Annotated in this window: 101 protein-coding genes, 3 tRNA genes and 2 pseudogenes (1 of these 106 running past the window's edge); 65 read left to right on the top strand and 41 right to left on the bottom strand. The window is 65.6% G+C overall.

From position 1 onward, the window contains the following. From fghA to JQ639_RS34320, 6 genes are all read left to right on the top strand, one after another. On the top strand, positions 1 to 726 hold the 3' portion of the coding sequence (fghA, locus tag JQ639_RS34345) for an S-formylglutathione hydrolase (protein WP_103025181.1). Its footprint begins 105 nt before the window's first position; only the last 726 of its 831 coding nucleotides appear in the window; its start codon lies beyond the left edge, outside the window; it ends in the stop codon at positions 724 to 726. A 20-nt stretch (positions 727 to 746) separates the two neighbouring features. Next, positions 747 to 2,081 (top strand): NAD(P)/FAD-dependent oxidoreductase, encoded by a 1,335-nt coding sequence (locus JQ639_RS34340; RefSeq protein ID WP_103025204.1) that lies wholly within the window; start codon positions 747 to 749, stop codon positions 2,079 to 2,081. After that, positions 2,053 to 3,399, top strand: a complete 1,347-nt coding sequence (locus tag JQ639_RS34335; RefSeq protein WP_229825136.1) for a DUF3422 family protein — start codon at positions 2,053 to 2,055, stop codon at positions 3,397 to 3,399. The genes JQ639_RS34340 and JQ639_RS34335 overlap by 29 nt, the downstream gene beginning before the upstream one ends. A 151-nt stretch (positions 3,400 to 3,550) precedes the next feature. After that, positions 3,551 to 5,527, top strand: coding sequence for an excinuclease ABC subunit UvrB (uvrB, locus tag JQ639_RS34330; protein WP_030541533.1), 1,977 nt, complete (start codon positions 3,551 to 3,553; stop codon positions 5,525 to 5,527). A gap of 165 nt (positions 5,528 to 5,692) precedes the next feature. Further along, entirely contained in the window at positions 5,693 to 6,124 is a 432-nt protein-coding gene (locus tag JQ639_RS34325; RefSeq protein ID WP_103025183.1) for a DUF488 domain-containing protein, read from the top strand. Between the two features lie 101 nt (positions 6,125 to 6,225). Further along, complete coding sequence (locus JQ639_RS34320; protein WP_103025184.1) at positions 6,226 to 7,137, top strand: LysR family transcriptional regulator; 912 nt, start codon at positions 6,226 to 6,228, stop codon at positions 7,135 to 7,137. A gap of 11 nt (positions 7,138 to 7,148) precedes the next feature. Here JQ639_RS34320 and JQ639_RS34315 read toward each other — a convergent pair. After that, positions 7,149 to 7,225 (bottom strand) — tRNA-Arg (locus tag JQ639_RS34315). A 220-nt stretch (positions 7,226 to 7,445) separates the two neighbouring features. Beyond that, a tRNA-Arg gene (locus tag JQ639_RS34310) sits at positions 7,446 to 7,516 on the bottom strand. A 228-nt stretch (positions 7,517 to 7,744) separates the two neighbouring features. Here JQ639_RS34310 and JQ639_RS34305 point away from each other — a divergent pair. Then, positions 7,745 to 8,050, top strand: coding sequence for a hypothetical protein (locus tag JQ639_RS34305; RefSeq protein ID WP_211968952.1), 306 nt, complete (start codon positions 7,745 to 7,747; stop codon positions 8,048 to 8,050). A 219-nt stretch (positions 8,051 to 8,269) separates the two neighbouring features. On the opposite strand, the gene JQ639_RS34300 is transcribed toward JQ639_RS34305, so the two are convergent. From JQ639_RS34300 to JQ639_RS34290, 3 genes are read right to left on the bottom strand one after another with little or no spacing between them, the layout of a single operon-like run. Next, complete coding sequence (locus JQ639_RS34300) at positions 8,270 to 9,862, bottom strand: sensor histidine kinase (protein ID WP_211968953.1); 1,593 nt, start codon at positions 9,860 to 9,862, stop codon at positions 8,270 to 8,272. Then, entirely contained in the window at positions 9,859 to 10,563 is a 705-nt protein-coding gene (locus tag JQ639_RS34295) for a response regulator transcription factor (protein ID WP_211968954.1), read from the bottom strand. Before JQ639_RS34295 ends, JQ639_RS34300 begins: the two co-directional genes overlap by 4 nt. Then, complete coding sequence (locus tag JQ639_RS34290; protein WP_249123451.1) at positions 10,563 to 12,212, bottom strand: DUF4153 domain-containing protein; 1,650 nt, start codon at positions 12,210 to 12,212, stop codon at positions 10,563 to 10,565. The genes JQ639_RS34295 and JQ639_RS34290 overlap by 1 nt, the downstream gene beginning before the upstream one ends. A 203-nt stretch (positions 12,213 to 12,415) precedes the next feature. On the opposite strand from JQ639_RS34290, the gene JQ639_RS34285 reads away from it, so the two are divergent. Beyond that, positions 12,416 to 13,756 carry a glycoside hydrolase family 3 N-terminal domain-containing protein gene (locus JQ639_RS34285; RefSeq protein ID WP_211968955.1) on the top strand — a complete coding sequence of 447 codons (1,341 nt, stop codon included), beginning with the start codon at positions 12,416 to 12,418 and terminating at the stop codon, positions 13,754 to 13,756. Between the two features lie 281 nt (positions 13,757 to 14,037). On the opposite strand, the gene JQ639_RS34280 is transcribed toward JQ639_RS34285, so the two are convergent. The 4 genes from JQ639_RS34280 to JQ639_RS34265 all read right to left on the bottom strand — a co-directional run bounded on the left by JQ639_RS34280 (position 14,038) and on the right by JQ639_RS34265 (position 18,943). After that, positions 14,038 to 15,462: an amidase gene (locus JQ639_RS34280; protein ID WP_211968956.1), complete on the bottom strand. Its 1,425-nt coding sequence runs from the start codon at positions 15,460 to 15,462 to the stop codon at positions 14,038 to 14,040. A gap of 310 nt (positions 15,463 to 15,772) precedes the next feature. Further along, positions 15,773 to 16,177, bottom strand: coding sequence for a YccF domain-containing protein (locus JQ639_RS34275; protein ID WP_211968957.1), 405 nt, complete (start codon positions 16,175 to 16,177; stop codon positions 15,773 to 15,775). Between the two features lie 248 nt (positions 16,178 to 16,425). Then, a complete protein-coding gene (locus JQ639_RS34270) occupies positions 16,426 to 17,583 on the bottom strand; it encodes an alpha/beta fold hydrolase (RefSeq protein WP_211968958.1) in 1,158 nt (385 codons plus the stop codon). Between the two features lie 7 nt (positions 17,584 to 17,590). After that, positions 17,591 to 18,943, bottom strand: a complete 1,353-nt coding sequence (locus JQ639_RS34265) for an adenylate/guanylate cyclase domain-containing protein (RefSeq protein ID WP_249123452.1) — start codon at positions 18,941 to 18,943, stop codon at positions 17,591 to 17,593. A 318-nt stretch (positions 18,944 to 19,261) separates the two neighbouring features. On the opposite strand from JQ639_RS34265, the gene JQ639_RS34260 reads away from it, so the two are divergent. Further along, positions 19,262 to 19,417: a hypothetical protein gene (locus JQ639_RS34260; protein WP_211968960.1), complete on the top strand. Its 156-nt coding sequence runs from the start codon at positions 19,262 to 19,264 to the stop codon at positions 19,415 to 19,417. Between the two features lie 369 nt (positions 19,418 to 19,786). Beyond that, positions 19,787 to 21,196, top strand: a complete 1,410-nt coding sequence (locus tag JQ639_RS34255; protein ID WP_211969084.1) for an MFS transporter — start codon at positions 19,787 to 19,789, stop codon at positions 21,194 to 21,196. A gap of 46 nt (positions 21,197 to 21,242) precedes the next feature. On the opposite strand, the gene JQ639_RS34250 is transcribed toward JQ639_RS34255, so the two are convergent. The 4 genes from JQ639_RS34250 to JQ639_RS34235 all read right to left on the bottom strand — a co-directional run bounded on the left by JQ639_RS34250 (position 21,243) and on the right by JQ639_RS34235 (position 26,617). Continuing rightward, on the bottom strand, positions 21,243 to 21,515 hold the full coding sequence (locus JQ639_RS34250) for a hypothetical protein (protein WP_211968961.1): 273 nt from the start codon (positions 21,513 to 21,515) through the stop codon (positions 21,243 to 21,245). A gap of 193 nt (positions 21,516 to 21,708) precedes the next feature. Beyond that, the gene (locus tag JQ639_RS34245) at positions 21,709 to 23,355 is read right to left on the bottom strand and encodes a tannase/feruloyl esterase family alpha/beta hydrolase (protein ID WP_211968962.1); all 1,647 of its coding nucleotides are present in this window, start codon (positions 23,353 to 23,355) and stop codon (positions 21,709 to 21,711) included. A 100-nt stretch (positions 23,356 to 23,455) separates the two neighbouring features. Next, on the bottom strand, positions 23,456 to 24,115 hold the full coding sequence (locus tag JQ639_RS34240; RefSeq protein WP_211968963.1) for an MBL fold metallo-hydrolase: 660 nt from the start codon (positions 24,113 to 24,115) through the stop codon (positions 23,456 to 23,458). Positions 24,116 to 24,184: 69 nt separating this feature from the next. After that, positions 24,185 to 26,617, bottom strand: a complete 2,433-nt coding sequence (locus JQ639_RS34235) for an EAL domain-containing protein (RefSeq protein ID WP_211968964.1) — start codon at positions 26,615 to 26,617, stop codon at positions 24,185 to 24,187. A 324-nt stretch (positions 26,618 to 26,941) separates the two neighbouring features. Between JQ639_RS34235 and JQ639_RS34230 the strand changes: the two genes are divergently transcribed. Further along, the gene (locus tag JQ639_RS34230; RefSeq protein WP_211968965.1) at positions 26,942 to 27,430 is read left to right on the top strand and encodes an MmcB family DNA repair protein; all 489 of its coding nucleotides are present in this window, start codon (positions 26,942 to 26,944) and stop codon (positions 27,428 to 27,430) included. 31 nt (positions 27,431 to 27,461) lie between these two features. Here the strand turns inward: JQ639_RS34230 and JQ639_RS34225 are convergent, their stop codons facing one another. From JQ639_RS34225 to JQ639_RS34210, 4 genes are all read right to left on the bottom strand, one after another. Then, positions 27,462 to 28,001 carry a biliverdin-producing heme oxygenase gene (locus tag JQ639_RS34225; protein WP_249123453.1) on the bottom strand — a complete coding sequence of 180 codons (540 nt, stop codon included), beginning with the start codon at positions 27,999 to 28,001 and terminating at the stop codon, positions 27,462 to 27,464. A 95-nt stretch (positions 28,002 to 28,096) separates the two neighbouring features. After that, the gene (locus tag JQ639_RS34220) at positions 28,097 to 28,324 is read right to left on the bottom strand and encodes a hypothetical protein (RefSeq protein ID WP_211968967.1); all 228 of its coding nucleotides are present in this window, start codon (positions 28,322 to 28,324) and stop codon (positions 28,097 to 28,099) included. A 177-nt stretch (positions 28,325 to 28,501) separates the two neighbouring features. Then, on the bottom strand, positions 28,502 to 29,065 hold the full coding sequence (locus tag JQ639_RS34215; RefSeq protein ID WP_211968968.1) for an ActR/PrrA/RegA family redox response regulator transcription factor: 564 nt from the start codon (positions 29,063 to 29,065) through the stop codon (positions 28,502 to 28,504). Positions 29,066 to 29,226: 161 nt separating this feature from the next. Continuing rightward, positions 29,227 to 30,549 carry an ActS/PrrB/RegB family redox-sensitive histidine kinase gene (locus JQ639_RS34210; protein WP_211968969.1) on the bottom strand — a complete coding sequence of 441 codons (1,323 nt, stop codon included), beginning with the start codon at positions 30,547 to 30,549 and terminating at the stop codon, positions 29,227 to 29,229. 1,059 nt (positions 30,550 to 31,608) lie between these two features. Between JQ639_RS34210 and JQ639_RS34205 the strand changes: the two genes are divergently transcribed. From JQ639_RS34205 to JQ639_RS34190, 4 genes are all read left to right on the top strand, one after another. Next, on the top strand, positions 31,609 to 32,406 hold the full coding sequence (locus JQ639_RS34205; RefSeq protein ID WP_211968970.1) for an ABC transporter ATP-binding protein: 798 nt from the start codon (positions 31,609 to 31,611) through the stop codon (positions 32,404 to 32,406). Then, positions 32,403 to 33,230 carry an ABC transporter permease gene (locus JQ639_RS34200; RefSeq protein ID WP_249123454.1) on the top strand — a complete coding sequence of 276 codons (828 nt, stop codon included), beginning with the start codon at positions 32,403 to 32,405 and terminating at the stop codon, positions 33,228 to 33,230. Before JQ639_RS34205 ends, JQ639_RS34200 begins: the two co-directional genes overlap by 4 nt. A 211-nt stretch (positions 33,231 to 33,441) precedes the next feature. After that, positions 33,442 to 34,797 carry a polyhydroxyalkanoate depolymerase gene (locus JQ639_RS34195; RefSeq protein ID WP_211968971.1) on the top strand — a complete coding sequence of 452 codons (1,356 nt, stop codon included), beginning with the start codon at positions 33,442 to 33,444 and terminating at the stop codon, positions 34,795 to 34,797. 235 nt (positions 34,798 to 35,032) lie between these two features. After that, positions 35,033 to 35,872, top strand: coding sequence for a M48 family metallopeptidase (locus tag JQ639_RS34190; RefSeq protein ID WP_211968972.1), 840 nt, complete (start codon positions 35,033 to 35,035; stop codon positions 35,870 to 35,872). A gap of 381 nt (positions 35,873 to 36,253) precedes the next feature. Here JQ639_RS34190 and obgE read toward each other — a convergent pair whose 3' ends face one another. Both obgE and JQ639_RS34180 read right to left on the bottom strand, forming a co-directional pair. Further along, positions 36,254 to 37,303 carry a GTPase ObgE gene (obgE, locus tag JQ639_RS34185; RefSeq protein WP_211968973.1) on the bottom strand — a complete coding sequence of 350 codons (1,050 nt, stop codon included), beginning with the start codon at positions 37,301 to 37,303 and terminating at the stop codon, positions 36,254 to 36,256. Between the two features lie 125 nt (positions 37,304 to 37,428). Further along, positions 37,429 to 38,742, bottom strand: a complete 1,314-nt coding sequence (locus JQ639_RS34180) for an amidohydrolase (protein WP_249123455.1) — start codon at positions 38,740 to 38,742, stop codon at positions 37,429 to 37,431. A gap of 400 nt (positions 38,743 to 39,142) precedes the next feature. Here JQ639_RS34180 and JQ639_RS34175 point away from each other — a divergent pair, with 400 nt between their 5' ends. Next, positions 39,143 to 40,048: a DMT family transporter gene (locus JQ639_RS34175; protein WP_211968975.1), complete on the top strand. Its 906-nt coding sequence runs from the start codon at positions 39,143 to 39,145 to the stop codon at positions 40,046 to 40,048. Here the strand turns inward: JQ639_RS34175 and JQ639_RS34170 are convergent. Next, positions 40,029 to 41,207, bottom strand: a complete 1,179-nt coding sequence (locus JQ639_RS34170) for an FAD-dependent oxidoreductase (protein ID WP_211968976.1) — start codon at positions 41,205 to 41,207, stop codon at positions 40,029 to 40,031. The two genes, JQ639_RS34175 and JQ639_RS34170, sit on opposite strands and share 20 nt — an antisense overlap. A 159-nt stretch (positions 41,208 to 41,366) precedes the next feature. Here JQ639_RS34170 and JQ639_RS34165 point away from each other — a divergent pair, with 159 nt between their 5' ends. After that, positions 41,367 to 42,053 (top strand): MarR family winged helix-turn-helix transcriptional regulator, encoded by a 687-nt coding sequence (locus tag JQ639_RS34165; protein ID WP_211968977.1) that lies wholly within the window; start codon positions 41,367 to 41,369, stop codon positions 42,051 to 42,053. Positions 42,054 to 42,273: 220 nt separating this feature from the next. Here JQ639_RS34165 and JQ639_RS34160 read toward each other — a convergent pair whose 3' ends face one another. The 3 genes from JQ639_RS34160 to rplU all read right to left on the bottom strand — a co-directional run bounded on the left by JQ639_RS34160 (position 42,274) and on the right by rplU (position 43,806). Beyond that, positions 42,274 to 42,864: a GNAT family N-acetyltransferase gene (locus JQ639_RS34160; protein ID WP_211968978.1), complete on the bottom strand. Its 591-nt coding sequence runs from the start codon at positions 42,862 to 42,864 to the stop codon at positions 42,274 to 42,276. Positions 42,865 to 43,030: 166 nt separating this feature from the next. Then, positions 43,031 to 43,303: a 50S ribosomal protein L27 gene (gene rpmA, locus JQ639_RS34155; protein ID WP_211968979.1), complete on the bottom strand. Its 273-nt coding sequence runs from the start codon at positions 43,301 to 43,303 to the stop codon at positions 43,031 to 43,033. A 116-nt stretch (positions 43,304 to 43,419) separates the two neighbouring features. Continuing rightward, a complete protein-coding gene (gene rplU / locus JQ639_RS34150; protein WP_211968980.1) occupies positions 43,420 to 43,806 on the bottom strand; it encodes a 50S ribosomal protein L21 in 387 nt (128 codons plus the stop codon). Positions 43,807 to 44,692: 886 nt separating this feature from the next. Between rplU and JQ639_RS34145 the strand changes: the two genes are divergently transcribed. Both JQ639_RS34145 and JQ639_RS34140 read left to right on the top strand, forming a co-directional pair. Beyond that, positions 44,693 to 45,934, top strand: a complete 1,242-nt coding sequence (locus JQ639_RS34145) for an ROK family protein (RefSeq protein ID WP_211968981.1) — start codon at positions 44,693 to 44,695, stop codon at positions 45,932 to 45,934. A gap of 429 nt (positions 45,935 to 46,363) precedes the next feature. After that, positions 46,364 to 46,453: transfer RNA gene (locus tag JQ639_RS34140), tRNA-Ser, on the top strand. Between the two features lie 83 nt (positions 46,454 to 46,536). Here the strand turns inward: JQ639_RS34140 and JQ639_RS34135 are convergent. From JQ639_RS34135 to JQ639_RS34125, 3 genes are all read right to left on the bottom strand, one after another. After that, positions 46,537 to 46,740 (bottom strand): hypothetical protein, encoded by a 204-nt coding sequence (locus tag JQ639_RS34135; protein WP_211968982.1) that lies wholly within the window; start codon positions 46,738 to 46,740, stop codon positions 46,537 to 46,539. Beyond that, positions 46,682 to 47,074, bottom strand: coding sequence for a hypothetical protein (locus JQ639_RS35860; RefSeq protein WP_502748201.1), 393 nt, complete (start codon positions 47,072 to 47,074; stop codon positions 46,682 to 46,684). Before JQ639_RS35860 ends, JQ639_RS34135 begins: the two co-directional genes overlap by 59 nt. Before the next feature lie 116 nt (positions 47,075 to 47,190). Beyond that, entirely contained in the window at positions 47,191 to 47,448 is a 258-nt protein-coding gene (locus tag JQ639_RS34125) for a hypothetical protein (protein ID WP_211968984.1), read from the bottom strand. Positions 47,449 to 47,922: 474 nt separating this feature from the next. Between JQ639_RS34125 and JQ639_RS34120 the strand changes: the two genes are divergently transcribed. The 4 genes from JQ639_RS34120 to JQ639_RS34105 are packed head-to-tail and all read left to right on the top strand — an operon-like array spanning position 47,923 to position 55,197. Further along, entirely contained in the window at positions 47,923 to 49,896 is a 1,974-nt protein-coding gene (locus tag JQ639_RS34120) for an anti-phage protein ZorA-like protein (RefSeq protein ID WP_249123456.1), read from the top strand. Next, positions 49,896 to 50,798 carry an OmpA/MotB family protein gene (locus JQ639_RS34115; protein ID WP_211968985.1) on the top strand — a complete coding sequence of 301 codons (903 nt, stop codon included), beginning with the start codon at positions 49,896 to 49,898 and terminating at the stop codon, positions 50,796 to 50,798. Before JQ639_RS34120 ends, JQ639_RS34115 begins: the two co-directional genes overlap by 1 nt. Further along, on the top strand, positions 50,795 to 52,099 hold the full coding sequence (locus JQ639_RS34110; RefSeq protein ID WP_249123457.1) for an EH signature domain-containing protein: 1,305 nt from the start codon (positions 50,795 to 50,797) through the stop codon (positions 52,097 to 52,099). Before JQ639_RS34115 ends, JQ639_RS34110 begins: the two co-directional genes overlap by 4 nt. Positions 52,100 to 52,104: 5 nt before the next feature. Further along, positions 52,105 to 55,197 (top strand): DEAD/DEAH box helicase, encoded by a 3,093-nt coding sequence (locus JQ639_RS34105; protein WP_211968986.1) that lies wholly within the window; start codon positions 52,105 to 52,107, stop codon positions 55,195 to 55,197. Positions 55,198 to 55,254: 57 nt separating this feature from the next. Here JQ639_RS34105 and JQ639_RS34100 read toward each other — a convergent pair whose 3' ends face one another. The 6 genes from JQ639_RS34100 to fliI form a co-directional block, all read right to left on the bottom strand. Next, entirely contained in the window at positions 55,255 to 57,321 is a 2,067-nt protein-coding gene (locus JQ639_RS34100) for a UvrD-helicase domain-containing protein (protein ID WP_211968987.1), read from the bottom strand. Then, the gene (locus JQ639_RS34095) at positions 57,318 to 58,193 is read right to left on the bottom strand and encodes a DUF4357 domain-containing protein (protein WP_211968988.1); all 876 of its coding nucleotides are present in this window, start codon (positions 58,191 to 58,193) and stop codon (positions 57,318 to 57,320) included. Before JQ639_RS34095 ends, JQ639_RS34100 begins: the two co-directional genes overlap by 4 nt. Positions 58,194 to 58,195: 2 nt before the next feature. Continuing rightward, positions 58,196 to 61,204, bottom strand: coding sequence for a site-specific DNA-methyltransferase (locus JQ639_RS34090; protein ID WP_211968989.1), 3,009 nt, complete (start codon positions 61,202 to 61,204; stop codon positions 58,196 to 58,198). Beyond that, positions 61,204 to 63,072, bottom strand: a complete 1,869-nt coding sequence (locus tag JQ639_RS34085; protein ID WP_211968990.1) for a GmrSD restriction endonuclease domain-containing protein — start codon at positions 63,070 to 63,072, stop codon at positions 61,204 to 61,206. The genes JQ639_RS34090 and JQ639_RS34085 overlap by 1 nt, the downstream gene beginning before the upstream one ends. Continuing rightward, positions 63,069 to 66,071 (bottom strand): BPTD_3080 family restriction endonuclease, encoded by a 3,003-nt coding sequence (locus JQ639_RS34080; protein ID WP_211968991.1) that lies wholly within the window; start codon positions 66,069 to 66,071, stop codon positions 63,069 to 63,071. Before JQ639_RS34080 ends, JQ639_RS34085 begins: the two co-directional genes overlap by 4 nt. A gap of 195 nt (positions 66,072 to 66,266) precedes the next feature. Beyond that, entirely contained in the window at positions 66,267 to 67,604 is a 1,338-nt protein-coding gene (fliI, locus tag JQ639_RS34075) for a flagellar protein export ATPase FliI (protein ID WP_211968992.1), read from the bottom strand. Between fliI and JQ639_RS34070 the strand changes: the two genes are divergently transcribed. Then, a complete protein-coding gene (locus tag JQ639_RS34070) occupies positions 67,603 to 67,869 on the top strand; it encodes a hypothetical protein (RefSeq protein WP_211968993.1) in 267 nt (88 codons plus the stop codon). The genes fliI and JQ639_RS34070 overlap by 2 nt on opposite strands. A 604-nt stretch (positions 67,870 to 68,473) precedes the next feature. On the opposite strand, the gene flgF is transcribed toward JQ639_RS34070, so the two are convergent. Then, the gene (gene flgF / locus JQ639_RS34065; protein WP_211968994.1) at positions 68,474 to 69,205 is read right to left on the bottom strand and encodes a flagellar basal-body rod protein FlgF; all 732 of its coding nucleotides are present in this window, start codon (positions 69,203 to 69,205) and stop codon (positions 68,474 to 68,476) included. A gap of 5 nt (positions 69,206 to 69,210) precedes the next feature. After that, entirely contained in the window at positions 69,211 to 69,999 is a 789-nt protein-coding gene (locus tag JQ639_RS34060; RefSeq protein WP_211968995.1) for a DUF1217 domain-containing protein, read from the bottom strand. A 157-nt stretch (positions 70,000 to 70,156) separates the two neighbouring features. Between JQ639_RS34060 and motA the strand changes: the two genes are divergently transcribed. From motA to JQ639_RS33880, 36 genes and pseudogenes are all read left to right on the top strand, one after another. After that, entirely contained in the window at positions 70,157 to 71,062 is a 906-nt protein-coding gene (motA, locus tag JQ639_RS34055; RefSeq protein ID WP_256443075.1) for a flagellar motor stator protein MotA, read from the top strand. Further along, positions 71,062 to 71,994 (top strand): flagellar motor switch protein FliM, encoded by a 933-nt coding sequence (locus tag JQ639_RS34050; protein WP_211968997.1) that lies wholly within the window; start codon positions 71,062 to 71,064, stop codon positions 71,992 to 71,994. The genes motA and JQ639_RS34050 overlap by 1 nt, the downstream gene beginning before the upstream one ends. After that, positions 71,975 to 72,262: a hypothetical protein gene (locus JQ639_RS34045; RefSeq protein WP_211968998.1), complete on the top strand. Its 288-nt coding sequence runs from the start codon at positions 71,975 to 71,977 to the stop codon at positions 72,260 to 72,262. The genes JQ639_RS34050 and JQ639_RS34045 overlap by 20 nt, the downstream gene beginning before the upstream one ends. 41 nt (positions 72,263 to 72,303) lie before the next feature. Continuing rightward, positions 72,304 to 72,699, top strand: coding sequence for a flagellar motor switch protein FliN (gene fliN / locus JQ639_RS34040; protein ID WP_211968999.1), 396 nt, complete (start codon positions 72,304 to 72,306; stop codon positions 72,697 to 72,699). A 12-nt stretch (positions 72,700 to 72,711) separates the two neighbouring features. Beyond that, positions 72,712 to 73,746, top strand: a complete 1,035-nt coding sequence (locus JQ639_RS34035; RefSeq protein WP_211969000.1) for a flagellar motor switch protein FliG — start codon at positions 72,712 to 72,714, stop codon at positions 73,744 to 73,746. Positions 73,747 to 73,758: 12 nt separating this feature from the next. Further along, complete coding sequence (locus tag JQ639_RS34030) at positions 73,759 to 74,835, top strand: EscU/YscU/HrcU family type III secretion system export apparatus switch protein (RefSeq protein ID WP_211969001.1); 1,077 nt, start codon at positions 73,759 to 73,761, stop codon at positions 74,833 to 74,835. Positions 74,836 to 75,504: 669 nt separating this feature from the next. Next, positions 75,505 to 75,882, top strand: a complete 378-nt coding sequence (gene flgB / locus JQ639_RS34025) for a flagellar basal body rod protein FlgB (RefSeq protein WP_349644583.1) — start codon at positions 75,505 to 75,507, stop codon at positions 75,880 to 75,882. Positions 75,883 to 75,887: 5 nt separating this feature from the next. Then, positions 75,888 to 76,307: a flagellar basal body rod protein FlgC gene (gene flgC, locus JQ639_RS34020; RefSeq protein WP_211969003.1), complete on the top strand. Its 420-nt coding sequence runs from the start codon at positions 75,888 to 75,890 to the stop codon at positions 76,305 to 76,307. Between the two features lie 51 nt (positions 76,308 to 76,358). Beyond that, positions 76,359 to 76,634: a flagellar hook-basal body complex protein FliE gene (gene fliE / locus JQ639_RS34015; protein WP_502748199.1), complete on the top strand. Its 276-nt coding sequence runs from the start codon at positions 76,359 to 76,361 to the stop codon at positions 76,632 to 76,634. A gap of 12 nt (positions 76,635 to 76,646) precedes the next feature. After that, positions 76,647 to 77,435, top strand: coding sequence for a flagellar basal-body rod protein FlgG (gene flgG, locus JQ639_RS34010; protein ID WP_211969005.1), 789 nt, complete (start codon positions 76,647 to 76,649; stop codon positions 77,433 to 77,435). A 38-nt stretch (positions 77,436 to 77,473) separates the two neighbouring features. After that, positions 77,474 to 77,935 carry a flagellar basal body P-ring formation chaperone FlgA gene (gene flgA, locus JQ639_RS34005; protein ID WP_211969006.1) on the top strand — a complete coding sequence of 154 codons (462 nt, stop codon included), beginning with the start codon at positions 77,474 to 77,476 and terminating at the stop codon, positions 77,933 to 77,935. Beyond that, complete coding sequence (gene flgI / locus JQ639_RS34000; RefSeq protein ID WP_211969088.1) at positions 77,935 to 79,035, top strand: flagellar basal body P-ring protein FlgI; 1,101 nt, start codon at positions 77,935 to 77,937, stop codon at positions 79,033 to 79,035. Before flgA ends, flgI begins: the two co-directional genes overlap by 1 nt. Positions 79,036 to 79,096: 61 nt before the next feature. Beyond that, positions 79,097 to 79,807 carry a MotE family protein gene (locus tag JQ639_RS33995; RefSeq protein ID WP_249123459.1) on the top strand — a complete coding sequence of 237 codons (711 nt, stop codon included), beginning with the start codon at positions 79,097 to 79,099 and terminating at the stop codon, positions 79,805 to 79,807. Then, positions 79,804 to 80,499 (top strand): flagellar basal body L-ring protein FlgH, encoded by a 696-nt coding sequence (flgH, locus tag JQ639_RS33990; RefSeq protein WP_211969007.1) that lies wholly within the window; start codon positions 79,804 to 79,806, stop codon positions 80,497 to 80,499. Before JQ639_RS33995 ends, flgH begins: the two co-directional genes overlap by 4 nt. 52 nt (positions 80,500 to 80,551) lie before the next feature. Beyond that, positions 80,552 to 81,007 carry a flagellar basal body-associated FliL family protein gene (locus tag JQ639_RS33985; protein WP_349644584.1) on the top strand — a complete coding sequence of 152 codons (456 nt, stop codon included), beginning with the start codon at positions 80,552 to 80,554 and terminating at the stop codon, positions 81,005 to 81,007. Then, the gene (gene fliP / locus JQ639_RS33980) at positions 81,004 to 81,738 is read left to right on the top strand and encodes a flagellar type III secretion system pore protein FliP (RefSeq protein WP_211969008.1); all 735 of its coding nucleotides are present in this window, start codon (positions 81,004 to 81,006) and stop codon (positions 81,736 to 81,738) included. The genes JQ639_RS33985 and fliP overlap by 4 nt, the downstream gene beginning before the upstream one ends. A 197-nt stretch (positions 81,739 to 81,935) precedes the next feature. Further along, positions 81,936 to 82,877: a flagellin N-terminal helical domain-containing protein gene (locus JQ639_RS33975; protein ID WP_211969009.1), complete on the top strand. Its 942-nt coding sequence runs from the start codon at positions 81,936 to 81,938 to the stop codon at positions 82,875 to 82,877. A 133-nt stretch (positions 82,878 to 83,010) separates the two neighbouring features. Then, entirely contained in the window at positions 83,011 to 84,651 is a 1,641-nt protein-coding gene (fliF, locus tag JQ639_RS33970) for a flagellar basal-body MS-ring/collar protein FliF (protein WP_211969010.1), read from the top strand. Continuing rightward, positions 84,648 to 85,310, top strand: a complete 663-nt coding sequence (locus JQ639_RS33965; RefSeq protein WP_211969011.1) for a hypothetical protein — start codon at positions 84,648 to 84,650, stop codon at positions 85,308 to 85,310. Before fliF ends, JQ639_RS33965 begins: the two co-directional genes overlap by 4 nt. 1 nt (position 85,311) lies before the next feature. Beyond that, positions 85,312 to 86,706 carry a MotB family protein gene (locus tag JQ639_RS33960; RefSeq protein ID WP_211969012.1) on the top strand — a complete coding sequence of 465 codons (1,395 nt, stop codon included), beginning with the start codon at positions 85,312 to 85,314 and terminating at the stop codon, positions 86,704 to 86,706. Next, positions 86,703 to 87,887: a MotC family chemotaxis protein gene (locus tag JQ639_RS33955; RefSeq protein WP_211969013.1), complete on the top strand. Its 1,185-nt coding sequence runs from the start codon at positions 86,703 to 86,705 to the stop codon at positions 87,885 to 87,887. The genes JQ639_RS33960 and JQ639_RS33955 overlap by 4 nt, the downstream gene beginning before the upstream one ends. Next, positions 87,884 to 89,131, top strand: a complete 1,248-nt coding sequence (gene fliK, locus JQ639_RS33950; RefSeq protein ID WP_211969014.1) for a flagellar hook-length control protein FliK — start codon at positions 87,884 to 87,886, stop codon at positions 89,129 to 89,131. The genes JQ639_RS33955 and fliK overlap by 4 nt, the downstream gene beginning before the upstream one ends. Beyond that, a pseudogene (locus JQ639_RS33945) lies at positions 89,115 to 89,639 on the top strand (transglycosylase SLT domain-containing protein); the annotation flags it as partial. The gene fliK and the pseudogene JQ639_RS33945, both read left to right, overlap by 17 nt. 92 nt (positions 89,640 to 89,731) lie before the next feature. Next, positions 89,732 to 90,967 carry a flagellar hook protein FlgE gene (locus tag JQ639_RS33940; protein WP_211969016.1) on the top strand — a complete coding sequence of 412 codons (1,236 nt, stop codon included), beginning with the start codon at positions 89,732 to 89,734 and terminating at the stop codon, positions 90,965 to 90,967. A 34-nt stretch (positions 90,968 to 91,001) separates the two neighbouring features. Beyond that, a complete protein-coding gene (gene flgK, locus JQ639_RS33935; protein WP_211969017.1) occupies positions 91,002 to 92,474 on the top strand; it encodes a flagellar hook-associated protein FlgK in 1,473 nt (490 codons plus the stop codon). A 4-nt stretch (positions 92,475 to 92,478) separates the two neighbouring features. Further along, positions 92,479 to 93,522 (top strand): flagellar hook-associated family protein, encoded by a 1,044-nt coding sequence (locus tag JQ639_RS33930; RefSeq protein WP_211969018.1) that lies wholly within the window; start codon positions 92,479 to 92,481, stop codon positions 93,520 to 93,522. A gap of 37 nt (positions 93,523 to 93,559) precedes the next feature. Then, positions 93,560 to 93,907 carry a flagellar biosynthesis regulator FlaF gene (flaF, locus tag JQ639_RS33925; RefSeq protein WP_211969019.1) on the top strand — a complete coding sequence of 116 codons (348 nt, stop codon included), beginning with the start codon at positions 93,560 to 93,562 and terminating at the stop codon, positions 93,905 to 93,907. 8 nt (positions 93,908 to 93,915) lie between these two features. Continuing rightward, positions 93,916 to 94,380 (top strand): flagellar biosynthesis repressor FlbT, encoded by a 465-nt coding sequence (flbT, locus tag JQ639_RS33920; RefSeq protein WP_211969091.1) that lies wholly within the window; start codon positions 93,916 to 93,918, stop codon positions 94,378 to 94,380. Between the two features lie 16 nt (positions 94,381 to 94,396). Beyond that, positions 94,397 to 94,807 carry a flagellar hook assembly protein FlgD gene (flgD, locus tag JQ639_RS33915; protein WP_211969020.1) on the top strand — a complete coding sequence of 137 codons (411 nt, stop codon included), beginning with the start codon at positions 94,397 to 94,399 and terminating at the stop codon, positions 94,805 to 94,807. Between the two features lie 127 nt (positions 94,808 to 94,934). Continuing rightward, entirely contained in the window at positions 94,935 to 95,201 is a 267-nt protein-coding gene (gene fliQ / locus JQ639_RS33910) for a flagellar biosynthesis protein FliQ (protein ID WP_211969021.1), read from the top strand. Positions 95,202 to 95,270: 69 nt separating this feature from the next. Further along, positions 95,271 to 97,358, top strand: coding sequence for a flagellar biosynthesis protein FlhA (gene flhA, locus JQ639_RS33905; protein ID WP_211969022.1), 2,088 nt, complete (start codon positions 95,271 to 95,273; stop codon positions 97,356 to 97,358). Beyond that, the gene (fliR, locus tag JQ639_RS33900) at positions 97,355 to 98,104 is read left to right on the top strand and encodes a flagellar biosynthesis protein FliR (RefSeq protein ID WP_211969023.1); all 750 of its coding nucleotides are present in this window, start codon (positions 97,355 to 97,357) and stop codon (positions 98,102 to 98,104) included. Before flhA ends, fliR begins: the two co-directional genes overlap by 4 nt. A 7-nt stretch (positions 98,105 to 98,111) precedes the next feature. Then, positions 98,112 to 98,549, top strand: a complete 438-nt coding sequence (locus JQ639_RS33895; protein ID WP_249123460.1) for a hypothetical protein — start codon at positions 98,112 to 98,114, stop codon at positions 98,547 to 98,549. After that, positions 98,546 to 99,031 (top strand): rod-binding protein, encoded by a 486-nt coding sequence (locus JQ639_RS33890; protein WP_211969024.1) that lies wholly within the window; start codon positions 98,546 to 98,548, stop codon positions 99,029 to 99,031. The genes JQ639_RS33895 and JQ639_RS33890 overlap by 4 nt, the downstream gene beginning before the upstream one ends. A gap of 3 nt (positions 99,032 to 99,034) precedes the next feature. After that, positions 99,035 to 99,550 (top strand): hypothetical protein, encoded by a 516-nt coding sequence (locus JQ639_RS33885; protein WP_211990954.1) that lies wholly within the window; start codon positions 99,035 to 99,037, stop codon positions 99,548 to 99,550. Beyond that, positions 99,541 to 99,999, top strand: a complete 459-nt coding sequence (locus JQ639_RS33880; protein WP_249123461.1) for a hypothetical protein — start codon at positions 99,541 to 99,543, stop codon at positions 99,997 to 99,999. The genes JQ639_RS33885 and JQ639_RS33880 overlap by 10 nt, the downstream gene beginning before the upstream one ends. Here JQ639_RS33880 and JQ639_RS33875 read toward each other — a convergent pair. Together JQ639_RS33875 and JQ639_RS33870 are read right to left on the bottom strand one after the other, a co-directional pair. Beyond that, positions 99,965 to 100,678 carry a response regulator transcription factor gene (locus JQ639_RS33875; RefSeq protein ID WP_211969026.1) on the bottom strand — a complete coding sequence of 238 codons (714 nt, stop codon included), beginning with the start codon at positions 100,676 to 100,678 and terminating at the stop codon, positions 99,965 to 99,967. The two genes, JQ639_RS33880 and JQ639_RS33875, sit on opposite strands and share 35 nt — an antisense overlap. Positions 100,679 to 101,770: 1,092 nt before the next feature. Continuing rightward, a complete protein-coding gene (locus JQ639_RS33870) occupies positions 101,771 to 102,643 on the bottom strand; it encodes a hypothetical protein (RefSeq protein WP_211969027.1) in 873 nt (290 codons plus the stop codon). Positions 102,644 to 102,946: 303 nt separating this feature from the next. Between JQ639_RS33870 and JQ639_RS33865 the strand changes: the two genes are divergently transcribed. Genes JQ639_RS33865 through JQ639_RS33850 form a run of 4 tightly spaced genes read left to right on the top strand, consistent with a single transcriptional unit; the run spans position 102,947 to position 106,944 of the window. Then, positions 102,947 to 103,918: an NAD-dependent epimerase/dehydratase family protein gene (locus JQ639_RS33865; RefSeq protein ID WP_211969028.1), complete on the top strand. Its 972-nt coding sequence runs from the start codon at positions 102,947 to 102,949 to the stop codon at positions 103,916 to 103,918. Then, positions 103,918 to 105,060: a glycosyltransferase gene (locus JQ639_RS33860; protein ID WP_211969029.1), complete on the top strand. Its 1,143-nt coding sequence runs from the start codon at positions 103,918 to 103,920 to the stop codon at positions 105,058 to 105,060. The genes JQ639_RS33865 and JQ639_RS33860 overlap by 1 nt, the downstream gene beginning before the upstream one ends. Continuing rightward, entirely contained in the window at positions 105,053 to 105,694 is a 642-nt protein-coding gene (locus JQ639_RS33855; RefSeq protein WP_211969030.1) for a hypothetical protein, read from the top strand. Before JQ639_RS33860 ends, JQ639_RS33855 begins: the two co-directional genes overlap by 8 nt. Beyond that, positions 105,691 to 106,944: a glycosyltransferase gene (locus JQ639_RS33850; protein WP_211969031.1), complete on the top strand. Its 1,254-nt coding sequence runs from the start codon at positions 105,691 to 105,693 to the stop codon at positions 106,942 to 106,944. The genes JQ639_RS33855 and JQ639_RS33850 overlap by 4 nt, the downstream gene beginning before the upstream one ends. On the opposite strand, the gene JQ639_RS33845 is transcribed toward JQ639_RS33850, so the two are convergent. From JQ639_RS33845 to JQ639_RS33825, 5 genes are all read right to left on the bottom strand, one after another. Next, on the bottom strand, positions 106,881 to 108,146 hold the full coding sequence (locus JQ639_RS33845; RefSeq protein WP_211969032.1) for a hypothetical protein: 1,266 nt from the start codon (positions 108,144 to 108,146) through the stop codon (positions 106,881 to 106,883). The genes JQ639_RS33850 and JQ639_RS33845 overlap by 64 nt on opposite strands. Further along, positions 108,133 to 108,972: an MBL fold metallo-hydrolase gene (locus JQ639_RS33840; RefSeq protein WP_211969033.1), complete on the bottom strand. Its 840-nt coding sequence runs from the start codon at positions 108,970 to 108,972 to the stop codon at positions 108,133 to 108,135. Before JQ639_RS33840 ends, JQ639_RS33845 begins: the two co-directional genes overlap by 14 nt. A 120-nt stretch (positions 108,973 to 109,092) precedes the next feature. Beyond that, positions 109,093 to 110,073: a 3-oxoacyl-ACP synthase III family protein gene (locus JQ639_RS33835; RefSeq protein WP_211969034.1), complete on the bottom strand. Its 981-nt coding sequence runs from the start codon at positions 110,071 to 110,073 to the stop codon at positions 109,093 to 109,095. Between the two features lie 97 nt (positions 110,074 to 110,170). Next, the gene (gene htpX / locus JQ639_RS33830) at positions 110,171 to 111,091 is read right to left on the bottom strand and encodes a zinc metalloprotease HtpX (protein WP_211969035.1); all 921 of its coding nucleotides are present in this window, start codon (positions 111,089 to 111,091) and stop codon (positions 110,171 to 110,173) included. Positions 111,092 to 111,476: 385 nt separating this feature from the next. Next, the gene (locus JQ639_RS33825; RefSeq protein ID WP_211969036.1) at positions 111,477 to 111,710 is read right to left on the bottom strand and encodes a hypothetical protein; all 234 of its coding nucleotides are present in this window, start codon (positions 111,708 to 111,710) and stop codon (positions 111,477 to 111,479) included. Positions 111,711 to 112,089: 379 nt separating this feature from the next. On the opposite strand from JQ639_RS33825, the pseudogene JQ639_RS33820 reads away from it, so the two are divergent. After that, positions 112,090 to 113,951 (top strand): annotated as a pseudogene (locus JQ639_RS33820) (hypothetical protein); the annotation flags it as partial.

Raw genomic sequence — 113,951 nt, 5'->3', positions numbered from 1 at the left:
CCCCAGGTCAAGGACGGTCGCGTGCCGGTGCTGTATTGGCTGTCCGGCCTGACCTGCACCGAGCAGAATTTCATCACCAAGTCCGGCGCGCAGCGTTTCGCGGCGGAGCATGGGATCATGATCGTCACGCCGGACACCAGCCCACGAGGCGAAAGCGTGGCAGACGATCCCAGCTATGATCTTGGGCATGGCGCAGGCTTCTACGTCAATGCGACGCAGCAGCCCTGGGCTGCCAATTACCGCATGTATGATTACGTCGTCGAGGAATTACCGGCACTGATCGAAGCCACATTTCCGGCCGATGACCGTCGCGCGATTGCGGGGCATTCCATGGGCGGACATGGCGCACTCGTCGCGGCACTGCGCAATCCCGGACGCTATCGCAGCGTATCGGCTTTTTCGCCAATCGTCGCGCCGAGCCAGGCGCCTTGGGGCGAGCGCGCTTTCACGGCATATCTCGGCGATGACCGTTCTGCGTGGGAGCAATATGATACCATCGAACTCATCAAGACCGTCCGAGAGCGCCTGCCGCTGCTGATCGATCAGGGTCTTGATGACGAGTTTGCAGATCGTGAGTTGCGTCCGAGTCTCCTGCAAGCAGCGTGCGAGGCAGCGGAACATCCGCTGATCCTCCGTCAGAGGCCCGGATACGACCACAGCTACTATTTCATCGCGAGTTTCATCGACGAGCATATGGCCCATCATGCAGCGGCGCTGTTCCAATGACCGCGCCAGCATCTTCGCCCATGCGCGAAACCGCATCGGGCCTTGAGACCGCCTCAGGTCGCCATCGTGTGGTGGTCGTGGGGGCAGGCTTCGGTGGGCTGGAGGTTGTGCAGAGGCTCGCCGGAAGCGGTGTCGCCGTCACCCTTGTCGACCGCCGCAACCATCACCTTTTCCAGCCGCTGCTCTATCAGGTCGCAGGCGCTTCGCTGTCGCCGTCAGACATCGCATGGCCGATCCGCGCGCTCTTCCGCAAGCGCAGGGACGTGCGCACCTTGCTCGGTGAGGTCCGGCATGTCGATACGGACGAGCGGCACGTCCTCCTGGAGGACGGCCCGGCGCTTGCCTACGACACGCTCGTCATCGCGACGGGGGCGACGCATTCCTATTTCGGCCATGACGAATGGGAGCCTTTCGCGCCCGGCCTGAAATCGCTCGAAGACGCGACGACCATCCGTCGCCGTGTCCTGCTGGCTTTCGAGGAAGCCGAGCGCGAAACTGACACCGCCCGGCGAGCCGCCTTGCAGACTTTCGTCATCATCGGAGGCGGACCAAGCGGCGTGGAGCTTGCTGGCACGATAGCGGAACTCGCCCATCGGACGCTCGCGCACGATTTTCGCATCATCGACCCTGATGCGACGCGCGTGGTGCTGATCGAGGCGGGGCAACGCCTCCTGTCGGTCTTCCCGGAGGATATGTCCGCCTATACGCGCCAGGCGCTGGAAAAGCTGGGTGTCGAGGTCAGGCTCGGCATGCCGGTTACGGACTGCTCGTCCGATGGCGTCATTGTCGATGGTGCGCTTGTCCCCGCTCAGACGATCCTGTGGGCGGCTGGCGTGCAGGCATCACCGGCTGCGCGCTGGCTGAATGCGGAAGCTGATCGCGCCGGGCGTGTCATCGTCGGACCTGACCTGACAGTGCCCGGCCAGCGCGACATTTTCGTGATTGGCGACACCGCGGCTGCTACCGGCCCGGACGGAAAGCCCGTCCCCGGCCTCGCTCCCGCGGCCAAGCAGGCAGGGCAATATGTGGCGCGGCTGATCCGTCAGCGGATGCGGGGCTCTAAGACCACCACGCCTTTCCGCTATCGGCATCAGGGCAATCTGGCGACGATAGGCAGCCGTCTTGCCGTCGTCGACATGGGGCGGATCCGGCTGCGCGGCACACTGGCATGGTGGATGTGGAAGCTCATTCACATCTACTTCCTGATCGGGGTGCAGAATCGTCTTAGCGTTGCGCTAAGCTGGTTGTGGACGCATGGTATGGGATATCGTGGTTCCCGGCTGATTACTTATAACAACTACGATGGTTACGGCGCCGCAAAGAAGAATGACAAGGAAGGACCGTCAGTTGAGTGAAGGAGGCGCCACACCGCTTGGCAGTTCTACAGTCTATGGTATGCCAGTCTTGGGTAGCAGGAAGATTGCCCTAGATGAGCTTCATGCCCGCCCGTTTCCCTTGGTAGAAGCTCCGCGCGCCTTGGTGCAACTTGCCTTCATGAACGAAGGCAATCTGGCGAAGGATCGCGAAACCCTGGCCGAACTATCGAGCCGGGTGGGCGCCTCACTACCGGATCAGAGCACTCCCCTTCACGGCCTGACATTCGAGCAGGGCGATCTGCATCGCGAGAAGCACACTGAGTTCTTCACCTACCTGTGGTGCGCACCTCTTGACCCTGAGACCGGGAATCCGGTGGGTCTCGATCCCTTCAAACATGGCTTCATCCCGCCTGGGCCGATCGTATCGGGTATCCGTCTGGATGTCGTGACCTGGACTGAGGAGAGTGCGCAGTCTTACATAGATCGCTTCGATCCGGTCAGCCGCTGCCACTCGCTTGTCGAGGATGGCATGGCCGATATCATTACCGATTTCCGTCAGGACAGCGATGGCCTGACGCGAATTGTCATTCTGGATCGGGGGCTAACGCCAATACGGCTTGGCGCCCTGGCCCAACGGCTTCTCGAAATCGAAACCTATAGGACGCTTGCCCTTCTCAGCATCCCGATGACCCAACAGCTTGGACCGCATCTGCGGGAGATCGAGAAGCGACTTGCCGCCATCACCGACGAGATGCGCCAGTCCGCGCGCCGCAACAGCGAGGAGCTGCTGTCCAGCTTGACGGACCTGTCGGCAACGCTTGAGGCCGACACGGCGTCGAGCCTCTACCGCTTTGGCGCCAGCCGCGCCTATTATGAAATCGTCGAGGAACGGCTGACCGCACTCGGCGAGACTTTCGTCCCCGGCTGCTATCGTTGGCGCAGTTTCCTACATCGCAGGATTGCTCCGGCAATGCGAACCTGCCGTTCTATTGAAGAGCGTCAGGCCAACCTGTCCGACAAGCTGGCGCGCGCAACGACGCTGCTTCGATCCTGGATCGATGTGCAACTCGAACGACAGAACAGCGATCTGCTGGCCTCCATGAACAATAGGGCGAGGCTGCAACTGCGGCTTCAGCAGACCGTAGAAGGTCTGTCTGTCGCGGCAATTTCCTACTATGTCATTGGACTATTGTCCTATCTCATAAAGGGCCTCCCAGGGTACCACGATATCGTTTCACCCGAACTGGTAATTTCTGCCCTCGTTCCCGTGGTCCTGCTCGCGATATGGTGGACCGTTCGGCGGATCAGGAACTCTCATAGCGACCCTGGGCTTCCGGATCGGAGGGATCGAACATGACCCGACAACCTAATTCGGGTGCGAAAGGCGCTCACGAAGCATGCCTCGCCTCCAAAGACCGGATTGCCGGAGCCTACCGGTATTTAGGTTCTAATGGCAGTAATGCCGGGAAGATATTCACCATGAAACGACGCTTGCAGGAGGGTTTCTAATGTCTACCGGCGTTTTCATTTTGCACTCTCAATATACCCCCTCGGGCGATCAGCCCGAAGCCATCGCACGGCTGATCTCAGGCATCGAAGAGGGGGCGCATCATCAGACCCTGAAGGGGATCACCGGATCGGGCAAGACCTTCACAATGGCCAATGTGATTCATCGCCTGAAGCGGCCCACCCTGATCCTGGCGCCGAACAAGACGCTGACCGCGCAGCTTTATGACGAAATGAAACAGTTCTTCCCTGAGAACGCGGTGGAGTATTTCGTTTCATACTATGACTACTTCCAGCCGGAAGTATATCTGCCGGGTAGTGATCGGTTCATCCCGAAAGATTCCGCGATCAACGACCATCTGGAGCGCCTGCGCCTGTCCACGACGAAATCGCTCATCGAGCGTCGAGACACCATCGTCGTCGCTTCGGTGTCGTCCATCTACGGAATGGGCGATCCCGACGATTATCGGGCATTGCAGGTTCCGCTCTCGCCGGGCGCGAGGTTGAGCCTGAACGAGCTTCTTCATGGCTTTGCCCGATTGCAGTATGATCGTACCGAGCACAAGCTGAAGCGTGGAACCTATCGCGTTACCGGCGATATGGTCGAGGTCTTTCCAGCGGATTCGGAATACAAGGCCATTCGTCTCAGGTTGTCGAATGGCGTGATCGAGACCCTTGACTGGATCGACGCAGCTACCGGACAACAACTGGAGAGCATCGCTCACTATCTTGTCTCGCCGAAGACGGTTCTGGCAGCCTCGGCAAGCCAGGTGGAAACCGCCGCCACGGCGATCCTTGAAGAGATGGAAAGGCGTGTTGCTCAGTTAAACAGCGAAAACCGCCATGTGGAAGCGGAACGCCTATATGAGCGGATTACGAACGACGCCGAAATGCTGCGGCAGGTCGGATACTGCTCGGGCATGGAAAACTACGCCTGCTATCTGAGTGGCCGCGATCCCTCCCTTCCTCCGATCACCTTGCTCGACTACCTCCCGAAGGATGGCCTTCTGTTCGTCGATGAATCCCATGTGATGATTCCGCAGATCTCGGCCATGTATAGCGGCGATCAGAGTCGCAAGGACACGTTGATCGAGTTCGGCTTCCGTCTGCCGTCCTCCAAGAACAATCATCCTCTGAGCTTCAGGCAGTTCGAGGCCATGAAGCCGCAGACGATCTTCGTTTCCGCAACCCCTGCCGCATATGAGCTGAATATTTCGCAGGATCGCGTCGTTGACCAGATCGTGAGACCCACCGGCCTGCTGGACCCTGAAGTCGAAGTCCGTCCCTGCGAGGGAGACATCGACGATCTGCTGCGCGAGATTACCGAGCGTGCGGCCAGAAACGAGCGGGTGCTGGTGACGACGCTCACGAAGGTCGCCACGGAAAATCTTCATGCCTTCCTTGAAAGCAAGGGCGTTCGGGCGCGGTATCTGCACTCCGATATTAAGACGGAAGACCGGATTGAGATCATAAACGGCCTTCGCGCCGGCGAGTTTGATGTCCTGATCGGTATAAGTCTCTTGCGCGAGGGACTGGATATTCCCGAGGCATCCCTGATCGCGATTCTCAACGCAGATCGCGCGGGCTTCCTACGAACGGCGCCGACTCTGATTCAGATGATCGGCAGAGCCGCCAGGAACGTCAACGGGAAGGCAATCCTTTACGCTGATGTGGTGACACCGGCAATGAAACAGGCAATGGATGAAACAATCGATCGAAGGCAGCGTCAGATTGCCTTTAACGAAGAGCATGGCGTCACCCCCTCTTCATCCATCCGAAAAATCGCCTCCGAGCAATCTCCGGCGTCCGAACCTTCAGTTCACTCGGAAGCGTTCTGTGCCAACCTCTCGGAGCTTTGTAATCGGATCGGCGAGGCAGAGCATCGTCTGCTGTCGGCCGTCGACACCGGCGACGACGCACTGGCGGAAGACATTCGCCTTCGCCTGGACAAGCTATATGGCCAGTTTATCTATCTATGATCACATTAGACGTGGATCGGTATCTGAAGCGTTCTGGCCACCCGCTGAAGTACATTCATTAATGAGCAAAGAGGTATTTTTCCTGGAACGATGGTTCGTCCGACGCAAATACGGGCTTCGGCAGCACAGATCCGTGAGGCTGGGGATCTTGGGTAGATCAGGACGATGAGAATATTCACCATTGGGTTCACCAAGTCATCGGCTCAGCACTTCTTCACGAGGTTGAGAGACTCCGGCGCCAAACGGCTTGTCGATGTTCGCCTCAATAATGTTTCACAGTTATCAGGCTTCGCGAAGCGTGACGACCTGAGATATTTTTCCGAAGCCCTGTGTGGAATGGAATATGAGCATCTGCCGGAACTCGCACCGACGAAGGATATGTTCGAAGATTTCAAGGTAAGAGGGGGAGACTGGAACAGTTATGCCGCAAGATTTCGGGATCTGATATCGCGACGCCAGATCGAGATGATCGACAAGGAGAAAATTGAAGGTGGATGCCTGTTGTGCAGCGAGGACAAGCCGCACCACTGTCATCGACGACTTGTCGCAGAATACTTAGCAACAAAATGGCCTAACGTTGAGATCGTGCATCTCTAGAGCACGAACAAAAGACGGCAGGAGATAGGCCCTCCTCTCTGTTCAACAGGGTGCCAGACCGACAGCCGCCGTCTCAATCACATGCGGGAGGATTTCGCTGTATGAACGAAGCTGCCCTGCGGCATTTGAAATATGTACTCAAGGTCGTCGAACTGGGTAGCATGCGGAAGACCGCGCAGGCCCTGAGCGTTCAGGAGTCTACCGTTAGCAGAAACATTGCCGCCATCGAACAACGCCTCGACCTGCTCCTGTTTGAACGCCACAATAACGGCGTCAGACTGACCGCTGCCGGACGGGACTGGATCGAGGGTGTGCGCGAACATTATCGCGGGCTTGAGGCGGCGCTCAGCCAAGGCAATCAGCAAACAAAACATAACGACCTACTCCGCATCGGCCTCAGCACACCGTTCGGTCGCGAGTTCCTTGTCCGTCTCATTGATCGGTTCGAAAAGCGCTATCCGCGCATTGCCGTCACGTTTCAGGATGGTTCATGCCGCAACCATACAAACGCCATCCGTCGTCGCCATCTGGACATAGCCTTTATGTGCGGCGGCTATGAAACTAGACCCTGCCGGCGTGAAGATATCTGGAGTGAAGGCCTGGTCGCTTTGCTGCCGGCCGATCATCGCCTTGCCGAAAAGGAAGCCTTGACTTGGAGCGATTTTGCTGGGGATCGGCTGCTCGTACCGCAAGGCGCTGACGGTCCGCTGCTCGAGCCTTGGCTTACAGATCGCATCTCCGCCGGAGAACGGGCACCCGTTATCGAACAGTGTCAGGCCTGTCAGGCCACGATCGTTCTGAAAGTGCAGATTGGCAGTGGCTTTACCGTCACCGGGGTAAGCTTTGCCGACGCCATCGATATCACTGGTACGGTATGGCGGCCAATCGTCGGACCGGACAGCATCGGCACGATAAGCGCCGTCTGGCTTGATACCAATCCCAAACGCGCAGCCCTGCATCTGCTCGGCATCGCCAGAAATATGGCGGTCGAACTGGAGCAAAGATCAAGTTGAAGAAAAATGGGTGGCGCACCCGACAGGATTCGAACCTGTGACCTTCGGCTTCGGAGGCCGACACTCTATCCAGCTGAGCTACGGGTGCATCTGTGTTCAGATAGGGTTCGAGACCGAACTGGGTCAATCACGAATCCGACTTCGAATCGACGATACCGGACTAGGCTAAAAAGCTCTGCCGATTGTCGCCGCTCGTTCTCTACAGCCTCCTTCAGTTTGCTTCCGTGATGCTTCCGTGACCACGGAAGCGGTTTTTGCGCTTCCTTCGAGCATCACCAAGATATTGGTTTTGCTCAATTTTCTTACCTAGCACCCACAACCCACTTGACTTAGCCTTGCCTTCGGAGGGCAACGCTCTATCCAGCTGAGCTACGGGTGCATCCGGCCATCCTTTAGCTGATTGGCGGGGGTGGGGCAACCGGGTGGCCGGCGCTTTTCGGCGGCCTAAGGTCACCATTCCCTTGCGCTTTTCGCTTCCTGGCCATGCCGCGGGCGGGGTCATACATTTGAATCATTTCGGGTAAAAGGTAGGCTGACGGCTGTCCGGCGGCATCGGCCGCCGGCTGCGGGGAGGTCCCGCGCCGGGCTTAACGCAGCAAGCCGAGAGATGAGCGAAGACTGGAAGACGAAATACGGAACGCGCCGGGTCCGGCACGATCCCCCGACCCTGGACGAGGCGATCTTTGCCGCCCAGGGCATTACCGACGATCTGGAAGGCCAGATCGATATCGCCTCGGCGCTGATGGGCCTCGATCCGGCCAAGGTGCGTCCGCAGGTGATCAAGGCGCGGCCGAGCGCCCCGCAGAGCATCCGCTCGATCCCGACCGAGCGTGGCGGCCAGCGCGCCGTCGTGGTCGAGCGCAAGGTGGTGCGCCGTCCGCTCGGTGGCGGCGTCAAGCGCCCGCTGGCGTGACGCGCGCGGCGGCGTCCGCTGACATCCAAGTTTGATTGCAGTCATCCGTCACCCTGAGGTGGTCCCGCGGAAGCGGGACCCTCGAAGGGCGATGGCCCGGGCCTGCGACGTGCGGGCCGTTCATCCTTCGAGGTTCGCTGGCGCTCGCACCTCAGGATGACGGGGATGGTTGCGCGCAGACCGGGCGACGCTTGCGCGCTTCGCGTAACGGGACCACCCTCACGCCACCGGAAACCTGATCTCGAACGCCACGCCGGTTTCCGGCCGCAGCAGCGCGATGTCGCCGCCATGGGCGCGCAGCATCGCCTGCACGATGGCAAGGCCCATGCCGGTGCCGCCGCTGTCGCGGCGGGTGGTAAAGAAGGCGTCGAACACCCGCGCGCGGTTGGCGTCCGAGATCGCCTCGCCATCGTTGCTGATGGTTGCCACCAGCATGTTTCCCTCGTCGGTCCCCGTGATGCGCAAGGCTTGCGCGCCATGCCGCTGGGCGTTGTCGGCGAGGTGCGACAGCACGATCATCACCTTGTCTGCAGACATCCGCACGGTGCGGTCGAGGCGGCCGTCCGCCGTCACCGCCAGCTTCGGGAATGCGCTGGCGACGTCGCGGCTCACGGGGGCAAGCGTCGTCTGGCCGTCGGGCGCCGCGTTTTCCGCCCGCGCCAGCTCGCGCAACCGCTGCGCCATCGCGTCGAGCCGCTCGGCGTCGCTGAGGATGTTGGCGATGAAGGTCTTCTGTTCGTCCTCCGTCAGCCCCTGGCCGCGGGCCTCGACCGAATCCTGCAGCAGCTCCGCCGCGCCCTTGATCGAGGTCAGTGGCGATTTCAGCTCATGGGTGAGATGGGCGGCGAAGATCGCGATGTCGCTGGAGCGGCGCGCCAGCCGCTCCGCCATGTCGAGGAAGCTCTGCGACAACCGTGCGAACTCACGGCTGCCATAGTGACTGAGCGGCCGGAATGCGCCGGCGTCGCCGCGCCCGATCTCGGCGGTGCGCGCGATCAGTTCGTGCATCGGCCGCGTGATGGTGCGCGAGAAGATGAAGCCGATCACCAGCGTGACGCCGAGCACCGCGAGGGTGGCGAGGGCGAACTTGCCGCGCTCGTCATAGAGATGCTTGAAGATATTGCTGGGCGTGCGCGAGGCGTAGATCACGCCGGCGACGTGATTGTTCACGATCACAGGCATGGCGCAGAACACCCGCACGCCGGTGCCGCGGCTGACCGAATAGATCGGCGGCGGCGGCTTGTCGCGGACATGGATGCGCAGCGCGCCGCGGTAGTGGCCGCGCAGCGCCTCCGCCACTTCCTCGATATGGGCGAGCGACTGTCCCGTCTCCTCGCGCCCGGCGATCACCACGCCATGGGGGTCGAGCACGCGAAAGCCCGCCAGCGTCACCTTCTGGGTGTCGCGCAGCAGCGGCGCGAGGGAGGCGCCGATCGCAAGGTAGCCGGCATCGGCCGGCGTTGCCGCCGGCTGCGCGTCGGGCCGCCGCGCCAGAAGGTCGTTGCCGGCCAGGTCGAGGTTGGGCTGGATCGGCGACAGCGGCTCGTCCGGTGGTGGCAGCGCTTCGGGTGGCACTTCGACGCCGAGCGGCAGGCCGCCCGCGACGCGCGCCTCGGCTTCACGGCCATAGACCGCCGCCAGCACCGAGCTCTGCGCGATCAGTTCCGCTTCGGTCTGGCGGATCAGCTGGTTGTCGTAGAGGCGGAAGATGAACAGGCCGATCAGCGGCAGCACCATCACCGTGGTCAGCATCGCGAACACGATCTGGCCGAGGGTCGGCCGCCACTTCGCCCGCACGACACCTGTCGTCATGCCGCCGGCTCGCAGCGGCCGAGGCGGAAGCCGACGCCATGCACGGTGTCGACGGCGCTGTCGCAGCCGAGCGCGCCGAGCTTGGCGCGGATGTTGCGGATGTGGCTGTCGATGGTGCGGTCCGACACCTGGATGTTCAGGGTGTAGGCCGCGCGCATGATCTGCTCGCGGGTCAGCACCTGTGCCGGCCGTGCCGCCAGCGCCTTCAGGATGTCGAATTCGATCGCGGTCAGCGCCAGTTCATGGCCATCGAAGCGCGCGACATGGGCGGGCGGATCGATGGTCAGGCGGCCATGGTTCAGCGTCGCCGCGCCGTCGCAGGCGGGGGCGCCGCGGCCGGCGGCGCGGCGCAGGATGACATTGACCCGCGCGACCAGCTCGCGCGGGCTGAACGGCTTTGTCACATAGTCGTCGCCGCCGATCTCGAGGCCGAGCACACGGTCGATCTCGTCGTCGCGGGCGGACAGGAACAGGATCGGCACGTCCGAGCCACGGCGGATGCGGCGGCACACCTCGAGGCCGTCGATTTCCGGCATGCCGATATCCAGCACGATCAGGTCGGGTGCGGCGGCGGCGAACCGCGCCAGAGCCTCGGCGCCGTCACGCGCGCTCACCGAGGCCATACCGGCCTTCTTGAGGGCGACGCAGATCACCTCGCGGATGTGCGGATCGTCGTCGACCACCAGGATGTTGTGCGGCACTATCCTCTCCACCGATCCTGCTTGACGGCGCTGTTGCTGACCGGGCGAGGCAGCGTTCCGGCCTGCACCAGATGGCGCTGCAGTCGCCAGTCGCGCAGGCTCCACGTTCGCCACGACCCTACCTCGCGCTGCAATGTGGCAGCAAGCAGGTCGCGGCCCGTCCGGGCGGAGGTGCTCGCTGTGCCCGTGCTCCGCAGGTACCGGTCGAGCGCCGGGATCGCCTGCGGTCCCAGCGACATCATATAGGGCACGTCGAGCGTGGCGCCGCTGCCGGTCGCCTCGCGGCTGTGGGCGACATTGTAGTTGGCGATCAGCGCCGGGACGTTGATGATCGCGCAGACATAAAGCGTCAGCATCAGCGCGGTGAGGTTGGCGCGGATCAGCCAGCGGTTGGACAGGGCCCGCGCCATCCGCACCGCGATCAGCACCAGGCCGACCGCGACCAGCAGCATCCAGACGAACGCCGCGATCCGCCACATGGTTAGGCTGTAGACCTGGATGTAGAGATCGAGGCGCAGCATCGAGGAGATCACCAGCATCACGTTCTGCGCGGTCCAGGCGAAGATCAGGCCGCGGATCAGCCGGCCATGCCGTGCCATGGGCCGGCGCGTGGCGATGAGAATGAAGCCGGCCGCCAGCAATGCGGTCAGGATCAGCGGATAGGCGCCGCGGTGGGCATAGGCCGCGTAGGTCAGTTGATGCGGCAGCGCCACGCCGCCCCACAGATAAGTCATGTCGAGGCCGGTCTGCACGGCGAACAGCAGGTTGAACAGCACCAGCGACTGCAGGATCGCCATTGGCCCGAACAGCACGTCGCCGACGAAGCCGTGCGATGTTGCTTTCCGTGGGGCCGCAGTCCGCGCCACCTGCCGCCGGCGACGCCAGCGCGCGGCGACGAACGGCCAGCACAGCGACAGCAGGGCGATCCAGAATAGCAGCCGTGGCACACTGATCTGCGCGAGCAGCCAGCCCAGATCGATCGCCGACAGCCAGTCGTCGATCAGCGGGTTGGCGTCGGCGAACAGCTTGAGGAAGATGCCGCTGAGCAGCAACGGGATCGCCAGGGCGATAAAGGGGCGCACGTCGAGCCGTCCGGGGCGGTGCCGTGCAAGGTCGGGGATGAGCCGGAACGGGCCGGCCAGCAGCAGCGTGCGGATGCCCTGGAAGATGCCGTCAAAGGTGCCATGGAAGACGTCGTCGTTGGTTGTGAAGAACGGGTTTGTCAGCAGCGCCACCACGGTCGCGACACCGAGGATACCGAACAGCACGGACACCGTGTTCACGGTCTCGATCAACGGCAGCAGCGTCGCGAGCAGCACGATGGCGGCGACCACTGCCGTGCGGCGGCTCGGGCGCGGCCGGCGCGCGACGACGGCGGCGCCGACCAGCGCGGCCAGGAAGATGGCGAAAGCGATGCCGAACGGCTGGTCGTAGAACAGCCAGTCCGCGAACGCGGTGAGGCCGCCGGCCAGCAGCAGGCGGATCGGCAGTATCTGCCGCCGTGGTGACGGCGTATCGAGAAAGAAGGAGGCGATGGTCATCGGCAGATCTCTCGCGGGATCGAGGGCGGGGCGGTGACGCGGCGGCGCCGGCGTGCGGGGGACACAGAGCCACCAGCCGTCGTTGACGAGACGTGTCGGAAGGGTCATGGGCGCAACTCCGCTGGTTCGCTCGGAACACGGCTGTTATGCCCATGCCGATTGCAGCGGCCGCGGCGCGGCTGCGCAGGCTTTCAGGATTTGTGTGCAGGTTTTGCGCAGATCGCGGTTCGCGCGTCCGCGCGCCACGTTTCCGCCGCGTCGCCCCGGCTCGTTCGCCGCAGACGCCGGCGCGATGCGGGGAATGGCCCCCGATGCGCCAAGCGCAAGAGCAGGGGAGCGAGACCAGCATGATGTCGTCACCGGGATGGAAGCGCGTGTGGGCCGCAGTGCTGATGTTGCCGGCGCTGGCGCTCGCGGCGGCTGCCACCAATCTCTATGATCCGTTCCTGCTACGCCTGCGGTCCGGCCTGCCGGTCGCCGTGGTGGTGATCTCGCTGGCGATGCTGGCGGGTCTGGGCTGGCGCGGCCGGCGGCATTTTGGCCGCGCCGCCATCACCGTCCTGCTGGTGGCGTGGTGCGTGCCGCTCGGCGCGGTCACCGCGGTGCAGGCGGCCTTCCTCGCCCATCGCCGCGCCGTGCTGGTGGCCGGTGGGCCGGCTGCCGCTGCGCTCGGCCGTCATTTCATCATCGGCTACACCCGTCTCGACGATGTCGTGCCGCTGGCGCGCAAGGGCCTGATCGGCGGCATCTATGTCACGCGCCACAACATCCGCGGCCGCCGCGCCGAAGATCTCGCCGGCGAGATCGCGCGGCTGCAGGCGATTCGTGCCAGCGCCGGCCTGCCGCCGCTGGTGGTCGTCGCCGATCAGGAAGGCGGCATCGTCTCGCACCTGTCGCCGCAGCTTACCGCCGTGCCGGCGCTCGCGACCCTTGCCGCTCTGCCGGTGGCCGAGCGTGCGGCGAAGGCGCAGGCGATCGGCGAAACGCAGGGCCGCGAACTCGCTCGCCTCGGCGTCACCATCAACCTCGCTCCGGTGGTCGACCTGCGCCGCGAGCGCGGCTGGAATCCGTTCGACCGCAACAGCCTCATCGCCCGCCGCGCCATCGCCGGCGATCCCGCCGTCGTCGCCGATGTCGCCGCCGGCTATGTCCGCGGCCTTGCGGCGAACCATGTGGGCGCCACCGTCAAGCACTTTCCGGGCCTCGGGCGGGTGCGCGGCGACACCCACATCGTGCGCGCCAGCCTGGGTGCGTCGGTGGCCGATCTCGAGGCCTCGGACTGGCGGCCGTTCCGCGCGCTGCTGGCGACGACGCCGGCGCATCTCATGGTCGGGCATGTCGCGATCAATGCGATCGATCCCGGCGTGCCGGCGTCGCTGTCGAAGCCGGTGATCGACGGCGTCATCCGCGGCCGCTGGGGCTATGACGGCGTGATCGTGTCTGACGACATGGTGATGAGCGCGGTGTATCGCCATGGCGGCTGCGGCGTCGCGGTCAAGAGCCTCAACGCCGGCCTCGATCTGCTGCTGATCGCCTATGACGGCGTGCAGTACTACCGCATGTTCGACTGCGCCCTCGCCGCCCAGGCGCGCGGCGCCCTCGATCCGGCGATGATGGAGCGGAGTCGAAAGAGGCTGGACAGGTTGTCGTGAGGTTCGGCTGAAAGCAGTATCGCGTGCAGGCCGCTGTTGGAGCAGGACGAATACCCGCTCTCTCCGTTATGCCCGCTTGTTGCGCCAATCCATCGCGACACCGTCAACTCCCGCATCCTGAGGAGCGGCGCAGCCGCGTCTCGAAGGCCACGGGCGTTCGGGCCTCATGGTTCGAGACGCGCGGCTTTGCCGCGCTCCTCACCATGAGGAGAGAGCGCGGCGCGTGACAACGCGCGGGTTGCCGGATCAAGCCCGGAAATGCCCGTTGGGTGTGGCGAGCGCTACGCACACACCGGCGGACGGCGGTCCTTCCAAGGTCGTGCCTGTTCGAGCTGGGCGGCGAGACGGAACAGCGTCGCCTCGTCGCCGAAGCGGCCTGCGAACATCATGCCGAGCGGCAGGCCGGACGCGCTCCACGCCAGCGGCACCGACATCGCCGGCTGCCCCGACATGTTGAACATCGCGGTCGACGGCATGTAGCCGCGCAGCGCCGGCGAGATGCCGGAGAGGTCCGCCGCCATGGTGTCGAGCACGCCGATGCGCAGCGGCGGGGTGCCGAGCGTCGGCGTCAGGAACACGTCGCAACCCTCAAAGAAGGTGGCGAGCGCCCGCGAGATCTGGAACGCGGCCTGTTGGGCGGCGACATAGTCGACCGCGGAGGCATGCCCGGCGTTGGCGGCGCTGGCGAGCGTCAGCCGCTCGAACTCGCGGTCGGTGACCGCGCGGCCGAGCCGCTGCTCGGCGAGGCGCACCGTCAGCGCGGTGTTGGCGCCGACGATGGTCTGCAGCGCCTCCGCCGGATTGACCGGCAGCTTCGGTCCGCGTTCCTCGACATGGTGGCCGAGGCTTTCCAGCAGGGCCGCGACCTCGCGCACCGCGGCCGTCACCTCCGGATCGAGCGCGTCGCCGGCCGGCGAGGTGGCGCTGAACGCGATGCGCAGCCGGCCGGGCGGGCGGGCGATCTCGTCGAGATAGGGCCGCTCCGGCGGCGGCGCGGTGTAGGGGCTCGACGGCTCGGGGCCATGCAGCGCGTCGAGCATCGCCGCACTGTCGCGCACGCTGATGCTGACCACGTGGTTGCAGGAGAAGCCGCCCCAGCCTTCGCCGCGGTCGGGGCCGAGCGGCGTGCGGGCGCGGGTCGGCTTGAGGCCGAACACGCCGCAGGCGGATGCCGGAATGCGGATCGAGCCGCCGCCGTCGCTGGCGTGCGCCACGGGCAGGATACGCGCGGCGACCGCCGCGGCGGCGCCGCCGGACGAGCCGCCGGACGAATGGTCGAGATTCCAGGGATTGCGCGTCGCGCCGAACAGCGCGGTCTCGGTGGTCGGCATCAGGCCGAACTCCGGCGTTGCGGTCTTGCCGAAGATGGTGACGCCGGCGGCAAGGCAGCGCGTGGCGAAGGTGCCGTCATGGTCAGCGACATTGTCCTTGAGCAGCCGCGCGCCGAAGGTGGTGCGGGTGCCGGCAAGCAACTCGAGGTCCTTGAGCAGGAAGGGCACGCCGGTGAACGGCCCCTGCGGCAGCCCGGCTTCGATCTGGCGCCGCGCATAATCGTCATGACGCACCACCACGGCATTGATTTGCGGATCGACCCGCTCGGTGCGCGCGATCGCTTCATCCAGCAATTCCGTCGCGCTGACGTCGCCCTTGCGCACGAGTTCGGCGAGACCGAGCCCGTCGTACGCGTCGTAATTCTTGAATGCCATGGAGCCTCCCTGTGTCGGGAGGCATTATGCAGAAGCCGGCACGCGCCGCCAGCATGCGGTGCGGCTGGCCAGGTCACGACGATGATGGAGCGCGCGTCCAGGCATTGCGCGAAGCGGAATTTATGGTGCTGTGGGCCACGCGCTCTCTCCTCGTCCTGAGGAGCCTGCGCAGCAGGCGTCTCGAAGGACGATGCCCCAGCCCGCAGCGCCTCGGTCTCATGGTTCGAGACGGCGCTGGCGCGCCTCCTCACCATGAGGGGGAATCATTGCATGATCAACGTACGCGTTCGACCACGTGGCATTGCGCGCCTCACGCCGGCACGATCACCTTGCCGATCGGCCACAGCGCGATGCCGGCGAGCTTGAGATGGGCCCAGGCGAAGGGGATGCCGATGATGGTGATGGCGAGCAGCAGCGCGGTGACGAGATGGCCGAGCGCGAGCCACCAGCCGGCGAGCACGAACCAGATGATGTTGCCGATCAGGCCGAGCGGGCCGGTGCCGACGTCATGCTGGCCGAAATGGTCGGCACGTGACACCGCGCGCTGGCCGAACGGCAGCAGGGTGTAGAGCGCGATGTTGAAGGCGGCGCGCGCCCACGGGATGCCGATGATGGTGATCGCCATGATCACGGCGGCGACCGCCCAGCCGACCGCCATCCAGAAGCCGCCGATCACGATCCAGAGAATGTTGAGCAGAAGCGATACCGGGGACATGGGGTGTGCCTTTAACTGGAAGCGGATTTGAAGGAGATGTGAAAATCGAATGATGGTGGGGGCTTCACCGGTTGCGCGAGGTGCGGTTCAGACGTGTGCACGCCGTCATCCTGAGGTGCGAGCGAAGCGAGCCTCGAAGGATGGCGGCGAGAGCCTGGGCCGTCGCCCTTCGAGGGCCGCGCGTTGCGCGGCCACCTCAGGGTGACGGATTGCACGTGGTCGCTTGTCATCGCGCCTGCTCCTCGACGTCACTTGCCCCCGTTTGCCGGCAGTACATTGCGGCAGAAATCCGTCAGCAGCCGTGCCACCGCCGCGGATTGCTCCTGCTGCACCCAGTGGCCGGCGCCGTCGATCAGGTGGCAGCCGCGCATGTCGGTGCATGCTTCCTGCTGCATCCGCTCGAAATCGTGCGGCCGCTGGTGGATGCCCCAGTCGCTGGCGCCGGCAATGAAGCACGAAGGGATGTCGATGGTACGACCGGAAAACGTCTGCAGTTCGCTATTGATCGCGGGGACGAAGCGGGTGCGGTACCAGTTCAGGCCTCCCTGGAAGCCGGTGCGCTGATATTCGGCGGCATAGATGGCGAGCTCTTGCTCGGGCAGCCAGGTGCAGGCGGCGATCTCGTCCGGCGAGGGCATCTCGCGGGCCGCCGTGGTTGCCATGTCCTCGTCGTGGTTCATGACATAGTAGGTTGGCAGCTTCGACAGTTCGGCCGCGGTGAGGGATGCGAGCCGGTAGGGCTGGTTGCCGGGCCAGTCGGCGCTCTTGTGGTGATAGTAGGCCCGCAGGAAGGCGTGCACGCCTTGCGGGCAGCGGAGCATGTCGGCGTTCGCCTGCCGTGTCGCATAATAGGTCAGGTAATGCTTGCGCGGCGGGTTCAGCGCCGCGAGCGCGGCGTCGAGGTCGGGGGGCGGCACCGGAGGTCCGCGCCGCACGGTGTCGAACGGCAGCGGCGGCGGGCCGCCGAACGGTGCGCTCATCAACACCAGGGAGCGGAACAGATCGGGCCGCAGCACCGCGCTCCAGGCGGCGACGACGGAGCCGTAGTCATGCCCGACCAGTGTCGAGACCGATCGTGCGCCGAACGCGGCGACGAGGCCGACGACGTCGCGCACCAGGTTCAGCAGCCCGAACTGGCGGAGATCGGCGTCGTAGCTGCTATCGGCGCCGGTGGTGCGGCCATAGCCGCGCTGGTCGGGCGCGAGGACATGGAAGCCTGCCTCCGCCAGGGCCGGCATGATCCCCCGCCAGCTGTAGGCGAGCTCGGGAAAGCCGTGCAGCAGCACCACCAGCGGCTGGCCGGGATGGCCGGCTTCCAGCACATGCATCGACAGGCCGTTGATGCCGTCCACCTGGCGCGTGCGAACGCCGGCTGGCAACGGCAGGTCGGGAAGGGCAGCGGTCATCGTGGCCTCAGGAGGCAGCCGGGCTCGGCTCGCGGCGTGGCTGCGGGTGGGGGTGGAGGGCGGCATCGCGTGCGGCGGTGTCGCTCGGGGTGTAGACCGCGATCGGCGTCGCCACGCCGCGCAAGGTATGGCGGCCGAGATCGTCGAGCGGCAGGTCGAGATGGCGCGCCACCGCGTCGGTGATCAGGATGCTGCGCCCCAGCGTCTTCTGCAGCGCCTCGACCCGGCTCGCCTCGTTGACGGCCGGGCCGATCACCGTGAAGTCGAGCCGCTCGGCCGAGCCGATGTTGCCGAAGAACACTTCGCCTTCATGCAGGGCGATGCCGACGCGCAACGGCGCCCACGACGCGCCGCCGGACAGCGCGGTCGGCGCGTCCGCGTTGAGTGCGTCGAGGCTCATCAATGCCTGGCGGGCGGCATCGAGCGCGGCACGGGCGGCGTCTTTCGCCTCATCCTCGCTCTGCAGCGGAAACACCGCGAGCAGGCCGTCGCCGATGAATTTCAGCACCTCGCCGCCATGGGCCAGCACGGCGCCGGCCATCGCCTCGAAATAGGCGTTGAGCAGCGTCAGCATGTCGGAGCCGGGCAGGCGGTCGGACAGGTCGGTGAAGCCGCGCAGGTCCGAGATCCAGATCACCGCGCGGATCGATTCGCCGGCGCCGCGCTTGATCGAGCCCGACAGCACCTTGGTGGATGCGCTGTGGCCGAGATAGGCGCCGAGCGCGTTGTCGGAGATGCGCACCGCGGTGTAGCGCTCGACATGCAGCGCGAACAGGCTGAGCAGATGGGAAAAGCGGGTGCTCGCCGCCTCGCTGAAGCCGCCCGGATGCTTGGTCGCCAGCGTGATGGCGTTGCGATAGCCGGCGCTCGACAGCGGCAGTGCGATGTAGTCGGTCATGCCGGCTTCCGCGAGCTCCGCCATCAGGGGGAATTCCGCCTGCGCTTGCGGTGTGTGGGGCTGGCGGCGGATGATCTCGCCGAAGCCGAATACGCGATACAGCGGGTTGCGGGTGAAGGCGTCGGCAACGGTGGCGGCCTCAGCGACCTTCACCTCGTCGCACAGGCCGTCGTTGATATTCCAGTTCCAGGCGAAGCCAACGAGTTGCGGATGCAGCGTGCCGATATGCAGGCTGACCCGCGCCAGCGCCCCGCCGGCGGCGACCACCCGCCACACGAACGATTCCAGGAACAGCAGCATGTCCTTCTCGGCGGCCGCCTCATGCAGCAGCCAGGTCTCGATGTCGGCGAAGCTCACCACGGCGGGGGCTGCGGCAGGCCCCCGGGCGGAGCGGCGCACCAGTGTCACGGCGGCGGGATATTGGCGGGGGGCGGGGTCGAGGGCGCCGGGGGGCTTGGCCAAGGGATGCTCGCTTTCGACAGGTCTGTCCGTCGAAGAGGTAGGCGCAAATATCCCGTCGCGCCAGTCCCGCGCTTGGCCGGCGACCATCCCGGCGGTGCCTTTCGGTGGTTGCCCGCAGGGCCTCAACCCGCTGCCACCGCCCGCAATTGAGGCAGGTTCCGGGCAATTGTGTCATCCCGACGCTGTGATGAAACACAGATCGTCTGTGACGAAACCATTTTCGCGCTGCGACGTCATCTGCCGGGGACGTGGGCCAGCTACCCATGACACCCGTGCGACGGCACAGCCGTTGCGGGATTGCGGACGATGGAGAGGACGATGCGCACGCTCGGATTTTGGATCGGCATGATCGCCCTGATGGGCAGCGTGTCCACCGCCGGCATCGCCGAGCGCCTGCCGGGTATCGGCACCTTCGCCTACAACGGCCCGCCCACCGCCGCCGATGGCCCCGTGCTGATGTCGATGGTCCGCTGAGCTGTGTCCAGCGGCCCCAACGCGGCCTGTCGACGGATCGCGGCCGTGCGCATTCCCGCTCCGCCATCATCTCCGTCGCGCGAGGGCGGCCCGCATCCGTTGTGATGCCTGAGGCCACGCCCTGCGTTCGCGCGTCATCACCTTCCGCGCCACGACATTCTGCACCACGACCTGCTGGCCATGACCTGTTGCGCATGACCTGTGAGGTAATCGATCCGCGTCGTCCGGTTTGCCAACGTCGGTCGCGTCGCGCTTCCGGCGCGTGGACGATGCAGGGCAGGGCGACAGGATATGACCGAGATGGCGACGACGGCGGATCTGGTGGCCGGACGCGGGACGTCCGAAGGCGCGGCGGCGGCGCCCACGCGGATGGAGACCACGCCGGAGGCGGGTGTCATCACGCAGCGGTGGTGGGTGCTGGCGATCGTGGTCGCGGCGCAGTTCATGTTCGGCGTCGATGCCTTCATCGTCAATGTCGCGCTGCCGACGATCGCCGCCGAGCTGCAGGCCAGTGCCGCTCAGATCGAGGCGGTGGTCGCGATCTACCTCATCGGCTATGCCACGCTGGTGATCACCGGTGGCCGGCTCGGCGATATCCATGGTGTCAAGGCGACGTTCATCACCGGCGTACTCGGCTTCACGCTGACATCGCTGTGGTGCGGCCTTGCGCGGTCCGGCCCGGAGCTGATCGCAGCGCGGCTGGCGCAGGGCGCGACCGCGGCTCTGATGGTGCCGCAGGTGCTGGCGACCATTCATGTGCTGTTTTCTGACGCGGCGCGCGGCCGCGCCTTTGCGATCTACGGCATTGTGCTCGGGCTTGCGGGCGCGGCCGGCTTCCTGCTTGGCGGATGGCTGGTGACGCTCGATGTCGCCGGGCTTGGCTGGCGCAGCGTGTTCTTCGTCAATGTGCCCTGCGGCTTCGCGATCGCCGCGGCCGCCGCCGGACTGATGCCGCCGGCGGCACGCCGGCCCGGCACGCGGCTCGATATTGCCGGCGCGATGATCCTGTTCGTCGGCCTGCTCGGCGTGATCGGGCCGCTGTTGTTCGGCCGCGATCTGCACTGGGCGCCGTGGGTCTGGGGCGCCATGCTGACGGGGGCGGCGGTGATTGCGGGCTTCGCGCGCTTCGAGCGCCGGGTGATGGCGCGTGGCGGCATGCCGCTGATCGATCTCGCGCTGTTCGCGGCGCCGGTGTTCGCGCGCGGGCTGGGGGCGGTGTTCTTCTTCTTTTTCGCCAACCTGTCGTTCTATTTCGTGGTCACGCTGTTCATGCAGACCGCGCTGCAATTCAGCGCGCTGCAATCCGGAGCGGCGGTGGTGCCGCTGGCGTTCGCCTTCGTGGCGGCGTCGCGCCACAGTGCCGCGCGGGCGGCCCATCGCGGCGTGCGTGTTCTGATCGAGGGCTGCGCCGTTGCGCTCGCGGGGCTCGCCGCCCTGGCGCTGATGGTGGCGCTGGTCGCGGCACCCGGGCCATGGCTATTGATGCTGCCGCTGGCTGTGTTCGGCTATGGCCAGGGTCTCGTCATGGCGCCGCTGTCGAGCACCGTGCTGGCCACGGTGGCCAGGGCCAGCGCCGGATCGGGCTCCGGTCTCTACGGCACCACCACCCAGATCGCCAATGCCGCCGGCGTCGCGGTGATCGGCGCCGTGTTCTTCACCGCTCATGGCCGGGGCACGGACCGGCAGGCGCTGCTGGCGGCGCTCGCCTGCGTCGCCGCCGCGATTGTCGTCAGCATGATGTTTCTCAGCTGGATGCGCCGCGCCGCCGCGAGGCTCTGACCGCGTCTTGAATCACGGGGTGTGAACGGCAGCGCGTTGCCGCGCCTCAGCGCCGGCTGGCCCGGTATCCGGCCGCGGTTGCGTCGGCCTCGCAGACATAGCGGCCGTGTCTGGTGCGGCCGTAGCGGCGTTCACCGGCGCGGTAATAGACGCGCGAGGCCGGACTGGCCCAGACGACCGCATCGAACAGGCAGAACGGCCTTGCCAGTTCGCTGACACCAAGCGCCTCGTAAGGGTTCGCGCAGATGGCGGGATCGCATTGCGCGGCGGCGGGCGTTGCGGCCAGCGCCAGACCAACCGCGATCGCCGCGGCGGACATCGACGAAACCAATAAACGATGCATGATCGAGAACCTCGTCCGTGCTCAGCAATGGACGGATGCTACAGCGCGCCGCGCGCCGGCGCCAGCGAGGCTATCCGATGATATCGGCGCGCTCGACGCATCATTGATCCGAAGCCTGCGCCGTGCGTCGACTCCGCCGAGCCTCACGGCGCAGGCGACGTGCGCGCAGTCACGGCTGTCTGCAGGTGAAATTCGCCGCGTCCTCGAGGCTGCCACTGCCGGCGTAGGCGGCATAGGCCGGATAGGGGCACAGCGGCCGGGTGCGGCCCGGCCAAGGCACACCCTGGACATTGCGCGCGCGCGCCGTGAGGCTCTGCGGCGCTTCGCCCCTGTCGACCCAGGCGTCGAGCGCGGCAAGGGCATCGAACTGGTCGGTGGCGGGTCCGCCGGTGCAGTGGTTCATGCCGGGCACGAGATAGAGCCGGGTGAAGTCGTCGGCGCGGCCATAGCGTTGTCCCAGCGCATCGACATAGGCCATGGTGTCGTTGGCCGAGAAGATCGGATCGGCCATGCCATGGAAGAAGATCATCTTGCCGCCGCGCGCCTTGAAGCGGTCGACGTCGACAGACGATGCGCTCTCGATCGATGAACCGGATTCGAGGAATGGCGCCGCGGTGGCCTCGACCGCGCGCACGCCGCGGGCGATGTCATACGACAGCGTGTAGTCGTAGAGATCGGTGGGCTTTTCCGGCGGCGAGGAGAAGTAGTAGGCAACCGAGCCCGGCACCAGCGTGACGTTGCGCGCATCCGGCGGTGTCTTGCCGGGCGTGCCCGTCTTCCACACGCTCCAGCCCGGCGCTGCGATGCCGGGATCGTAGGGCCATTCGGCGTAGAGAGCGCTGCCATCGGCGAGCGTCGTGCCGCGGAAGATCGCGGCGATCGTCTTCGCCTTCGCGGGTGCGAGACAGTCCGTGGTCTGGCCGCCCGTGCAGGCCAGCGTCGCCGCGTCGAAGCGGCAGGCGCGGACATTGTTGACCATGCCATCGGCCACGCCGTCGGCTGCGTCGCAGGCCTGCGTCACCTTGTCGGCCACCAGCTTGATGTCGTCGGCGCTCAGCGCGGCGCCGAGGTCGGGGCGGCCGTCGCTGCCCTTCGGTGCGATCGCGGCAAGCTGCTGCACTTCCGCGATTCCCTCGATCGCCGCGCGCGGCACGCGATAGGCCGGCGCGCCGGCGATGATGCCGTCGAACAGGTCGGGATAGCGTTGCGTTGCGGCCATGCCCTGGCGGCCGCCATTGGAGCAGCCGACGAAATAGGCGCGCGATTGCGCGCGGCCATAGACACGGCGGATCACGTCCTCGGCCTTTGCGGTCACCACGGGAATGTGATTGTAGCCCTTGTCGATGCGCGCCTGCGGATCGAGGCCGAACAGGTAGGGCCCGACAGGGCCCGGCTCATCGCGGTGGCCGGCGTCGGTCGAGGCGACCGCATAACCCCTGGCGAGAGCGGAGACCGCGCCGGTGGCCTGGATGCCGACGGCCGGCCGCAGGACGCCGTCGGAGCCGCCGCCGCCCTGGAACATGAACTTGCCATTCCAGTTCGCCGGCAGACGGACCTCGAAGCCGATCGCGTAGGGCTTGCCGTCGATGCCGACATGCGGCGCTGCCGCGCCCTGCACCAGGCAGTGGTCGGGCGCATCGATGGAGAAGGGCGGCGGCCCGGCGAAGGATTGCGGGCCGGCGGCGACAAAGGTCGCGAGCGTCACCTCCGGCGCGCCGGCCAGCGCCTCGCAGGCGGCCTTGAACGACTGCGCCGCAGCCGGCGCAATCACAGCAGTCGCGGCCAGCAAGCCGCCGACGAGCACCCGTCGCGCCATGGCGCGCCTCCCCGATATAGTTATGTCTCATAACTATTGCCGCAGGACGGCCGCTTGGCAAGAGGGCGCGCGAGTTCCGCGTACCGCGCGGACGTGCGGATCAGGCCTCGCCGTTCAGGAACGGATTGCTGCGCCGCTCGGTGCCGATGCTCGAGCCCGGGCCGTGGCCGCAGATGAAGCCGACGTCGTCGCCGAGCGGCAGCACCTTCTCGGTGATCGACTTGATCAGGGTCTCGTAGCTGCCGCCGGGCAGGTCGGTGCGGCCGATCGAGCCGTTGAACAGCACGTCGCCCATCAGCGCAAAACGCATGTCGGGATTGAAGAACACCACGCTGCCGGGCGAATGGCCGGGGCAGTGCAGGATCCGGAAGGTCAGCCCGCCGACGCTGACGGTATCGCCGTCGTCGAGCCAGCGATCGGGCGTAACGTTGCGCACGCCGGTGATGCCGAAATTCGCGCCGCTCTCCACCACATGGTCGAGCAGGTACTTGTCGGCGAGATGCGGCCCCTCGATCGGAACCTTGAGCGCGTCGCGCAGCTCGGCGGCGCCGCCGACATGGTCGATATGGCCATGGGTCAGCCAGATCTTCTCGACGGTGACACCGGTCTTGGCGATGGCGTCCTGGATCGCGGCGACATCGCCGCCGGGATCGACCACCACGGCGCGGCGCGTGCGCTCGCACCACAGCAGCGTGCAGTTCTGCTGGAACGGGGTGACGGGGACGATGGCGGCGCCGGCCTTGGCTGCTTCCTGGGTCATGGCGGCCACTTTGCCGATTTTTATCGGCACGCCAAGTTCTTTTGTCCTGCGCGGCGCGCAGGCCGGGCCTCACGCCACCTGGCGCTGGCCGCGCGGCGCGATATGCCGAGGCTCGGCGAGGCGTTCGAACGGCTCGGGGCGGCCGATGCCGTAGCCCTGGGCGTAATCGACGCCGATCGCCCGCAGCGCCTGCAGCGTCGCGTCGTTCTCGACGAACTCGGCGATGGTGCGCTTGCCCATCACCTTGCCGATGCGGTTGATCATCTCGATGATGGCGCGGTCGATCGGATCGTCCAGCATGTCGCGCACGAAGCTGCCGTCGATCTTGAGATAGTCGACCGGCAGGTGCTTGAGATAGGCGAACGACGACATGCCGCTGCCGAAGTCATCGAGCGCGAAGCGGCAGCCCAGCTGCTTCATCAGCCCGATGAAGCGGTTGGCGCTGTCGAGGCTGGCGATCGCGCTGGTCTCGGTGATCTCGAAGCAGATCATGCGCGGCGCAATGCCGTAGAGCTCGAACTGGGCGCGGATGAAGTCGATGAACTTCTCGTCGTTGAAGGTCGCGCCTGACAGGTTGATGGCGCAGGTGGCGAGGCCGCCGCCGCGTTCGGCCAGCGTCTTGAAGGCGCGGCTCACCACCCAGCGGTCGAGCATCGGCATCAGGCCGTAGCGTTCGGCCGCGGGAATGAAGTCGCCCGGCGCCACCACGCGGCCGTCCTTGTCGCGCAGCCGCAGCAGCAGCTCGACATGGCCGCCGGCCTCGCTCTCGTCGCCGAGTGGCGCGATGGTCTGGGCATAGAGGCACAGCCGCTGCTCCTCCAGCGCGTCGTGAATGCGCTGGACCCAGGCCATCTCGCCGAAGCGATGCAGCAGCTCGGAATCGCCGGGATCGTGCAGCTGCACGCGGTTGCGGCCCTTTTCCTTCGCCATGTAGCAGGCGAGGTCGGCGGTGCGCACCACCTCGTCGGTGGTGGCGCGGCCGCGTCCGGCCGCGACGAGGCCGATGCTGGCGGTGATGTTGAACGGGCTGCCGTTCCAGTTGAAGCTCAGGCCCTGCACCGCCTGGCGCAGCGTCTCGGCGACATCGCTGGCGCGGTCGATCTCGCAGTTCTGCAGCAGCACGGCGAACTCGTCGCCGCCGAGCCGCGCCAGCAGGTCGCCGGGCTGCAGGTGCAGCGGCAGCGACGCGGCGATCTGGCACAGCAGCTTGTCGCCGGCGGCGTGGCCGCAGGTGTCGTTGATGATCTTGAACTGGTCGAGGTCGAGGAACATCAGCGCGTGGACCTCGGCGTCGTCGGCCGTGCCCGAGCGCGCCATCGCGGCATCCAGTCGCCGCTCGAACTCGCGGCGGTTGGCGAGGCCGGTCAGGGCGTCGTGCGAGGCTTGCCACGACAGCCGCGCGATGTAGTCGCGCTCGCTGGTCATGTCGTGCAGGATCAGCACGGCGCCGGCCGCCACGCCGTCCTTGCGCAGCGGCGCGCCGACCACGGACACCGGCACCGGCGCTTCGTCGCTGCGCAACAGCAGCAGCGGCCGCGGGCTCGCGGTCGCTTCGCCCTGCTCCCAGATCCGCTCGATCCGTCCGGTCGCGTCCTCGCCGGCGGTCTCGTCCACCGCCTGCACCAGCGAGGTCAGCGGCACGCCTTTGGCCTCTGCCGCGCGGCACGCCAGCAGCCGCTCGGCGGTGGCATTCAGATAGTCGATATGACCGCTGGCGTCGGTGGTGATCACGGCGTCGCCGATCGAGGCGAGGGTGATCTGCGCGCGCTCCTTCTCGGCGCGCAGGTCGCTTTCGAAGCGGTGGCGCTGGGCGATGAAGTGGCGGGTATAGAAGAACTGCAGCGCCACCAGCAGCGCCGCGGTGATCAGGTTGATCACGGTGAGGATGGTCTTGACCTGTCGCGACCCCTCGCCGAGGCTTTCGGAGAATTTCAGCGCCTCACGCGACATCCGTTCGTTGGCGCGATGGATCAGCAGCGGCCAGCCCGCCAGCCGCGGCCGTCCGCTGGCGTCGGACGTCACGTCGGCGCGAATGATCGCCGCAAGACCGGTGAGCTCGTCGAGCAGCGGGTCGGTGGCCGTCCAGTTTCCGATCGCGGTCTTGAACGCCGGCAGGCTGCGGAAGTAGCGATAGAGCCAGATCAATCCCTCGACATCGTCCTGATGGTTGCCGCCCTGCAGGAAGCCGTTGCGGGCGGCCGCGATGTCGGGAGGCGACTGTTCGAGGGCGCGGCGCGCGATGCGGTCACCGAGCGGGATCGCCACCGCCTGCTGATAGTTGCGGTAGTACTGCTCGCTGCCGGTCTCGGCATACAGCGTCAGATAATAGATGGCGTCCTTCTGGCCCTTCGACCACAGGCCTTCGCCGCCGACATAGCCGCGCACCGACGACAGGATGTTGAAGCTGACGCCCGCGATGAAGGCCTGCAGCAGCACGATGGCGATGAACGGCAGCACGAGCCGCAGCAGATGCACCTGGTCTTCGTTCAGCCGCGATGCCATCGATGCTCTGCCGCCCTTGCTGGTTGTGTCCGTCCCATTCCCGGCGGTGCCGCGCACACCGCACGCCCGGTGTGTCGCTCACATGTCCGCCCTGGGAAAATTCTGCCGGCGGCAAGCTTAAGGTCAGCTAAATTCCGCATAAAATGCGTTGTGACCGGTCGGATGCGTGAACCGCAGGTAAATCCGTTTCGCGCCATTTGCGTGCAATTAGGCCTGCAGTTTCAGTAGTTTCCCGTAAGTCTGCGCAGTGCTGCGCACGCGCGGCGGTATCATTGCCCGTGTTCGTGCTCGGCTTGGGAGATCGACTCTGCTAGAGCGAAAGCCATGACGCTGCATCTGTTGCCCGTGACTGCCGCGCTGCCTGTCGACGGCCGCCAGTCCGATACCGCGCTCGCGATCGCGCGCGGCGCCGCGCGGCTGCTGCGCTCGCTCGGCTTCTCCTGCCTGTCGGAGCTGCCGTTGCCGTCAGGGCGGCGCGCCGATCTCGTGGCGCTGAATGAGCGCGGCGAGATCTGGATTGTCGAGATCAAGTCGTCGCTGGCGGACCTGCGCGCCGACCAGAAGTGGGAAGAGTATCGCGCGCATTGCGACCGGCTGTTCTTCGCCTTCACGGCGGAGATGGCGTGCGAGCTGTTTCCGAAAGATACCGGGCTGATCGTTGCCGATGCCTATGGCGCGCACCTGCACTGCGAGGCGCCGGAGCATCGCCTTCCCGCGGCGACACGCAAGGCGATCATGCTGCGCTTCGCCCTGGCTGCCGCCCAGCGCCTCAACCGCCTCGCCGACCCGCAGGGCCACGAGCCGTTCGCGTAGAAGGCCGCTTGAAGCGGCAAGGAACGTGGTCCTACAGCGACGCGCTCGACACGACGCGGATCGCGTCGCGGCTGCGCTCGACGGCGTCGTTGAGCATGGGCAGCAGCGCGCTCTCGAACATGCCGAACGCGATCTGCGCGCCGTCGACGACGCGGTCCGGATGGAGCTGCGTCTCGGGATGGGTTTCCAGCAGCGCGAGGTAGCTCGGCCACAGCCGCCGGCCGAAGCCATGGCGCAGATAGGCGGTGGCGCCGATCACGGTGGCGTTCGGCGCGTCGGCGAGGCGCGCCAGAATGCTGCGGCCGGCCATGCGGGTGCCTTCCAGCACGTACACCGCGCCGAGCATCACCGCGGCGCCCTGCAGATCGGGCACAGGCAGCGGATCGCAGGCGACGTCGAGCACGGCGAGGTCGTGCTCCAGCGCCGGCGTGCGGGCGCGCTGCGGCCAGTCGGTCAGGATGTCGTCGATGCCGCTGCGCTCCAGCGCCATCTCCAGTGGAAACAGCGCCTCGGCCTGGCCGCGCAGAAAGCTGGCGTAGAACGTTGGCCGGCGCAGGTCGACGCTGGCCATCGCAGCGTCCAGTCGGTGGTGGGACAGTTTCGTCGCTTCGCGAATGATGTCGACCATCGACATGGCCATGGCCCCGGGTGCTGATAGCGCGGTTGCTAGATCACTGAAATGCGGTGGCTGGCCACGAACGGGCCGAGCAGGGCAGACACGTACCCTTTGGTCACTTCGCGCGGCACCGACGTTCGGCCCTTCACGGTGATGTGAGGCGGGCGAAGCGAGTGCGGTTGCCAGCTGATGCGGTAGTCCTCCAGCAGCCCGAATTGCTTGGTCGCTTCCAGGCGGTTGGCGATATTGAAATGTCTGGTTTTTCTCAACGAACGCATCCCTGCTTGTCGTGCTGAATCAACGAAGCCGGGAACAAAAGGTTCCGCGATGACGGCCTCTCGCTGTGAGGACTGGTTTGCGCAAGGCGAGCGGAGAGCGGTCGGCGTGAAGGTCGCCGAAAACAAAAATGCCCGGCGGAGCCGGGCATCTGGTGTTGGTTGTTTCGCTCGCTGGCGTCAGCGCGGCGCGCGCTTGGCGAGGATGCGCTGCAAGGTGCGGCGATGCATGTTGAGGCGGCGCGCGGTTTCCGAGACGTTGCGGTTGCACATCTCGTAGATGCGCTGGATGTGTTCCCAGCGCACGCGGTCGGCGGACATCGGGTTCTGCGGCGGCTCGATCTTCTCGGCACTGCTGGCGAGCAGCGCCGCGACGACGTCGTCGGCGTCCGCCGGCTTCGCGAGATAGTCGACCGCGCCGAGCTTCACCGCGGTCACCGCGGTGGCGATGTTGCCATAGCCGGTGAGCACGATGGCGCGGGCATCGGGACGCTGGCGCTTGAGTTCCGACACCACGTCGAGGCCGTTGCCGTCGCCGAGGCGAAGGTCGACCACCGCGAACGCCGGCGCATGCTTGCCGATCTCAGCCAGCCCGTCCGCGACGGTCTCGCACGAGGTCACGTCGAAGCCACGGCTCTCCATGGCGCGCGCCAGCCGTTCGAGGAACGCCTTGTCATCCTCGACAATCAGAAGGGAGCGGTCGGTCTGTTCCGCCACGGCGGTCACTGCGTTCACGGTTTCCATCCTCCTGACTCTAGCGTGCGGTCTTCAAAACGGCAGCCCGGTTGGCCGTTGCCGCACCTGCGGAAACAGCAACCGTGCTATGCATTAGATATGGCGACCATCCGCGTCGCTGCCAAGGTTCGGCGGCCTGCTTTGGCCTGCGGCAAAACGCGCAAATCGGATTAAGCCATTGCTTCGTCGTCGCTTTCCGTGTTCTCGAAGCGCGAGCGCGGCCACGTGATCTGCACCACCGCGCCATGGTCAGGGAACGTCCGGTTGCTGAACGAGATTCGTGCGCCTGTCCGTTCCAGCAGCGTGCGGGCAATGAACACGCCAAGGCCAAGCCCGCCATGCTGGCCGCCGGACTCTTCGCCCCGCCGCCGCGACAGATACGGCTCGCCGATCCGCTTGAGCATGTCCGGCGCGATGCCCGGGCCGTCGTCCGAGATGACGATCTCGACATTGTCCGCGTTCCACCACGCGTTGACCTCGACCGCCTCGCGGGCGAAGTCGACGGCGTTCTCCAGGATGTTGCCGACGCCGTAGAGGATCGCCGGGTTGCGCTTGACCACCGGCTCGCTGGTGCCGGCCACCGCGATGCGCACCTTGATGGCGATGCCGAAGTCGCGATGCGGCGCCACCGCCTCCTCGATCAGGTTGGTCATCGGCATCTGGTCGAATGGCGCGCCGCTGGAGGAGAGCTGGGTGAGCTTGGCGAGAATGTCGCGGCAGCGCTTGCTCTGTTCGGCGAGGGTGCGGATCTCCGCCGCCAGCGGGCTGGTCGGGTCCATGGTCTTCTCCATCTCGGTAGAGATGAGGAAGATGGTCGCAAGCGGCGTGCCGAGCTCGTGGGCGGCGGCGGCGGCGAGGCCGTCGAGCTGGGTGAGGTGCTGCTCGCGCGTCAGCACCAGTTCGGTCGCGGCGAGGGCGTCCGACAGCTTGCTCGCTTCTTCCGATACCTGGAAGGTGTAGAGGCTGGTGACGCCGATCGCGAGCACGATGGAAAGCCACACCCCGGTCATGTAAATCGGCGGCAGCGCCAGCGGTTCGTCGCTGTTCCAGGGCAGCGGCAGATGCACGAAGCCGAGCGCGGTGGCGCAGGCGATCGCCAGCAGTCCGAGCGCGAGCGTCAGGCGCGTGGTCAGCGCCGTGGCGGAGATCAGTACCGGCGCCAGGAACAGGAACGAGAACGGGTTCTGCAGCCCGCCGGTGAAGAACAGCAGTGCCGCGAGCTCCAGGATATTCAGCCCGAGCAGCGCCGCCGCATGCAGCGGGTCGAGCTGCCGCCGCGGGTTGAACGCCATCTGCAGCGACAGGTTCAGCAGCGCCGACAGTCCGATCACGGTGACGCAGGGGACGATCGGCACGTCGAACTCGAGGCCCTGCACCACGATGAAGATCGCCGCGAGCTGGCCGAGCACGGCAAGCCAGCGCAGGCGCAAAATGGTGTCGAGCCGCACGAAGCGGCGGCGGTAACGAAATTCGGGAACGGTCACGTCGGTCATGGCGGCGACCATACCCGCGCGGGCGAGCGGGGACAAACTGCCGGCTGGTCTCGTCGCGCGCTGCATTGTCGCGTCCCGGACGTCATCCCTCATGCTTGGATACGCTGCTGACGCCGCTCCTCACCGGGAGGGGTGACGTCGGATGTGGACCGGAGAGGTGCGATATTCTCAGCGTCATCACCGGGCCGGCGCAAAGCGCCGAAACCCGGTGATCCAGCTTCAAGCCTCGTTATACGAGAAGCAAGCTGGGTTGCCGGGTCAAGCCCGGCAACGACGCCATGGGTGTAGTCGGCGCCGAGGATCAACCGGAGAGCTGCAGCCTCGCATGCCGATGTACCCCTCATGGTGAGGAGCCCGGCGCAAGCCGGGCGTCTCGAACCGTGAGGCCGAAGCGCGCGTCTCCGGAGCTTCATGCTTCGAAACGCGGCTGACGCCGCTCCTCACCGGGAGATGTGACGTCGGATGTGGACCGGAGAGGTGCGATATTCTCAGCGTCATCACCGGGCCGGCGCGAAGCGCCGAGACCCGGTGATCCAGCTTCAAGCCTCGTCATACGAGAAGCAAGCTGGGTTGCCGGGTCACGCCCGGCAACGACGCCATGGGTGTAGTCGGCGCCGAAGATCAACCGGATAGCTGCAGCCACGCATGCCGATGTACCCTTCATGGTGAGGAGCCCGGCGCGAGCCGGGCGTCTCGAACCATGAGGCCGATGCGCGATGTGGGGGCCTCCATGGTTCGAGACGCGGCTGACGCCGCTCCTCACCATGAGGAGGGACGCGGGGGCGCCTCACCCGTCCTCCTGAGGTGCGAGCCAACGGGGCCGCGCGAAGCGCGGCGCGATGACAGGCTCCGCGAGCCTCGAAGGATGAGCGGCCCGCGTACTTGAACGATGCATGATCGCGGGCCGTCGCCCTTTGAGGGCCATGCTGCGCATGGCCACCTCAGGGTGACGGATTGGTGGGGCCCGGAGGGAGGTGAATGCCGCTGCTTCTGCCGCATCGCCCCTTTGTCGCCCCCCGCCTTGCGCTTCGCCGCGCGATGGCGCAAGGAACGAGGGTCATGACAGTGCACCAACCGGCGCCGCTCGGCCTGCCGGCGGCGGGCCCGGAGGGCGCGTCCGCCGCCATCGCGGTCGATCGCCTGGTCAAGGTCTACAAGACGACCCGCGCGGTCGACGGCATCTCCTTCACCATTCCCACAGGCTCGGTCACAGGCCTGCTCGGCGGCAACGGTGCCGGCAAGACCACGACCATCGCGATGATCATGGGCCTCGTGCTGCCGACCTCCGGCACGGTGCAGGTGCTCGGCCACGCCATGCCGCGGGAGAGCGATGCCGTGCTCGGCCGCATGAATTTCGAAAGCCCCTATGTCGACATGCCGATGCGGCTCACCGTGCGGCAGAACCTCACCGTATTCGGCAAGCTCTATGCGGTGGCTGACGTGCGCGCGCGCATCGCCGAGCTCGCGCATGAATTCGACCTCACCGATTTCCTCGATCGTCCCAGCGGCAAGCTGTCGTCGGGCCAGAAGACCCGCGTCGCGCTGGCGAAGGCGCTGATCAACCGCCCCGAACTGCTGCTGCTCGACGAGCCGACCGCCTCGCTCGATCCCGACACCGCCGACTGGATCCGCGGCCGGCTCGCGGATTATCGCAGGTCCACGGGCGCCACCATCCTGCTCGCCTCCCACAACATGCTCGAGGTCGAGCGGCTGTGCGACCGCGTCATCATCATGAAGCGCGGCCGCATCGCCGACGACGGCACGCCGGCCGGCATCATGGCGCGCTACAACCGCGACAATCTCGAGGAGGTGTTCCTCGATGTCGCGCGCGGCCGCGACCGGAGCACCGCATCATGAGCATCAGCGAGGCGCCCCGCATCCGCTCCGGCATCGCGCTGCATCGCGTCCGTGCGATGGTGCTGCGGCACTGGTATCTGCTGACGTCGTCGTGGCCGCGGCTGCTGGAGCTGGTGTACTGGCCGGCGCTGCAGCTCATCACCTGGGGCTTCTCGCAGGCCTACATCTCGCAGAACGCCGGCTTCTTCGCCCGCGCCGGCGGCACCTTCATCGGCGCGGTGATCCTGTGGGACATCCTGTTCCGCGGCCAACTCGGCTTCTCGATGTCGTTCCTCGAGGAGATGTGGTCGCGCAATCTCGGCAACCTGATGATGAGCCCGCTCAAGGTCAGCGAGTTCGTGCTGTCGCTGATGGTGATGAGCCTGATCCGCCTCGCCATCGGCGTCATCCCGATGACGCTGCTGGCGGTCGGCTTCTTCGGCTTCAATTTCTATGGCCTCGGCTTCGCGCTGGTGGCGTTCTTCTGCAACCTGATCTTCACCAGCTGGGCGTTCGGGCTCATCGCTTCGGGTCTCGTGCTGCGCAACGGCATGGGCGCCGAAGGCCTCGCCTGGACGCTGATGTTCGTGCTGCTGCCGTTGACCTGCGTCTACTATCCGGTGTCGGTGCTGCCGGTATGGCTGCAGTGGCTGGCGTGGTGCCTGCCGCCGACTTACGTGTTCGAGGGCATGCGCGCCGTGCTGATCGATCACGTGTTTCGTGTCGACCTGATGGTCGAGGCGCTTGCCATCAATCTCCTGCTGTTCGGCGCGGCGGTCGGCGTGTTCCTGGCGTTGCTGCGCTCGGCGCGCATCAACGGCGCCCTGGTGCAGACGGGAGAGTAGATCGGTTCCTGCACGCCCGGCGTGCGCATTCGCGCCGGCGCCGGCTCCTAACGTCCTGAAATAACGTCAGGAATGCTGCCGCACCTCGGGGCGGGAGCCACAGCTAGCCCCCAATCGACACCATATCCCCCATTAGTTCGAATTCAGCATTGACGGGGTGTCACGGAGGGGACACTTTGCCGCAACGCGAAATAGAATTTCAGGGGACACCATGCCGATAGGTGAATTTGGCGGCGCGCCGGAGCTTCCCGCAGAAGATAGTCCTGCGCTGACCACGCCGATGTACTGGATGTACGAGATGGGGCAGGCGTCGCTCAATCCCGCGCGCGCGGTGTTCGACGCCACCAAGCTGATGTTCTCCAACCCGTTCAATCCATGGGCGCACACCCAGGTCGGCAAGTCGATCTCCGCCGCCTGTGAGGTGTTCGAGCGCACCACGCGCCGCTACGGCAAGCCGGAATGGGGCCTCAACGACACCCAGGTCAACGGCATGCGGGTGCCCGTCGAGATCAAGACGGTGTGGGAAAAGCCGTTCTGTCGCCTGCTTCATTTCGAACGCAAGCTGGTGAAGCCGCTGCGCACGCCGCAGCCGCGCGTGCTGCTGGTGGCGCCGATGTCCGGCCACTACGCCACGCTGCTGCGCGGCACGGTCGAGGCGCTGCTGCCCGGCCATGACGTCTACATCACCGACTGGGCCGATGCGCGCATGGTGCCGCTGTCCGCCGGCCGCTTCGATCTCGAGGATTACGTCGATTACATCATCCAGATGCTGCACGACCTCGGCGGCGACATCCACATCATGGCCGTGTGCCAGCCGTCGGTGCCGGTGCTGGTCGCCGCCGCGGTGATGGAAGCCAACAAGGATCCGTTCGTTCCGGTGTCGATGACGCTGATGGGCGGCCCGATCGACACCCGCTCCAATCCCACCGCGGTCAACAAGCTCGCGGAAGAGCGCGGCATGGACTGGTTCCGCGGCCATGTCATCACCAAGGTGCCGTTCCCGCACCCCGGCTTCATGCGCGATGTCTATCCGGGCTTCCTGCAGCTCAACGGCTTCATCAGCATGAACCTCGACCGCCATGTCGATGCGCACAAGAACCTGTTCGCCAATCTCGTGAAGGGCGATGGCGATCTCGTCGACAAGCATGTGCAGTTCTACGACGAGTATCTCGCGGTGATGGATCTCACCGCCGAGTTCTACCTGCAGACCGTCGATCAGGTGTTCGTGCGTCATCTGCTGCCCAAGGGCGAGATGCGCCATCGCGGCAAGCTGGTGCAGCCCTCCAAGATCGAGCGCATCGCGCTGATGACGGTGGAAGGCGAGAACGACGACATCTCCGGCCTCGGCCAGACCGAAGCGGCGCATCGCCTGTGCAGCGCCATCCCGATGGATCGCCGCGTGCACTATGTGCAGAAGGGCGTCGGCCACTACGGCGTGTTCAACGGCTCGCGCTTCCGTTCGGAAATCCTGCCGCGCATCTCCGACTTCATGGTGTCGTCGGCGCATGGCCGCTCGGAGCAGGCGCCGCAGCCGGTTCCGCTGCCCCGGATCGGCGCCGCGGAGTAACGCATTACCGAAAACGCTGATTTCACAGCTGAATCGGCCGCGCGGCCCGTTGCTCTCGCAACGGGCCGCAACTCTTTGAAACAGCTGGCGGAATCCAGCCGTCGATTGCGGCGGCGGGGTGAATCATGAATCATCCAAAATGCCTGGGAACCCGCGAAAAGATTGAATCTTGAAGTCGGTTCCGAACCTCTCCATGTGGCAGACAGCTTCACGCTCTCTCCTATATGTTGGGCAAATGATTTGTTTCTGCGCCGAGAAATTCTGGTGGCAGCGGATGTGGCAGACTCCGGAGGAATTACTCGACCCCGGATCTTCCGACATGGCTACGCGTGCCCTTCTTTATCGGCGTCCTGCCGAGCCACATGCGATTGCAGTCAAGGTTGGCTCGGCCATCTATTCGGTGCGGCTGCGCCGGCATCGCCGCGCGCGCCGTTACACGCTGCGCATTCATCCCAGCGACCGTGAAGCCATTCTCACCATGCCGCCGCGCGGCAGCGTTGCGGATGCGCGCGACTTTGCGCAGCGTCACGGCGCCTGGATCGCGGCGCGGCTCGGCGGCCTGCCCAAGGCCGTGCCGTTTTCGGCCGGCATGACCGTGCCGCTGCGCGGCATGCCCCACCGCATCGTGCATCGCGCCGGCGAGCGTGGAACCGTGTGGACGGAAACACGTGACAGCGGCGAGCGCGTTCTCTGCGTCGCCGGCGGCGTCGAGCATATCGAGCGCCGTGTCGCCGACTTCCTCAAGCGCGAGGCGCGGCGCGAACTCGCCAAGGCGTCGCAGCGCTACGCCGAGGAACTCAATGTTCGCATCAAGCGCATCACCATCCGCGACCAGTCGAGCCGCTGGGGCTCGTGCACGTCGGCGGGCATCCTGTCGTACTCCTGGCGGCTGATCCTCGCGCCGCCCCATGTGCTCGACTATCTCGCCGCCCACGAGGTGTCGCATCTCGTCGAGATGAACCACTCGGCGCGCTTCTGGCGCGTCGTCGAGCGCATCTGCCCGGCGACGTCGCGCGCCAAGACCTGGCTCGACACCCACGGCAACGACCTGCACCGCTACGGCGTCGACGAGTAGGGGCGCGGCCTTGTTCCGTGTGGTGAAACCTGTCTCCTCATGATGAGGAGCGCGGCAACGCCGCGCGTCTCGAACCATGAGGCCAGACCGCTGCGGCTCGGGTTTGCAACGGCGCTTGTCGCGGGCTGGCGGCGCCGTGGCCTCATCCTGCGGGACGCCCGCGTTGCTGGCTCCTGAGAGCCTGACCGAAACAGCAATCACCGATCCAAATTTTTGTCGTCGCCGGGCCTGTCCCGGCGACCTCGATCAGGAAGGCACTGCGTCCCTCAGCGAGGTGGCCGGGACAAGCCCGGTCCCGACAGAGAAAGACGGAAAGCGCCGTCACTTCACGGTCCCCTGACGCTTTTTTCGGTCAGACTCTCGGGATGAGGCGAGCCGCGCTCAGTCGATCGGCGGCGACCAGGGCGCCGCGTCGGCGGCGGACTGGGCTTTCAGCGATACCGGGGCTTCGCCGACGATCTCGGCGAGGGCGCGCAGCGCCTCCGGCACGCCGGTGCCGGTGGCGCCGGAGATCAGCAGCGGCGTCTTCTTCGCCGCGCGCTTGAGCCGCTTGACCTGCTCTTTCAGCTCGTCCGGATCGACCGCGTCGATCTTGTTCAGCGCCACGATCTCGGTCTTCTCGGCGAGACTCTCGGCGTAGGCCTCGAGCTCCCCGCGGATCGTCTTGTACGCCTTGCCGGCATGCTCGCAGGTGGCGTCGATGAGATGCAGCAGCACGCGGCAGCGCTCGACATGGCCGAGAAAGCGATCGCCGAGGCCGGCGCCTTCATGGGCGCCCTCGATCAGCCCGGGAATGTCGGCGAGCACGAATTCGCGGCCGTCGATGGTGACGACGCCGAGCTGCGGGTGCAGCGTGGTGAAGGGATAGTCGCCGATCTTCGGCTTCGCCGCGCTGACCGCGGCGAGGAAGGTGCTCTTGCCGGCATTGGGCAGGCCGACAAGGCCGGCGTCGGCGATCAGCTTGAGCCGCAGCCACAGCCAGCGCTCCTCGCCGGGCTGGCCGGGGTTGGCATGGCGCGGCGCGCGGTTGGTCGACGACTTGAAATGCGCGTTGCCGAAGCCGCCATTGCCGCCATGGGCAATGGTCATCTTCTGGCCGACGGTGGTGAAGTCGGCCAGCAGCGTCTCGCGGTCCTCGTCGAACACCTGCGTGCCGACCGGAACTTTCAGCACGATTTCCTTGCCGTTGGCGCCATGGCGGTCCTTGCCCATGCCATGGGTGCCCTTGGGCGCCTTGAAGTGCTGCTGGTAGCGGTAGTCGATCAGCGTGTTGAGGCCGTCGACGGCCTCGATGACCACGTCGCCGCCCTTGCCGCCGTTGCCGCCGCTCGGCCCGCCGAACTCGATGAACTTCTCGCGCCGGAACGCGACGCAGCCGTTGCCGCCGTCGCCGGAGCGGATATAGACCTTGGCTTCATCCAGGAATTTCATGGCGGTCAGGTACCACAGATCGCGCCGCCGTGCCTACCTTTCCGGCCAAAACGGCGCTGAAACCGCCGCAAGCCGCGGTTTTCGGGCCGGAACGGCCGCGGTGGGCGCGGGATGGCGCCGCCGTCCTATTTTGCCGCCGCGCGGCTGTCGAAGCCGCTCAGCACCGCCAGCGTCATGGCGGTCACCCCGGTCTCGATGGTCGGCTGCGGCACCGGGGCGAATTGCGGCGAATGGTTGGCGGCGAGCGGCGGTCCGCTGCCGTTGCGCGCCGCCGCCACCTGGTCCGGCGCATACACGCCGATGTTGAAGAACATCGACGGCACGACGGCGGCGAATTCGGAAAAGTCCTCGCTGGCGGTGATGGCGGGCGATGGCCCGGCGTTGTCGCCGAAGCCGGCCTTCAGCACGCGCTCGGCGCGCGCGACCACGGCGGCGTCGTTCATCACCGGCTTGGTGCCTTCGGTGATCTTGACGTCCGGCGCCGGCGCATCGGCCATGGCGGCCACCGCCTTCGCGGTGCGCTCGATGCCTTTGAACAGTCTGGCGCGGACCTCCGGCTTGTAGGCGCGGATGGTTCCGGCGATGAAGGCGCGGTCGGGGATGATGTTGGCGGCGGTGCCGCCGTGGATGGCGCCGACCGAGACGACACCGAATTCGGTCGGGTCCTTTTCGCGGCTGATGACGCTCTGCACGTCCACCACGAAGCGCGACGCCATCATCACCGGGTCGATCGTCGCCTGCGGCACGGCGCCATGGCCGCCGCGGCCGTGAAAGGCGATCTCCAGCAGGTCCGAGCTCGACGAGCCGATGCCGCTGCGATAGCTGATGTGGCCGTAGGCGCCGGGCCCGTCATGCAGGCCGAACGCCATGTCGGGCTTGCCGAAGCGGGTGAACAGGCCGTCGTCCAGCATTGCCTTCGCGCCGGTCACCTCTTCCTCCGCCGGCTGGGCGATGAACATCAGCGTGCCGTGCCAGGCGTCCTTGAGGTCGAGCAGCGCCTTCGCCGTTCCCACCCAGCTCGCCATGTGGATGTCGTGGCCGCAGCTGTGCGCCACGAAGGTTTCGCGCCCGTTCCACGTCGTCTTGTCATGGCTGGCGTAGGGCAGTCCGGTCTTTTCCTCCATCGGCAGCGCGTCGAGTTCGGTGCGCACCATGATGGTCGGCCCGGGCCCGTTGCGATACAGCGCGACCAACCCGGTCTTGCCGATGCCCTCGGTCACCTCGAAACCGAGCGCGCGCATCTGCGCGGCGAGCTTGGCCGCCGTCTTCACCTCCTGGAAGGCGATCTCCGGATGGGCGTGGATGTCTTTGTACAGCGCATCGAGCGCGGGATATTCGCGCGCCAGCGTTTGCGCCACCGCGGCCTTGACGCGCGGCACGTCGACCTCCGCGCGCGCCGGCAAGCACGCGCCGATCATGCCGGCAACGGCGATCGCCATGGGCGTCATCAAGGTGACCGCGCGCCGGGACATGGCGGCGGGGCGAGGCGTGCGACAATGATGCATCTGATCGATCTCCGGCGGGCATGCGATCATCGAAGACAACCGCCGCCGCCGTCAATCCCGACGCGCGATGCGAAGCGGATTGATCGTGGATGGCCTGCGGTCTATCCAGGGGCCGTCTTGCTCAAATGTGAGCGCAAGTGTGATGACGCGAGGCGCATGCATGCTCCGTCATCCTGAGGTGCGAGCCAACGGGTCCGCGCGAAGCGCGGCCCGATGACAGGCTCCGCGAGCCTCGAAGGGTGACGGATGACATCACGGATCGCTCCAGAGCATTGCGCTCGAAGTCCATGCTCCGCGCCGTTGCTCGGCCCGGATTTCACCTGAGGACCCCGCCATGACCGTGATGGACAAGCCGCAGGCCGGCTCCGCGCTGGCCGGCATCGGCCTGATGCTGGTGGCGGTGGCGCTGTTCTCGTGCGGCGATGCCATCGGCAAGTTCATGGTCTCGACCTATGCGGTCGGCCAGCTCCTGTTCCTGCGCGCCTGCGCCGCGTTTGTGGTGCTGGCGCCGATGATCCTGCGCCGGCGCGACGCGTTCGTCGGGCTGGAGCGGCCATGGCTGCAGCTGCTGCGCATCGTGCTGTCGACGGGCGAGGTCGGGCTGTTCTTCCTCGCCGCCGCCTATCTGCCGCTCGCCGACGTCATCACCTACTATCTCGCCGCGCCGATCTTCGTCACCGCGGCGTCGGCGATCTTCCTGCGCGAGCATGTCGGCTGGCGGCGCTGGACCGCGGTCGGGGTCGGCTTTTTCGGCGTGCTCGTCGCGCTGCGGCCGTCCGGCGCCGGGCTCGGCTGGCCGTCGCTGATCGCGCTCGGCGGCAGCCTGTCGTTCACCACGTTGATGCTGATCACCCGCAGCCTGCGCAGCACGCCGGACATCGTGCTGGCCACCAGCCAGTTCGCCGGCACCTTCACCGTCGGCGGCCTGCTGACGCTGTTCGCCTGGGTGCCGCCGACGCCGCGCGACGTCGGCCTGTTCATGCTGGCCGGGGTGATTTCGGTGACGGCGCTGCTGTGCCTCAACCGCTCGCTCAAGCTCGCCGCCGCCAGCGTCGTCGTGCCCTATCAGTACACCATGATCATCTGGGCGGTGATCTTCGGCTATGCCGTGTTCGGCGAGGTGCCTTCGCACGCGACGCTGATCGGCGCCGCCATCATCATTGCCGCCGGGCTCTACATCTTCCTGCGCGAGCAGGCGATGGGCCGGCAGGCCGAGGCCCTCAACCCGCCGCCGGCGTGATGCCGCGCGCGGCGGCGAGACGCTGCGCGCGGTGGTCCTCGAACTGCCGCAGCATCAACTCCGGCCCGACATGGGACAGCTCCGTCGCCGCCGCCTCGGCCGCATGGGCCGCGGGCTCCTCAACGCGCGCGAACATCTCCGTTTCATGGCGGCGCACGGCGGCGCGCCAGTCGCTGTCTTCGGCGAGGTGACGGGCGAGCTCGGCCGCGTCCAGCATCGCCATGTTGACGCCGTCGCCGCCGAACGGGGACATCACATGGGCCGCGTCGCCGATCAGCGTGACGCCGTCGCGCGCTGGCCAGTGATGGCCGATCGGCAGCGCATAAATCGGGCGCGGCACGATGTGATCGTTGCTGGCGGCGATCAGCGCACGGAACGGCGCCGCCCAGCCCGCGAACTCGGCCGCCAGCCGCGCGCGCGCGGCGGCGGGGTTGGCGAAGTCGAAGGTCGCCGCGGCCCAGTCGGTGGGCACGCGGAAGATCGCGTAGCCGCGCAGATGGGCGTTGCCGTTGCGCTGCACGATCAGGCTGCGGCCGTCGCCCTCGGCGCCGATCTTGCCATGCCCGACCAGGGCCGCGAGCGCGGGGTGGCGCGCATCGGCGTTGTCGATGCCGAACTCGATGAAGGTCAGCCCGCTGTAGTGCGGACGATAGGCCGACACCAGCGGCCGGATTCGCGACCAGGCGCCGTCGGCGCCGACCACGAGGTCGAACGGCCCCGCGGTGGCCTCGTCGCATACGAGATCGAACGCGCCGTCCGCCCGTGGCCGCGCCTCGCGCAGCCGCCGCGACCACTGCACCATGCCCGGCGGCAGCGACGCCAGCAGCACCTCGCGCAGCGCGGTGCGGTCGACCTCGGGGCGGTCGGCGTCCGCGGCATCGTCGTCGGCGAACAGCAGCTCGCCGCTCGGGGCGTAGATCCGGCTGCCCTGGTCTTCGTAGCGCGCGATCCGCCGGAATTCCGCGGTCAGGCCGGCGCGCGCCAGCGCCAGCTGGCCGCCGTCGGCATGCAGGTCGAGCGTGCCGCCCTGCGGCCGCGCTACTGCCGGGTCCTCGCGCTCGAACACCGTCGGGGTCATGCCGGCGAGATGCAGCAGACGGGCGAGGGTCAGGCCGGCGGGGCCGGCGCCGACGATGGCGATGCGGGGCGAAGCGGACATGGCGGAACCTCGGTCGATTTACATAGGGGCCTATATAATAAACATAGGGACCTATACAAGATTGCTGTGGTCGCGTTAGATGGCGGCCTGCGGGCCAACGGTTGGTGCTGGAGCGATCCCGCCTGCGAGGCCCGGATGGCGAATGGGAGAGCGCAAGCGATGCGGCGGACGAACGGGACCAGGGCGCGCGGCGGCGTCAAGCGCGGCAGCGCCACGGCCGATCGCGCGGCCGGAGAGCGTGCCAAGGGACTGCTTGCCAAGGGACTGCGCGCCAAGGGACCGCGCACAGCCGCGGATCCGGCCGTTGCCGCGCCGGCCGCAGCGGATCGCGCCGATGTCTTGAACGTTGGCGCGCGTGCGCGGGCCGAGGTGACCGATCCTGCCGCCGCCGGTCTCGACTGGGATCTGCAGGCGACGCCGGCGCCGCTGGTCAACAGCGCGGCGCGGGCGCTGACGCGGCTTGCCGAGCGCCGGCTCAGGCCGCTCGGCCTCAGCGCGTCGCAGATGCCGGTGCTCTATCTGCTGCGCGATGGCGGCGCCGTGGCGCAGAAGGATCTGGCGCGCTTCGCCCGCATTGAGCAGCCGTCGATGGCGCAGCTGCTGGCGCGGATGGAGCGCGACGGCCTGATTCGCCGCAGCCCCGATCCCGCCGACGGCCGCAGCAGTCTCGTGTCGTTGACACGGGCCGCCCAGGCGAGGCTGCCGGCGGCGCGCGCCGCGCTGAAGACCGGCCGCGCCGACATGCTCGCCGGCTTCGCCAGCGAAGATGTCGACACGCTTCGCCGTCTTCTCATCCGCCTCAACGACAACCTCGCGCGCATGGTCGAGAGCGAGGCGGAAGACTGAGGGCGTGAGGTCGGATGGTGCACTGAAGTGCGAGGATGATCGGCTGTCTCTGTCATGCCCGGCCCGCGCGATCCGTCTGCGACGGACTGCAGCGCTTTCGCCCAGACACCTGGCATGAGACGTTGGCGGTGCTTTGATTGCCAAAAGGCAATCAAGGCGCACCGCACCAGCGCCCCGCGAGCGAGATGAAGGCGCCCGCGCGAGCGCCTTCATTGGGACATCACCGCCGCGTGGCGATGCTCCAGCTCTTGAGCGAGGCCCACACGCTGCGGTCGAGGCGGAAGCGGTCGACCGGGGTGGACGAACCCAGTGCCAGGAAGCGATGCAACTCGACGCCGGTCCACTGGAAGCCGCACTTCTCCAGGATGTGGCGCGACGCCGGATTGACGACGCGGGCGCCGGCGATCACCTGCTCGATGGCGAATTCCTCGAACGCATAGTCGATCACGGCGCGGGCGGCCTCGGTGGCGATGCCCTGGCGCCAGTGGTCGACGCCGAGCCAGTAGCCGAGCTCCGGAGTCTCCGGCTGCGACCAGTCGAGGCCCACCATGCCGACGGGCCGGCCCTTATGCTCGATCAGGAAAACGGTGTCGCGATCGGTGGCGGCGACATGACTGATAAAGGCAATGGCGTCGTCGGCCGTATACGGATGCGGCACGCGACGCAGGTTTTCGGCCACGCGGCGATCGTTGACGAGGCACGCGATGGCTTTTACGTCCGCGAGGGTCGGTTGGCGCAACACCAGCCGGGCGGTCTCGAGGACGACGCTACTTTCCTCGCGCAACGAAGATGTGGGCAGTTCCTGCAACATGTGATGCTCCTTGGGGCTTGGTTTTCGCGCCGCTGCCTGCCGGTGATCGGGAGGCGCTGGACGGCGCGAAACGAAGAAGGGGAGGCCGGTTGCCCGCCTCCCCTTAGGAGCTTTGAGCGCTCCGCCGGTTCAACAGGGCCGGCGGACGCGATATGTGTCCACCTGGTTATTCGGCGGCGGCAGCGACAATCGGGAGGACCGAAATGTAGGTGCGGCCCCGGCCTTTGGCACGGAACTCGACGCGGCCTTCAACCTTGGCAAAGAGGGTATGATCGGTCCCCATGCCGACGTTGAGGCCGGGATGCCATTTGGTGCCGCGCTGACGCGCGATGATGTTGCCGGGGATGACGTGCTCACCACCGAACGCCTTGATGCCCAGGCGCTTGCCGGCCGAGTCACGACCGTTGCGCGATGAACCGCCTGCCTTTTTATGAGCCATGGCTCGTCTCCGAATTCGTTCGAATGTTTAAACCGATTCCGCGAAGGAATCATTTCACATTTTGTCACCGTCGCCTTCAGCGGCGCCGGTGCGGAAGAACAACGCGTCGGCGCCGATTACTCGGCGGCTTCCGCGGTCTCGGCCTTGGCGACCTTCGCCTTCTTCGGGCGCGGACCCACGGTGGGGGCCTTGCCGTCGGCGAGGATCTCGGTGATGCGGACCAGCGTCAGCTCGTCACGGTAGCCGCGCTTGCGGCGGGAATTCTTGCGGCGGCGCTTCTTGAAGGCGATGACCTTCGGGCCGCGCTTGTGGTCCAGCACCTCGGCGGCGACGGATGCGCCGGCCACGGTCGGGACGCCGAGCACGGGCGTGTCGCCGCCCAGCACCAGCACTTCGGGGAACTGCACGATCGTGCCGACTTCGCCGGCGATCTTGCCAATCTCGAGCACATCATCCGGGACAACGCGGTACTGCTTGCCGCCGGTTTTGATGACTGCGAACATCGTTTTCATCCTTCGTGTTCAAACCCGCGCCTTCGGATGTCCGTGGACCTCCGGGCCGGCTTCTTGTCAGTCGTTGCGAATGTTGCGTTTGGCGCCGTGTCGCATGACAAACATGACAAGTCGGGCGAGCCAAAACAAACGGCGCGAGCAAGCCCACGCCGGATGACGGGCGTTATAAAGGCTGAGCCCCCCGAGTCAAGGCGATTCCCCGCCAAAAGCCCTCGCAAATGAAGGATTTGGCCGTGGTTTGGGGGTGTTCGGCGAGTTCCAGGTTGCTGGTGCCTCCGCCCCCCGTCATTCCGGACGCCGCGCAGCGGCGATCCGGAATCTCGCAATGGTTGAACTCGGCGAGGGGGGGGGGGGCACCGAGATTCCCGGTTCGCGCCTGCGGCGCGCCCCGGAATGACGCCGTGGGTGGCTGCGCGCAGCAGCCGCACCTCCATGGTTCCGCGCCGCCTCCCATCTCAGCGTCATCACCGGGCCGGCGTGCCAGCGCCGTGACCCGGTGATCCAGCTTTTGGGCCTTCCGTCGTGCGGCGAACAAGCTGGATGGCCGGATCAAGTCCGGCCATGACGCCGTGGGTGGGGCGAATGTCGAGAAACGAAATATTATCAATTGGTTAGAAATCATTCCGCGCCAATTCCGCTTTTGTATGTCCCGGCCAGTCCGGAGACATCGCCGACACCCGTTCGGACACATCCCCGACACCCGTTCGGAGACATGGCCGACACCTCGGATTGGGCGGCAGAACTGCCCTTCCGGCGCCTTGGCCGATCGGGGACCCCGAGCCCGCCAACCCTAACCGCACCCACGCGGCCGCCTCCCTCCCGCCCCACGCAACCATCCGGTTCCCCCGCCGTTGTCCAGCGCACGCGGAGGGACTGAATGGCTGAGGACATGACGACCGCCGGCATCGGCCGGCACGGGGCGGAGCGGCTGCCGTCGGTGGACATCGACAGCTACAACATCGAGATCAGGGATGACGACGGCTTCCTCGGCGACCGTGCCAGCAAGGGCGCGTTCGTCGATCTGCTCGACGCCTGGCGCAAGCCGCTGCGCAAGGCGGGGGAAGACCCGTTCGGCAAGACGCCGTCGAACGAGATCAGCAAGAAGGATCTCGACAAGGTGCTGGTCGGCGACGATGCCGCCGCCGCCGCACTGGTGCACAGCGCCATCGAGGATTTCGCCCAATCGCTCGCCCATGTCACGCGGCGCTTCCTCAAGACCAAGGCGTGGGCCGATACCGAGGTGATCGTGGTCGGCGGCGGCTTCCGCCAGAGCCGCATTGGCGAGCTCGCCATCGCCCGTGCCGACATCGTTCTCAAGGCCGAGGGCACGAAGATCGATCTCGTGCCGATCCGCTTTCATCCCGATGAAGCCGGCCTGATCGGCTGCGCGCATCTGGCGCCGTCATGGATCTTCGAGGGGTATGACAGTCTGCTGGCCATCGACATCGGCGGCTCCAACATCCGCTGCGGCGTGGTCGAGACGCGGCAGAAGAAGACGCCGGACCTGTCCAAGGCCAGCGTCTGGAGCTCCGACCTCTGGCGCCATGCCGACGACGAGCCGACGCGCGAGGGCGCCGTCCGCAAGCTGGTGAAGATGCTGAAAGGCCTGATCGCCGAGGCCGACACCGCGGGCCTCAAGCTCGCGCCGTTCATCGGCGTGTCCTGCCCCGGCGTCATCGATGGCGATGGCTCCATCGAGAAGGGCGCGCAGAACCTGCCCGGCAACTGGGAAAGCAGCCGCTTCAATCTGCCGCAGGAGCTGATGTCAGCCATTCCCATGATCGGCGAGCACGACACCGTGGTGCTGATGCACAACGACGGCGTGGTGCAGGGCCTGTCCGAAGTGCCGTTCATGCAGGAGCGCAGGCGCTGGGGCGTGCTCACCATCGGCACCGGCCTCGGCAACGCCCGCTTCACCAACCGCAGGAAGGACGACGACAAGGCGCGCGAGAAAGAGAAAGGCAGGGATAAGGACGACAAGCCGGCTGATGAGAAGGGCAAATCCGACAAGGACAAGAACGGCAAGGACAAGACCGCCAGGAGCAAGGACGCCGGCGACGGCAAGGCGGAAGGCAAGACCGACGCGAGGGCCGAGAAGAAGAATGGCAGGAAGAGCTGAGGGCGGGGGGGGGGGCCCACTCCCTCATGGTGAGGAGCGCGGCGCAGCCGCGCGTCTCGAACCATGAGGCCACGGCGCCTCCCAATTCTGTAGCCGGCATGAGCGCAGCGACATGCGGGTCACCCCGGCGGCAGCAGGTCTGCGCCCACAATAAGGAATGCCCAAGAAGGAATGCCCAAGACGCCCGCCGATTCGGCGACCCCTCGACCGCCCGCCTGCGCAGGGCCGGCGTCCGCGAGCCCCTCTGCGCCGTCAAAATCCCGCCCTGCAGCCCCGTTCCATGGCTTCGAAGCCCCTTTCAGCCCCGCAGACCGCGATTTCCCGTCCGCTCGCCGCAAAATCACCCCGCCGGACGCCTTGTCTCGCCGGGAATCCTCGCATAGAACACCCCCCGCAACCCGGCGGGCCACCCCGCCGCTTCGGCCCCGCGGAGAGGTGGCAGAGTGGTTGAATGCACCGCACTCGAAATGCGGCATAGGTGCAAGCCTATCGGGGGTTCGAATCCCTCCCTCTCCGCCAGTTCTGGCCGCGCAGATTGTGCCCGACAGCCTGCCTCTTTCTGGCCGTATCCGACGGACTGCCTGCGGCCGCGCGCCGCGTGATCAGACGGACGTCAGAACCTCTCGTGCATCAGCAAGAGCAGTCGATGCGATGGGCTCGAACCGATCCTTGATGCTCAGCGCCGAAATCGCCGCGTTGACGAAGTCAGGCTTCAATCGCTCCATGGCGCGGAGCGTTTTGGCGACATCATCCGGATGGTCTCTCAGCGCGCCGACAATGGCGCTGCGGTCGTGCTTTGCCGCCACCGCGATATCGAAGATATCGCGCGGCTTGATGGTCGCGCCACGATAGCAGATCTTCTTGGCAATTGATTTCGGCAACGGTTTCCAGCGCGATATCCTCGCCCTGGACTGTCTGCGTCATGGTCGGTTTGGCGGTCACGGCCTGTCCGACGATGAAATCGATCTCCCCGATTCCCGCGAACGCCAGCTTGAGAAATTTGCTGCCGTCGCCGCCATAGTCGGACGGCGCGATCTCGAACTGGAAATCGTGCAGCCTGGGATCGAGAAACGACAGGAGCTGTGCATCGGGGAGGAAGATGTCGATGTCCTGGCTGTCGCGATGATCGAGCTGCAGCATCATCGCGGTGCCGCCGCCGAGCGACCATGAGTCGATCACAACGTGTTCGGCATTGACCTGGCGGATCAGCGCACGGGCGATGCGCAAAAGGCGCGCCCAGTCGGGTCCGTTCGTGCTCATCCCGCGAGCGGATAGGATTCGCCGGAGTAATGGGCGAATGTCTTTGCGGCGGTCACGAGGTCGGCCTCGCTGATGTCAAACGCGCCGGCGAAAGCCTTCTGCGCAGCCGGTGCAACCTCGCCGAAAAACGCCGACATCTGCCCCGCCCAGGCCTGGGCTGCTGCCGGATGCTTGAGACAATAGGCGAGTGTCTGCGCGTCCAGTTTTTTGCTGTACGGCGCATTCACGGTCGTCAGAACCGACGCGGGAAACATGCTTATGCTCTTCAGCCGTCTGTAGGCGTACCGCAGTCCTTCGTCGTTAAGATGGCGCAGCGTTGGGGGAAGTCAACGGGAGCGGTGTCGCCTGAGGTCATTTCTGGGAGTGTGATGTGCTAGTAAGTGCATGATTCCGTAATGTTTTTCGCGCGTTTCGTCCGTCCGGGGAGCTTGATCGATATGACGGTGGCGCAGCACTCAGCTGCCGTCTCGCTGCCACAGGTATTTTGGTGTGCAATGGAGCAGCCTGAATGAGACGGATGCGCCCTGTCCATTTGAACCGGTGAATACTTGGTCAAAGCTGATGGCATTGGTGGAGCATTGCGGGTTGGATTCCGCGGAATAATGCTCGTCGCGTTCGCAGCTGAGATGATCTCACAGTCAAGTGCCGCATCGCCTCTGAGTTGAAATGCAGTTGCATTGCGAATTCCGAGCACGATAGATGTTGAGGGGGAGCTACGGGGGCTAATTTTGGACGCGTTGATTGAAACCGGCATCTTTGTCCGGGATATCGTGCTGGCGGTCGCAAGCTTGCTTCGCCAAGAGTTTGTGCCTGGTCTCGTCAGCTTATCATTGCTGGTTGTCCTCATTTTTTGTGTTTTGCGTTTTGCATTGCAAACGTGGCGTCGTGTTGCGGCACTTCATCGTCTTGGCAAAGAGATCACGCACTACACTGATGCGGCGGAGCTTAGCGCCGGCGTCACGGACGTCGATCGTAACGTGAATGATTTCGGTACCTCTGGAGCGAAAGGTCGCGTTGCTTCAGCGTGGAGGGAGTTTCGCGAGACGCTTGTGTCTCATGAAGAGGATGGGCAAGTCATTCTCCGTAACTCCGTGCGTCCTTCGGCTTTCTTCAATGTCGAGGATATTGGGTTTTCCCCAGGATTTTGGCGCTATGTGCCCAGTCTGTTCGTGTCGGTTGGATTGTTGCTGACCTTTCTCGGCTTGGTTTCTGCGCTTGAATCCATTGTGCCTCCGAAAGGAGAAGTGATCGGCAACGACCAGCTCAGCACATTGCTTTCCGTCGCATCGGCTAAATTCATCATGTCGTTGACGGGGCTGCTGTGCTCGATCTTGTTCACGGTCGTACTGCGGATGGGAACCGCGCGGATTGATCTCGCATCCCATGACGTGACCGGGAAACTTGAGGAGCGTCTGTCCTTCATCAGCCTCGAGTCTTTGGCGATAGAGCAACTGACTGCAGTGCGGGAGCAGCGGGAGCATTTTCGCCGCATTGGTCTCGAGTTGGTGGCCGAACTCGGCCGTCCTCTGCGCGAGGATATTCCGCGCGCGATTTCGAGCAGTATCGAAACGGCTATGGCACCTCTGCTAGCCCAGGTCGGTAAGGCTGGCACCGAAGGTGTTGGAGTACTGGTCCAGGACCTGTCGTCCCGTTTCACTGCCGACGTCAGTCAAGCGCTTGGTGCCGCGAGCGAACGTCTCTCAGAGGCCGGCGACCGCATTGCCCAACTGTCGGAAAGAATGGACGGCAGCTCAACTCGCGTAGGGCAGGAGCTTGATGGCGTTGTATCGCGCATCGCGCAGTCGATGGAGGCCATCCAGGTTACGTTGACGGGGGCTGCCGAAAGTACCGGTAATGCTTTCAACGAAGGCACCGAAAAGCTTTTGGCTGCCATGAACACGACGCTTGAGAGTATTCGCGACAATACGTCGGAGGGTGCTCGCGCTCTCAGCTCAGCTGCGAACGACCTCAAGGACGCTGGGCAGGCGTTTCGTGAACAAATGGGGGATGCGGCTCGCGATGGTAGTGCGGCCGCACGCGCTCGTATCGAGGAGACAGGGCAGCAGATTTCGCGGATGGCAGAAGAGTTGACGTCGAAAGCCAGCCAGCAGTTGATGTCGCCCCTCGGCGAGATTGCAGCGCAGATGGAGCAGGTCTCGAACCAGGTCGCGGCGGTGAGTGGAGATCTTCGTGCTTTCTCGGAGGGCGTCCGATCTGGAGCGGACGCCACGGTTCGGGCGGCTGGCGCCTTCCGCGCCGCGTCTCAGGATCTCGTGGAGGCAGCCTCACCTGTGCGCGGCACGGCCGAGCGGATGGAGGGAGCCCTCCGCCATCTGGCTGAGAGTACCCAAAGTGCTTCCAGCGCCGTGACGAGGTCCGCGGAAACAACGGCACGAAGTGCTGCCGACGCCCTCGCGGCAGCCCAGGCCGTGATGACGGGCAAAGCGAAGGCCGTTGAAAGCACCTTGGATGGCATTTCTGTGATGCTCGGTCGGCTCAAAGGCCAAGGTGATCGTATCGATGACATCGACGTCAAGCTCGGTAAGGCGTTCGATACCTATACGTCGAGTGTGGCGAGCGCCGTTGATGGAATGCGGCTGCACGTTCAGGAACTGCAGCAGAGGCTGGCGCCGGCGCTGGATACTCTCAGGACCATTGTTGATCAGGCTGAGCAGTTCGCTCCGCGGTCTGGGAGGCCATGATGCGCGGCGCCTTCCGTCGACAACAACGGGAAGAGGAGGAAGAGTCCGTTTTCGTATCGATGACGGACATGACGGTGAGCTTCCTCTTCATTACGATGATTTTGCTCGCGTTCTTCGCCAGCCGTTTCAATCCGAAGGAGAGCGTTCCCAAGGTCGATTATGATCGCGTCGCGCGGGAACGGTATGACATTGCGGTCCAATTGGTGTCCGCCAAGGCCAAAATTGCTGCGCTCGAGGCAGAAGTCGAGCGGTTGATGGCGAAGCTCCGCGAAAAGGATCCACTCGAGGAATATCTGACGAGGACGTCGAACGAGCGACGCAAAATTCTGCAGAAACTTCAAGATCAGATCAAAGTCGATTTTCCAGACCTTCAAGTGGTTATCAGCGAAGAGAACGATGCACTGCGTTTCCAGGGAGATGGCTTGTTCCAAAGCTCCCAGAGTGTGCTGCGGCCCGAACGTAAAGCTATCGTCGAAGCCATCGCATCAAGGCTCGAGACGATTCTTCCCTGCTACACGCTTGGCAGCAAATCCACCTGGTCTGACGGCTGTAACACGGGCTCAGCGATCATTGAAGCCGTGCAGATCGAAGGACACACAGATTCAACTGGCGATGATATCGGCAATCTTCGCCTGTCGACAGATCGTGCGAACTCGACATTCATCGCCATGACAGGGCGCGAGCCAGGATTGGTCGGTCACCTGAATTTCAAGGGACAGCCGGTGCTTTCGGTTGCTGGTTATGGAAAAATGCGGCCCGTCGCCGGCAATGATACATCGGCTGGACGCGCCACGAACCGTCGGATCGATCTGCGTATCATCATGTATACGCCGAGCCGTTCTGGTGAAATTGAGAATATCAGAAAGTCCCTGCGTTCGGGGCTGGTCGTGGAGGGGAGATGAGCCTCTTTGCGAAACTGAACCGTTCAAACGCGTACAGGGCGCCGAATCTTGCCGTGCCAGCCGACCTGGTCGCTGCGGCAGAGCGCGTCCTGTCGCGTTGGCCAGATGTCGTTGCTGATCCTCCCGAGAACGATCGCGAGCGCCTGGTCATGGAAATGCTCCGGCGGGTTGAGCGCTGGGATTGGCGCGGCGTTCGGATGTCGTTCGTGGCTTCAGCCGCCCGTGCCCTGTTCGATCCCGAGCGCCGGTCGCGAACCGCCTTGAAGTCGCTGCGGCGCTTTTACTATGAAGAAATCGAAGCTACCGACAGCAAGAGTTTTCTCGCTGCGATGATGTCTGTCTACCTGGGGAGCTACGAGCCTGAGGCGCCCCACACGGTGGCCCTGGCTCGAGCTTTGACGAGTGCTCGGTCGCGTTTGGATGCCCGATCGCAATCCCTTGTGCATGGAATTCCGCAGGTGTTGGACCCCTTCAGGGGAGCAGAAGCCATTGCCGCTTTGATGCTGCAGATGCCCGATGCCTGGCACGGTCTACGCTCCCTCAACATCCGTAGCCCCCATGCGCCAGGCATCATGGATTTCGCCCATCTCGCGTTCGTCCGTCGTTTGGCCGGAAAGCTTGATCGCCCCGCGGAAATTGACCGATTGCTACGTTGGCTGAAGCCCGAGGGGCAGTCACCACGTGCGACGGGCGCAGCCGCGGCCATCGAGGCGCTTCTCACCCCCTGGCGAGATCGGGATCCTCCAGAAGCGCTTCAGCACGATCTGACGACAAAGCTGGTCGGATACTATGATGATCCGCGCGTGAAGCGGCATGCCAGCGGCTGGGCTGGGGTATCCGAAGAGCTTTTGTCGATCCTGCTTCGGTGGTTGACTGGCGCGAATATCAAATTCTTCCTCGAGATCGTGTCCGCGGTTGAGGACAGTCATATGTGGGCGCCACGCGAAAAATTCTGGCTTGGCTTATACAATCAGAAGCGGATTGATGCTGCGTGGGTTGCGTTTAGTGACGATGGGGCTCGGTTGGCCAACGAAAGATCTGCGAACAAGCCGATTCCGTTCGGTCGTCAGATTGTTGGTGGCAGGCGGTCGAATACTTCCCTTCTGATTCTTAAGGTTGGACGTAAGATCCTGGTCGAGGGATCGCATAGCTACCGGATTCACGTCTTCGACGAGAGAAATCCGCATGCGCCCAAACTCTATCAACCATCGTACGACTGCGATGCAATTCTCCGTATAGACGGCGCACAAGCCAGGGTGCACCTCGGAGATTGGCAGGGATGGGTCCTGGAGAGGATTTAGCGGCAATGAATCTGGATTGCACATACTCGGAAGATGGTGTCAGTCTGAAGTTGCCGCGTGCCAAGGGGGCGATGCTCGCCCGATTGATGTCGGGGCGTAAGAAGGACCTTAGGAAGCTCTCCTCAGCCGACGCGGATCTCCTGTATGCGATTGGAGATTTAAAGGCCTTTGCTGAAGATGCCCCGGAGGCCCTGACAATCCTATCCGACGAGATTCGCATGTCGCACCGACTCGCAGCGCGGTTGGATGGTAAAGCAGCGCGAATTATCGGATTGCCGCCGGTCGTGGATCTTATCTTCCGCACCGATGCCGAAGGGGTGTTGGGTTCACGGTCATTCAAGCTTCGATATCAGTGGGTCAAGAACGGCCAGCTGCAATATCCCCGCCGTATTGGCTGTATTCTTGACACAGCCAGTGGTCCCCGTCGCCTGCCGGAATGGCTCCTCGAAGCCGTCGAGATTGCCGAACAGTTGACGGCGGAGGCAGGCGATGCCGAGCAGTGGGAGGCTTTGGCGAGGTTTCGGCGCGCGCTGGAGCCTGGCGCCGACATGAGCGCGCGGGATGCGGCCGCTCGCATTTCAATGACCGACTTTCTGTCAGGTCTCGAGGTTCGGCTTACCGACGGCTTTTCTCTCTCGCCGAACGAGGACGGGACTGATTTCGAGGTTGTACCATTCTCTGCGGAGAGATTGTCCAGTCAAGGACTGGTGCCCGACAATGGTGATGTGAGCGAGCGCCACGGAGAATTGGACCCAGCTAGGTTGAAGATCTTTCAGCGGCGAGTCCGGGATCGGGGGGCCATGTCGGCATACCGGATCAACCCGGGGAGCTACCTGGTCGTGGACCGTGCGGCGTTGCCGGCTTTAGAGGCGATCGCGTCGATGCAGCATGCCCCCACCGATGAGCGGGCCGCGTTCATTCGAAATCCGAGGCCGAAGATTGATGAGGCAATCGAGAGAGCCCTCCGCCGTCGAGGCGAACTCGATGGAATGGATCCAATCGGCGTCGAGGATGCAGTAGAGCGGGCGGCTGGCCCAGTTCTCATCGAAACAAAGGAGTTTTCGGAGCGGGTCATCGGGCTGAAAGTCTTCAAGGGGCAGGACGCTGTCTTGAGCAGCGAGAACTTCACGACATGGCTTCCAGAGGACTACGCGCGTCGTTTCGCCGACTATCTCCAGAACAGCACCAGTGAGCAACTGGAGGAGCTGCGAGAACGAGTCTCTGCGGCGATGGAGGCTGGCGAAGAATCTGTACAAGCCGATGATCTCGAAATCCCCGCCAGAGCGGAGGCGGTATCGGCAATTGATGCTCGGTTGTCGCAGCCCGAGTCAGCTCCTGACGAGCCCGAAGGCTTCAATGAAGCGGCAGGGCCGGTGGTCCTGGAAACAATCACGAATGAGTCGGAGCTCCGTTGGATCGCGAAGCTGAAGCCGCGGAAGCGCGCCGTATCTGAAGATCACCCTGCAGGCATTCGTACGCCCCTCAAGCCTCACCAACTGGAAAGCCTCGATTGGCAGATTGCAGCATGGAGTGCCGGCCTGCCTGGTGTGCTCAATGCCGATGAGCAAGGCTTGGGTAAGACGCTGCAGACGATCAGTTTTCTCGCCTGGCTCAAGGCGCACATGGAAAGCAGCAGTGAAGACCGTGGTCCGGTTCTCATTGTCGCGCCGACTTCACTGTTGCTCAATTGGGAGCAGGAAGTAACCAGGCATCTGGAGGAGCCGGGCCTTGGTCATCTGATCCGGCTCTACGGCAGTGGCATTGGAGCGCGCAAGCTCTCTGGTTTTCAGGGGCGCGACATTGACGGTGGCGAAGCCAAAATTGATTTTGGATTTTTACATGAGGCGATCCAGGAAAGGCGTGCTCATCGCTTCTGGATGCTGACTACATACACAACGCTCGTGAATTATCAGCATTCACTCGGTAAGATTCGGTTTGCCACGGCTGTTTTTGACGAGATTCAGGCGCTGAAGAACCCGTTCAGCATGCGAGCGCTCGCCGCGCGTGGCGTCAATGCGGATTTCCGGATCGGTTTGACCGGAACGCCGATTGAGAACGGTACGGCGGATCTCTGGGCGGTCATGGATCAGATCGCGTCAGGTTGTCTGGATGCTCTCGAAGGCTTCAGGCAGCGCTATGGCGTACCAACTGCAGACGGCATGTCAGAGCTACATCAAAAAGTATTCAAGTCTCATGGTGGCTTGCCGCCGCTTGCTTTGCGCAGGCTGAAGTCGGATGTCGAGAGTGGCTTGCCTGAAAAAGCCCGCATGATCCATCCCAGACTCATGCCGAAATATCAGTCGCTCGTTTATGATGACGCAAAATTGAAGCTTGCCCAAGGCGGCGCCGGTGCGGCCCTGAAAATGCTCCATCATATCCGAGCGGTGTCGGTGCATCCGTCCCTTGACGAAGGGTTGTCAGATGCTGATTTCATTCCCGCTTCGGCAAGGCTGCAGGCTGTGTTCGAGATATTGAAGGCAATCGAGCGCAAGGCCGAGCGGGCGCTCGTCTTCATCGAGCATCGGCGAATGCAGTATCGCTTCATCGAATTGATCAAAGCCCAGTTCGGTCTTGATGGGATCGACCTCATCAATGGCGATACGCCGATCAAAAAGCGGCAGGAGATCGTCGATCGATTCCAGGCGCAGCAGGGGCGCGCCGGCTTCGATTTACTCGTCCTGGGGCCAAAGGCTGCTGGAACCGGGTTGACGTTGACCGCTGCGACCCATGTCATCCACCTCTCCCGTTGGTGGAATCCGGCCGTCGAGGAGCAGTGCAATGATCGGGTGCATCGCATCGGGCAGACGAAGCCGGTAACTGTGCATGTTCCGATGGCTGTTCATGCAGCTTATCGCGAGCATTCTTTCGATTGTCTTCTGCACAGCCTCATGCAGCGCAAGCGCAACATGGCTGAATCCGCATTGTGGCCCATGGGGGATACAGAAGCCGACGCCGCGGAACTTCAGCGGATGGTCGCTGAAGGCAACGCCTCAAGCGCGGCTTCAGCTGATCCTGTGAAGGGCGCGATGGCCGCGATGTTCGCGCGGGATGGCGCTCCGCTGCCGCCCTGGCAGGCTGACGGATCGCTCAAACTGTAGGTTTGAGCCGCCGCCGCCTGTGATGCAAGATTGCTCTTTCTACGGCTGGCAGTGACCTCAGACAACTGCGGCCAAAAAGTCTTTCAAATACTCCGATGTCGGCTCCACTCCGGTCAGAAGCAGATGTTCTCGCGCCCGCGTGCAGGCAACATAGAGCAGTCGCCGCTCGGTCTCATAGATGTCATCGAGCTCAGCTTCATCCGCCGCACCGGCAACCCGCTCGTCGAGGGGCAGAATTCCCTGATCGCAGGCCATGATGACGACGGCTCGAAACTCCAATCCCTTCGCCAAACTCATCGGGCCCGTCACAATGTCCTGCGCTCCCGATACGCCGGAAAGAGCATGCCTGGCACGAGTGATAAGTTTCGACGTTCGGACGAAGAGGCCAATCTCTCGGGCGGCGATCCCCTCGCCAAGCCATGCTTCGACGGCTTGCCGGACGGCGTCCGCTTCCGCGGCAATGGTAGCGAAGGATTTTACCTCCGGTGCGGGACCGGCGAAGACTGAAACAATTCCACTCCGTTCGTCCTCCAGCCCATCGGTGTCACGCAGGACCGTTGGCAACAGCCGGTCGGCGGCGCGGCGGATTTGCTGCGATGTACGATAGCAGACCTTGAGTGTGTTGGATCGGCCCCGCACGTCGACACCAAGGCTCGCCCACGAGAACGGATGCTGGAAAATGCGCTGGCCGACATCGCCTGACAGGAACAGTCCATTCGGCTTTGCGGGTGCCAAAGCTGCGAAAAATCGAAGCTCGGCTGGAGCCAGATCCTGGGCTTCGTCAATGACGATGTGGTCGAACGGCTTGGTCTCACGCTTCGCCAGCGCGTCGGCGAGACCAGTGAAGACGTTGGCCCATGTTGTATAGCGCTCCGCCACTAGCGCATCGCGCATGGCCTGGAAAACTGGCCAGAGGCGCGCGCGCTGATTGGGGCCGAGCCGGCTCTTGCGTCCCATGCGCTGAACGGTTGTATAGGCTTCGAGCGACGTGAGCCCCCAGGCATCGACCACGTTGGTCCACTCCGACAGGAGGAAGCGCTCGGAAAAACCCTTGAGATCCTTGGATGTGACTGCCGCGCGAAGGCGCTCACGCAGCACGGCATCGCTGGCAATGCGGGGGCGCACGCCATGTTCGAGCTGAAACATTTGCTCGGCGATGCTTTGAAAGGATGCCGTGGTGATCCGCGGGACGATGCCGCCAGTCTCCGGCGCAAGGACCAACACCTTTTTCGCCAATTCCGCTGCCAGCGGCTGAGAGAAGCTGGCCAGCAGCACCCTTGTATTCGGATTGTCGCGGGCGAGCCGGACGGCGCGATGGATCGCCACGATGGTCTTGCCCGTGCCGGCCGACCCGGCGACGCGCGCCGGCCCAGCGAAGGAACGCTCGACCAGCGCTCGCTGCGAGGGGTGAAGGAAGACGCCCCATTTCTCCCAGGCAAAGGCGAGCGCCTGCTCCAGTTCCTCCTGATCGGCGATCAGCCTGATCCTCCGCAGCGCATCGGGATGTGCGAAGGGATCGGCCATGGCCGGAGCCGGAGCAGACGCAGCCAGCCTGCCGGTGGCGGCATATTCGAGCAGGGCTTCGGAGGCTTCGGCCGGCAGGTGGGCTGTCAGCGCAAAGAAACCGTCTTCGCTCGCCGCTCGGACGTCGGCCAACCAATCGGCAGGCACGCCGATCGACAGCAGGGCATCGTCGTCCAGGGAGGCGAACAGCGCCGGCGCCGCCGTGTCCTCGCCGTTGGCGGGCTGAGGAAAAACGAAATCGAGCCTCGGCGGTGGCGCGATTTCCTCCGCACGCTCGCGCACCTCCACGATTTGAATGGCGCCGGTGCGCGGATGCGCCTCGATGCGGCGGCGTTCCGCCCAGGCATAGGCGTCGTCATGGTGGCCGACATAGGCGACCAGCAGGCTGTCGCCCGTCTTATGAACGATCAGGCGAATGTCGCGATTGACACGAGCCGACCAGAAATTCGGGTCCTTGCTCTTATCGATACGATGCAACTGCAGACCGTTGCCGGCCGGGTCTATCTGAAGATCGAAGACGCTCGCCTTCACCGCCTTCTGGTCCGGGCCGGACAGGCGATTGAAGGAAGCTGTGAAGGTGTCGGCGATCAGGAAGTTCATGGCTGGGGCGGTCCCGACCGGACTTGGGCGTGCGGCGTGCTGGCAAGATAGTCTCTGAGCGACAGGCCAGACGTGTGGCTCTTCCATAACGAGGGGCCGCTGGCATTGCCGTCTTTGACGATGCACGCGGCGGAACTCGGGCTTGTGAATTCGTAGTCGGATGTGAAGCGAAGGAGGCGGGGGTCAGCGTCGGGCGCGAGTACGCCGGAACGAAGCAGTTCGTCGCGCAAGGGCCGGTCACGTTTGGCCACCGGTCTGCCCTCACGCACGGCCGTCGAGCCTTTGAGCACCACGAATCCTGCGCTGGCTGCTGGGATGCCATAAGCCTGAGCGGCCTCCGCTCGAAACACGAAAACCGGGACATTGCCCACCAGTCCCGCCGAGTTGTCGCCGGAGGGCGGGCCTTTGGCGCGACCGACCATGGGGTCCGCTGTACGGTCCCGCGCTGGCTGCGTCCGGGATGCAGCAATGGTTCGCTCTCCGATCGCGCGACCGCTCTCGCATCGGATCGCAGTGGCGACGGCCTCGTCCAGGCTGACAAACGTCACCGCGCCCGATTTGTGTTGATAGGGGATGGGGGAAGCCAAGGGGTGTGCGTCGGAGAGAACCCAGGGATGAACCCAGCCGTTGCCGATCACCTCATCGAGCATTTCCCCGGGGATTTGATGCCGGTCGGCATGGTCCAGGTAATTGTCCTTCGTCAGCGCGGGCAGGCATTCGATCAGGCTCGCCGTTCCGACGACCAGGCCACTGCCTTGGCGGATCAAGGCAACGGCCCCGCGCACCAGCGTCACCCGTGATCGCATCTCCCATGTTTTCGTGCCGGCGAGGATCTTGCCGATCCACGGTTCGCGGATCACCAGCCCCCGCATGCTCACACCCCGAACACCTTCATCACCTCGTCGCCAAAGTGGTTGATGACCTTCACTGCGATGCGGCGGTTCTTCGGCCGCTCGAACGGGCGCGAGATGTCGGAATAGAGCGTCGCCCAGGCGTCCTCGTCGACCTCGGCCTGGAGCGCCGTCTTCAGGCTCTTGTAGGGATCGTTGGCGCCGAGGAAGTAGGCGTGGCGGACGAAGAAGCTCTCCTCGTTGTAGTCGGAGTCGATGAACCAGGCAGCAATGCCCGCTGTGTCATTCGAGCGGATCTCCCCGGTATTGGGATCGAACACGTCGACACCATGCACTTTTACGCGGATGTCAGAACCGCCGTCGTCGATGATTTCGACGTCAGGCTCGCCGAATACGACGAACATGTTGCCGCGCCCGGTATTCTTGAGCTCGTCCGACATGTGCATGTCGGGGTTGATGCGCGCCTTGAGGATCTTGAGGCTGCCCAGGCTTGCAAGCTCCGAAGAGTGGGCGTCGAAGTTGAAGGCGCAGGCGATCAGCACGTCGAAGCGGGCATCCACCGCTTCCCGGGCGGCCGCGACGATGTCCTGGCGGCCGACAGTGCCGTATTCCGGGCCGATCAGGATCGCGGCCCGGCGCTCAGGGCCGTTTTCACCTTCAATGAACGTGCCGCTCGCACCGACGAAGTTGCCCGGCCAAGGCGTCAGGCTTTCGAAGGTGATGCGGTCGCCCTTGGCCTGTTGCTTGACGCCCTCGGCCTTGAGATAGTCGATCACGATAGCCGCGAAGTCCTGCCCCGCCAGATCCGCGTCCGCGGTCGAGCGCCGGCCCTCTGCGGCCTCGATGTCGTCGATCAGCTCTTGTTCGCTCGCTGGCAGCGCACGGTGCGGCGACAGGCTTTCGACCGTGAACGGGCCGGCTACGCGGACGCGGGAATTGTCCGTGTAAGGCTTGTCGTAGAGATATTCGACGTCGGCCCGCGCGGCGATGGAGGCGTCGATTTCCTTCTGGCGGGCGATCCGCGCCTCCCACCATTTTGCGTGGGCTTCCTTGGCTGAAGCGGGCGCGTCCGCGGGCAGGTCGCGCGGAATTTGCCATTCCTCGTATGATTTGCGGAGGGCTGTATTGAGTGCAGCGCGAAGCGGCTCCAGCGTCGCCTGCCACTTCTTCCAAATATCGTCGATCAGCGGGTTGTTGGCGATCAGTCCAGAGGTGATGTATGTGGCGCGACGGCAAACGAAGCCCTGTCGTATGTCATGATGGATCGAAGTGTCGGCAGGCGGGCGCTGGGTTAGTTCCGCCTCTTTGGAGTGTCCCTCTCTACTGTCAGCGAGAAGGTACCAAGGATAGCGCGCCGACATGAGACGTGTGCGAGCAAGTGCGAGTGCGATGCGGCTGGTGTCGATCGTGATCCAGCGACGGCCCCATTGCTCCGCAACATAAGCGGTAGTACCCGAGCCGCATGTGGGATCAAGTACAAGATCGCCAGGATCGGTTGTCATCAGAATGAGGCGTTCCAAGATGCGTTCGTTGGTCTGGACTACATAAATCGGATTGGCGGCCCCGCCGAGTCCGTCCCACCAGTTCGAAATTGTCTTGTACGGAAAGTCGTCCAGATATCGCTTGAAATCGAGACTGGTCGACGAAGCCATCAATCGCCCGCTCGCTGCAACGCGCTCCATCCCAGAAAATCTCTGCTCTTGGGGTCTGGATGTGTGGCTCCAGCAACGGTCGCGCGGAGGAGAATAGGGCTTGCCATTCAATACGACAGGCGCCATTTGATTTTCGCGGTGGCCCCCATTTGTGATCGGCCAAGGCCTCAGGAGACGCCCTCCAGGAAATTCTGCCTTCAGGCGTCCCGGATACTGTCTGAAATCCAAGAGGTTTCCATCTCGATCCAAATATCCCTTTAGATTAATTATTTCGCCAGAGGGGAGCTCAATTTTTGAGAACTCGTCGACGGTTTCTGAGTCGATTTCCCGCTGCTCAAATATAGGCCGGAACTTGAGCAAGCCAGAAGGGCGAGGATTTCGAGAGTACCACAATATGTAATCATTAACGGGGTCAATAAAGTTTCCCTTTTGGGCACCCTTCTTCTTCTGTAAGATTTCTACGACACAGTTCTCCGATCCAAACACCTCATCCATCACTGCTCTTACGCGGTGTACGTTCTCGTCCCCGATCTGCACGAAGATCGAGCCGCTGTCCGTCAGCAGATCTCGCATCGCGGTCAGGCGATCGCGCAGATATGTCAGATAGCTATGGATGCCATCCTTCCAGGTGTCGCGGAACGCCTTGACCTGCTCGGGCTCACGAGAAATATCAGTCTGCTTGCCGTCTCTCACATCACGACTTTGAGTGGACACCTGCCAATTTGAGTTGAATCTGATGCCATAGGGTGGGTCGAAATAGATGCACTGCACCTTGCCCTTTAGGCTCTCGCGCTCGGACAAGCTTGCCATCACCTGGAGGCTGTCGCCGAGTATCATGCGGTTCGACCAGTGCTGGTCGTGCTGATAGAACTCGGCGCGCGCTTCGGGATCGAGACCGTTGAAGTCTGCGAACAGGTCCGGCGCGTCGGTCGTTGCCTCGCGTGTCTGCGCTGTCCGGCGCTTCAGATCGTCGATGATAGCCTTGGGGTGGATCTTCTCCTGAATGTAGAGCGGCGGCACGTTGACGACGAGGTCGCTCCAGTCCTGCCGGTCCTTGCCGCGCCAGACGAGCTGTGCATCTGAAAGCGTGAGCGAGCCGGTCTCGGCCAACTCCTTCATCTGCGCGTCGGTGATGGTGATCCTGGCGCCGCTCCAGATCAGTTCCGGCTGGCGCGGCTCTTCGGCCGTCCGCGTCTCGCCCTCGGTCAGCGGGCGGGTACGCGGATAGTGCTTCGGCGGCATCGGGGCCGAATCCTCCTCGCGCCGGAAGAAGCTCTCCATCTCCGCCGTGGGAATGTTTCGGCGCGTGGCTTCGTTATGTTTGAGAGTATCGACCTGTTTCGAGGACTTGCCATTGGGAGATCGGGGCGAACGGGCCATCAGGCAGCGACCTCGCTCTCGGATGCGCTCTTCAGCTCCGCTTCCTGTTCTTCTTCGTCATAACGGTCATCAGGATCGGGGGGCGCAACATCTTCGCGAACCGCGGGCTTGCCCATGGCGCTCTCGATCAGTTCGAGCAGTCGTCCGCGGCGGTCGTCGAAGAAAGTGTCGAAGTCGTTAGCCTGCATAAGTTCGATGTCAATTTCATGAGTTTTCAGGATGGATTCGAGGCGATCGGCGGCGATCGGCGAATTTTGTGCATGGCCATTCTCAAGGCGAGACAGGTAGGTTGATGGAGCGGCGCCCCCAATGATCCGGTTTGTCCGAGCCGACAATGGCGTCTTATTGATAATGCTGTTGTAGGCCTCGGGCTTGATGCCCTGTTGCTTGCACCATGCCTCCGGAAAAATGTGGTGAATGTCGACGTTTTCATCAAAGAACACAGCTTGGTCGAAGGGTTGACCCGACCTGAAATCCTCCGCGCCAGAGCGCATCAAGAGGGCGTGGACGCCCTTATACGCAGCCGACAGTCTGGTGCGCAGAGTGCGTAAGCGTTCTTCACGAAAATCCGCTCTTTCGACTGTTTGGGGAGTGGGGCCGCCAGTGAACCACCGGGGTACATCGCGGATATCGAGCGCGAAGCGAGATTCGACTGCCGATCCGTATAGCTCACCGAAAACACCACACCAATACCAGCGTGCGAGTAGTTTGCGGACTGCGTCATTCTCCCAGTTCGGTCCGAGCTCTGCTAGAATCGCAGCCAACGGTACGAGCTGTGTTTGATACGGCAGATCCCGGGCACGAAAGATTTTGACTCCGTGGAGGAATTTGGCTGCCGTTATATACCCTTGCTCGATCTTATCGGCATATTTGAGGTATGCCGATAGCGGAATTTGCAGCAGACTGTTGCGAGACGCGCTAATTGCAGGTGGATCTCGGCCATCGGCCTCCGCCTCGGTTCGAGCGGCTTTTGTATGCAGGAGCGATACAGCCTGGAGAAATTCGACCGGTTCTACGTTGGCGAGGACCGGCAGCTTGGCCAGTCGATCGCGACGAGCTTTCCAATCGTCGCGAAGATGGAACTCTTGGCCCGCGTACATGGCTGTTACGAGTTCGAACGCGTCAAGGGCCTTCCCGCCAGTATTCACCTTCTCGAAGACGAGGCACACGGCGGCGCGGCTAGTATCCCTGCCAAGGGTGATGACCGGCACATGATATTCAGCAAAGTTGTTTATCACCTTTATTGCGAAATCATTAATCAAAGCCATGTGGTCTTGACGGACACCCATATCCTTCAAGACCCAAGTCAGGGCGGCCTGTATCCAGAGTTGTGCGTCGAATATGCGGTCAATCGGGAAATGGAGCGCAGCGAATTCCGCCTCCTCGGTCGAGAGGTCGAGAGCAATATCGCGGCCGAAATTCTCGCGAATAATGCGATCTTCAGGCACCGCAACGATTGCGTCACGCCGGGCGACGTTCGGATTGAGAGCTGCTTTGATGTTGAAATAGAAATGCAAACGAGCAGGTCTCTTCTTCGCGGTCTGTGTAAGAACTGCGGAACGCGTTGACGTCGACTGGTATAGTGATGTCATTCGCTGTTGCCCATCGAGCAGATAGGCATCGAGCGGCTTGTTGGCAGCTGGAGCGCCTTCGACTGGGCGGACGGCGAAGGCGACTTCGCCCGATGCATCCAGCGTCATGAGTGCACCAACCGGGAAGCCTTCAGAGATCGAAGCCAGTAGATCGATGATGCGATCCTGATCCCAAACCCAACCACGTTGGAAATCTGGAAGTTGCAGTTTTCCATCGTGGCAGTCCCGCATCAGATCTTTCAGCGAGGCTGGGTGAGTCTTGAACGAAGTTGTCATTTGCTGTCCCCCATCAGCTTGTCGACCAGCGCGGCGAAGTCCTCTTTCATCACGGCCCAGTCGCGGAATTCGGCAAAAGCCCAGTGGCCGAAGCCGCCGAGCGCATTGACACCTGGCACCCAGAGATCGCGAGTCGTCTGGGCTTTGGCCTTGTCGGCCTCGTCCTTGATTCCCTTCACCTCCAGCACGAGGTTAAGGGACTCGCCACCGTCATCGTTGAGGCGGACCAGGAAGTCGGGCAGGTAGCGCCGTGTCACGCCACTATCAAGATAGGGAATCTCGAACCCGAGGGCTTGATTCTTGGCATATGCCAGCACGCGCGGATGGTTCTCGAGCGTCAGGGCGAGCTGCTGCTCCCAGCTCGAGTCCAGCACGACATGGCTGATGTGGCTCTTCGGCGGCTGCGCGCCGGTGGTCCAGCAGGGCTTCGATGTAATGAAATTGACGTGTCGCGTCGAGCCTTTGGGATTGTAGGGATCGAGCACTGCGACGATGCGTCCCTTGCTGCCGCGCGTGCAGGCGATGTCAATTTTCTCCGCCGCGCGGGCGAGCTGATCCTGATACAGGATCGCGCCGACCGGCACGCCTTTCGGGACGAGATAGCCCTCATCGAGCCAGCGACGCGCGAGGCGCTGGATTTGCGGAAAGAGATGTTGTTTCGGAAATCCGTCCTCGTCGCGGAAGCTCGTATAGAGCAGGTGCTTGGCGAGATTGAAGCTGATCTCGGAGGGGCGCAGCCGCTCCAGCACCTGGGGCGTGATCGTGACGCCGGCCCCGACGATCCCCTCCATGACGACGGAGGTCGGGCCGATATCTGCCGGCGTGATCTCCAGGCGGCTATCGTTGCTGAAGACAGCTTCGAGTTTCTCCGACGGCAGGTCGCGACGATAGCCACTGACGCGCGGGAAGCCGATTTCGAGTTGTGCTCGCTCCTTGATCGCATGGACGCGGATCACCGGTTTCGGCTTCGTCGGTTTGGCCGCCTGCGGCGAAGACGCAAAGTCGAACGGGATGCCCATGATGTCGGCGTATTCGACATCGAACAGGCCGGTTTCAGGGTTGAGATCGTAGGATTGGCGGCGCAAGCCACGTCCGACCACCTGCTCGCACAGCAGCTGGGTGCCGAACGCACGAACACCCAGGATGTGCGTCACGGTGTTTGTGTCCCACCCTTCGGTCAGCATGGAGACCGAGACGACGCAGCGGATCTGCTCGCCGAGACGGCCAGTGCGGCCGACCGTGTTCATCACTTCGCGCAGCAACGCGCTTTCGCTCGCTTCGCCTTGCGCCGCACCAGCGCCTTCGCGGGCCGCAAGCTCGCGCTTGAACTGTTCGATCTCGGGGCCGGCGGCGTCGCGAAAGCTTTTGTCGAGCGCGTCGCCGGATTCGATCTGTCGGGAATCGATCAGCAGTGTGCGTGGACGGGGAAAGCGAGCGCCCTGGTCGTCGTAATTGCGGAAGAGTTCCAGGTGGCCGGCATGAAAAGCTGCGCGCTCGCCGTCCTCGGCATTCCCGCCCTCGAACCCGGCGATCCATTCGAACACCAGCTTGGAAATCGCGGTGTTCTGGCACACCACGATGAAGACGGGCGGGACACCGATCCCAGCCCGCTGCCAGCGGTCGAACTCACCCTCGTAGTGGCTGTAGAGCGCGTTCAGCGCAGTCTTCAACATATTGGGCAGGTCGAAGGGGCTGAGCTTGGCGGCCCCCGTGGCAGTCTTCGGCAGATCCCCGCCGATGTGCTTCCAAAGGTCGCGGTAGACGACCGTTTCAGTCTGCACGAGATTGTCGCTCACGGGCACGCGCGGTAGTTTTACAATGCCGCTCTCGATCGCGTCCATCAGGCTGAAGTCGGAGACGACCCAGGGAAAGAGGTAGCCCTCTGGATAGCCTGAACCGCGAAGAAAGAATGGGGTCGCCGAGAGGTCGTAAACCGCGCGCACGCCCTTCGACAGCTTGCGACCCAGCGCTTCGATGCCGTTAATCCAAAGCCGGGCGGCTTCCTCGTTTTCGGCTGCTTCCCTTTTGGCGTCCCCGGTGAGCGTACCTTCGACATCATCGCCAGCCTTGTGTCGGTAGCAATGGTGCGCTTCGTCGTTGACGACATTGACGCGGTCGTAGTTGAGAAGCTTGCCGCAGGCCCGCTCCAGCATCTCCGCGTCTGTTTCCGTCGTCTTGAGCGGCTCGGGATCATTTCCCTGCAGGAAGCTGCGCGCGACCTTGGGCAAGGCCAGCGTCTCGCGATGCTGGAAAGTATGATAGTTGGTGATCACGATTTCCGCGCGGCGAATATCGGGCAGCATGTCCGGCGGCACGATCTCGCGCGTCTGGTAATAGTTGTCCGGCTCGCTCGGCTGCAGCACGCGAAGCCGATCCTTGATCGTGATCCCCGGCGTTACGATCAGGAAAGCGCGGGAGAAGTCCTTCGATTCCCTGCGGGCGGCGTTCACGGCTTGCCACGCAATCAGCATGGCCATGACAGTCGTCTTGCCGCTGCCGGTTGCCATCTTCATGGCGAGGCGGAACAGCTCCGGGTTGGCCTCTTGGTTGGCCTTGGTGATCTGATTCAGGAGGCCTTTCGATGCCGCACGCTTGGGTGCAACTTCGGTCAGCCAGATGATCGTCTCGACGGCTTCGACCTGACAGAAAAAGGGGCGCGGGCCGGCCCACCATTCTTGAGGCCGGCGCCAATGCTCCAGCAGCCTTTGGGAGACGCCGGTGACGCCCCAGTCGGCGGGATTGCGCAGCAAGCGCCAGCTGTCGACGTAGCCCCGAACCTCGTTGATCAGCGCGTTTTCGGTGTAGGTTTCCAGATCGAGCGATGTCTGAGCCGTTGACGCGCGCTTGCGCGAAGACGGAACGGGCACGATGAAACGGGATGGTCTGCGACCCCGCTTGGGTTCGCCTTCGATCGGGCGGCCGTTCTTATCGAGTGGGTGGTGCAGCTCGGGCGCGCGATAAGGCGAGTTCAGGATTGGCCGTTCGTAAAAACTGTTCAAGGCAGGTATCCGGAGGGCTTGGTAGCCCAGTATAGCCGCCACTTACACCTTCGCAACTCCCGCGAGTTTGCCGGAGGACTCGCGTAATTCGAGAGTGGGCGGGTGCAGGCCAGTTCTTCCGGATAGCATGCGGCATTACGCAGCAGTTGGTGTCCCTAGCTCGCTGCCTGGTCTTGCCGGGTCCATGCTGCTCGGTCACGCCGATCCCATCTCCTTCTTGATCACCTCCAGCAGCTCCTGGAACGGCTCGGTGCTCTGCGGGTCCGTCGGCATCTGGCACATCAGGTCGTAGATCTTCGGCACCAGCTGCACCGCCTGGTCGAGCTCGCCGTCGCGGCCTGGCTGGTAGCCGCCCATCAGGCGCAGGTCGCGCGTGTCCTCGAAGCGGGCGATCATGGCGCGCAGCCGGCGCAGCAGGTGGCCTTCCTCCGCCGTCCACACCTGCTGGGCGAGGCGCGACACCGATGACAGCACGTTGACCGCCGGATAGCGCCCCTGATCGGCCACCGCGCGGTCGAGCACGATGTGGCCGTCGAGCGTGCCGCGCACGGTGTCGGCGATCGGTTCGTTGTGGTCGTCGCCGTCCACCAGCACCGCATAGATGCCGGTGATCGAGCCCTGTCCCTCCGTGCCCGGGCCGGAGCGCTCCAGGAGGCGCGGCAGGTCGCTGAACACGCTCGGCGCATAGCCGCGCGCCACCGCCGGCTCGCCGGTCGCCAGCGCCACCTCGCGCGCGGCGTGCGCAAAGCGCGTCACCGAATCGACGATCAGCAGCACGGATTCGCCCCGGTCGCGAAAGTATTCGGCGATGGTGGTCGCGGTCTTGGCCGCGAGGCGCCGCATCATCGGGCTCTCGTCGCTGGTGGAGACCACGGTGATGGCGCGCGCGCGATCCTGGCCCAGCGTGTCGTCGAGGAATTCGCGCACCTCGCGGCCGCGCTCGCCGACGAGCGCCGTCACCACGGTGTCGAAGCCACGGCTCTGCGCCATCATCGCCAGCAGCGTCGTCTTGCCGACGCCGGAGCCGGCGAAGATGCCGATGCGCTGCCCCCGGCACAGCGGCGTGAACAGGTCGAGCACCCGCACGCCGGTGCGCAGCGGCGTCCGCACGCGGCTCCGGCCGACCGCCGGCGGCGGCCCCGCGTCGGTCGACATCGCCCGCTCGCCGGTTTGCAGCACGCCGGCGCCATCGATCGGCTCGGCGAGGGCATTCAGCACCCGGCCTTTCCAGCTCGGATGCGGCGCGATGGTTTTGGGCGGCATGCGATAGGCCGTGAGGCCAAGGCCGGCGCCGATATGGGAATCGAACGGCTTCGCCGTGACTCCGCCGGCGTCGATGCGCACCACTTCGCCGAGCTGCATCCGCCCGTCGATTTCGAGGCCGATCAGCTCGCCGAGCCGGACATGCGCCGACAGCCCGCCGACCCGATAATGCGTCGCCGCCACCTCGGTCACGAACCCGCCGATGCGCACCGGCGGCATCTCCTTGCGCAGGGTGTTAAGGCTGGCTTCGAGTTCTTCGAGGGCGTTCATGGAGCGTCAGGCCGCTGGGCAGGGAAGGGACGCGCGGGCGCGCGCGCGAGGGCGGAGGCGGGAAGCAGAGGAGAAGCAGGAAGAGGAAGAGGAAGAGGAAGAGGAAGAGGAAGAGGAAGAGGAAGAGGAAGAGGAAGAGGAAGAGGAAGAGGAAGAGGACGAGGACGTGCCCGTCCCTGCGGTCTCTGGCTCGCCTCTCGCGGTGGGGCTGCCATCTCGTTCTGCGTCATCACCGGGCCGGCGCGACAGCGCCGCGGCCCGGTGATCCAGCCGCGGACCATCGCACGCCCCCCGAAGAAAGCTGGATTGCCGGGTCAAGCCCGGCAATGACGCGGTGGATGGGGTAGGCATCGTGCAACGATCGCATCGCGCCGTCAGCGAGTGCGACGAGCGCGCGGTACCGGTGCTCTCCGTTCGCGTCCGGTCTCTGCCTCTCCCCGTCATCCTGAGGTGCGAGCGCAGCGAGCCTCGAAGGATGGACGGCCGAGGCCTCTCGGCTAGCTGGTCTGAGCCGCGAGCGGCGGGCACGCCCCGCGGCCGTCGCCCTTCGAGGGCCATGCTGTGCATGGCCACCTCAGGGTGACGGATGACTGAAGAAGCAGGAATGAGGGATGTCAGGGTTGGGGGCTCAGCAGAGCTGATGCCAGCGTCGACGATCGCGCACGGTTGCCGCCCTGTCCCCGTCATCCTGAGGTGCGAGCGGAGCGAGCCTCGAAGGATGGACGGCCGGGGCCTCTCGGCTAGCTGGCCTGAGCCGCGAGCGGCGGGCACGCCCCGCGGCCGTCGCCCTTCGAGGGCCATGCTGTGCATAGCCACCTCAGGGTGACGGATCACATCGCGTCCCGAGCGCTGGTGGCGATGAGGCGATCTCACCCCTTCGCCGGCTCGCCGAGGGTGCGGATGGCGTTCTGCATGGTGCCTTCCGAGCCCTCGATCAGCGACGTCACGCTCTGGAACGAGCGGGTGGCGTTGATCAGCTGGGTCAGCTCGGACAGCGAATCGACGTTGGAGTCCTCGACAAAACCCTGCTGGAACCCGGTGTTGAGGAAATCGACCACGGGCGCCGCGGCGCGGTCGGGGATGACGCCGGAGTTGCCGAAGCGCTCCAGCCGCGCCGCCGGCGAGATCTCGTAGAGGCCGAGCACGCCCACCTGGTTGTTGCCCTGCATGATGCTGCCGTTGCGGGTGATGGTTGGCGGGCCGCCTTCGGGATCGATGATGATCGGCATGCCGCCGGAATCGAGCACAGGAAAGCCCGACACCGTCTGCAGCTCGCCGCCGCCGGCCAGCTGCATGCGGCCGTCGCGGGTGTAGACCGGGCCGTTCGGGCCGTTGAACGCCATCCAGCTGTTGCCGACCACGGCGACGTCGAGGGTGTTTTCGGTGCGCGTCACGCTGCCGGGCTTGCGCGAGATGTAGTTCTCGCCGGACGCGGCGAAGGCCACCGGCTGGCTCGCGGCACGCGACATCGCGCTCTCGAACTTGACCGCGTCGGCGCGAAAGCCCGCGGTCTTCATGTTCGCGAGGTTGTTGGCGATGGTCTCCATCCGCTTGTCGAGGGCGACCTGGGCGGACAGGCTGACATAGAGGGCCGATTGCATGGGCGTTAGCGTCCGAACTTGAGGTTCTGCAGGCTGGTGAGGATGTCGGCGTTCAGTCCCATGTCGCGCGACTGGCCGCCGGTGATGATGGCGAGGGCGGGCGAAGTGCTCGCCGCGTCGGAGTTCTGCACGTCCCACATCGCGCTGAAGCGCTGCAGGAAGGTCTTGAGCTTGGCGGGATCCTTGAAGTCGGCGAAGTCGATGCGCTTGCTCAGCATCGCCGCCTGCTTGTCGACGTCGGCCATCGAGGTCATCGACGAGATGCCGAGCGCGGTCTGCACCACCTGGATCAGCGCCTTGTCGGACAGGATCTGGTAGGGGCTGGTGATGGTGGATGCCTTGCGTTCGAAATACAGCGCGAGGCGCACGCCCTCGCTCTTGCTGCCGGCATCCTCTTCCAGCGCCTGGCGGACATACTTGTTGGCCGTGCCGGTGGTCGCCGCGGTGGTGTTGGTGGCGTGATCGCCGAGGGCAGCGAAGTTGAAGGCGGCGGCAAAGTCGCGGTAGCGGCGGTCGACCAGCTTGTTGGCGAAGGCGTTCTTGCTGCTGATGCCCTCCGTCAGCACCTTGCGCATGAACGCTTTCGCATAGGTCATGTCGGAGAGGCCGTAGGCCTTCATGGCGTAGGAGTACAGGCGATAGTCGCCGAGAAAATCGTCGATCGTCTTCGCCTTGCCGATATTTTTCAGAAAATAGTCGGTATCGCGCGACACGTCCGGCTTCTCGGCGGTCTGCTGCAGAGAGCGCAGCATGTTGTTCGAGATCATCTGGTAGGTGACGATGGTCGACGTCATCGGCGGCAGCGCCTCCCGGCGCGAACATGGTTCGGTGATTTGCGAGAATCGGCGCGCAAGCTTGTGCGGGCCTGCCTGGGGTCCGGGGCGGGCGGCAGTCAGCCTCGTGCAAGCGTCGCTTCCTAAACGATTCATGAATCGATTCGGAGCGGCGGGCTTGAGCATTCTATTCGGCGTCATCGTCACGATCGCCAGTCTCCTGGGCGGCTTCATGGCGCTTGGCGGGCACCTCAGCGTGATCTGGCAGCCTTGGGAGTTCGTCATCATCGCGGGCATGGCGGCGGGCACCTTCATTGTCGCCAATCCCTGGAAGACGGTGGTCGACACCGGCGTCGCCACCATGCAGGCGTTCACCGTGGCGGTGCCCAAGCAGCGCCACTACCTCGATCTGCTCGGCCTGCTGCACGCCCTGATGCGCGAAGTCCGCAACAAGGGGCGCAACGAGGTCGAGGCCCATATCGACGATCCGGCGTCGTCCGAAATCTTCCAGAACTTTCCGGCGGTGCTGGCCAACGAATCGCTGCTGCACTTCGTCTGCGACTACTTTCGCCTCATCGTCATGGGCAGCGCGCGCCCGCACGAGATCGAGTCGCTGATGGACGAGGAGATCGAAACCATCGTCCGCAGCAAGATGAAGCCGTATCACGCGCTGATGTCGATCGCCGAGGGCCTGCCGGCACTCGGTATCGTCGCCGCGGTGCTCGGCGTCATCAAGGCGATGGGCGCGCTCGACCAGTCGCCGAAGCTGCTCGGCGGCCTGATCGGCGCGGCGCTGGTCGGCACCTTCGCGGGCATCTTCCTGTCCTATGGCCTCGTCGCGCCGCTCGCCACCAAGGTCAAGATGGTGCGCGAGCAGCAGTGTCGCCTCTACATCATCGTCAAGCAGGCGCTGCTCGCGTTCATGAACGGCGCGCTGCCGCAGATCGCCATCGAGCACGGCCGCAAGATGATCGGCCCGAGCGAGCGGCCGTCGATCGACGTGGTCGAGAACGAGACCATTCCCGGCGCGGCCAAGGGCGGCGCCGCCGAGCCCGCCCCCAAGGTTGCAGGAGCGAAAGCGTGATGTCGGACGGCAAGCCCGCGCGGGACCAGGCGCCCGACCAGCTGCTCGGCGCCGCCGGCATCTCGGTCGATCGCATGCCGATGCTGCATGTGATCTTCGACCAGATGACGACGCTGTGCGCCGAGAGCCTGCGCTCGATGTCGCCGTCGCAGTCGTATTTCTCGCTCACCGGCGTCGGTAGCAGCCGCCTGTCGGAAATCCTCGACAGCTACGAATCGGAGGCGATCGTCGCGGTGTTCTATGCCCAGGCATGGGACGGCCGCATCCTGATCGGCTTCGACCGCGACTTCGTCTACACCATGGTCGAGCTGCTGTTCGGCTCCGACGGCGCCGAGCCTCCGCTCGACATGCCCCGCGTGTTCTCCAATGTCGAGCAGCATGTCGCGGAAGCGCTGTTCGAGCGCTTCGGCAAGGCGCTGCAGTCATCGTTCTCGCGGGCGTCGGAGGTCAAGTTCGATCTCGAACGCGTCGAGACGCGCATGGATTATCTCGCCATCGGCCGCCTCAACAACATGGCGGTCTATGCCAAGATCCTGGTGCAAGGCCTCGATCGCGGCGGCGAGATGTTCGTCGTCATTCCCCACGCGGTGCTCAATCCGCTGCGCCAGTCGCTGTCGCAGATCGTGTCCGGCGAATCGGTGTCGACCGATCCGAACTGGACGCGGCAGCTGCACAGCGAGATCCAGCGCACCGAGGTGGTGCTCAAGGCCGTGCTGGAGGAGCGTTCGCTGACCCTCGGCGAGGTCGCCGCGTTCAAGGTCGGCCAGGTCATCAACCTCAACGCCACCCCGAGCACGCTGGTGCGCCTGGAGTGCAACAACCAGCGCCTGTTCTGGTGCCAGATGGGCCAGCTCAACGGCGCCTATTCGCTGCAGGTCAAGGAATCGGCGGATCAGAAGCGGGAGTTCATCGATGGCATCCTATCTCGTTGATTTCGTCCTCGTCGTCGCGCTCCTCGTCACCAGCATCCGCGTCACGCGCATGCACCGCGAGCTGGTACTGCTGCGCGCCGGCCAGGGCGATTTCGCCGCGGTGCTCGGCAAGACCAACGAGGCGGTCGACGACATGGTGGTGATGGTGCGCGAGTTCAATGCCGAGGGGAAGCAGCTCGTCCATGCCCTCGGTAGCAAGATCGACGAGGCCCGCAAGGCCGTCACGGATATCGAGGCGCTCGGCGATGCCGCGCGCCGGCAGACTTGATGCGCGGCGTTCGCCACTGATCCGCGCCCAACACAGGTGACATGATGCAGTCGTTCGAGACCGATCCCAGCAAGTCCGCGCCGCTCAATCCGGCGGAGCACAAGCTCGGCAGCGCCACCATCGGCAAGCTCGCCGATCTCGCCGCCCGCGCGGCGGAGGAAACCAGCCGCTTCACCAACCTCGAGCCGATCCTGCGCATCCCCGTCACGGTGCAGGTGCTGCTGGGCTCGGCGACCATGCCGGTCGCCGACCTGATGAAGCTCGGGCGCGGCGCGGTGATCCCGCTCGATCATCGTGTCGGCGAGCCGGTCGAGGTGGTGGTCAACGGCCGCATTGTCGCGCGCGGCGCGGTCGTCGTGGTCGAGGACGAGAATTCGCGGTTCGGCGTCTCGCTCACCGAGATCGTCGGGGGAAGCGTCGGCGACGTCGAGGCATAAAGGGCTCCGCCGATGGCGTTCAATGCACCAGCCAAGCGCGGTGTCGAAGTCCGGCCGCTGCGCGGCACGGAAAAGGTCGCGGCGCTGTTGCTGGCGATGGGCCGCGAACTGTCCGGCGGCGTCCTCAAGGAGTTCGATCCGGAGGAGATCCGCCTCGTCACCCGCGCTGCGGCGGAGCTCAAGCCGGTCTCCGGGCCGGAGCTGGAAGAGATCATCGAGGAGTTCGCCCGCCACTTCGGCAGCGGGCCGAACATCTTCGGCACCGTCGGCGAGCTGGAGAAGCTGCTCAACGGCGTGCTGCCGCCCGAGCAGGTGACGGACATCATCTCCGAGGTGCTCGGCAACAAGACCAAGTCGGTGTGGGAGCGCATCTCCGCGGTGTCGGAGAGCCTGCTCGCCAACTACCTGCTCAAGGAGCATCCCCAGACCGCCGCGCTGATCCTGTCGCGGGTCAAGCCGGCGTGCGCCGCGCGCGTCATGAGCCTGATGCCGCCGGATCACCGCCACAACCTGATGCGCCGGATGCTGAGCCTGAAGCCCGTGGTCGAGGACGCGATGGGGATCATCGAGAAGACCATGCACGAGGACTTCATGATCAACTTCGCGCGCAATCTCGCCTCCGACACCTATCCGCGCATGGCCGACATCATCAACAAGATGGAGCGTGCGCAGATGGAGGAGACGCTCAAGAACCTGTCGGAGTCGCGGCCGAAGTCGGCCGAGATTCTCAAGGGCATGCTGTTCACCTTCGACGACATCGTCAATCTCACCGCCAAGGCGCGGATGTCGATCTTCGACCAGGTGCCGACCGATCGCGTCGTCATCGCGCTCAAGGGCACGGATTCGACCTTCCGCGAGCTCATCCTGTCGTCGCTGGCCTCGCGCACCCGCCGTCTTGTCGAGCACGAGCTCGCCAACGGCGTGCCGTCGAACCAGCGCGAGATCATGGACGCGCGGCGCACCATCACCGACATGGCGCTGGAGATGGCCGGCCGCGGCGAGATCGAGCTCAACCCGGACCAGGAGGATCAGCAGGTCTTCACCTGACGATCATTCGCGATGTCCGAGGGGCCCGACAAGGAAAGCCAGACCGAAGAACCGACCGAAAAGAAGGTTCGCGATTCCGTCGAGAAGGGCAAGGTCCCGGTCTCGCGCGAGGCGTCGGTGTTCGCCGCCATGCTGGGGCTGCTGATCGTGCAGGGCTTCCTCGCCGCCGACCTGGCGCGGGGCCTCGCCGTCACGCTCAGCCGCCTGATCGACGATCCCTCCGGCTTTCGCATCCGCAACGGCGCGGATGCGGTCGAATTCCTGTCGGTGATCGGCGGCCATGTCGCGCAGCTGATGGTGCCGACCGTCGTCGTGCTTGCCGTCGCCGGCATCGCCGCGTCGAGCCTGCAGAACGCGCCGCGCATCGTGTTCGAGCGCATCAAGCCGGATGGCTCGCGCATTTCGATCGGGCGTGGCTGGGGGCGGATTTTTGGCGGCCAGGGCCGGGTCGAGTTCGCCAAGGCGGTGTTCAAGTTCTTTGCCATCGGGCTCGTGGTGTCCATAGCCTTGCGGGCTGAGGAGGCCGCGGCCGTGAATTCACTGTTCAGCGATCCGACCAGCCTGCCCGAGCTGATCCTGACCACGTCGATGCGGCTGGTGTCGGCGGTTAGCATCGCCACCATCGTGCTGGTGGCGGTCGACCTCGTGTGGGCGCGCTTCAGCTGGCGGCGCGACCTGCGCATGACGCGCCAGGAGCTCAAGGACGAATTCAAGCAGGCCGAGGGCGATCCGCTGGTCAAGTCGCGCCTGCGCTCGCTTGCCCGCGACCGGGCCCGCAAGACCATGCTTGCCGCCGTGCCGCGCGCGACCCTCGTCATCGCCAACCCGACGCACTTCGCCATCGCGCTGAAATACCGCCACGGCGAGGACGCCGCGCCGACCGTGCTCGCCAAGGGGCAGGACCTGATCGCCCTGAAGATCAGGGAACTTGCCGAGCAGAACAATGTGCCGGTGGTCGAGGACCGCCTGCTGGCGCGCTCGATGTACGACGCGGTGCACGTCGATCGCGTCATCCCCCATGAGTTCTTCCGCCCGATCGCCGAGATCATCTATTTCCTGCAGTCACGCAAGAAGCAAGAGAAGGTTTAGGTACTGGCCTCCGTGTCGCGAGCTGGTGCACGTTTGTGGCGGAAGGCTGCACGTGCGCGATCGCTTCCATTGGCCGAGGCCCGGAGCGTTCGTCTGTCTCATGGCGTCATCACCGGGCAGGCGGCAACGGGTCCGCGCCTGGCGCGGCCCGATGGCGCCGTGACCCGATGATCCAGCTTGGCCGCAGGACCAATAGACGCGCTCGAAGCTGGCTTGCCGGGTCAAGCCCGGCAATGACGCGGTGGTGGGGGCAGGTGTTTGGCCGTGCATCAGTGTCGGCTGCCAAACACGCAGCCGCGGTTTTCCGGGCGTCCAGACCTGCTCCGCCTCATCCTCATTGTGAGGAGCGCGGCAGCGCCGCGCGTCTCGAACCATGAGGCCGCGGCGCAGCGGCCAGCCAGCGCGTCTTCTCTCTCGAGACGTGTGGTCGCGCAGGTGATTCGAGCGAACCTGATTCGATGCAGAACGCACCGTCATGGCGGCGCGATGTCGTCATATCGCGCAGGCGATCTCCCTTCGCGCTGACGTCGTGACGCGTGAATCGGGCTTGTTTTCAAGCGCGAAATGATCGCGCGCATCGATCGCGCCTGTCGCCCGCCGAGCCGCACCAGCTTCGGACAAGTTTTGATTCTTATACCCCCGTTAACCATAATTCGCAGTGGGGATGCTGTGGGACCTGTCTATCTCTTCGATCTTGCTTCCTCGCATGCGCGCTGGCTGTCGCTGCGCCAGGCGACCATCGCCGGCAATGTCGCCAACGCCAACACGCCCGGCTATCGCGCCAGGGATATCGAGGCGTTCGACAAGATCTTCGACAACAAGGTCGTGCCGCTGGCGGCGACGTCGCCGAAGCATCTCGATGCCGGCCCCTCGATGCGGCCGCAGGGCACGCGCAAGGAGAACAGCTGGGAAGTCGTGCACTCCGGCAACTCCGTCAGCCTCGAGCAGGAAATGATGAAGGCCGGTGACGTCAATCGCGACTATTCGCTCAATACCGCGATCGTCAAATCCTTCCACCGCATGTTCATGACCAGCGTGAAGGCCTGACGCCGATGATCGATGCGCTGCAAGCTTCCGTCCAGATCGCGAGCTCCGGCCTCGAGGCGCAGTCCACGCGCCTGCGCGTGGTGTCTGAAAACCTCGCCAACGCCAATTCCACCGGCCGCACGCCGGGCAGCGATCCCTATCGCCGCAAGACCACGACCTTCAACGCCGAGATGGACCGTGTTGCCGGCGTGCAGGTGGTCAGGGTCAAGGACATCGGCAACGACCGCGCGCCGTTTCGCGTCGAGTACGAGCCGACCCATCCGGCGGCGGATGCCAACGGCTACGTCAAGATGCCGAACGTCAACTCGCTGATCGAGATGGCCGACATGCGCGAAACCAACCGGACGTACGAGGCCAACCTGCAGGTGGTGAAGCAGGCACGCTCGATGGTCGCGATGACCATCGACCTGTTGAAGGGGGCATGAGCCATGACCGTTGAAGCGATCACCTCGATTCTCAAGGGCGCCGACGGCGTCATGCAGGCCAGTGAAGTGACGAGGACCGCACCGGTCGCCGCCTCGCAGGCAACCTCGCCCGCCGGCTTCGGCAGTGTGCTGGAGCAGGTCGCAGCGGACGCCATCGGCTCGGTCAAGGCCGGCGAAGCCGCTTCGATCTCCTACATCCAGGGCAAGGTGTCGGCGCAGAAGGTCGTCGAGGCGGTGATGTCCGCCGAGCAGACGCTGCAGATGGCGGTCGCCGTGCGCGACAAGGTCGTGCAGGCCTACCAGGAAGTCAGCCGGATGGCGATTTGAGGAACTGAACGCATGAAAGCCCTAGCCATCGCCGCGACCGGCATGAGCGCCCAGCAGCTCAATGTCGAGGTCATCGCCAACAACATCGCCAACATCAACACCACGTCCTACAAGCGCGCCCGCGCCGAGTTCACCGACCTGTTCTATCAGGTGGACCGCATGCAGGGCGTGCCGAACCGCGCCGGCGAGGGCGCGGTGCCCGAAGGCGCCAAGCTCGGTCTCGGCGTGCGCTCGGTCGCCGTGCGCAAGCTGCACCTGCAGGGCACGCTGGCGCAGACAGGCAACCCTTACGATCTCGCTGTCAACGGCCGCGGCTGGTTCCAGGTGGCCGGGCCGAACGGCGAGACGCTGTACACCCGTGCCGGCTCGTTCAACACCAATGCCGACCGCCAGCTCGTCACCGCGGATGGCTACACCGTCGAGCCCGCGATCATCATCCCGCAGGGAACGGTCGAGGTCACGGTCAACGAGTCGGGCCAGGTCTACGCCAAGCTCGACACCGAGATCGCGCCGCGCCAGGTCGGCCAGCTCAATCTCACCAATTTCGCCAACGAGGCGGGCCTCGATCCGCTCGGCGGCAATCTCTACAAGGAAACGCAGGCGTCCGGCGTGCCGGTGGTCGGCGTGCCCGGCGATCCCGGCTTCGGCAAGATCCATCAGCGTTATCTCGAGAGCTCGAACGTCGATCCGGTGAAGGAAATCACCGAGCTGATCTCGGCGCAGCGTTCCTATGAAATGAACTCCAAGGTGATCCAGGCGGCGGACGACATGGCGTCGACCGTCTCCAAGGGCCTCCGATAGCATTGCAGCGGAGAAGCGCCGTGACACGCGTGGCGTCCATGTTGGTTCGAAACGCGGCCGCGGCGTTGTTCGCGGTCGCCATGCCGTGCGCGGCGATGGCGGCGGAAGAGGCCCTGCACTTGCCGGTGCCGGCAACCACGATCTATCCCGGCGACACCATCCGCGACGAGCTGATCATGGACCGCGCGTTCGGGCCGAACATGCCCGGCGCGGCGGCGTTCGTGTCCGATCGGGCTGCGCTGCTCGGGCGTACCGTGCGCCGTACGCTCGGCGCCGGCCAGCCGATCCCGCTCAACGCGCTCGAGGACCAGAAGGTCGTGACGCGCGGCAACGCGGTCAAGGTGGTGATCGAGGAGGATTCGCTGTCGATCGTCACCTATGCCTCGGCGCTGCAGTCCGGCAGTCCCGGCGCGATGATCCAGCTGCGCAATCTCGACACCGGCGTGATCATCCGGGGCATCGTCCAGCCCGACGGCAGCGTGCGGATACAGAACGGATGATGTGGCGTCTTCTTGCTGTCGCGGTCCTGCTGCTGTGCGCCACGGCCGCCGATGCGGCGGTGCGCATCAAGGACATCGCCCATCTCAAGGGCGTGCGGGAGAACCAGCTCATCGGCTACGGCCTCGTGGTCGGCCTCAAGGGCACCGGCGACACCCTGCGCAACGCGCCGTTCACCGAGCAGTCGCTGCAGTCGATGCTCGACAACATGGGCATCAACATCCGCGGCACGCTGCTGCGCACGCGCAATGTCGCCGCCGTGGTGGTCACCGCCGACCTGCCGCCGTTCGCCGCCGGTGGCTCGCGGGTCGATATTGCGCTGTCGTCGCTTGGCGATGCCTCGTCGCTGCTTGGCGGCACGCTGCTGATGACCCAGCTGCGCGGCGCGGACGGCGAGGTCTACGCGGTTGGTCAGGGCGCCATTGCGGTCGGCGGCTACTCGGTCGAGGGCGCGGCGCAGACCGTCAGCCAGGGCGTGCCGACCTCGGGGCGCATTCCCAACGGCGCGCTGATCGAGCGCGAGGTGCGCGGCCAGTTCCGGCAGATGGAATCGCTGATCCTCGAGCTCAAGAATCCGGATTTCGTCACCGCCACCCGCATCATCGACGCCATCAATGTCTACGGCCAGGGCCGCTATCGGGCCAGCATGGCGTTCGAGCGCGACTACCGCACCATCGTGCTGTCGCGGCCGCGCGCGGTATCGCCGGTGCGTTTCATCGCCGAGGTCGGCGAACTGCTGGTCGAGCCGGATACGCCGGCGCGCGTCGTCATCGACGAGCGCACCGGTACGGTGGTGATCGGACGCAATGTGCAGATCTCCACCGTCGCGGTCACCCATGGCAATCTGTCGGTGCGCATCACCGAGGCGCCGATCGTGTCGCAGCCGGGGCCGTTCTCGCGCAAGGGCGAAACCGTGGTGGTGCCGCAGACCTTCATCGAGGCCAACGAGCCCGGCGCGCAGATCGCGATCCTGCGCGGCACCGATCTGCAGCGCCTCGTGCGCGGTCTCAACCAGATCGGGCTGAAGCCGACCGGCATCATCGCGATCCTGCAGGCGATCAAGGCCGCAGGCGCGCTGCAGGCCGATCTCGTGATCCAGTAGTCGTCAGCGCCGCGCAAGGTTGGCCGTGCAACGCTGCGCACAGATTCGCTGCGAGAAAGACATGGCAAGGATGGCGACGTTACCGAAAAGCGTGCTGCTGTGGGGCTGTCTTGCGATCGTCGTCCACACCGCCGCCGTGGCGGAGCCTGTGGCGAAGCCGTCGCAGCCGCTCAATCTGTCCGCCTTTGCCAAGGGCGCGCGCGCCGCTCCCGTTCGGAGCGACGGCAAGCGTGTTGCGCAGGTGCCAGCAGCCGCTGCGATGCCCGCGCCGGTGCCGTCGCCGATCGCCCAGAGCGATGCCGCGCTGACCACGTCGAGCATTGCGGGCACGCCGGCGAATGCCGATGGGGCCGCCGTCGAGCGCCGCGGTGCCGACGCCGCCGAGTTCTGCCGCAACATCTCGGATGCCGCGCTCGATGCGCGCGTCGCCTGGCAGCGCGAGCAGCTCGAGGCCACGGAAGCGAAGCTGCGCGAACGGATCGCCGAGCTCGAAGCCAAGCGTGCCGAATACGAAAAATGGCTGAAGCTGCGCGAGGACTTCCTCAAGCGTGCCGAAGACAGCGTGGTCGAGATCTATTCGGGCATGGCGCCGGATGCGGCCGCGCTGCAGATCGCCAGCATGGCCGACGATACCGCGGCGGCCGTGCTCGCCAAGCTCAAGGTGCGCAGCGCCAGCGCGATCCTCAACGAGATGGACCCGGGCCGCGCCGCTCACCTCGCCGACACCCTGGCGGGAATGCGGCGCCCCGATGATGGAAAGACCAGGAAATGAAGATGCTGCGCCTCGTGGTTCTGGCGCTGCCGCTCGGCGGCTGCGCCAACAACCTTGCCGAGCTCAATCAGGCTCCGAACATGTCGCCGATCGGTCAGGGCCTGCGCGCCGAGGCGCGCGGCGTGCCGGTCGAGCCGCGCGGCCCCTATGCGTCGGGCTACCAGTCGACGTGGGACGAGCGGCGCGATCTCTATCGCGATCCGCGCGCGGGCCGCATCGGTGACCTGCTCACCGTCACCATTTCGATGAATGACAAGGCGACGCTCGATAACAAGACCGACCGCTCGCGCGATTCCCAGATCAAGTTCGGATCGGACTTCCTGGTCGACATGTTCGGCTGGTCCAGGAAAGGCCAGGCGGACGCCAACATCAACTCCCAGAGCTCGTCGAAGGGCAGCGGCAAGATCGATCGCACCGAGGAAGTGAAGTTTTCCGTCGCCGCCGTCGTCGTCGACGTGCTGCCGAACGGCAATCTCCTGATCAGCGGCTCGCAAGAGGTGCGCGTCAACTACGAGATGCGGGTCGTGAACATTGCCGGCATCGTACGGCCGCGCGATATCGGCCGCAGCAACACCATCCCCTACGACAAGATCGGCGAGGCCCGCATCTCCTATGGCGGCCGCGGCCGGCAGATGGAGGTGCAGCAGCCCGGCTGGGGCCAGCAGGTCTATGACCAGGTCGCGCCGTTCTGATGCGCGTGGTGCGGGGGAGCGGTGCTGTCGCGGCCGACGGAGGATGTGAACCGTGAACAGCAGGATGCAATCGCTGGCTGCGCTGGCGCTGATCACGATTGTCGCCGCAACTGCCGGCGGCTTTTCGAGCTGGCATGTGCTGTCATCGGCGCAGCGCGGCGCCGATGGTCACAAGGACGGGCAGGATCGCTCGACGGCGTCGAGCTACGGCCCCGGCACCCGCTTCCGCAAGATCGCGCCGCTGGTGACCAACCTTGCCGCGCCCGCGGGCGCATGGATCCGCGTGGAAGGCTCGGTCGTCACCGATCAGCTCAACGAGGAAGAGGCCAGCGTGCTGGTCGCGCGCGTCGGCCAGGACATCGTGGCGTATCTGCGCACGCTGTCGGCCGCGCAGATCGAGGGTGCGCGCGGTCTGCAATACCTGCGCGAGGATCTCAACGAGCGGGCGGCGATCCGCTCCGCCGGCAAGGTGCGCGAACTGATCATCGAAACCCTGGTCGTGCAATGAAGCGTCTTGTTCTCGTCCTTGCTCTCGTTCTGCTTCCCACCGCCGCGCTCGCCCAGATGCCCGATCTGTCGACGCTGATCCCGTCCGGTGGCGGCAGCGCCAGCGGCCGCATGGTGCAGATGGTGGCGCTGCTGACGGTGCTGTCGCTGGCGCCGGGCCTCCTGATCATGGTCACGAGCTTCACGCGCTTCGTCGTGGCGCTGTCGTTTCTGCGTATGGGCATGGGGCTGCAGACCACGCCGGCCAACCTCGTGATGATCAGTCTTGCGCTGTTCATGACGTTCTACGTCATGGCGCCGACGTTCGATCGCGCCTGGAAGGACGGCGTCGAGCCACTGATGGCCAACAAGATCACCGAGCAGGAAGCCTATGGCAAGGTAACCGATCCGTTTCGCGATTTCATGATGGCGCACGTCCGCGAGAAGGATCTGCAATCGTTCGAAAGCCTTGCGCCAGAAGGCTTCCGCACCCGTCCGGATGGCCAGCGCATCGATCTGCGCGTGATCATTCCCGCGTTCATGATTTCCGAGTTGCGCCGCGCGTTCGAGATCGGCTTTCTCATCATCATGCCGTTCCTGGTGATCGACATGGTGGTGGCGACGCTGACCATGTCGATGGGCATGATGATGATGCCGCCGACGGTGTTCGCGCTGCCGTTCAAGGTGTTGTTCTTCGTGCTGATCGACGGCTGGAATCTCCTGACCGTCGGTCTGATGCGATCGTTCCTCTAGGCGGTGCGAGCGAGCCGCGTCCCAGGTGTCCAACGCGACGATCGTCGTTCAGGTTTGGGTAAGGTTCGCATGCTACGTCGAGATCACGACAGGTTGGGTCCACCACCCCTCGACCCAAAGGCATGATGCCGCCCTGCCGTACCGGTGAAAGCCCGGTATGTCCCGTGATCAAATCACTCACACAATAGGGACATCAAATGTCTAGCTTGCTGACCAATAGCTCCGCCATGACCGCTCTGCAAACCCTGCGGACGGTGAGCTCCAACATGGCGACCACCCAGAACCGCATCTCGACCGGCTACCGCGTCGCCACCGCGTCCGACAACTCGGCGTACTGGTCGATCGCCACCACGATGCGCTCGGACAACGAAGCGCTGTCGGCCGTGTCCGACGCCCTCGGCCTCGGCGCCGCGACCGTCGACACCATGTACACCGCGCTGACCTCCGTCGTCGGCGACAACAAGAGCGGTCTCACCGCGCTCAAGGCCAAGCTCGTCGCGGCGCGCGAGCCGGGCGTTGATCGCGGCAAGATCCAGGCCGAAGTCAAGGCCATCCAGGACGACCTCAAGAACACCTCGGACCTCGCGGTGTTCAACGGCGAGAACTGGCTGTCGGTCGATTCGACCGTCGCCGGCTACAACGCGACCAAGTCGGTCGTGTCGTCGTTCTCGCGCGTCGGCGGCACCGTCGGCATCAAGACGATCGACGTCGATACCAGCAAGATCAAGCTGTACGACGCGGCCGGCGGCACCCCCGCGGGCATCATGGACAAGCAGCGCACGGGTCCCGGCGCCACCACCGGTTCGGTTGCCACCATCGACATCTCGACGCTGACCGACTCCGCCGCTGACCAGAAGAAGCTCGACGACTACATCTCGATGGTCGATTCGGCTCTCGGCGACGTCACCCAGGCGTCCGCCAACCTCGGCGCCGTGAAGACCCGCATCGACTCGAACTCGAACTTCGTCAAGTCGCTGCGCGACGCCATCAGCCGCGGCGTCGGCCAGCTCGTCGACGCTGACATGAACGCGGAATCGACCCGTCTGCAGGCGCTGCAGGTTCAGCAGCAGCTCGGCATCCAGGCGCTGTCGATCGCGAACTCGGGCAGCCAGAGCATCCTGTCGCTGTTCCGCGGCTAATCGCCGTTCTCGTTCAATTGACACTGACGGCCGCGACGCTATGCGTCGCGGCCGTTTGTCGTTTCTGCGGTGCGCAACCCTCGGACAAGCTTCGGAGCCGAGAATCGATTCGCCAAGCACTGCAGGGGACTAGATGGTTAATCGCGAACATGCGCAACGGCTCTGGAATAACCTTCTCGAGCTCGGTCCCCGGCGCCTCACGGTCCTGGCCCTCGTCGGCCTCGCGGTATTTCTCGGCGTCGGCGGCGGCGCCTACTATCTCAGCCGCCCCGAATTCGAGGTTCTCTATACCGGCCTGTCGCGCGAGGATGTCTCGCGCGTCGGCGCGGTGCTGCGCGATGCCAACGTCGCCTTCGACGTCAACGCCACCGGCGATACCATCCTGGTCCGTCCGGGGCAGACGGCGCAGGCGCGTACGCTGCTGGCGGAGAAAGGCCTGCCGAGCAGCAGCAGCGGCGGCTACGAGCTGTTCGACAAGATCGGCTCGCTCGGCCTGACGTCGTTCATGCAGGAAGTCACGCGGGTGCGGGCGCTCGAAGGCGAGATCGCACGCACCATCCAGGTGCTCAAGGGCGTCAAGGCCGCGCGCGTCCACATCGTCATGCCGGCGCGCGGCTCGTTCCGGCGCGAGCAGCAGCCGCCGACGGCATCGGTGGTGATTCGCACCGATGGCGCCGCTGATGCGCGCACCGCGCGCTCGGTCCGCCATCTCGTCGCCGCCGCGGTCCCCGGCATGACCGCCGACAAGGTCACCGTGCTCGACAGCGAAGGCGCGCTGCTTGGCGGCGAGGACGAGGGATCGTCGCCGACCCATATGGCGACGCTGCAGCGGGCCGTCAGCCGCCTGATCCAGGAGAATGTCAGCAAGGCTTTGTCGCCCTATCTCGGCCTCGACAACTTCGAGGTCAGCGTCGCCGCCCAGCTGTCGACCGACAAGCGCCAGACCAACGAGACCGTGTACGATCCCGAGGGACGGGCCCAGCGCTCGGTGCGCAGCGTGCGCGAGAAGGAGACGTCCCAGAGTCTCGACCGCCAGACCCCGACCACGGTGCAGCAGAACCTGCCCGACCAGCAGGTCAATGCGGGGGGCGGCAAGAACTCCAACGACGAGAAGCAGCGCAAGGAAGACGTCACCAACTTCGAGGTTTCGTCCAAGACGACGACGACGGTGAGCGACGGCTATGTCGTCAACAAGCTGTTCCTGGCCGTCCTGGTCAATCGGCCGCGGATTGCGGCAAGCCTCGGTGACAAGGCCAGCGAGGCGGCGATCGATGCCAAGGTTGCCGAGATCGGGCAGATCGCCGGCACCGCCGCCGGGCTTGATCGCCAGCGCGGCGATCAGATCCAGGTCTCGGCCGTCGAGTTCATCGAAGGCGGGCGCGATTTCCCGCCGGTCCCGGCCATCACCTTCACGGAAGTCATGATGCGCCAGTCGGGCAGCTTCGTCAGCGCGGCGGCCATTGTCGCGGTGGCGGCGATGCTGATCTGGTTCGGCCTGCGGCCGGCGATCAATACCATCCTCGATTCCCGCGCCGCGGAGGTCGCCGAGCTGGAGATGCCGGAGGGCAGCGCCGGCCTGCTGGCCGCGGCGGGTGCTGCCGCCGGCGGCAGCATGGCCGAGTTGTTGCAGGAAGACGCGCCGAACCTTGTCCAGGACATCTCGCGACGCGTGCAGCACGCGCCGCAGAAGCGGCTCGAACAGATCATCCAGCTCGATGAGAAGCAGGCCGCCGCGATCCTCAAGCAATGGATCCGGCAGGAGGAGCCGACATGAGTGCCGAGAAGGTCGCGCGGCTGCTGACGCATTTCGATCAGGTCGAGCCGCCGAAGGGCGTAAGCCGGGTGGTGCCGTTCGATCAGGCGCAGCATTCCGGCGCTGCGCTGCGCGCGCCGCCGAAGCCACAGGTGGTTTCGCAGGCGGAGCCGGCGCTGCCGGAAGCTGATGATCCCTATGAGCGCGGCAAGGCCGAGGGTTATGGCGCCGCCGCGGCGGCGTTCGAGCAGCAGCTGGCCGACGAGCGCGCGCGGCTCGATGCGCAGCTCGCCGAAGAGCGTCGCAAGCTGGTGGACGAGGCCGCGACGCGGATCGCCGGCAGCATCACCGAAGCGGGAGCGCAATTCGAGGCCCGTGTCGCCGGCGTCGCCGCGCGCGTCCTCGAGCCGTTCATCTCCACGGCGATCCAGAAGCTGGCGGTCACCACCTTCGTCGAGCAGTTGTCGGGCATCGTCGGCGACGCGGCACGCCCGGTGCTGCGGGTCAGCGGTCCGGCCTCGCTGCTGGAGGCCGTGCGCAGCAAGCTCGCCGCGCGGGCAATCCCGGTGGAGCTGCGCGCCGCGCCGACAACGGAAATTTCCGTCATCGCCGACGACGTCGTGCTCGAGAGCCAGATCAAGCGCTGGGGCGAGCGCCTCAGGTTCGCGGCGCTGACCTGACATGGCTGACCAGGAACGAACCGAGCTGATCATCGTCCGCCGCCGGGCGAGTTTCGATGCCGCCGAAACCAAGAACAGCGTGTGGAAGATCGCCTACGCCGACTTCATGACGGCGATGATGGCGTTCTTTCTGGTGATGTGGCTGATCAGCGCCACCAACCAGGAGACGCGCGAGAGCGTCGCCAGCTATTTCAATCCGATCAAGCTGGCGGACTCGACGCCCGACCGCAAGGGCATCGAGGACGCGCGCCGCGTCGATCCCGGCAAGGCCGTCGAGGACGACAGCCGCCGTCCGAAGCCCGAGCCGGGGCAGTCGACGGAGCAGATGCAGCGGCCGCAGGCCGCGCAGTCGCGCGTCGGCGAGGCCGCGCTGTTCCGCGATCCGTATGCCGCCCTCACCGAGATCGCCGGCGGCACGCCGCGCACGCCGGACGCCGGCGCGCCGCTCGACGCCAGCCGCAAGGAAGGCTGGAAAGGGGGCGAGGCGTTCCGCGATCCGTTCGATCCGGCGTCGTGGCCGAGCGCCCCGGCCGCTCCCTCGGACACCGCCACACGTGGCGGCGGCCCCGAGGCGGGCAGCGCTGATGACGATACGTCGCGGGACGCCCGTGCGGCCCGCGCCACTGCCGACAAGCGCGACACGTCGGGCGATGCCGAGCCGGCGAAGGCATCGGCGAGCGCGCGCGCCAGCCAGGACACCGCCAAGGCGGTCGGCCTGTTTGCCGACGACGACGCCCAGAGCACGCCCGCGGCCAACCGCTCGCCCGCGGCCGCCGCCATGCCGCCGCCCACCCCGGTGTCCGCCGCGTCTTCCGTGGCGCAGTCGGACAGGAACGGGCCCTCGCCGGCGGCCGACAAAGGCGGAGCGACCGCTGCCGACAAGGGCGCTGCGTCCGCCCAGGCGGACAAAACGCAGCCCGCCGACAAGAAGCCGCAGAGCGAGGCGGGCAAGCTGCAGGCGGCGATCGCCGCGGCGCTCGCGCCACTCGGTACGCAACATCCGGTCGCCGACGTCCGGACCAGCAGCGAAGGCCTGCTCATCAGCCTCACCGACGACGTCAACTACGGCATGTTCGCCGTTGGCTCGGCGGAGCCGACGCCGGGTCTGGTCCGCACGCTGGACCGCATCACCCCGCTCATCGCCAGGACCGAGGGCCAGGTGATCGTGCGCGGGCATACGGATAACCGCCCGTTCCGCTCGGCCGACTACGACAACTGGCGGCTGTCGACCGCGCGCGCCCACATGGCGCAATACATGCTCATTCGCGGCGGGCTCGATGCGCGCCGCATCGAGCGCATCGAGGGCTTCGCTGACCGCCGGCCGAGAAATCCCGGCGATCCGGCGGCCGCGGAGAACCGTCGCATCGAGCTGCTCGTCCGCCCGCCGCAATCATGATCCGTGGAGCCACCATCGCCGTCGTGCTGCTTGCGCTGGCCGGCGCCGCGTCTGCCGAGGAGGCCGGCGAGCCGTATCAGCGCATCCGCGCTCTCCACGTGTTGCAGGACAACATCGCCCGTGGCAATCGCGAGGCCCATGATGCCCAGGCCGTGCTGCTCAGGCAGCTCGGCGAGGAGTTCCTCAAGGCCGATCCGGCGGTGTGGAAGGACGGGCGCAATGCGCGCGCAGTCGTGGTCTTTTTGTTGAGTGGTGGAGCGCCCGAGGTTGCCACCGCGCTGCGGGCGCAGAAGGTGCTGGCGGTCGACGAGGCGCTGCTCGACGGCGCGATCGCCTACACCGACGGCCGGCTGGATGAGGCGCGCGCGCGGCTCGGCAACCTCAAGCCGCGCGATCTGCCGCCGGCCATTGCCGCCGAGATTGCGCTGGTGCAGTCCGCGCTGGCAGTCCAGGGCAATGCCGCGACCGCGATCGATCGTCTCGACGAGGCGCGGCTGATGATGCCGGGCACGCTGGTCGAGGAGGCGGCACTGCGCCGCGAGATCTTCGTCGCCGGCCAGGGCAGCGACTTCGACCGCTTCGAGGCGTTGTCACAGCAGTACCTGCGGCGCTTTCCGCAGTCGATCTATTCCGAAAACTTCCGCCAGCGCCTGGTGCGGGCGGTCGACCGCTTCGGCTTCGCCCAGCAGCCGGAGCGCTTCCCGCGCCTCGTCGCGCTGCTCGATCAGCTCGACGGCAGCGAGCGGCCGGCGCTCTACCTGCGGATCGCGCGGGCGGCGCTGCTCAATGGCAAGGTGGAAATGGCGGATCTCGCCGCCGAGCGCGCCATGACATTGACCGAGGATGGCAGCCCTGGACGCGAGCGCGCGCGGCTCTATCGCGCGGCGGCGCGGGTGGTGACCCATGCCCATGTCGAGGCGCTGCTGGATCTCGAAGCGATCGCCGGCGATCGCCTGTCCGCGCGAGATGCGGAGCTGCTCAAGGCCGCGCTCGCGGTCGGGCGCAACGTCCGCAAGGCGGGTGTGGATCGTCCTCGCGTCATGGCCGCGCGGCCCGACGGCGGTGCGGACAGTGCACCCGGCGGTTCGCGCATCGATTTCACGCCCTCGCGCGACGCCATGCGGCGCGCTCAGGCACTGCTCGACGATTCCCAACGACAGCTGAAGCAGCAGGAGCAATGACCAGGACCGATCCGTTGATGGCCATGCTGCGCCAGCTCGCACATGGCAAGCCCGCTCTCCGCGGCGCTGCGCAGGCCGCGGCCACCGGGAAAGAGCCGCGCGACCCCAAGGCCAGAGCCGACGAGGGCAAAATCCGCGCCGATCATTTTCGCGAGCAGCTGCGCGTCGTCGCGCAAGGCGCGAAGCAAGCGCCGTGCTCCGAAACCAGGGGCGCCGACGTCGAAGCGTCGCGGGAGACCGAGCCGTCGGAGGAGCAAGCGCCCGTCCGGTCGAAGGATCGCTCGCGTCACCGCGCGGCCGACGCGACATCGTCTCACGGCGATCGCGATGCGAAGACCGCGCAGCACGACTGGCGGTCGCCCGAGGTCGCGTTGAACGCCGTGATTTCGCGTCTGGCGCAGGACGGGATGGCCCCTGGCGATCGCGATGCAGCGGAAGGTTTGGTGAAGGCTTCGGCGGAAGACGGCGATGCGCCGCATGCGGCGTCCGTTCGCGGCGGCGCCGATCACCGGGCGATGCGGCATGGCCATGGTGACGACGGCAAGGCCGCCAAAGTCGACGCCGTCTCGCTGTCGCGCGGATCGTCGTCAGCCGATGCGGCTGAACCGCGCGCGATGCCGGCCGTCAAGGTGGTGGTGCGCGAGCAGGAAACGCATTTCCAGCCTGTCGGGCAGCCGACGCTGCTGCAGAAGATCGTCGATCGCATCGCGTCGGACGCCGTCGCAGCGCCGGGCGCCGCCGCCGCTCCCGCCGCGGACACCGCCGCCGCATCGCTGCAACGCACGCCCGACGCGCCGATGCGGATGTTGACGGTGCAGCTCGATCCGCCGAATCTCGGCGCGGTGACCGTGCGGATGCGGCTCAGCGGTGACGCCATCGAGGTCAAGCTCGCCGCCGATCGTCATGACACGACGCAGCTGTTGCGCGACGAGCATGCGAGGCTGGTCGATGCGATGCAGTCGGCCGGCTACACCTTCGAGATCGCGTCGATCGATCACAGCCACACCGGTCACATGGATCCTGGCGGCGGCCAGCCGCAGGCTCAGCAGGGGCAGCATCAGCCGCAGCAGCAATCGCAGGGCGCCGCGCAGTTCAGCAGCGACAGCCCGGGTCGTCAGTCCGGCGACGCGCAGGCCGGCAGCCGTCATCACAGGCAAGGTCATGATCAGATCAATCAACCGGTCGAGCGTCCCGTGGACGAGGCGGCTGCGCCTCGCCGCACTGGCGATGCTGTCTATCTGTAGCGCGGCGACCGCGTCGCGGGCGGACGGGCCGTGCGAGCGCGAGATGGCGCGCGCCGCGCGCAGCCATGGCGTGCCGCTCGGTGTGCTCTATGCCGTGGGTCTCAGCGAGACAGGCCGCAAGGGCGTGCTCCATCCGTATGCGCTCAACATCGATGGCCGGACGCTGCGTGCCGCGGACCTGCGGCAGGCCGTGGCCGAGTTCAACGGCGCCAGAAGCAGGGGCGCCAAGCTCGTCGATCTCGGCTGCATGCAGATCAATCATCTCTATCACGGCGCGCAGTTCAGCAGCGTCGAAGCGATGTTCGATCCCGTGCGCAATGTCGACTACGCCGCGCGCTTCCTCAAGGAATTGCGCGCCCGCGAAGGCAACTGGACGATGGCAGTCGCGCGCTACAACGCAGGTCCCAACAACGTCGTGGCGCAGCGCCGTTATGTCTGCGGCGTGATCGGCCATCTCGTCGCGAGCGGCTTTGGATCATGGACGGACAAGGCGCGCGCATTCTGCGCGACGCGCGACAGCGACTCCACCGCAGGACGTGGAGCAAGCCTCACGCAAGCAAAAGCACCTCTAATGCCTTCCACTCAGAATGGAGATGAACGATGAGTCTGTATGGTGTCATGCGCACGGGTGGCTCCGGAATGACCGCGCAGTCCAACAAGCTGTCGACGGTGGCCGACAATATCGCCAACGTGAACACCTCCGGCTACAAGCGCGCCTCCACCGAGTTTTCGTCGCTGATCCTCAAGAGCGGTTCAGGCTCCTACAACTCCGGCGGCGTCGAGACGCAGGTCCGTTACGCCATCGCTGACCCGGGCCCGCTGCAGTACACGACGTCGGCGACCGATCTTGCGATTCAGGGCAACGGCTTCTTCGTCGTCTCAAACGGGGCGGGCACGCCGTTCCTCACCCGGGCGGGTTCGTTCGTGCCGGACGGCCAGGGCAATCTCGTCAATGCGGCGGGCTACTATCTAATGGGCTACAGTCTCAAGAACGGCGCGCCCAACGTCGTCGCCAACGGCCTCACCGGCCTCGATGTCGTCAACATCGCGCAGACCGCGCTGCAGGGCAACCCGTCGACCAAGGCCACCATCAGCTCCAATCTCAACGCCAACGCCGCCGTGACCGCCGGCGTGCCCAACTACACGTCGAAAACGTCGGTCGTCACCTACGACAACATCGGCAACAAGGTCACGCTCGATGTCTACATGAGCAAGACCGCGGCCGACACCTGGAACGTGCAGGTCTACAACAGCGCAAACTCCACCAATGGCGGCTTTCCGTATTCGAGCCCCGCGCTGGCCTCGAGCACGTTCACCTTCGACGTCAGCGCCACGGGCAAGGGAAAGCTCGCGGCGGCGAGCCCGACATCGATGGCGCTGACGGTGCCCGGCGGTTCGCCGATGACACTGGATTTCTCCGCCATGACGCAGGTCGCATCGGAGTTCGCGTTCAAGGCCACCGTCGACGGCAATGCGCCGAGCTCGATCGACAAGGTCGAGGTTGATCCGGCCGGCACGATGTATGCTGTTTACACGGACGGCACGCGGCTGGCGACCTACCGCATCCCGCTTGCCACCGTGCCGAGCCCGGACAATCTCGTGCCGGAAGCGGGCAACGTCTACTCGGTCGGGATCAATTCCGGCAACGTGCAGGTCGATTTCGCCGGGCGCAGCGGGCTCGGCACGATGAAGTCCGAGGCGCTCGAGCAGTCCAATGTCGACCTTGCCAGCGAACTGACGGCAATGATCGAGTCGCAGCGTGGCTACACCGCCAACTCCAAGGTGTTCCAGACCGGCGCCGACCTGCTCGACGTCCTCGTCAACCTGAAGCGCTGAGGCCTGTCCTGATGTCGCCCGCCCGGAGCCTGTCATGTCACTAACGGTCGCACTCAACTCGGCGCGCACGTCGCTGATGACGGCGGGTACGCAAGCCTCGGTGGTGTCGCGCAACATCGCCGGCGCCCAGATCGACGGCTACTCGCGCAAGAGCGTGCTGGTGGCGACGCTGCCCGGCAACGGCGTCTATGTCGCCGGCATCCAGCGTGCATCGAGCGCCGGATTGTTTGCCAACGTCCTCAAGTCGACATCGGCAGCAGCGAAGCAGGACACGTTGTACAATGGCCTGCTGCGCGTCGCCGCGACCACGGTCGACGATCCGCAGCAGGACCAGTCACCCGCGGCGCAACTGGCGAAACTCAAGACGGCGCTGCAGCAATACGCCACCGCGCCGACCAACACCACGTTCGCCGGCGCTGCAGTGACGGCTGCCAAGGGCGTGGTGACTTCGCTCAACAGCGCGACCAAGACGGTGCAGGGCGTGCGCGCCGATGCCGACGCCGACATGGCGACGTCGGTGTCGACCATCAACCAGCTGCTGGCGCAGTTCGAGACGGTCAATACCTCGATCGTCAAGGGCACCATCACCGGCGCCGACGTCGGGGACTACCTCGACCAGCGCGACAGCATCCTGTCGAAGCTGTCGCAGGAGGTCGGCATCACCGTGGCCACCCGCGCCAACAACGACACTGTGATCTATACGGATTCCGGCGTCACGCTGTTCGAGACAAATGCCCGCGCGGTCACGTTCAGCCCGACCAACGCCTATACTGCCGGCACATCCGGCAACGCCGTCTATATCGACGGCGTGCCGGTGACCGGGGCGTCGGCTGTGATGCCGATCCATGGCGGCAATCTGGCCGGCCTCGCGACGCTGCGCGACAGCACGACGGTGACGTATCAGCGCCAGCTTGACGAGATCGCCCGCGGGCTGGTCGAAACCTTTGCCGAGAGCGACCAGAGCGGCGGCGGGCTGCCCGATGTGCCCGGCCTGTTCACCTATCCCGGCGCGCCGGCCATGCCGCCGTCGGGCACGATCTCGGCCGGTCTCGCCGGGTCTATCTTCGTCAATCCGTCGGTCGATCAGACCGCGGGGGGCAATCCAAGCCTGCTGAGGGACGGTGCCATCTCCGGCAACCCCGCCTATCGCTACAACACCACCGGAGCGACCGGTTTTTCGGCGCGGCTGCAGCAGATGGTCGACAGCATGGGCGCCAACCGTCCATTCGATCCGGTTGCGCAGGGCAAGCCCAGCGGTAGCCTCGTGGACTTCGCCGGCTCGTCCGTGAGCTGGCTCGAGGCGCAGCGCAAGAACACCAACGCGGAAGCCACCTACAGCCAGACGCTGCTGGAACGCAGCGCCGAGGCCCTTTCGAACGTCAGCGGCGTCAACATGGACGACGAGATGTCGTTCATGTTGCAGGTCGAGCGGACGTTCTCGGCGTCTTCGAAGCTGATTTCGACGGTTGATGCGATGCTCAAAGATCTTCTGGCTGCGGTGAGGTAAGACGATGGCGACGACATTCATCTCGACGAACGCGATTTCGATGACCCTGCGCCTGTCGGCGATGAAGAGCCAGGTCGCGCTGTCCAAGGCGACCCAGGAGGCGACCAACGGGCGTTTTGCGGACGTCGGTCTTGATCTCGGCGCGCTGGCCGGCCGCGACGTCACCTTGCGGGCGGATCTGCTCGACATCGAAAAGATGGTCGATACCAACGCCCTGGTGTCCGGTCGCCTCGACGTCGCGCAGCAGCGCGTCACCGATCTCATCGGCACTGCCCAGTCGTTCCAGAAGGATCTGCTGGCGTCGCGCAACTCGGCCAACGGCGCCAACATTATCCTGCCGTCGGCGAAAGCCAATCTCGGTGGCCTGCTGGCGACACTGAACGTCACGATGGACGGCCAGTATCTGTTCGGCGGCATCAACACGTCGGTACAGCCGGTCACGACCTATGCCGCGGGATCGCCGGCCAAGGCTGCGGTCGATGCGGCCTTCCTGGCGAATTTCGGCTTTCCGCAGTCGTCGCCCGCGGCGTCCGGCATCAGCGCGTCGGCGATGCAGAACTTCCTCGATACGACATTCAAGGCGCAGTTCGCAGATCCAGCTTGGGGCACGAACTGGTCGGCCGCGTCGGATCAGGTGATGACCAGCCGGATCTCCACCACGGAGACCATCAACAGTTCGGTAAGCGCCAACGAGCCCGCATTCCGCAAGCTGGCCATGGCCTACACCATGCTGAGCGACCTCGGCACGCAGAACCTCAACCAGGCGGCATTCCAGACCGTCGTCGACTCGGCAACCAAGGTCATCGGCGACGCCATCAACGATCTCGCCGGCGTCGGTGCCAAGATCGGCACCGCGCAGGAGCAGACCACCAACGCGACCGGCCGTCTCAAGGTCCAGGGAGATCTCATCACCAAGCAGGTCACCGCGATGGAAAAGGTCGATCCCGCCGAAGCGTCGGTCCGCGTCACCAGTCTGCAGAATCAGCTGGAGATGTCGCTGGCGCTGACCACGCGCATCCAGAAGCTCAGCATCCTGAACTATCTCTGATCGGCGCGTCGCCGGTTCGCAGCCGATTGCACAACAGATGACATTTTCCAGTTACGATACGGTGATCGAAGATGGCAGCCGCGAGGCGCGCGGCCGCGAGCGCGAAGCCCTGAACCACGGCATCGACCTGCTGACCCGGCTGGGTGGCGGTCAACTCGTCCCGCCGCAGGATGCCGAAGCGCTGCTGTTCGTTCGCAAGCTGTGGACGTTCTTTGTGCAGGACCTGTCCAGTGACCGCAACGGGTTGCCGGAAAAGCTGCGCGCCGAACTCATCTCGATCGGTCTTTGGGTGATCGGGGAAGCCGATCGGGTGCGCGAGGAGAGGTCGACCGATGTCGCGCAACTGCTCGGCATCAACATCATCATCCGGGACGCGCTGGCATGAAGAAGCCGATGTGCATCTCGCTGCGCGCCGGCGAGCGAATCTATATCAACGGCGCCGTGCTGCGGGTTGATCGCAAGGTCACGCTCGAGTTGGTCAACGACGTCAACTTCCTTCTGGAAAACCAGGTGATGCAGGTGACGGAGGCGACAACGCCGCTGCGCCAGCTGTATTTCGTCGTTCAACTCATGCTGATGACGCCGCAGGACGTCTCGGACGCGCTCGCGATCTATTGCGAACAATATGGCGCGCTGCGGCGGGTCTCCGAGAACGGCGAAATTCTCACCGGCCTCGCCGCCATCAACGAGCTGGTCGATGCCAGGCGCTACTATGAGGCGCTGCGCAGGATCCGCGCTTTGTTCGTGATCGAACAGGTCATTCTCAGCGGCGGCGACGCGCCCCCGACGGCTCCTGCCGTCGATCGGCTGAACACGGCGACAGCACCGGCGCTGCCGCGCTCCACCGAAGTTGCCTGAATCCAGGGAGAACATCATGGCTGTCGACGGCGTATCCTCGACGCGCTCTGCGACGAGCAAGACCACAGACGGTACGGCACCGCCGACCACGGTGAACTACAACCAGTTTCTGCAACTGCTGATCGCGCAGATGAAGAATCAGGATCCGACCAATCCGACCGACATGACGCAGTACATGAGCCAGTTCGCGCAGCTCTCGGCGATCGAGCAGGCGGTGCAGACCAACACCAAGCTCGATACGCTGCTGTCGTCCACGGCGCTGTCCCAGGCGGAGAGCCTGATCGGGCGGACCGCCACTTTCACCACGCCCGACGGCCAGAGCACCACCAGCAAGATCAAGTCCGTACGCATCATCCAGGGCGGCGCCGTGGCGAGCCTCGAGAACGGTACCGAAGTCAAGCTCGGACCTGGCATCACCATCAGCTGACGCCGCACCAGGCGCCGTTGCGCCGCCGCCCGGCGGCGGTCGCGATCGGCGCGCGAGGCGGACTGTCGCGCCGCTGCGCTGCACCCTGCGTCGCCATGACAGTCATCGCACAGCCCGGGATCTTTTCATGAATGAACGCGATGCGCTCGATATCGTCCAGCAGGCCATCTGGACCATCATCGTGGCGTCGGGGCCGGCGGTCGGCGCGGCGATGCTGGTCGGCGTCGCCATCGCGCTGCTGCAGGCGCTGACGCAGGTGCAGGAAATGACCCTGACCTTCATCCCCAAGATCGTGGTCATGCTGATCGTGGCCGCGGTGTCCGGCTCGTTCATGGGGGCGCACATCTACGCCTTCACCGAGCTGCTCTATGCCCGGATCGAACACGGCTTCTGACGCCCGCCGCCACCCTCGCACAAGCTAGCGATTGCAAGGTGCGGCCGTGACGTGTTCGCGGGATTCTTCATGACAGACACCCTGATCCGGGGGCTTCCGAACGAGCGGCGGATCGGCGCCGACGTCGCCTTTGCGGTCGGCATCGTCGCCATCGTGACCATGCTGGTGCTGCCGGTTCCAGCCTTGCTGATCGACGTCGGGCTGGCGTTTTCGATCGCGCTGTCGGCCCTGATCCTGATGGTGGCGCTGTGGATCCAGCGTCCGCTGGATTTCTCGGCGTTCCCGACCGTGCTCCTGATCGCCACCATCCTGCGCCTCGCGCTCAACGTGGCGACGACGCGTGTGATCCTGTCGCGCGGCGCCGAGGGCGAGCACGCGGCGGGCTACGTCGTCGCCGGATTCTCGAAATTCGTGATGGGCGGTGACTTCGTCATCGGCCTGATCATTTTCGCCATCCTGGTGACCGTCAACTTCGTCGTCATCACCAAGGGCGCGACCCGCATCGCCGAGGTCGGCGCCCGCTTCACGCTCGATGCGATTCCCGGCAAGCAGATGGCGATCGACGCCGACCTGTCGGCGGGATTGATCGACGACAAGGAAGCGCAGCGCCGGCGCCGCGAGCTCGAAGAAGAGAGTGCCTTCTTCGGCGCCATGGACGGTGCTTCCAAGTTCGTGCGTGGCGACGCCATCGCCGGCCTGATCATCACCGCCATCAATATCTTCGGCGGCATTGTCATCGGTGTCACCCATCATGGCCTGCCGCTGGCCCGCGCGGCGGATGTGTTCACCAAGCTGTCGGTTGGCGACGGTCTGGTGTCGCAGATACCAGCGCTCATCGTGTCGCTGTCGGCGGGCCTTCTGGTGTCCAAGGGCGGCACGCGCGGCTCGGCCGAGGAGATGGTGCTCAAGCAGCTCGGCGCGTACCCGCGCGCCACGTCCGTCGCAGCGCTGATGATGTTCGTGCTGGGGTTGATGCCTGGGCTGCCGTTGCTGCCATTCGCCTTTCTCGGCGGCGTCATGGCGTTCATGAGCTACGCGCTGCCGCGGCGGCAGGCCGCGCGCCGCAAGCAGGAGGAGACGGTTGCGGCGCAGGAGCGCGAACAGGCGCAGGCCGATTCCAAGGAATCGATCAAGGAATTCCTCAAGACCGCGGACATCGAGCTCTGCGTCGGCAGCCAGCTCGCCGTCCAGATGCTGCATGCCCGCGGCGAACTCAGCCATCGCGTCAGCAAGATCAGGCGCCGCTTCGCCACGCAGTACGGCTTCGTCATACCCGAGATCAAGCTGGCCGACGACATTGCGATCGGACCAAAGACCTATCGCATCAAGATCCACGGCACCATCGTGGCGCAGCACGAACTGCGCCTGGGCGAGGTTCTCGTGCTGTTCGACGGGATACGCCAGCCGGACGTGCCAGGCGACGAGACCACCGAGCCGGCGTTCGGTATGAAGGCGATGTGGGTGCCCGAGACCTTCCTCGCCGATGTCCGCAAGGATGGCTTCAAGGTCGCCGACAACATGTCGGTGCTGCTCACGCATCTCAGCGAGGTGGTGCGCGGCAATCTCGCGCAGTTGCTGTCCTACAAGGACATGCGCGCGCTGCTCGATCGGCTCGATCCGGAATACAAGCGGCTGATCGAGGACATCTGCCCGTCCCAGATCTCGTACTCGGGTCTGCAGGCGGTGCTGAAGCTGTTGCTGGCCGAGCGCATTTCGATCCGCAACCTGCATCTCATTCTCGAGGCGGTCGCCGAAATCGTGCCGTATGTGCGGCGCGCCGAGCATATCGTCGAACATGTTCGCATGCGCATCGCGCAGCAGATCTGCGGTGATTTCGCCGACGATGGCGTGCTCAAGGTGTTGCGGCTCGGCAACCGCTGGGACCTTGCGTTCCACCAGAGCCTCAAGCGCGATGCCAAGGGCGAGATCATCGAGTTCGATGCCGATCCGCGCCTGGTCGAGCAATTTGCGGCCGATGTATCGACCATGGTTCGCAAGGCGATGTCCGAGGGCGAGAGCGTCGTACTGGTTGCTCCGCCGGAAGTGCGGCCCTATGTGCGCATGATCACGGAGCGCGTGTTCCCGACGCTGCCGGTGTTGTCGCACGTCGAGATCGCGCGGGGCGTCGAGGTCAAGTCGCTGGGAGCGATTTCTTGACCGCGTCGGTCCCGGCCACGGTCCTCGCGACCTTCCTGATCTTCTGCCGCGTCGGCACCTGCCTGATGGTCGCGCCCGGCTTTTCGCGCGCCAACGTTCCGGTCCAGGTGCGGCTATTCCTGGCGATCAACATCACGTTGATGCTGGCACCGTTGCTCGAAGCCACGGTGCGGCCGGCGGTGGAAGGGGCTGCGACGCCGGTTGTCGTCCGCGCGATCGGGTCGGAACTGGTGATCGGCTTTCTGATCGGCCTCTCCGCGCGCGTCTTCTTTCTGGCGCTGGAGACCATGGCGACCATGATCGCCTCCAATATCGGCCTCAGCGGCATCGCCGGTACGATGGAAGACGGCGAGCACGTACCGGCGCTCGTGCCGCTGATCACGCTGCCAGCGGTCGTGCTGCTGTTTCTTACCGATCAGCATTGGGAGTTGCTGCGCGGCCTGATCGGATCGTACCGCCTGTGGTCGCCGACAGCGGTCGTCAGCAGCGAAGCGGCGCTGTCGCAGCTCACCGACAATCTGTCGCAGGCTTTCGTGCTGACGTTGCGGGTGGCAAGCCCGTTCGTGATCTACGGCATCGTCGTCAACCTCGCCATCGGCCTCGCCAACAAGCTGACGCCCACCATTCCGGTCTATTTCATCTCGCTGCCGTTCGTGCTGTTCGGCGGCCTGATGCTGCTCTATCTCACCGGGCGCGAACTCGTGCAGCAGTTCGCGATCGCATTTGCGTCATGGCTCGGCGGGTGAGGCGATAATGACGCGCGAACGCAAGATCCGCCGGCTCGTCGCCGTCCAGCTGCGGTTGCATGAGCTGGCGCAGTGGGAGCTGATGGATTGCAGCGCCCGCGAGCACGAGGCCGAGGAGCGCCAGCGCCGCATCATCGAAGGCTTCAACGCCGCCTGCGGCATGCCGGCGCTGGCGGCGCAGACCGCGAGCCGCAACCTGAGGTCGGCGAGTATCGCGCGCGAGACCCTCGCGCGGACCAGGGAGACGCTCGCCGCACAGGCGCTGGCCGAGGCGCGCAAGCTCAAGCAGGTTCAGCGTGTGTCCGATGCCGCGGACCGCAGCGCGGCGCGCACCGACGAGAAGCGCGCCCTCGAAGACATTATCGATGCCGCGGCGCGCCGCGCACAGGACAGGGAACGACAAGCCATGACATCACTGCCGCATGCCGTGCGGGGCCGCCCATGACCGTCGCGCCGGTGCAGGATCTGATCGTCGACGTCATGTCGGCCGCGGACCCCGCGGTGCAGCGGCTCGCGGAGACGCGGCTCGAGCGGCTGTCGAGCGCGGCAGGCGGGACCTTCGTGGCCGAGATGGACGGGCGTATCGCCGCGGGCAGGCTCGCGCAGGCAGGGCCGCATGCCCCGTCGGCCGATGCACAGCTGCCGGTGCTGCCTGTCGACAGCGGTCATGCCCCGGTTGTCCGCCAGGTCAAGGACGGCCGCGCCGTCTATCGCAAGTTCGAGGCGTTCGTCCTGCAGACGTTCGTGGAATCGATGCTGCCGGAGGGCGCGAGCGAGGTCTTCGGCAAGGGCACAGCCGGCACAATCTGGCGGTCGATGCTGGCCGAGCAGATCGGCAACGAGATGGCCAAGGGTGACGGCATCGGCATTGCGAAGCAACTGGCCAAGTCGCGCTCGACCGCCTTGCCGGCAAGCGGCGAGGGCTAGCGCGTGGCAACAGATGTGATGGGGACGGGGATGATACGGGACATGAGGTCTGCGGACGCCGGGCTGGATCAGACGGTGGCGGACGCCGGGCAAGTGCTGCCGGCGTTGCCGGGGGTGGAGTTGAAAGTCGCGGCCGGGGACGACGAGCCGGCTGTGGCGCAGTGGCTCGGCACGGAATCCAGCACGCTGAGCGCGATCGAGCGGCTGAAGGTGACGGTCGACGAGGAGACCGGGAAGCTCGAGAACCGCGAAGCTGTCGATTTCGCCGCCTACGGCGAGCGCAAGAACCGCGGTCTGCTGGAACTCACGCGGGCCATGCGTCTGACCGAAAACACTGCGGTCGATCCGCGCGTCGCAGCGCATCTCAGCGGCCTGCGCGCCAGCCTCGTCCGCAACCAGGCGGTGCTGCAGGTCCATCTCGATGCGGTGCGCGAGGTATCGGCGATCATCGCGAAGTCGATTCAGGATATCGAGTCCGACGGCACCTATTCGATGACGGAGGCCGGCCGATGCAGATAGTCCGGCTGTTGCTGGCGGGGGTCTGGGCCTGCGCTGTCACCGTGGGAGCGAGCCTTGGCCTGTCCTACTGGAAGGACGGCCGCGCGGCCTCGGCGGCGCGGCAGGAATACAGCGAAGGTGTCGTGTCCGAGAAGACACGGATCATCAACGTGCCGATGATCGCCGAGGGCGGCGTCCAGGGCTATATCATCGCTCAGTTCGCCTTCACGGCGGATGCCACTGCGCTGCGCCAGTCCGCCGTTCCGCCCGAGACCTATGTCGTCGACGAGGCGTTTCGGAACATCTACGCGGACGAGAAACTCGATTTCAGGAATCTCGCCCGCTACGACCTCGGCCAGCTCACCCGCACGGTCCGCGAACGCGTCAACAAGCGCCTCCAGGCCGAGGTGGTGCAGGACGTCCTGGTCCAGGACTTCAATTATGTGTCAAAGGACCAGATTCGCCGTTAGGCCGCGGCTTCAGATCCTCCAGGCGATACCCCATGTAGCGTTTCGACTCGATGGGGTCGTAGCCGAGATGACCACGCAGCTTCTTGCGCAGCTTGCTGACATGCCCCTCGATCACGTTTTCATCGAAACTGGAGTCGAACAGGCCGTAGGTGGCATTGAACAGCTGCGCCTTCGTCAGCCACTTGCCCTGATGGCCGACCAGGTGCTCGAGAATGCGCAGCTCGCGGCGCGGCAGCGCCAGCGTGCGGCCGCCGATCTCCGGATAGCGGCCGTCGAGAAAGACGCGGATCAGGCTGGTCGGCGTTTCCGTCGACTGCGTGGACGCGCGGCGGCGAATGACGGCGGTGCGCACCAGGATCTCGCGCACGTGGATCGGAACATGCACGACGTCGTCGACGCCTGCTTCGAACAGCTCGATCGTCGCGGTCAGCTGCTTGAGGTTGGTCAGCGCGATGATCGGCGCATGCGATTTGTTGCGGATGGTCCGCGGAATGCTGGTGCGGTCCGAGCAATCGCCGAGAATGAATGCTCCGATCGCCATCATGTCGTGACCGACGGCGGACTCCAGCCACTCGCGGAAGTCCTTCGACGAAAAACCGATCGAGACGACGCCTTCGCGGTCGAAGCCCGCGGCATAGCCTTTCGTAACGGTTTCGCGATCATCGATGACGATGAACATGTAAGTGCCCCTGCTTGCCTAGATGGTTGTCGTGGAGTCGGAGCAGGCCCGCTCGCTCCATTCTGGTTACGCAAAACAACAGGTACTAACGCGATACAAGCTCAGTTCCAGATCACGCGCGCGCGATGCCGTCGAAGACGTGATGTGCGCGTGTGAACTGCTCCGATGCGGTGGTGATGCCTGCCGCAGCGAGTGCTGTTCGAAGATGTGCGGACGGACGCCGGAGTTCATCTGCTGTTCTCTGAACAAGCAAAATGAAGTCTTGATGAACCCATCTCGGTGGCGCCGCGAAGCATGTTGATGGGAAACTCATCAAGAATGCTCCGCGTGCTATTTCGATTTGCACATCATCGTACAGTTCGCACACGCTCGAATCGGAGAGCGGTTCCATTACGTCGCAGCGACGTGTGATCGTCAAGCAATTGCGCTGCGCAAGAACAGCAAAGCGATTGTGCACGCGTCTCTGCGTGCCATTTTGGAACAGCAATTTGCTGTGATGTGCTTGTGGGTTTCACGATGCGGTTCTCCGAAACGCTATCAGGCAAGGTGTTTTCAGCTGTCGTTCGCAAGCGGTGTGTGTGATGTGCGCGACTATTCGATCTGACGGCAGCGCGACGATCGTGCGATGCCTCGCGCATGCGCGTCGTCGTGCGAGCGACGCGCGCAACGCATGCCGTTGAAAGGACGATGAATTAATCGCGCTTCGTCGCGACAATCATGGTGATTGGAGCGATGGCTGCAGCGATGCAGTTTCGATCCGCGTTTGTGATCGCCGCTGCGTCGCTGAAACAGCGTGCGCGAACGCGGTCGGTGCGGCGTCGTCGACATCGCCGGTGCGTTGCCGGTTTGCGGCAAAGCGCCGCATCCGGCTCGCCGCAGTGGATAAGCATGCGCGCACGTCGCGCTGTGGATAGTTCGTGGGATGACCATGACGCGCGCGCCCGCGTGACATGCGCAGCCGTCACGCCACGCAGACCGCGAGCACACAATGCTCCTGATATCGCCGCCGACATGTGTCGACGCGCGCATCAAGGCCTGATCTTGCCGATGGAATTGCAGTGCCATTCGATCGGTCGCATGCAGCAGCAAAAGTCAACGCGTACTGAGAATGACTCCCTTGCTGGTCTGCACCTGCCAGCTCCCGTTTTCGTTTCTGATGTCTTCGATGCGACCGAGGTTCGGGACATCCTGGCCCCGCACCACTTCGATCACGCCGATCTGTCCTTCGAGAACGGCAACGCCATCGAAGGCGCGGCGCACGCGCCAGCCCGTGATGACGTCGCGCCGCGCGGCAGCCGGCCGCTGCGGCTGGATGCTGCCGGTGATGTCTGCGGCGGGCGCACCGCCGCTCGTGCGCGCAAGCTGCGCGCGTTGTTCATTCAGCCGTTCGATCCTGGTGGCGGCGAGCGTCTGGTCGCGCTCGACGCGCTCGACGCTCTGCACGAGACGATCGAAGCGGTCGCTGGCCGACCGGCCACTCGCGTCGAGCGCAGCGCGGTTTGCGGCGACGTCGCTGGACAGGGATGCGACAGTCCGTCGCAGGCTGGCCACGCTATCGCGCAGGCTGCGCAACTCCGCGTCGGCAATCGATGTCGCGGTGGTGGGCCGCGCCGCGATGTAGCTGAGGCCGCCGATGGACAGCGCCGTGGACAGCGCGACCACGGCGGCGAGCGCGATGAACGGCGTTTTCCATGGCTGCGGCAGCGCCGCGCGCGCGACCAGTGTCGCGGCTGGAACAGGCTTGCGGGTCAAGGGTTTGAGCGCTTCGCTGCGCGGCACGGCGCGCGCGCGCTTGAGGTTGGCGAGCGCTTCCTTGGCCAGCAATTCGTCGATGGTGGGCGAGGCTGGACCGGCCTTGCCGGCCGTCTGGGCCTTCGACCCATTGGCACCGGCGACCGCGGCCTGAGGCTGCGGATCTGCTGCGGGCGTGGTCGGAGGTGTCTCCGGAGGTGTCGGGTCTACCATGATGAAACGGGCACACGGACAATCATTAACGAATGGTTAGCAAGCGAACCTTGTGCGAAGCCGGAGAGCCACGTTGTTGTGGACAACACGAGCGATGCGCGGCTGATTGGCGCTCAGGCTTCCGCGCGCGGCCGTCGCGTGCTGGCGCGCATCATGCGGCAGAGCGGCGGCGTTCGGCGGGGCGCGCCCGCTGAAGCGCCTGATTCCATTGGCATTGCGGCGGTTCCGGAGGCTGCGCGAGCGGCGGTCACAACGGCGGCTATCTGTTGTACGGTGCGGGGATACTGAATTCGGAGCGCCGATTTGCCTGCAAGCATCCTGGTCAGCGGTACGAGTGGCTTCGTCGGCGGTGCGCTCGGGCGCGCGTTTCGCGCCGGCGGGATGAGCGTCATCGGCGTCAGCCGGCGTCCTGCGCGCGAGGGTGCCGCCGATCGCCAGCTGCTGCACGATCTTGCCATCCCGCTGCCGGCGGATGCGCCGCGCGCGGACGTCGTGGTGCATGCCGCGGCGCTGGCGTCGCCGTGGGCGCGACCGGTGGATTATCGCCGCAACATCGTCGATGCGACGCGCCACATGCTGGCCCATGCGCGGCGCACGGGCGCGGATCATTTCGTGCTAATCTCGACCACCGCCGTGCTGTACCGCGCCGGCGACCAGTTCGATCTCACCGAGGACGAGCCCTATCCGGAAACGCCGATCAACGGCTATGCCGCGGCCAAGCGCGAGGCCGAGGAAATGGTGCGGGCGGCATGGCCCGCGGCCTCGATCCTGCGGCCGCGGGCTGTCTACGGCCCCGGCGATACCGTGCTGTTTCCGCGCATCCTCGACGCCGCGCGCAAGCGCATGCTGCCGCGCATCGTCCGCACCGATGGCGGCGCTTCGCTCGCCGATGTCGTCTACATCGACAATCTCGTTCATGCGGTCGAGGTTGCAATCGAGCGGCGCCTCGCCGGCGTCGTCCATGTTACCGACGGCAAGCCGATCGATACCGGCCGCATGCTCGACGACGTGCTGGTGCAGCTCGGCTATCCCTTGCCGAAGCTGCGCTGGTCCTATGGCAGCGCCATGCGCATCGCCGCCGTCGCCGAATGGGCCTCGCGCCATCTGTTCGGCTGGCGCGAACCGCCGATCACCCGCTTCGGCGTTTCGGCGCTCACCCATTGCAAGACGTTCGCGCCGCAGCGCATGATCGATCTCATCGGGCCGCCGCCATTCTCCACGGCTGACGGCATCGCTGCCTTCGTCGCCTGGCACAAGGCCGGAGCGCAGCTGTAATGGCCTGGGCGGTCTTCGCGATCATCGCGGCGGTTTTTGTCGGCCTCGATCTCGTGCGCCGCTGTCTCGCGCTGCGCGAGATCGCCGCAAGGGCGCGCTGGACCGCGACGGTCGACGAGGCGGAGGTGACTTGCCTGCAGCCAATCCTCGGCGGCGATCCGGCGCTTGCGGCATGCCTTGAAGCCAACCTGCGCAATGCGCCGGCCGCGCGTTTTCTCTGGCTCGTCGACGAGGACGATGCCGCCGGCGAGGCCGCCGTGCGGCAGGCGCTCGCGGCCGTCGGCCACCCGGCCGTGAGCATGCTGCGCGGGACGCGGCCGCCGGCCAGCGTCAATCCCAAGACGTTCAAGCTCGCCACCGGTCTGGCGCGGGTCGAGACGCCATTCGTTGCCGTGCTCGACGACGACACGGTGTTGCCGCCATCGACGCTCGGCCATCTCGCCGCGCAGGTCTCGCCGGGTGTGCTGGCCACCGGCCTGCCGCTCTATGCGGCGCGTGCCACTGTCGGCTCGCGGCTGATCACCGGCTTTGTCAACGCGAACTCGGCGCTAACCTATCTGCCGGCCGCGCGACTTGGCCTCGCGCACACCATCAACGGCATGTTCTCGCTGATGCGCACGGACGACCTCCGCCGCCATGGCGGCTTCGCAAGGATCGTGCACGAAGTCACCGACGACTATGCCCTTGCGCGGCTGTTCCTCGACAATGGCGGACGCATCGTGCAGTCGGCCTGCGCGGTGACGGTGATCACCACCGTGCGCGGCCTGCGCCACTGGCTGACGCTGATGCGGCGCTGGATGGTGTTCGCGCGCCTCTATCTCCGCGAAAACCTGTCGCTCGGCATTGCGCTGCTGGTGGTGCTGCCGGAATTCCTGGTGCTGCCGCTGCTGGTTGCCGGCGCCTGCGCGTCGCTGCGCGCAGCCGGCGTCGCGCTGGCGTTGCTCGCGGCCAGGGCGATGGCGACGCGTGGCCTGGTGCGGCGGCTGACCGGCGCGGCGCCACCGCTGTCCGACGTGCCCTTCGAGATCGCGGCGGAACTGCTGTTGCCGCTCCACGCGGTGTCGGCCAGCCTGTTGCCGAACCGTATCCGCTGGCGCGACCGGGCGATCACGCTCCATGGGCGGCGGATCGCCGATGGCTGAGGCCTATGCCCATCGCCTCGCCAGACTCGATCCTGCGGGCTTCCTGCTGCCGCACGCGGCCCGGCGGTTGTGCCTGCTGACCGGGCAAAGCGATTTTGCCACCAGCGCGCTCGCCGCCGACAAGCTGGCCTTCCTCGCCCGCGTCGCGCCGGCGGAAACGCTGGTGACGCCGGTCGGCTTCCCCTGGCATGCGGCGTTCGCGGCGCCGGCGGCGAAGCCGGTGCCCATCGTGATGGCGAGCGTGCGCAATGCCCGCCAGTGGATCTGGGCGCGGCGAAATTCGCTTTATCGTGACGCGCTGGCCGAAATCGTCGCCACGCTGATCGCGCGCACCGAACAGCGCCTGCTGCTGGTCACCGGCAGCTGCGGCGTCGACCTGCTCGCCGATGCGCTCGGCCGTCTGCCGGCCAGCGGGCCCGAGATCCGTGCGGCGATTGTCGGCCCCGCGGGGCGGATGCCGCCCGCGGGCCGTCTTGCTGGCCGCCTTGTCGTGCAGGGCCGCCGCGACACCTGGAGCCGCATGCTGTGGCGCGGCCCGGTCGATGTCCGGCCGGATTGCGGGCATCTCGGCTACTATGAAGATGACGCCACCCGCGCCGCCATCGCCGCGTTCTTCGCGGAGCCCCGGTCATGAGCCGCATCGCCGTCGTGGCGCCGCCGTTCGCCGGCCATCTCAATCCGTTGCTCGAACTGGCCGAGGCCGCCGCCGTGGCGGGCCACGATGTCCGTGTCATCACCGGCGCGCGCAAGCGCGCGGCGGTCGAAGGGCGCGGCCTTGCGGCGGTGACGCTCGATTGTCTCGAGGGACCGCAGCTGGAGCAGATCGCCGACACGGCCGAGCCCGTTCGTGGCAACCCGCGCCGGCTGCTCGCCCAATTGCGCCGTTCGCTCGCCGTCGCGATCGTCGCGCGGGACGAATTGCTGGACTTGTGGCGCGCGCAACCGCCGGACGTCGTGGTGGCCGATTCCGTCGCCGTCTCCGCGGGGCTTGCCGCGACGGTGCTCGGCATTCCCTGGATCACCACCATCGCGACGCCGTTCGCCATCGAGGGCCGGCGCGGGCCGCCGTCATATCTCGGCGGCTGGCGTGCGGGCGAGGGCCCGCTGTACCGCGCGCGCGATGCCTCCGGGTGGGCCTTCGTCCGCACGATGAAGAAAGCGTTCGCATTCGCTGCGCGGCGCGAGCTCGCGGCGCTCGACTCGGGGCTGTACCGCGCCGACGGCAGCGAGACCTGCTATTCGCCGACATGCATCCTTGGCTTCGGCCTGACCGAGCTCGAGTTCGCGCGCGACTGGCCGGCCGCGTTCGAGATGATCGGGCCGCTTTATCGCAATCCCGAAAACGTCGTTCCGCCGGATCTTCCGGCCGGCCGGCCGCGCGTGCTCGTCACCCTCGGCACCCATCTGCCGTGGGCAAAGGCAACGCTCGCTACCGACATCGCCGCGCTGGCGGCGGCGCGGCCGGATGTCTGCTTCGTCGGCAGCCTCGGGACGACCGACCCGGCGATCACGGCGCAGCCTCTTGCCGGCAACGCCGTGCTGCTGCCGTTCGTGCCCTATGAGGCGCAACTGCCGGCGTTCGACGCGGTGATCCATCACGGCGGCGCCGGCATCACCTATGCCGCCATCGCCGCGGCCAGGCCCGCGCTGGTCGTGCCGCATGATTACGACCAGTTCGATTTCGCCGCGCGCATCGTTGCGAAGGGCGCGGGCCTGCGCGCCGACAGCCTTGGCAGCCGCGCGACGCTGGTCGCGCTCGATCAGGTGCTGAAGCCGGGAGCTTTTCCGGCGCTGCCGGCGCTGGCGCAGGCGGCGGCGCGCTATCGGCCGCGCGAGGCGTTTCTCGCGGCGATCGGCAGGGCGGTCGGCTCGCGCAGCCGCTGAGCGAAAAAGTCCTCCGGCAGCGGCATGCGGCGCTCGAAGCGGCGGAACTTGTCGTCGAGCCGCGGCAATTCCAGGGAAGCCACGGCGACGTCGGCGCCGATGCAGTTGCGCGCGGCATCGACCGCACGGCTGATGGCCGCGCGCGGAAGATCACCGGGCAGATGAAACGTCAGCTGGTTCGGCGCGTCCTGCACGAGGCGGAACGGGGCACCGCCGAGCGCCGGCGCGATGGCCTGATACACGGCGCGCGGAAACGCCAGTGCCCCGGTCGGCGTCACGATTGCGTCGGACAGCCGGCCCTCGATCGCGGCGATCGACGGCAGCACCGAGCCGCACGGGCAGGGCCCTGTGGCTTCGATCGCGATGTCGTCGGTGCGATAACGCAGCAGCCGCTGCGGGCCATGGCGCGCGATGTCGGTCACGACGGGAATGAAGCGGTCGGGGGCATCGATGAATGTCGCGCGCTCGAACTGCACGATGTCGGCGTTGAGATGCAGCCGGCCGTGGCCGCAGCTCGCGGCGAAAAAGCCCTCCGCGGCCTGGTAGACCTGGCGCACCGGGCCGAGCCGCTCGCGCAGGATCGCCTCGTCTTCCGGCCACAGCGGCTCGCCGCCGGCGACGACGAACCGCACCCGCCATGGGTCGCGGGCGAACGCGGCGCTGTCGACGATCCGGCGCAGCGCGAACGGTGGCCCGACAATGATGTTGGGGCGAAATGCGGCGAGCCCGTCCGCCACTGCGGCAATACCTCGTCCCAGCGGAAAGAACGCGGTGCGTGTGCGCGTCTGATGATAGAGCCGGCTGTCGTGGCGCAGCAGCACCGCGACACGGCCGGAGCGGACGAAGTCGAGGAGCTCGCCGCCGGACAGCACGCGCGCGAGAAAGGTGCCGAGCCAGCGCGCGCGGTCGCGCTGCGAGGCGATGAACACGCCGGGCGTGCCGAGCGTTCCCGTCGACAGTCCGAAGCTCAGGCCGGGATGGCCGGTCGGCTCGCCGGCTGCCTCGCGACGCGCCAGATCGCGCGCCTGCGGCAGGTCGAGTCCCAGCGTGTTCCAGGCCGTGAAGTCGTTGCGATAGTTGGCGGGGCTGACCACCGGCGTCGATGGATCGGGCGCTGGTCCAGCCGCCACGGCGAGCAGGCGGGGCGAGCGTGCCCGCAGCTTCGCCCGGGCGAAGGCCGTCAGCGCGTCAAGCGAGCTCACGCCGGGTGTCCTCGATCGCGGTGAAGCAGTGCGACGGCACCACCAGCACGTCGGGGCGCTGTCCGGCGAAGCGCCGCAGCCGCGCCAGGGTCTGTCGGTACGCCGCATAGTCGTCGATGAAGGCGCGCGCCGGCGCCAGCGGCTCCAGCATCTCGCGGTAGCACAGCGACAGCCAGGCGGCGTCGGCAGCGAGGAACACCTCGCGCCCGCCGTCGGTCGTGAGGCGGATGCCGAAATGGCCGGCGGCATGGCCGGGCAGTGCCACGGCAACGATGCTGCCGTCGCCGAAGATATCGTGGCCTTCGGCAAACTCCTCGTGGCGTGTGGTGTTCGTGACGACCGCTGCGTCTTCGAAGAAGCGGGCGCGTGCCGCGAGGTCGGCCGGGAACAGATCGCGGATCAGCCCCGCGCGGGCGCGCGCGCCGAAGCCGGCGGGGGCACGGGCGTCGAACGCCCGGCGCGACAAGTGGATCTCCGCCGCCGGAAAGTCGCTGAGGCCGCCCGTGTGATCGGGATGCAGGTGCGACAGCACGATGGCGTGGACGTCGCCCGCCGCGATGCCGGCCGCCGCGAGCTGGTGCACGCAGGCTTCGCCGGGCGCCAGCTTGTAAGGCAGCACGCGGCGGTAAAGGCGGCCGACGGCATCGGTCGAGGCGCGCAGCGCCTCGCCATAGCCGGTGTCGAACAGCACGGTGCCGCGGGTCGGATGGCTGATGCGTCCGACCAGCGCGGGAAACGTGGTGCGGCCAAGTTCGGGCCGCCCCGTCACCATGCAGGTCGGGTGCTGGCAGCTGCCGCAGATCATCAGATCGAGCCGGACGCGCACGACGCCTCTACCTGAACGATGTTTGGTGTGAGGCCGCAACGGCGAGCCGAAGGCCGCGCAACAGTGCAGCGGCCTCGCGAGAACGGACGATATCGATCATCGGCACCGTCATCCTGCGCCTCAATACTTGAAGACCATCGCGCCCATGCCGAAGCCCGCGGCGGTGCCGAGCATCAGGCCGAGGTCGCCGCGGTGCAGGCGGCCGCTCTCGATGGCATGATGCAGCGTGGTCGGCAGCGACGCGCTCACCTGGTTGCCATGATCAGCGAGAATGTCGACCATCGCCGCGCCGTGGTCGCCGAGCAGGCGCTCGAGAAAGCGCAGGCCGAGGCGGCTCGCCTGGTGCGGCATGACGCAGGCGATATCGCCGAGGCGGACGCCGGCCTCGTCGAGCACGCGGCTGATGAAGTCGGGCAGCCGCTCCATGGCGAGGCGCGCCAGCGCAGCGCCGTTCATGCGGAACAGGTAGTCGCTCTCGGATGGCGGCGGCCGGCGCGGATTCCAGCGCGATCCGCCGGCAGGAATTTCGCAGAGGTCGGCGCCGTCGGGATGGGTCTCGAGCCGGATGGCGAGGATCGCGGAAGCACCATCAGAGCGTTGCAGCACTGCCGCCGCGGCGCCGTCGCCGAACAGGGGGGCGGTCGCCGGATCCTCGCGATCGAGGCCGAGCGAGGCGATGTCCACCGCAGCCACGGCCGCTCTGGTGGAGGCGCCGAGGGTGATCGCGGCGGCCGCGCCCTCGACGGCCTGCAGGAAGCCGAGGCACGAGGCGTTGATGTCGTACGCGGCGATGCGATCGAGGCCGAGGCGGCGCGCGGCGAGCGCGGCGGTGGTCGGGATCGGCTGCTCCGACATGATCGAGGCGACCACGAGACGATCGAGCGGGCCGGAGGTGTCGCCAGCCAGCGCCGCCCGCACCGCCTCGCTCGCCATCATCGAGGCGCACTCGTCGTCGGCTGCCACGGCGCGGCTGGCGATGCCCGTCAGCCTCTCGCTGCGGCCGTGCGGCCAGGCATGGGTGGCGTCGATGTCCGTGGAGGCGATGGTCGTGCGCGGCCGGTAGATGCCGGTCGCAGCAATGGCTACGGGAAGAACCGTCATGCGTCGCGGCGGGCCTCTGATCACAAAGGATCAGCTTAGGGCGCGCACGGTGGCGAGACAACCTCGCCGGTCGCCATGTCTGCTGCGGGCGGCCGGTTCAGCCCCACGGCCCGCGCGCCGGCGGGGGGCGATTCCATGGGCCGCCCGGGCCGGCCTGCGGTGCCGCGCGGTGCGCGCCGAGTTCGGCCGACAGTCGCTGCAGCGCGGCGACACGGTTGGCGGTCGATGGATGGGTCGCGAACAGATTGTCCATGCCCTGTCCGGACAGCGGATTGATGATGAACATGTGCGCGGTCGCCGGATTGTGCTCGGCATCCATGTTCGGCACCCGATGGGCGCCGTTCTCGATCCGCACCAGCGCCGAGGCCAGCCACTGCGGCTCGCCGGCGATGCGTGCGCCGAGATCGTCGGCGGCATATTCGCGGGTCCGGCTGATCGCCATCTGCACCAGCATCGCGGCGAGCGGCGCCAGGATCATCATGGCGACCGAGCCGATCACGCCGGTGCTGTTGGTGTTGCGGTTGCCGCCGAAGAACATGCCGAACTGCGCCACTATCGAGATCGCGCCCGCGATGGTCGCGGTGATGGTCATCAGCAGCGTGTCGTGGTTCTTGATGTGGGCGAGTTCGTGCGCGATCACGCCGGCGAGTTCCTCGCGGCTGAGGCTCTGCATCAGTCCGGTGGTCACGGCGACCGCGGCGTTCTGCGGATTGCGTCCGGTCGCGAAAGCGTTGGGCTGCGGATTGTCCATGACATAGACGCGCGGCATCGGCAGCGCTGCCCGGCCGGCGAGTTCGGCTACGAGCGCGACGAGGTCGGGCGCCGACTGGCGATCGACCTCATGGGCGCCGTAGGTCGACAGCACCATGCGGTCCGAATTCCAGTAGGCGAACAGGTTGGTCGCGCCGGCCACCACCAGCGCGATCATTGCGCCGCTGCTGCCGCCGATCAGATAGCCCACGCCCATGAACAGGGCCGTCAGGCCTGCCAGCAGGATCGCGGTTCTCAGGTAGCTCATGCCTCCTCTCCCGTCAGGGCACGCGGGCGCAAGTGTCGCCCCGTGCACATCAGGTAGGGATCGGGGCAAGGTCTTCGCAAGGCCGGGCGGCGCATGGTCGCGCGCGGCGAAGGCGCGCATCCCGGCCTCGCGGTGTTCGGCAGGATGTCCATTCCGCCGCATGAATTGACCCAATCTCGGGAGTGGCATCCAGCCGGTTGGCGTTACCTGCAGGAACCATCCCGTCCATCTCAAGCGCTGGTTTCTCGCGCGCAACGCGCGTCCGGCGGTGCGTGAGGGATGGCGCGTCGGGCGTGAGTGGCTGAATGGCGGACCGGTGGTGACGCCGGCGTCGAAGGCCATCCTGTTCGGCCAGATCGCCCGCTCGTCGTGATCCTCGCGCGGCCTAGTCGTCCGTTGCGTCGCGCGTCTCGGCCGGCGCGGGATAACGTGCTGCGAGCGCCCTGAGCGGCAGCCGGCTTTCGTCTGGTGACAGCTCGCGCGTCGCCAGCACCACGGTCTCGCGCGTGCGCTCGCCGGCGATGCGTGCTTCTTCGCCCCAGATCTGAGGTTCGGGCCCGCGCGGGCCGCGCACCCAGACGAATGTCCGGGGACCGTCCGATCGACGACGCTGCGGCATGGCGAAGGTCCCTCGCGGCTGGAGCGGCGCCGACTATAGCCTGGCGGCGGCCTGCTGTCGCAGCGGCCGTGCGTTTCGGGACCGCAATCCGCAATCGTGAAGACAGCCGCGGCGGCCCATTACGGGCGCTCCGCGGGGGCCATGATGCCGCCGTCATGGATGTTCATCGCGCCTGCTCTGATGGGAAGAGATCGCAAGCCGCGTCACCCGCTGATCGGCGCCGTCGTCTTTACAGCCATTTACAAGCTGCGACAGCGCGTCCCGGGCGGATGCGACATGTGGATGACTAAGCAGGAGGACGACATGGGGCATTGCGAGTCGGTTCGCCGGCGCTGTTGGGGTGGATATGAAGATTTCCGGGATGCGGCCGGCCGCGCCGATGATCAGGCACGGTGTTCGTCATACGTCTGGCGTTGGTGGCCTCCTGGCGGCTTTCCTGGTCAGTACCGCGCTGACCGGGCCGGCGTTCGCCGATGGCGGCAGGTCGGGCATCTACCAGCCCGACGACACCATCCAGTGGAGCGCCCGCGGCGGCCGCGACCAGCGGACAGACACCGGACAGGACGGTGAGGACGCCCCGGAATGTTGCGGTGGCGGCGGTGGCGGCGCCGGCATCACCGGTGGCAACGGCGGCGGCACGGCGCGTGTCGGCCTGCCGGGTGGAGCGGGCGGGGCTACGGCTGGCGCCAACGGCGGTGACGGCGTCACGGATGAGCTGGGCTCCGGCAGCGGTGGCGGCGGCGGCGCGCACGGTTTTGTCGGCAGCGCCTTCCCGACATCGGCCGTCAGGGGCGGCAATGGCGGCAACGGTGGCAACAGCTTCGAAGACACCGAGGTCAATCGCCCCGCGGCCGGCGGCGGCGGCGCCGGCGGCTATGGTGCGGTCGTTCTCGGATCGTCCGCGTATGCGTCGGGCACGCTGTCGGCCAATGTGACGGGCGGCAACGGTGGCAAGGGCGGCGATGGTTACGCCAGTCAATCCCTGAGTGGTGGCAGTGGCGGCAGCGGCGGCACTGGATTGCTGTTCGAGGTCAGTGCCGTCAATAATTCGGCCTTCACGATCAACGGTGTGGTGAGCGGCGGTCGTGGCGGCGCCGGAGGCGCGTTTGGCGGCAACGGTGGCAACGGCGGCGTCGGCCTGTATTTCTTGAGCTCATCACCGGCCGCCTCCTGGTTGACGATCAACGGTGCGATCTCCGGCGGCAATGGCGGCTCCGCCGGCATGGGTGGCCTTGCGGGCGCCGGCGGCGCCGGTTTCGTCGGTGCGAACGCGACCGTGTTGATCGCGGCCGGCGGCAGCATCACCGGCGGCACCGGCAGCCTCGGACAGCAGGCCAATGCCATCGAGTTCACCAACGGCAACAATGCGCTGATGTTCATGGGCCCGACGTCGCAGCTGTCCGGCAATATCCTCAACAATGGCAGCATGCTGTTTCTGGCAGCCGGTGACACCACGGTGGTCGACAATGTGATCACCGGCAGTGGAGACGTCACCAAGGGCTATGGTGGGACGATCACGCTCACCGGCATCAACACCTATACCGGCGCGACGGTCGTCGATGCCGGCATCCTCAATGTACAGGGAGCGATCATCGGCACCTCGTCGGTGACGGTGAACTCCGATGCGACGCTGGCCGGCAGCGGCACCATCAGCACGTCCCTCGTCACGGTCTCCAGCGGCGCGACCTTCGCGCCGGGCAACGGCACACCGGGAAGTGCGATGTCGATCGTCGGCGATCTCGCCTTCGAAACCGGCGCGACCTATCTGGTGCAGGTCAATCCGGCGGCGGCGACGCGCGCCAGCGTGACCGGCGCCGCAACGCTCGGCGGCGCCACCGTCAATGCCGTGTTCGCGAACGGCAGCTACATCAGCAAGACCTACACCATCCTGACTGCGACCGGCGGTGTGTCCGGCACGTTCGCCTCGAACGTCGTCGCCACCAACCTGCCGGCGAACTTCCACGCCGGCCTGAGCTACGACGCCAACAACGCCTATCTCAATCTCGTTCTCGATTACACGCCGCCCCCGCCGCCGACCTCGCCCGATTTCGGCCGTGGCCTGTCCGGCAACCAGCAGGCGGTGGCCGGCGCGCTGGTCAATTCGTTCAACGCCAATGGCGGCATTCCGCTGGTCTATGGCGCGCTGACGCAGGGCGGTCTGACGCAGGCATCCGGCGAACTCGGCGCGGCGTCGCAGCAGACGACCTTCCAGGCGATGGGCCAGTTCATGGGCATGCTCAC

Origin of the sequence: Bradyrhizobium sp. U87765 SZCCT0048 (assembly GCF_018131225.1) — a bacterium.
Classification (GTDB): domain Bacteria; phylum Pseudomonadota; class Alphaproteobacteria; order Rhizobiales; family Xanthobacteraceae; genus Bradyrhizobium_A.
Note: the sequence above shows the minus strand (reverse complement) of the source record. Positions and strands in the feature narration are given on the sequence as shown.

Bases quoted from the DNA above. Each gene is read 5' to 3' on its own strand.
- JQ639_RS33855 (WP_211969030.1), top strand. From the start codon at position 105,053: ATGGCTGAGGCCTATGCCCATCGCCTCGCCAGACTCGATCCTGCGGGC.
- flbT (WP_211969091.1), top strand. From the start codon at position 93,916: ATGTGCATCTCGCTGCGCGCCGGCGAGCGAATCTATATCAACGGCGCC.
- JQ639_RS34300 (WP_211968953.1), bottom strand. From the start codon at position 9,862: ATGACGACAGGTGTCGTGCGGGCGAAGTGGCGGCCGACCCTCGGCCAG.
- JQ639_RS34340 (WP_103025204.1), top strand. From the start codon at position 747: ATGCGCGAAACCGCATCGGGCCTTGAGACCGCCTCAGGTCGCCATCGT.
- fliP (WP_211969008.1), top strand. From the start codon at position 81,004: ATGAAGCGTCTTGTTCTCGTCCTTGCTCTCGTTCTGCTTCCCACCGCC.
- JQ639_RS34200 (WP_249123454.1), top strand. From the start codon at position 32,403: ATGAGCATCAGCGAGGCGCCCCGCATCCGCTCCGGCATCGCGCTGCAT.
- JQ639_RS34325 (WP_103025183.1), top strand. From the start codon at position 5,693: ATGAGAATATTCACCATTGGGTTCACCAAGTCATCGGCTCAGCACTTC.
- JQ639_RS33825 (WP_211969036.1), bottom strand. From the start codon at position 111,710: ATGCCGCAGCGTCGTCGATCGGACGGTCCCCGGACATTCGTCTGGGTG.
- JQ639_RS34060 (WP_211968995.1), bottom strand. From the start codon at position 69,999: ATGACGTCGACCATCGTCACCTACCAGATGATCTCGAACAACATGCTG.
- JQ639_RS33975 (WP_211969009.1), top strand. From the start codon at position 81,936: ATGTCTAGCTTGCTGACCAATAGCTCCGCCATGACCGCTCTGCAAACC.
- JQ639_RS34290 (WP_249123451.1), bottom strand. From the start codon at position 12,212: ATGACCCTTCCGACACGTCTCGTCAACGACGGCTGGTGGCTCTGTGTC.
- flgA (WP_211969006.1), top strand. From the start codon at position 77,474: ATGTTGGTTCGAAACGCGGCCGCGGCGTTGTTCGCGGTCGCCATGCCG.
- JQ639_RS34230 (WP_211968965.1), top strand. From the start codon at position 26,942: ATGACGCTGCATCTGTTGCCCGTGACTGCCGCGCTGCCTGTCGACGGC.
- JQ639_RS34125 (WP_211968984.1), bottom strand. From the start codon at position 47,448: ATGTTTCCCGCGTCGGTTCTGACGACCGTGAATGCGCCGTACAGCAAA.
- JQ639_RS34105 (WP_211968986.1), top strand. From the start codon at position 52,105: ATGAATCTGGATTGCACATACTCGGAAGATGGTGTCAGTCTGAAGTTG.
- JQ639_RS34240 (WP_211968963.1), bottom strand. From the start codon at position 24,115: ATGACCCAGGAAGCAGCCAAGGCCGGCGCCGCCATCGTCCCCGTCACC.
- JQ639_RS34335 (WP_229825136.1), top strand. From the start codon at position 2,053: ATGACAAGGAAGGACCGTCAGTTGAGTGAAGGAGGCGCCACACCGCTT.
- JQ639_RS34045 (WP_211968998.1), top strand. From the start codon at position 71,975: ATGGCATCCTATCTCGTTGATTTCGTCCTCGTCGTCGCGCTCCTCGTC.
- JQ639_RS33890 (WP_211969024.1), top strand. From the start codon at position 98,546: ATGACCGTCGCGCCGGTGCAGGATCTGATCGTCGACGTCATGTCGGCC.
- flaF (WP_211969019.1), top strand. From the start codon at position 93,560: ATGACATTTTCCAGTTACGATACGGTGATCGAAGATGGCAGCCGCGAG.
- flgG (WP_211969005.1), top strand. From the start codon at position 76,647: ATGAAAGCCCTAGCCATCGCCGCGACCGGCATGAGCGCCCAGCAGCTC.
- JQ639_RS34095 (WP_211968988.1), bottom strand. From the start codon at position 58,193: ATGCGGGGGCTGGTGATCCGCGAACCGTGGATCGGCAAGATCCTCGCC.
- flhA (WP_211969022.1), top strand. From the start codon at position 95,271: ATGACAGACACCCTGATCCGGGGGCTTCCGAACGAGCGGCGGATCGGC.
- JQ639_RS34175 (WP_211968975.1), top strand. From the start codon at position 39,143: ATGACCGTGATGGACAAGCCGCAGGCCGGCTCCGCGCTGGCCGGCATC.
- JQ639_RS34225 (WP_249123453.1), bottom strand. From the start codon at position 28,001: ATGGCCAGCGTCGACCTGCGCCGGCCAACGTTCTACGCCAGCTTTCTG.
- rplU (WP_211968980.1), bottom strand. From the start codon at position 43,806: ATGTTCGCAGTCATCAAAACCGGCGGCAAGCAGTACCGCGTTGTCCCG.
- JQ639_RS34280 (WP_211968956.1), bottom strand. From the start codon at position 15,462: ATGGCATTCAAGAATTACGACGCGTACGACGGGCTCGGTCTCGCCGAA.
- JQ639_RS34250 (WP_211968961.1), bottom strand. From the start codon at position 21,515: ATGTCCGCCGCGGCGATCGCGGTTGGTCTGGCGCTGGCCGCAACGCCC.
- JQ639_RS34030 (WP_211969001.1), top strand. From the start codon at position 73,759: ATGTCCGAGGGGCCCGACAAGGAAAGCCAGACCGAAGAACCGACCGAA.
- flgH (WP_211969007.1), top strand. From the start codon at position 79,804: ATGAAGATGCTGCGCCTCGTGGTTCTGGCGCTGCCGCTCGGCGGCTGC.
- JQ639_RS33880 (WP_249123461.1), top strand. From the start codon at position 99,541: ATGCAGATAGTCCGGCTGTTGCTGGCGGGGGTCTGGGCCTGCGCTGTC.
- JQ639_RS34190 (WP_211968972.1), top strand. From the start codon at position 35,033: ATGATTTGTTTCTGCGCCGAGAAATTCTGGTGGCAGCGGATGTGGCAG.
- JQ639_RS34100 (WP_211968987.1), bottom strand. From the start codon at position 57,321: ATGAACTTCCTGATCGCCGACACCTTCACAGCTTCCTTCAATCGCCTG.
- JQ639_RS33965 (WP_211969011.1), top strand. From the start codon at position 84,648: ATGAGTGCCGAGAAGGTCGCGCGGCTGCTGACGCATTTCGATCAGGTC.
- JQ639_RS34205 (WP_211968970.1), top strand. From the start codon at position 31,609: ATGACAGTGCACCAACCGGCGCCGCTCGGCCTGCCGGCGGCGGGCCCG.
- JQ639_RS34195 (WP_211968971.1), top strand. From the start codon at position 33,442: ATGCCGATAGGTGAATTTGGCGGCGCGCCGGAGCTTCCCGCAGAAGAT.
- JQ639_RS33895 (WP_249123460.1), top strand. From the start codon at position 98,112: ATGACGCGCGAACGCAAGATCCGCCGGCTCGTCGCCGTCCAGCTGCGG.
- JQ639_RS33835 (WP_211969034.1), bottom strand. From the start codon at position 110,073: ATGACGGTTCTTCCCGTAGCCATTGCTGCGACCGGCATCTACCGGCCG.
- JQ639_RS34210 (WP_211968969.1), bottom strand. From the start codon at position 30,549: ATGACCGACGTGACCGTTCCCGAATTTCGTTACCGCCGCCGCTTCGTG.
- JQ639_RS33930 (WP_211969018.1), top strand. From the start codon at position 92,479: ATGGCGACGACATTCATCTCGACGAACGCGATTTCGATGACCCTGCGC.
- JQ639_RS33870 (WP_211969027.1), bottom strand. From the start codon at position 102,643: ATGGTAGACCCGACACCTCCGGAGACACCTCCGACCACGCCCGCAGCA.
- JQ639_RS34070 (WP_211968993.1), top strand. From the start codon at position 67,603: ATGGAGCGTCAGGCCGCTGGGCAGGGAAGGGACGCGCGGGCGCGCGCG.
- fliN (WP_211968999.1), top strand. From the start codon at position 72,304: ATGATGCAGTCGTTCGAGACCGATCCCAGCAAGTCCGCGCCGCTCAAT.
- JQ639_RS34090 (WP_211968989.1), bottom strand. From the start codon at position 61,204: ATGGCCCGTTCGCCCCGATCTCCCAATGGCAAGTCCTCGAAACAGGTC.
- JQ639_RS34320 (WP_103025184.1), top strand. From the start codon at position 6,226: ATGAACGAAGCTGCCCTGCGGCATTTGAAATATGTACTCAAGGTCGTC.
- JQ639_RS34170 (WP_211968976.1), bottom strand. From the start codon at position 41,207: ATGTCCGCTTCGCCCCGCATCGCCATCGTCGGCGCCGGCCCCGCCGGC.
- flgI (WP_211969088.1), top strand. From the start codon at position 77,935: ATGTGGCGTCTTCTTGCTGTCGCGGTCCTGCTGCTGTGCGCCACGGCC.
- htpX (WP_211969035.1), bottom strand. From the start codon at position 111,091: ATGAGCTACCTGAGAACCGCGATCCTGCTGGCAGGCCTGACGGCCCTG.
- JQ639_RS34110 (WP_249123457.1), top strand. From the start codon at position 50,795: ATGAGCCTCTTTGCGAAACTGAACCGTTCAAACGCGTACAGGGCGCCG.
- fliQ (WP_211969021.1), top strand. From the start codon at position 94,935: ATGAATGAACGCGATGCGCTCGATATCGTCCAGCAGGCCATCTGGACC.
- JQ639_RS34270 (WP_211968958.1), bottom strand. From the start codon at position 17,583: ATGACCGCTGCCCTTCCCGACCTGCCGTTGCCAGCCGGCGTTCGCACG.
- JQ639_RS34255 (WP_211969084.1), top strand. From the start codon at position 19,787: ATGGAGACCACGCCGGAGGCGGGTGTCATCACGCAGCGGTGGTGGGTG.
- JQ639_RS34275 (WP_211968957.1), bottom strand. From the start codon at position 16,177: ATGTCCCCGGTATCGCTTCTGCTCAACATTCTCTGGATCGTGATCGGC.
- JQ639_RS34215 (WP_211968968.1), bottom strand. From the start codon at position 29,065: ATGGAAACCGTGAACGCAGTGACCGCCGTGGCGGAACAGACCGACCGC.
- JQ639_RS33860 (WP_211969029.1), top strand. From the start codon at position 103,918: ATGGCCTGGGCGGTCTTCGCGATCATCGCGGCGGTTTTTGTCGGCCTC.
- flgF (WP_211968994.1), bottom strand. From the start codon at position 69,205: ATGCAATCGGCCCTCTATGTCAGCCTGTCCGCCCAGGTCGCCCTCGAC.
- flgC (WP_211969003.1), top strand. From the start codon at position 75,888: ATGATCGATGCGCTGCAAGCTTCCGTCCAGATCGCGAGCTCCGGCCTC.
- JQ639_RS34145 (WP_211968981.1), top strand. From the start codon at position 44,693: ATGGCTGAGGACATGACGACCGCCGGCATCGGCCGGCACGGGGCGGAG.
- JQ639_RS34160 (WP_211968978.1), bottom strand. From the start codon at position 42,864: ATGTTGCAGGAACTGCCCACATCTTCGTTGCGCGAGGAAAGTAGCGTC.
- JQ639_RS35860 (WP_502748201.1), bottom strand. From the start codon at position 47,074: ATGCTGCAGCTCGATCATCGCGACAGCCAGGACATCGACATCTTCCTC.
- JQ639_RS34245 (WP_211968962.1), bottom strand. From the start codon at position 23,355: ATGGCGCGACGGGTGCTCGTCGGCGGCTTGCTGGCCGCGACTGCTGTG.
- fliI (WP_211968992.1), bottom strand. From the start codon at position 67,604: ATGAACGCCCTCGAAGAACTCGAAGCCAGCCTTAACACCCTGCGCAAG.
- JQ639_RS34305 (WP_211968952.1), top strand. From the start codon at position 7,745: ATGAGCGAAGACTGGAAGACGAAATACGGAACGCGCCGGGTCCGGCAC.
- JQ639_RS34115 (WP_211968985.1), top strand. From the start codon at position 49,896: ATGCGCGGCGCCTTCCGTCGACAACAACGGGAAGAGGAGGAAGAGTCC.
- uvrB (WP_030541533.1), top strand. From the start codon at position 3,551: ATGTCTACCGGCGTTTTCATTTTGCACTCTCAATATACCCCCTCGGGC.
- JQ639_RS34085 (WP_211968990.1), bottom strand. From the start codon at position 63,072: ATGACAACTTCGTTCAAGACTCACCCAGCCTCGCTGAAAGATCTGATG.
- JQ639_RS33850 (WP_211969031.1), top strand. From the start codon at position 105,691: ATGAGCCGCATCGCCGTCGTGGCGCCGCCGTTCGCCGGCCATCTCAAT.
- JQ639_RS33995 (WP_249123459.1), top strand. From the start codon at position 79,097: ATGGCAAGGATGGCGACGTTACCGAAAAGCGTGCTGCTGTGGGGCTGT.
- JQ639_RS34260 (WP_211968960.1), top strand. From the start codon at position 19,262: ATGCGCACGCTCGGATTTTGGATCGGCATGATCGCCCTGATGGGCAGC.
- JQ639_RS34235 (WP_211968964.1), bottom strand. From the start codon at position 26,617: ATGGCATCGCGGCTGAACGAAGACCAGGTGCATCTGCTGCGGCTCGTG.
- JQ639_RS33875 (WP_211969026.1), bottom strand. From the start codon at position 100,678: ATGTTCATCGTCATCGATGATCGCGAAACCGTTACGAAAGGCTATGCC.
- JQ639_RS33940 (WP_211969016.1), top strand. From the start codon at position 89,732: ATGAGTCTGTATGGTGTCATGCGCACGGGTGGCTCCGGAATGACCGCG.
- rpmA (WP_211968979.1), bottom strand. From the start codon at position 43,303: ATGGCTCATAAAAAGGCAGGCGGTTCATCGCGCAACGGTCGTGACTCG.
- obgE (WP_211968973.1), bottom strand. From the start codon at position 37,303: ATGAAATTCCTGGATGAAGCCAAGGTCTATATCCGCTCCGGCGACGGC.
- JQ639_RS33960 (WP_211969012.1), top strand. From the start codon at position 85,312: ATGGCTGACCAGGAACGAACCGAGCTGATCATCGTCCGCCGCCGGGCG.
- fliF (WP_211969010.1), top strand. From the start codon at position 83,011: ATGGTTAATCGCGAACATGCGCAACGGCTCTGGAATAACCTTCTCGAG.
- JQ639_RS34035 (WP_211969000.1), top strand. From the start codon at position 72,712: ATGGCGTTCAATGCACCAGCCAAGCGCGGTGTCGAAGTCCGGCCGCTG.
- JQ639_RS34165 (WP_211968977.1), top strand. From the start codon at position 41,367: ATGCGGCGGACGAACGGGACCAGGGCGCGCGGCGGCGTCAAGCGCGGC.
- fliE (WP_502748199.1), top strand. From the start codon at position 76,359: ATGCAGGCCAGTGAAGTGACGAGGACCGCACCGGTCGCCGCCTCGCAG.
- flgD (WP_211969020.1), top strand. From the start codon at position 94,397: ATGGCTGTCGACGGCGTATCCTCGACGCGCTCTGCGACGAGCAAGACC.
- JQ639_RS34050 (WP_211968997.1), top strand. From the start codon at position 71,062: ATGTCGGACGGCAAGCCCGCGCGGGACCAGGCGCCCGACCAGCTGCTC.
- JQ639_RS34285 (WP_211968955.1), top strand. From the start codon at position 12,416: ATGCGCCAAGCGCAAGAGCAGGGGAGCGAGACCAGCATGATGTCGTCA.
- fliK (WP_211969014.1), top strand. From the start codon at position 87,884: ATGACCAGGACCGATCCGTTGATGGCCATGCTGCGCCAGCTCGCACAT.
- JQ639_RS34180 (WP_249123455.1), bottom strand. From the start codon at position 38,742: ATGGCGATCGCCGTTGCCGGCATGATCGGCGCGTGCTTGCCGGCGCGC.
- JQ639_RS33955 (WP_211969013.1), top strand. From the start codon at position 86,703: ATGATCCGTGGAGCCACCATCGCCGTCGTGCTGCTTGCGCTGGCCGGC.
- JQ639_RS34220 (WP_211968967.1), bottom strand. From the start codon at position 28,324: ATGCGTTCGTTGAGAAAAACCAGACATTTCAATATCGCCAACCGCCTG.
- flgK (WP_211969017.1), top strand. From the start codon at position 91,002: ATGTCACTAACGGTCGCACTCAACTCGGCGCGCACGTCGCTGATGACG.